We start from the raw sequence: 114,017 nt of genomic DNA on the forward strand, positions 1-114,017 counted from the left end.
GCAGCGTGTGCCACGTCGGAGCCACTGCGCAGAGCAATGCGATGCCAGAGGTGGCTGCGACCGACCAACGCATCAGTCTGGTGCGCCCGACCACCTCGGACGCCGGACCGGCGATCAGCAGAGCGATGCCGAGTCCGAGCGTGGCCAGCGACACGGTGAAGGCGCTCTGGCTGGGGGAGACATGGAACGCGTCGACGAGCTCGGGGAGCAGTGGCTGGGTGCTGTAGAGCAGTGCGAACGTCGCCAGGCCCGCCGCGAAGAGAGCGACGGACAGCCGGCGGTAGCCGGCGTCACCCGGTCGATAGCCGGGCTGGACGGCGACGGAGGTGTGCATGCCTTCGACCGTGCCACGGGATTTGCGATACGTAAAATGTCGATCTCAGCAGTAATCGATACGATTCCAGTATGAATGTCGAGGATCTGCGCTGGTTCGCGGTACTTGCGGAGACCGAGCACCTGACCGAGGCGGCGGCACAGCTGGGGACCAGTCAGCCGAATCTGTCCCGGTCGCTGCGCCGGGTCGAGAGCGCGTTCGGCGTCCAGCTCTTCGAGCGTGAGCACCGAGGCGTCCGGCTGAATCCGTACGGACGGGTCGTCCTGGAGGCAGCCCGAGCCGGTACGGCGGCAGTCGACTCGGCCCGGCAGCGCATCGACGCGCTGCTCGACCCTGAGTCGGGGACGGTCCGGCTCGGGTTCCTGCATTCGGTCGCCACCAGCCTCGTACCGGACCTGCTGAGGGCGTTCCGTGAGGTGGCGCCGAGCGTTCGGTTCGCGCTACGGCAGGAGCCGGCCCACGACATCGTCCAGGACCTGGAGAGCGGTGAGGCCGAGATCGGCATCATCGCGCCGCGACCGGATCCGGAAGTGTTCGGCTGGCATCTGCTCGAACAGCAGCGGCTGTGCCTGCACGTCCCGCCTGGACATCCGCTGGCCGCACGGCGCCGGGTGGAGCTGGCGGCGGCTGCTGACGAGCCGTTCGTCGGGCTGCGGCCTGGGTTCGGCTTCCGGCGGATCAGTGAAGAGCTGTGCCGTGCGGCCGGCTTCACTCCGCGGCTGGCCTTCGAGGCGACCGACCTCGCCACCATCGACAGCCTGGTCGGTGCCGGCCTGGGCGTGGCGGTGCTGCCCTCCGGTGCGGTCCGCGGGAACGAGAGCGGGGCGGTGTCGATACCGCTCGCCGGGGTCCAGGCCCGCCGCGAGATCGGCATGGCCTGGCGGCTGCGGGCGCAGCTGACCCCGGCCGCCGAGCGGTTCCGAACGTTCGTCCGCTCCCAGCCGGTCAGATCGACGTGAGGTCGGGGCTGCTGATCCCCGCCTACTGCGCGGTCCCAGCAGGCCCGACCTAGTGACTTTCGTAGCGTTGATCCAATTTTCCCGGTGTCGACTTGCAGAGACAGGGCTTTCCACCGCACAGTTTCCTCCGTGAGGAAGCGTCTCAGTTCGATTCGGCCGAGCCGGCGTCTGCTGTTCACAGCGGGCACGGCCGCTGCTGCGTCGACGGTTGCGTCGGCCGCAACGGCGTCGGCGGCCTCGAAGGGCGAGCTGACCTCGACCGGCGCCTACGGGTCGGGTGTGCTCGGTGCCTGGGAGCGTCAGGCCCGGGCGATCTCGAGCGACGCGCAGATCCGCGAGACGCGGGAGACCGACGGCGTCTTCATGTTCGGCGACAGCATCGGCGTCCAGGACGGCCCGTCGCTGGCCCGGCTGCTGTCCGCGCACGGCATCACCATGGCCGTGCACAACTGGGCCGGCCGACCGGTCACCCCGGCCGTCGACGCGCTGGACACCTGGGCCCAGGACCACGGCCTGCCGCACCGGATCCTGATGTCGGTCGGATCCAACGACATCTTCACCCCGCCGGCGGTGGCCGCTCAGGTCGAGCGGACGATGCAGATCGTCGGCGACGAGCGCACGGTCTTCTGGGTGAACATCCAGGCGGCCCGGACCGGGCACGGCCCCGCCGTCCAGGTCTCCGACCAGCGCAACAGCGCCTGGATCAACCTGCAGCTGGCCGACGCGCAGCGCCGGCACGACAACCTCCGCGTCGTGCAGTGGGCCGAGCACCTGGCCGCCAAGCCGAACCGCCTGTCCAAGTACCTGCGCGACGGCCTGCACCCGTCGATCCCGCTCGGGCAGAACGCCCGCAACGCCCTCATCGTCCAGGCCCTCAAGTCGGGCTGACCCGGCTGACCCGGCTGGGCTGGCTGACCCGGCTGGGCTACGGCTGCGGTTCCAGCTGGCTTCCGGCTTGGCGACGTGCGGGTGGTTGCCCGCACGTCGCCGTACCGCATTCTCTAGAAGCCCGCGGTGATGCGGGTGAACTCCCAGTCGGGTTGCGCGATGCCGGAGCAGTTGGACACCACTCCGCCGCCGGCACAGCCGCGGTCCCGGTTCACCGACCAGAACGCCAGCCGCCCCAGCCCGTTGGACTTGGCCCAGTTGGTGATGTTCTGCCAGGTGGCCGTCGTGGTCATCTCCTGCTGGTCCGACAGACCGTTCATGCCCGAGATGCCCTGGTGGGCGTAGGCCTGCGCGGTCGTCCAGCCGAAGGTCGCCTTCAGCTTGTTGTTCAGGCCGACGGACGCGTTGATCGTGTCCTGCTGGATGTTCGAGCTGCCGAAGTCGAACGGCATCAGCGTGTAGATGTCGATGTTCGCGCCGAGTGCCGCGGACCGCTCGATCAGCCGGTTGCCCCAGTAGTTCGGGCCGGTGGTCGACGTACCGAAGGTGAGGATCGTCTGGATCCCCGGGTTGTTCTGCTTGACGATCTTGAGGGCGTTGAGGATGCGGTCCTGGACCAGCTCGTTCTCGAACTCGTCGCTGTTCTCGATGTCGACGTCGATCGCCTTCAGGTTGTACGCGTTGATCACCTGCTGGTACGCCCCGGCCAGTGCCTCCGGCGTGCTGCAGTTCGGGCCGAGCTTGTTACCGCTCCAGCCACCGATCGACGGCACGATGTCGCCGCCGGCCGCGCGGATCTGTGCGATCGCGTTGGCGTCCGCACTGCCCTGCAGCGGCCTGCTGCCGTCCCAGGCCGGGTTGCAGCCGCCGGACGACAGGATGAACGCCATGGTGAACCACTTGATGCCAGTCGCGTTCATGACGGTCGCCGGGTTCGGCGGGTCACCCCAGCCCATGTAGAGGTACGGCGCTGCCCGCCGGGTGCTGGGCTCACCGCCACCGGTGGTGGTCTTCACGGAGATGGTGCTGCTCTTCGGACCCTCGCCAGCGCTGTTGGACGCACTCACCTGGTAGCTGTACGTCGTGTTGGCGGCAAGACCGGAGTCCGTGTACGACGTACCAGTCGGGGAGCCGACCTTCGTGCCGTTGCGGTACACGCTGTAGCTCGTTGCACCGCTCGGAGCGGACCAGGTGAGGCTCACCGACGATGAGGTCGCCGTACCGGAGAGACCTGTCGGTGCGCCGGGTGCGGTGCCACCACCGCCACCTGTGCAGGAGCCGCCGTTCAGTCGGCAAGCGGCGAGACCGGGGAAGTTGCCCGGGCTGCCGTTGAAGCCGAAGGTGACGGTGGCGCCGGGTGCGAGCGGTCCGGCCCAGCTCGGCGGGGTGAACGTGTGGGTCTGGCCGCTGCTGCTCCTGGTCGCGTCCCACGAACTGCTGATGGTGTAGCCGGACGGGAAGTCGAGTGCGACCGACCACGTGCTCAGTGAACTCGTGGTGCCGTTGGTGACGGTCACCTTGCCCTCGAAGCCGCTGCCCCAGTCGGACACCTTGGTGAACGCTGCGGTGACGGAGGCCGCGTTCGCGGCCGGCGCTGTGAGGAGAGCTAGGACTACTGCGGTGATGGCGGCTAATGCCACCGTGATGCGTTTCATGATTCTCCGATCAGTGGGCGGTACGTGATCAGACCTGGCCCCAGAGTGCGGGGACGTTCGGTGGCTCCCAGCCGGTCAGGGAGGTGTGACCCTGGATGCACTTGTAGGTGAGGCCGTTGTAGCTCACCAGCGCACCGGCCGCGTACGCCGTGTTGGGCGCCCACGGGGTGGCCGTAGGAGGCGTCGGCGTCGGGGTGGGAGTCGGGGTGGGCGTGGGTGTTGGGGTCGGGGTAGGCGTAGGAGTGGGGCTCGGAGTCGGACTCGGCCCGCTGCAACCCGGTGTGTCGGCGTTGACCGCGTTGACCACGTGGTTGAAGAGGGTGACGCTCGGATCCAGTGCCTCGAGGGAGTACATCATCGCGCCGGCCAGACCGTTGCAGTGCTGGTAGTCAGCCTTGGCCTTGATCGACTGGGCGTTGTCGCCGGTCCAGAACGTCCCGTTGCGGTAGAACCACGTTGCCTTCGTGGTGTCGTCGAAGTACGTCGCCGACGGGTCGTCGACGAAGCCGACGAGCTCCTTGTAGAAGGAGACGCCTGGCACGTTGCCACTCATCGCATGACCGTCAGCAGGTCCGGTGGCCGGCTGGTACTTGCCGTTGGCGGTGCTCGGAACGCCCTTCCAACCCCTGTAGTAGAAGGGATATCCAATGGTCAGCTTGTTCGCCGGGAAACCGCCGGGGATGCCGTACGCCGGGTCACCGGTGGTCCACGCCTTGATGGCTCCGTCGACCGAGTACTTGGCCGAGCCGGGCGGGATCGGCGTACTCGGGTCGTCCGGGGCCTGGTAGAGCGGGTCCTGGAAGTTCGTCGGCCCGGTGGCGTCCCAGCCGCCGTGCATGTCGTACGTCATCACGTTGTTGTAGTCGAGGTACTGACCGATCTTGTCGGTCTCGATGGTGGCGATCTTGTCCTGCCCGGCCGGAGTCGCCGCGGTCAGGTAGTAGCGATTGCCGGTCTGGTTGCCGTAGGCATTGAGCTGGGCGCGGAACTCGGCCAGCAGCAGGGTGAAGTTCTGCTTGTCGGCCGGGCTCCAGTGGTTGCCGACATGCCCGTTCGGCGAACCCGGGTACTCCCAGTCGAGGTCGATACCGTCGAAGATCCCGGCCGCCGTACCAGGGCCGCCGAAGCCGTCGATCACGGGCAGGTCGCCCTTGAGGAACATGTTGACGCAGGAACTGACGAACGTCTTGCGCTTCGCGTCGGTGGAGGCGGCGTCGGAGAAGTACTTCGAGTAGGTCCAGCCGCCGATCGAGATCAGGATCTGGAGGTTCGGGTACTGCGCCTTGAGCTTCTTCAACTGGTTGAAGTTGCCCTGGATCGGCTGGTTCCAGACATCACCAACCCCGTCGACGCTGATGTCCGCGCCGTACGACTTGCCGTAGTCGGCGAACGCGTCACCGGCGCCGTCACCGGCGTTCGGGTTGTTCTCGTCCTGCGAGGCGGCCTTGTTCGCCATGAAGCAGGTGTGGTCGGTCGGGTGGATGTTGGCGAACGCGTAGTTGAGGAAGTCCAGCTTGCCGGCCGCGCCGGTGGTGATCAGGTTCTTCGGGTAGAACGCGTTGGCGTAGATGCCCCACTGGGTGAAGTACGCCGTCTTCACACCACCGCTGACGGCGGCTTGGGCTTGTGGTGACTCGGCCGTCGCTGCCGACACGCCGGCGGCGGTGAGCAGGGCGGTGGTGGCGACGGCCGCCGTGGCGGCGAGCATGCGCAATCGACTCATGGGCGGTCCTCCGGAGCTGGGACGGAAGCGGTCCGGTGAAATTTAGTTAAAGACGCTTCGAAAGGAACCGTAACCGTTCCCGGCGAGTTGGTCGCCGCCTCACGATGGCGGATTCCCGCTGCTGACGGAAACCCGACAACGCCTTTGTCCACAGGGATTCCAGTGCCTCGTCCATCGGTGGTCCGATGACGGCATCTTCTAGGCATGGACACTTCATTCCCTGCTGACGACATTTCGGTGCTCATGGCAACAACCGACGAGGTTCTGCTCGACGACCTGCTCCGGCTGGCGGCGGCCGCCTCGGTGACGCCCCTGGTCGAACACGACCTGCTCGGCCTCCGCCGCAGCTGGCATGCCGGGTCGCTGGTCGTGGTCGGCCAGGATCTCGCCGAGCCGCTCGCCCGCACCCAACCGGTACGACGCTCGGGCGTCGTCGTGGCCAGTCTCGCGGACGGCGACGACTTGTATCGCTGTGCCTTCGACATCGGTGCGGAGTCGGTCTTCCGGTTACCTACGGACGAATCCGCGTTGGGTGACAAGCTGGCCGACGCCTTGGACGGCGGGGTGAGGACGGCCCAGACGCTCGCCGTCGTCGGCGGCTGCGGGGGAGCGGGTGCTACCACCCTCGCGTCGGCGGTCGCGGTGTTCGGGAATCGGCGCGGCCTCCGGACGATGCTGATCGACGGCGACCCACTCGGCGGCGGGATCGAGCTCGCGCTGGGGATCGAACACGATGTCGGCGATCGCTGGCCGAAGCTGCTCAACGCCTCCGGTCGGGTGAGCGCCGCGGCGCTGCGCTCCGCCCTGCCGTCGGTTGACGGCCTGGCGGTGCTGTCGTGGGATCAGTCCGACGTGACCGTCCTGCCGCCGGAGACGATGAGTTCGGTGCTGGGTGCGGCGCAACGCAGTAGCGATCTGGTCGTGGTCGATCTGCCGCGTCGTGCGGATCCGGCCGTCGAGGAAGGGTTCGTCCGCGCCGGCCTGACGCTGCTCGTCGTACCATGCGACGTCAGATCCGTCGCCGCCGCCAAACGACTGGTCGGCCCGCTGCGTGAGGTCGCGGGCGACCTCCGCCTGGTGGCACGCGAGCCCCGAGCGAGCGCTCTGTCCGCCTCCGACGTCGCCAACCACCTCTCATTGCCCTTAGCAACAAAGATCGGTCACGAGCGAGACCTCCCAGCCGCAATGGACCAGGGCCGCTTCGACCCCCGTCCGCGCGGCCCTCTGGCCCGAGCCGCCTCCGACCTCCTGTCCCTCCTGAACCTCCCCACCCCGGCTGCCGCATGACCCGCCCTGTTTCGATCACCCACGCGCCCCGATCGGTCGCGGCATGAACGTCACCGCTGCGCTCATCGACCGCGTCCGCGGCACCCTGGCCGTCACCGGCGCCGAACCAACCCCCGCCCGAGTAGCAGCCGCCTTGCGCGCCGACGGCAGCGTCTACGGCGACTCCATCGTGCTAGCCGTCGTCGCAGCCCTCCGCCGCGAGGCCTTGGGCGCAGGACCCCTCGACACGCTGCTCTCCGAGCCAGGCATCACCGACATCCTGGTGAACGGCCCCGACGAGGTCTACATCGACCGCGGCTCCGGCCTCGAACGGGTACTGACCCGCACCGGCGACGAGCCAGCCATCCGCCGTCTGGCCACCCGCCTCGCCGCAGCCGCCGGCCGCCGACTCGACGACGCAACGCCGTACGTCGACGTACGCCTCTCCGACGGCACCCGCTTCCACGCCGTCCTCTCACCCATCGCCGCACCCGGCACCTGTCTGTCCTTACGAGTCCCCTCCCGCAAGGTCTTCACCCTCGACGACCTGGTCGCCGCCGGCGCCCTACCCCCAGCAGGTACGACGGTCCTGCGCGATCTACTCGATGCGCGACTCGCGTTCCTGATCAGCGGCGGAACCGGAACCGGGAAGACCACCTTGCTCAATTCACTGCTGTCGCTGATGGATCCATCCGAGCGACTCGTCTTGGTCGAGGACGCCAGCGAACTGCGCCCCGATCATCCCCACGTCGTCCGCCTCGAGGCGCGACCACCGAACGTTGAGGGCAGCGGCGAGATCAGCCTGCGCGACCTGGTCCGCCAAGCCCTGCGAATGCGCCCCGACCGCCTGGTCGTCGGTGAGGTTCGCGGCCCTGAAGTAGTCGACCTGCTCAGCGCCCTCAACACCGGCCACGAAGGCGGCTGCGGCACCCTCCACGCAAACTCAGCAGCCGACGTACCAGCCCGCCTGGAAGCTCTTGGCGCCCTGGCCGGCCTCTCCCGAGACGCCATCCACAGCCAGATCGCCTCGGCTCTCCACGCCGTCATCCACCTGACCCGCACCCCCAACGGCACCCGCCGAATCGCCGAAATCCAAACCTTCGACCGCCTACCCACCGGCCAGACAATCACCCGCCCAGCCGTCCAATTCCACCCCAACGGCACCATCACCCTCCTCCCCCCATCCCAAGCCTTCACCAACCCCCAAGCAGCCGCCGCATGAACTACGGCCCCTTCTCACCCTGGCCATCTCCCTCCCCACAGCCCACCGCTTCACCAACCTCCCGGTTGGTTCGTCACAACCGCCGCCTTCGAACCCTTGCCCTCGCACTGATCTCCTCGCGCCCCGCAGCCCAGCGATGCGCAAGACAATCGGTGGTCGTTGCATGAGCTACGCCTTCATCTCTTGCCTGCTGGTGCTTGTCACCGTGCTTCTGACCCTGCCCGCCCGAGGCCGCGGTCTTCACCGCCTCGCCTCACGACCTCCCTCTCGCCCGCGCCTACCTCATCGCCTACTACTCGTCCCACTCACCGTTCTCATCGCCCTGGTGCTCGGGCTGCAGTTCTTGGTCTCCGCCTTCGCCTGCGCCGTTGTCCTCTCCCTGGTATTAGTCCAGCGAGCCCAACACCGCCGACGCACAGCCGCCGCAACCCGCCGCGCCCAGATCATCGAGGCCCTAGACGTCCTCGCCGCCGACCTGACAGCCGGCCGCCCACCCGTCGACGCCCTGGAAGGTGCCGCAGCCAGCTGCCCCGACTTCCAAGTCGCCTACGCCGCCGCAAAACTCGGCGGTGACGTCCCCGGCGCTCTCGAGATAGCCGCAGAATCTCCCGGCGCAGGCGGCCTCCGCGCCCTATCAGCAGCCTGGCGCGTAGCCGAGGAATCCGGAGCCGCGTTCGCCGCCCTCACCGAACGCCTCGCAGAGTCACTCCGCGCCGACGAAGCCATCCACCGCCAGACCGCAGCCAGCCTCGCCGGCGCACACTCGACCGCCCGCATCCTCGCGTTGCTGCCGGTCTTCGGCATCGCCCTCGGCTACTCACTAGGCGCCAAACCGTTGACCTTCCTCACCGCAACTCCAATCGGCTGGCTCTGCCTAGCCGCCGGCCTAGCCCTCACCACGCTCGGCCTCCACTGGACCACCCGACTAGCGGAGGCCCACCCATGACCGCCGCGTTGGCCGCGTTCGCTGCAGCCATCACGTCGTACCTCGTCATACCCGCCCACCCAGATCTCCGTCGCCTATCACCCCAGCCGCGCCGTACACGTGCCCGCCCGCCACGCCTGCACCGATTGGCGGCCGGGTCAGCCGCAGCCGGCCTGCTGCTGGCCTTCGGTCTCCCGTGGGGCGTCCCGCTCGCCGGGGCTGCTCTCTACGCGGTCCCCAAGGCATTAGCCCGCCTAGAACCAGCCGCCGCCAAACAACGCGCGGCCCGCATCGCCCGCGACCTCCCCGTGGCGGTCGATCTGCTCGCCGCCTGCCTCCGCGCCGGACGCCCACCACAACAAGCCCTCGCCACAGTCGCCACAGCCATCCGCGGCCCACTCGCCGAACTGTTCACCGAGGTCGCGCACCACCTCGCGCTGGGAACAGATCCCATGGACGCCTGGTCGCGCCTGCGTTCCGAGCCAGCCTGTGCCCCCTTCGCCAGAGCCATCGACCGCTCGCTCCGCTCAGGCGCACCGCTCTCGAAGACCCTCGAACACCTGGCCGACGACACCCGCCAAGCCCACCACCACGCCGCCGACCAACAGGCGCGCGCAATCGAGTCCCGTACGGCCCTGCCGCTAGGCCTCTGCTTCCTGCCCGCCTTCGTTCTCCTGTCCATCGTCCCCACCATCGCCGACGCCCTGATTCCCTACCTGTCTCGCTAAAAGAGCTATAGGCAACTAAATCTCATGCATCGCGGAGAAGTTGTCCCCAGGTTCGAAACTCCTTCAAAAAAAGGGCGTCGACGACGGCACCTTGTCAGTGAGTGGTCCGGACGAGCCGGACCGCAGATCGGGAGGTATCAGATGTCCAAGGCGCTGGTGGCGGTCCGTCACCGTCTTCGCAACCGTTCCGAGCGCGGAGCCGCCACCGCGGAGTACGCGGTGAGTGTCGTCGCGGTCTGCGGCCTCGGCGGCATCCTCGTCGCCCTGCTGAAGTCCGACGCAATGGTGAACGCACTCAAAGCACTCATCAACTACGCCCTCCAGCTCGCCGGCGTAGAGGGCGTCCAGCTCTAACCACCAGGGTCGGTCGCGGGAGCCCCTCACCCGCGACCGACCCACCCACCCGCAGGAGCCCCAATGCCACCCACAGCAATCCACCGCACCCACGTCAGCAACCAACACACCACCGCAAGCAGTCAACGTGGTGCTGCGTGCAGCCGAAGCGCCACCGCGAGAGGCCGCTGTGGCCGCATGAATGCTCAGCGCGGTGCGGTTACCGCCGAGGTGGCCATCGCCCTCCCAGTCCTGCTCACCCTGCTCTTCCTGGGCATCTGGCTGATCGGCGTCGTCACAGCCAACATCCGCTGCATCGACGCCGCCCGCGACGTAGCCCGCGCAGTAGCTCGCGGCGAATCCCCCGAAACAGCGCAAGAAATAGGCCGCCGCACAGCTCCCGCCGGCGCCACCGTCACCATCAGCCGCACCGACTCCGACATCCACGTGACAGTCACTGCCAGTCCCCACCGCAACGCGCCCCTCCTGGAGGCCCTCCCAGCCACCCCGATCACCGCTGAAGCCACCGTCCAATCCGAACCGACCACCGAGGAGACAACGCCATGAGCCACCCACCGTCCCGACGACCGCGAACCGACCGCGGCAGCGGCACCCTCCTGACCCTCTTCATGGGCCTACTCCTCGCAACCGCCGTGGCCATGGCAACCCTCTGGTCAGCCATCTCCATAGCCCGCCACAAACTCGCAGCCGCCGCCGACCTGACAGCCCTGAGCGCCGCGCAAGCCCTCGCATCCGGCACCCCAGATCCCTGCAACACAGCCCACCGCATAGCCGCCACCCACAACGTCGACCTGGCCGACTGCCAACTCGCGCCCGACTCCGTATCCATCCGGGTCACCACCCAGCTGGAGCTGGCCGCGATCGCCCACCCAACCCTGTCCGCCTCCGCCCGCGCAGGCCCTATCTAGTCGCCGCGGGAAGCAGGTGGTTCTGATGCGGTCGCGATCTGGTCGCAATCTGGTAGAGATGCCGCGTTGATCTGGACGAGGCGCGGGAGCGGACTCCATGATCTGGAACCGAAGACCTGCCCATCCTCCCGGACGCACTTCCCCGGCGCCCGGACGGTCACCCCGGAGGCCCGTTTGCCCGACCGCATCCGGCTGTTGCTGGTCGACGACCAGATCCTCAGTCGAGGCGTCCTCAGAAGCGGTCTGGAACGCGAACGCGACCTGGAGATCGTTGCCGAACTCAACCGTTCGGACGATGTCGTGGCCGCCGCCAAACGTCTCCGTGCGAACGTCGCCCTGCTCGACGCCGCCGGACCGGGGAACGACAGCATCAAGGTCACCACCAGGCTGCGGACCTCGATCCCGGAGTGCCGCGTCGTCATGCTCACGACGTACGGGCGCCCGATCCACCTCCGCCGCGGTATCGAGGCCGGCGCCAAAGGGTTCGCCCTGAAAGGCAGCCCCGCTCCGCAGCTGGCCGACGCCGTACGACGGGTGCACCTCGGCCTCCGCGTGGTCGACGCCAACCTGGCCGCGGACAACCTCAAGTACTCCGAGACGCCCCTCAACGACGACGAGACCGACACCCTGCGCGCCGCCCGCGACGGCGGCTCGATCGCCCTGATGGCGCGCAAGCTCGACGTCTCCGAACGCGTCATCCGCACCCGCCTCTGGTCCGCCATCGGCAAAACCGGCGCCCGCACCCGCTCCGACGCCATCCAAATAGCCGAACACAACGGCTGGCTCCTCGACTAACCTCCCGCCGCCCGAGCATGCAGGCACCTCTGGCCGAGCAGGGCAGCCCTTGGCGGTGCATGCAGGCCCCTCGACGGCCGGCGTCACCTCAGGGGAGGTACGTCGGTCTCACGCAAGGAGCGGAGGTGTTGCCTGATCCGCTCGGCACCCCGATGCGCTGGTCCGGATGTGCGTCCCATTGCCGGAGCAGCGCGATCAGTTGAGCGCCACGGCCTGGCCGCCAGAGGTCGGGTACCTCGCCAAGGACTTCGAGGACGCGCTGGGCGGAGGCGTACGGGATGTGAGTCTTGTCCATCTGGTCGATCGCCCACCAGATGTGGTGCCAGTAGCCGCGCCATGGAAGTTGCTCGAACGGGTCGTCCACGATGACTGTCGGATGTCCGAGTTCGGCAAGCACTGCGTCGAGCATCTGCCCGGCCTCGGTTGCCTGGCGGCGGGTCAGCCCGGCCAGTTCGCGCAGCAGCGGTGAGTCGTAGCCGGCCGCCAGCCAGTGGGCCGCGAGCATCGGTAGCTCCGCGTCTGGCACGACCTGACCGTGGCTGGCCTGCTCAGGGATGATGTCGAAGGCGGTCACGGGGGAGTTGGTCCAGGAGCCAGCGGGGGCCGGCGGGGGTGGCGCCTAGGGGTTCTATGCGTTGGCGTAGGCCTCGGTCGGCGGTGACGACGGTGATGGTCGGGTTGTCGTCGCGGGCGGCTGTTTCGGCGGTGACCGCGGTGATGGTGTCGTCGCCGGAGCCGTCGGCGAGGACTACGCGGAGGGTGCCTACGTCTGGGGCGTCGGGGTCGGAGACCGCTGCGCGTGCGGCGCCTTCGAGGATGACGACCACGTCCGTCGTCTCCTGCAAGCGTTCCTGAAGCGATGCCAGCTTCAGCAGCAACTTCCGCGCGGCGCCGGCCCGGTCACGCCACCACCCGTCCGGCCGCGACCCAACCACGTTCGCAGCATCCACCACAATCACCTGCGCACGCCCGCTCGTCATACCCCCAGTCTGCCCCGCACCCCGTACCCCGCGCCTCGCACCCGGCGCCTCGCACCCGGCGCCCAACAGCCGGCACCGGCACCTGGCACGCGCACCCGGCGTCCAGCAGTCGGCACCGGCACCCGGCGCCCAGCAGCCGGCATCCGCACCCGGCACCCCGCGCCTCGCACCCGACCCCCCGCACCCGGCGTCGAGCAGTCGGCACCCCGCGCCCGGCGTCGAGCAGTCGGCACGCGCGCCCGGCGCCCAGCAGCCGGCATCCGCACCCGGCACCCCGCAGCCGGCACCTGGCGGCAACAGCCCAACGCCGCGTCGAAGGTTAGGCGCAGAGGGAGATGATGCGGCCGTTGTGGGCTATCAGGTAGTGGGGGCCGGGGGTGGCGGGTAGGGCTTCGTGTTCGGAGCGGATGGGGCGGCGGGTGCCGTCGGGGGAGATGAGGACGGTGTTGGGGGCGTCCAGGGCGATGAACTCGTCGCCGGTGCGCAGGAGGATGGGAGCGGTGTAGGAGGCGGAGATGGCGGTGCGGCCGGCGGAGAGGGCTTCCAGGACGGCTCGGGGGAGTTCGTCGGGGCCTTCGGCTGCGGCGTCGACGGCGATCCAGGTGGTGGGGGTGCCGGGTGGGGTGATCGAGGTCGGGTTGTGCCAGTCGCTGCCGCCGATCGGCGTCGTTCCACTCATCCCCCAGGCCTGCCACCACGCGATGGGTCCGCCCCAGGTGTGGTCCAGCCAACTCGAGTGCCAGACCTCAGCGAGTGGTGGGTGCTGAGGCAGCGGTTGACGCCACGAGCAGTCGCCGCCGAGTGGGTGGTTGATCGACAGCAGTCCGCCGCGGTTGGCGACCTCCGAGACCCACGTGGCGGCCGGGCGGCGGAAGTCGATCACTCCGATGTCGCCGAAGGCGTTCGCGTGCCCGGACTCGGTCGTCACCTCTTGGCCGGGGATCAGCCCGATGCCGAACTGCTTGCTGAGCCCAGGCAGTTCGAGGTGATGAGCAACCGTGTTGTGGTCGGTGACCGCCAGCACGTCCAGCCCGGCCGCGACACCGAGTGCCGCGAGGTTGGCGATCGGCGTGGACCCGTCGGAGTGCAGCGAATGCGCATGGAAGTCACCAGCCACCCACTTCAACCCAGGAGCCGCGGGCAGCGTACGACGCGGAGGACGAGGCGGTACGGCGATAGCAGCCGTGGCGTCGACGTACTCCGCCAGACCGGGCACAACCCCCACCGGACCAGTCACTGCCTCGACGATGAGCTCAGCGCCCTCGACGGGCAACCGGTGCAGCCCGATGACGACCGACCAGGTGCCCGGCTCAAGATCACCGGCCAGGTACCCGGGTGTCGCCGCAGTCGGAGTGATCGCGAACGTACGGCGCGCGCCGCCGGACCACCCGCGCCACCCTGCCGCCCCCTCGCAGCCGATGTCGATCACGACACCCTCGACTGACGGAACGGTCAGTGTGACGAGCAGTCCCGGGCAGTCGGCCGGGATGTCGACCGGCAGCGAGTGCCAGACCGACTCGGCCCGGTCGTCGAGCGTCCACCGACGGCGGTACGACGTAACGGCCATCAGCCGACCGTGGCCGGTTGACGGGCGAGGAGGTCGCCGGACTCCTTGTCGTACAAGAGAACCCGCGACGCCGGTGCCGTGAGCACGACCGGAGCACCAGGCGCCGGCTCGTCCTCCTCTGGCACGGTCACGCCGATCAGCGTTCCATCACAGTCCACACTGACCAGGGACTGCGTCCCGAGGTTCTCCGCCACCACAACCTGGCCGCGAAGGGACGGCCCGGTGACGTCGCCGGTAGCGAGCGTCAGGTACTCGGGTCGTATGCCGACGGTGACCTCGGCGCCGCTGGGCACCGAGAAGGTGGTCGCAGGCAACGATCCGCCCGCCACCGAGATCATGCCGATGGCACCGGAGTCCTGCCCCGAACCGTTCGGGTTGGAGACAGTGCCGGTGAGGAGGTTCATCGGGGTGGAACCGATGAAGTTGGCGACGAAGGTGTTGGCAGGCCGTGCGAAGACCTCGCGAGGGCTGCCGAGTTGGCGCAGCTTGCCGGCCTCCATCACCGCGATCCGGTCCGCCAGGGCGAGTGCCTCGGCCTGGTCGTGGGTGACGAAGACCGTGGTGATACCGAGGTCGCGCTGCAGCTTCTTGAGGAACGTCCGCGCCTCCAGACGCAACCGCGCATCCAGGTTGGAGAGCGGCTCGTCGAGCAGCAACACCTTGCCCTCGGACGCGATCGCACGGGCGAGTGCGACCCGCTGCTGCTGTCCACCGGACAGTTGGCCGGGCTTGCGCTCCAGCAGTCCCTGCAGCGACAGTTCGGCAGCGGTCCGCTCCGCTGTCGCCGTACGGGTGGCCATGGCGACCCGTCGTACCTTCAAGGGGTAGGTGATGTTCTCGGACACGTTCATATGCGGGAACAGGGCGTAGTCCTGGAAGACCATCGCCACGCCGCGCTTGCCCGGCTCGGTGCGGGTCACGTCCGCGGCGTCGATCCGGACGGTTCCCTCGGTCGCCTGTTCCAGGCCCGCGATCGTCCGCAGCAGGGTGGTCTTGCCGCATCCGGACGGACCGAGCAGCGCGAAGAACTCACCGTCCTCCACGTGCAGATCCAGACCGTCGACGGCGCGGACGCCGTTCGGGTAGACGGTCGCGAGGCCTTCGATGTCGATGCCGGCCATCAGCTCTTGATCCCTCCATGGAAGCGGAACCCGTACCGCGAGTTCACCAGCAGGTACAACACGACGACCGGGATCGAGAACAGCAGCGAGAACACCGGCAGCACCTGCAGGTTCACGCTGCCACCCTCGTCGGTGAGGGTCTGCATCAGCACCGCACCGGGCTGCAGCTCGATCGACCGGATGAGCAGGAAGGGCACCAGGAAGTTGCCCCAGGAGTTGACGAACGCCCAGACCATGATGGTGGCCAGTCCGGGCCGTGCCACCGGCAGTACGACGTCGCGCAGGATCTGACCGGTGGACGCGCCGAAGACGCGGGCCGACTCCTCGTACGACTTCGGCACCGCGTCGACGAAGTCCTTCAGGATGAAGATTGCCGCCGGCAACAGCCCGCCGGTCATCACCAGCGCGACCCCGAACCGCGAGTCGATCAGGCCGAGCTGGAACATCATCACGAAGATCGGCACCATCGCCGCGGTCCCGGTGACGACCGATGACAGCAGCAGCAGTCCGTACAGCAACGCGTCCCGGCCGGGGAGCCGCACCCGCGACAACGCGTAGCTGGCCAGCGCGGCGAACGCCGTCACAGCCACTGCGGTCGTCACGCAGATCACGAGCGAGTTCACCATCGAGTGCAGCGCGTACGGGTGCTCGAGCGTCTTGCGGACGTTGTCCAGCGTCCAGTCCGGCCACTGCAGACCGAGACCGGGGGTGGCGTCGAACGGGGCCGACGCGAGCCACAGCATGGGTACGGCGAAGAACAGCGTGATCGCGCAGATCAGGACGTAGAAGCCGATCCGCCGTACGACGAAGGCCGGCGTCATGGGGCCTCCCGGCCTGGACTGAGGAGCGGAGGGAGCCCGGTCATGGGGCCTCCCGGCCTGGACTGAGGAGCGCAGGGAGCGAAGCGACTGGAGTGACGAGGGAAGGCCGGGAGCAACAGCCCCATGACCCGCCGCGCCGGAGGCGTGGCATCCAACACAGCGACTGGAGCGACGAGGGAAGGCCGGGAGTCAAAGCCCCATGACCCCGCCGGCGCCGAAGGCCCGGCCGAAGGCACAGTCCTCACGAGCGCCTCCTCAACAGGCGGAGGTAGATCAGCGAGACCAGCAGGTTCGCGATCAGGAGCAGGAAGGAGATGGCCGACGAGTAGCCGAGCTCACCGCCCTGCAGCGCCACGTTGTAGATGTAGACCGGCACCGTCTCGGACTCGTGGTTCGGACCGCCCTTGGTGAGCAGGAACGGCGAGAAGTCGTTCGCCGTCCACAGCGAGATCAGCAAGGTGTTGGTGAGCACGTGCCCGCGGATGTGCGGGAACACCACGTCCCGCAACGTCTGCCACCCCGACGCCCCGACCATCCGGGCCGACTCCAGTTGCGACGGCGGGACCGCCTGCAGTGCGGAGGAGTAGAGCATCATCGAGAACGCCGTACCGCGCCAGGTGTTGAAGATCACCAGGCAGGCCATCGGGTAGTCGATCAGCCAGGCCGTGCCGCCCGTACCGAGGATGCCGTTGAGGGTGCCGCCGTCGCGGTCGAAGAAGGCGACCCACAGGTACGCGACCACCGTCGAGGGCAGGATCCAGGCCAGCAACACGAACGCCTCGACGGTCCGGCGTACGGCGGGACGCGTACGGCGCATCACCCAGGCCAGGGTGAAGCCGAGGATGTTCTGGCCGATGATCGCGGAGCCGAGGACGAACAGCATCGTCAGCCACAGGGCGTTGTGGAACAGCGCGTCGTTCAGCGCCTTGGTGTAGTTGGCCAGGCCGACGATCGACGGCGACACCGCCTCGACTCCGGTGAGCCGGTAGTTGGTGACGCCGATGTAGATCGTCCAGAGCGCCGGGAAGACCAGGAACGCGCCGATCAGCAGCATGGCCGGCGCGACGAAGCCGAGGGCCCGGCTGACGCCGAGTCCTGCGACGTCGAGCGCCGGACTACGGCTCCCGCCCGGCCCAGAGGGCCCGCCCGGCCCAGGGGTCTGGGCCGGCGCGGGTGGGGACACGGTCGTCATCAGTTGCCGGCGACCTTGTCCTTGCTGCCGGCCGCCGCCTCGACGGCCTTCTGGTAGGCCATCGCGGCGGCATCGGTGGTCTTGCCGCTGACCACGTCCGCGGTCGCCTGCTGCAGTGCGGCCGAGATCTTCGGGTACTCCGCCAGGCCCGGCCGGTATTGAGTGATCGGCAGAACCTTGGTGGCGACGAAGTTCAGCATCGGGTCACTGGCCAGCACCTCGTCGTTGACGTCGGTGCGCTGGGTGATCTTGGCCGCGCCGTCCAGGGACGCCTTCACCATCTCGGCGGAGTTCATGAACTGCATCAGCTCCCACGCCTGCTGCGGAAACTTCGTGTTCGGGTTGATCACGGTCGCACCGCCGCCGGACATCGAGACGAAGTCCTGGCCGTTGACCCCGCCGCCCGGCCTGGCGGCCGGGATCAGCGCGTAGCCGACGGCGGTGTCGCGGTCGGCCATCTTGGCAACGCCCTCCTTCGGCTCGACGACGCTGCGCCAGAAGTAGTCGCCCTCGAGCAGGATGCCGATCTTGTTCGCGGCGAACTGGGCGAACGACTTGTCCCGGCCCTTCGCCTCGCGCTGCAGCACCGGGTCACCGAGACCGGTCGTGTAGATCTGGTGGTAGAAGTCGAGCACCTGGCGCAGCTTCGGGGTGTCGCCCAGCCACTTGCCGTCGGGGTAGACGGTCGTGCCGGTGCCCACCAGGAGCGGCAGCACGCCCTGCATCGTGGTCGCCTCGCCCATCGCCGTACCGGCGTTGATCTGGATCGGGGTGACGCCGGGCAGCTTCTTCAGCGCCTGGCCGGCGGAGATGATCTCGTCCCACGACTTCGGCTGCCAGTCGGCCGGCAGCCCGGCCTGCTGGAACAGCTTCTTGTTGAAGTAGAGCACCCGGCCGTCGGTGCCACCCGGTACGCCGTACCGCTTGCCCTCGAAGCTGCCGAGTTGCTGCACCGACTCCGGGATCTGCTTCCAGCCGTCCCAGTCGTCCACCTTGGCCGCGTCGCCGACGGTGTCGGTGAGCGGCTTGATGTAGCCGGCCTGAGCGAACTCGCCGACCCAGATGCCGTCGATGTTGAACACGTCGGGGCCGGACTTGTTCGACAGGTCCAGTGACAGCTTCTGCTTGAAGACCTCGTCGTCGGAGCCGTCGCCCTGGAACTTGACCGTGACGTCGACGCCCTTGCCCTTCTGCTCCGCGACGAACTTCGGGATCAGCACGTCCTGCGTGAACGTCGCGCCGGCGCTGTTCTTGCCGCCTTTGATCGAGTTCGAGCCGATCGTCAGCTCGACCTTCTTGGCGTCGGCGTTACGGTTCGCGTCCTGGTCGCCGCTGCCGGCGTCGGACGAGCCGAGGCAGCCGGTGAGCAGCGCGAGGGACGCGGCGCCGATGGCGGCAGTGGTGTACAGCCTCAGTGATCGCATCAGGGGTCTCCTTGCGAGGTTCGGTGCAGCGAGTGCCGGTCAAAGATTGGCACTCCTTGGCGAGTATGTGAAGACTTTTACCCAACCCCCGAGAAAACGTTGTCAACCACCACCCGGATGCCGTCGGCAACCGCATCGTGGCTACCGGCAACGGCGTACGGCGTGGGCGGCCGGAAAACCCCGGTACGACGGGATTCCCGGACCGGTGGGTCGGGTACTGCGGGTGATGGGGCGGGTGTGATCAGTTATCGGTGATCCGGGGACGGCGTCAAATCGGGATCAGGCGGGACGCATTGCGAGCGGATTAAAGTGTGCTCAAGGTTCTGTGGCAACCCGTATCGGACTAGATACAGAACGTGACAGCAGGCTGTAACGTCCATGCCGATCGGTTCAGTGGATCGGAGGTGAAAGACATGCTGTTGCACGGACTGGCTTGCCTTCTCGACGACCTGCTCTGGCACTGCCACCATCACTGCTGGTGGTGACGAGCCCGGCCGACTGGTGACGGCCGGGGACGAGACGGGCGGACGGTGACAGCGACGCGAGGCTCCCGCTGACGCGCAAGCAGCGGGGATCCGGAGGTCGAAGCCCGAGCACCGGTTCCGAACCGAAGCGGATCACCAGGAACACAACTGAAGGAGTGTCGATCACGAAGGAGTGAGAAACAGCCGGCCCCGACGATGTCGGGGCCGGCTGTCCTCTGTGTGGCTGAGGATCCTCCTAGTAGCTCAGCGCTGAGCCAGCTGCATCATCTGCTTCGGCAGCACCGACATCTGAGCCGGGATCTCCGCCTTCGGGCGAACCAGCTCGAGCAGACTGGATGCGGCGTTCGCGATCGGCAGTGGCAGGGCCAGGCCCAGGGAAGCCAGTAGCGCGTTCACGAGTGCCAGCACCGCACCCAGGATGTCCAGACCCGGCAGCGGCAGTGCGCTCCAGCCCTGGACCGGTGTGCCGGCCGCGGACATGCTGCCGGTCGGCTGTGCCTGCTTGGCCTTCCCCTTGCCCAGCAGGGACGTCAGGGCGAGACCGCTGGCGTCGTTCACGAACGTGCCCGCGCTCTCGTCGTAGCTCCACTTCTGCCCGTCGCCGGTCCGGCAGGGCAGCACCAGCAACGGCGCGTTGGCCGGAACCTTGGCCAGGTCGGCACCGCTGTCCAGGCAGGCGCCGGTCTGGGCAAGGGCGCCACCGACGCTCTTGCTCATCGCCACCTGCAGCTGGCCGGACTCGGTGTAGATCCACTCCTGGGTCTTGCCCTCCTTGCCCGGCGCGCAGGCCATCATGACCGCCATCGGGACCTTGGCGGCCGCGACGAAGGTGAGGCAGTACCGCGTGTCGGAGCGGGTGGCGATCTGCTTCGCCACGCCGACCTCGACGCCCGGAGGTGCCGACCGCGCCGGTTCCAGGTTCGCAGCCTGCGCCGGGACGGCGGTGGCCAGAGCGACGCTGACGGCCAGAACCGTCACGCCGGTACGGCTCAACAACTTACGGATGATCAAGACAACCTCCAGAGGTCGTGCCATCTCGCGGCGTCAGGTCGTCGGGACCCCGATCGCGTGAGCCGGATCCGGCCCGGGAACCGCGAGGACACCCCTTGCGCGAAGGGTGAGCTGCGGGTCGGTCCCCCGTGAGGAGGCGGTGTGGCCCGGACGGCCGATAGTGACTCAACGCGACGTTGACGCCACAACCAGTAAGGCACAGGAGGCTGGCGCGTGGTTATGGCCAGACGGCGGAACTTGATGCCAATGGCAACTAACTGCCAGCGCAAAGTCGTTGCGCAGGGCATCGAAATCACGCTGCAGGATCGTCGTGCCGTCGCCGAGCGGAGGCTGTGGTGCGATCGAGATGTTACGGCAATCTGTGGATACGCGGGACCATCCGTGCGCTAGTTGATGCCCTGGGCAACAGAGTGTTCAGTGGGGCTGTTTGGTGTCGGTGGGGTCGGCGGCGGGGTGCCGTTCGAGCGCCGGGCGGTCGTCCGCGGGCAGCTCCTCGGTGTCGGCGGCCTTGCTATCGGCGGCCTTCGTGTCGACTTCACTCTCGGTAGCCGGCGTGGTGTCGGTCGTCGCAGCCTGTGCGCGCAGTTCGCGCATCTCCTTGCGCCGCCGGTAGCCGCGGCCGAGGCCTTTCTTCGTCAGCCAGAGTCCGAACATCAGTGCGGCTCCGGCCAGTGCGCCGAGGATGAACACGGTCGGCACCGACACACCGAAGTCGACGCCGAAGACCTCCATCGTGGTGGATGCGGACGACGACACCGAGACTCCCAGGCCGAACAGGACGGCGAGGACGATCAGGACGATTCCGAGGACGGCCATGGCGAGCTGCCTCTCCGCCAGCCGAGGGCTGGCTGTTCAGGCCTCACTGCTGAGTAGTGCGGTGAGCAGCGCGACCGCGCCGCCCTTGTCGAGTGGGTTGTTCTGGTTCCCACACTTCGGCGACTGTACGCAGGACGGGCATCCATCCATGCACTCACAGTGTGCAATCGCCTCACGTGTCGCGGTCAACCACTCGCGCGCCGCGGCGTAGCCGTGTTCCGCGAAACCGGCCCCGCCCGGGTGGCCGTCGTACACGAAGACCGTCAGGCAGCCGGTGTCGGCGTGCCGGGCGGTGGAGACGCCGCCGATGTCCCACCGGTCGCAGGTGGCGAACAGCGGCAGCAGGCCGATCGACGCATGCTCGGCCGCGTGCGCGGCACCTGGTACGTCGGACAGCCCGAGCGCGGCCACGGCGGTGTCGGGCATGGTCCACCAGACCGCCTTGGTCCGCAGGGTCCGCTCGGGCAGGTCGAGCGGCTGCTCATCCAGTACGTCGCCGGTCGCGATCAGCTTGCGCTGGAACGAGATCACCTGGCTCGTCACCTGGACCCAGCCGCGGGACAACTCCGACGTACCCCAGGAGCAGGTCTCCTCGGTTGCCAGGATGCTGATCTCGGTCACGTCCCGGGCGAAGGTGGTGTAGTCGGGAGCGGCCGGCTCCACGACTGCGGCGTACTCCTCGAGGTCGAGGGTCTTGACCAGGTAGGACTCGCCGGCGTGCACGTAGACGGCACCCTCGTGGACCGAGGAGTGTGCCGAGCCGCCATCGACTGTGCCGAGCAGCCGGCCGGTCTGGTCCTCCACGATCTGCACTGTTTTGCCACCGGCCGAGCGGATGTCGATGGCGTCCACAGCGCGCTCCCGCCGCGTCCAGAACCAGCCGTGCGGCCTTTCCCGCAGCAGGCCCTGCCGCACGAGCTGCGCGATGACGGTCGGCGTCGTACTGCCGAAGATCTCGTAGTCCGCAGCAGTCAGTGGGAGCTCCTGAGCCGCGGCGCAGAGCTGAGGGCCCAGGACGTACGGGTTCTCCGGGTTGAACACGGTCGCCTCGACGGGACGTCCGAAGATCGCAGCCGGGTGGCGGACCAGGTAGGTGTCCAGCGGGTCGTCGCGTGCGACCAGCAAGGCCAGTGCGTCCCCGCCGGCGCGGCCGGCGCGCCCGGCCTGCTGCCACAGTGACGCGCGAGTGCCCGGCCAGCCAGACAGCAGTACGGCGTCCAGGCCGGCAATGTCGATGCCGAGCTCCAGTGCGTTCGTCGCGGCGACTCCGGTCAGCTCACCGCTCTGCAACATGCCCTCGAGCCGCCGGCGCTCCTCCGGCAGATAGCCCGCCCGGTACGCCGACACCTGGTCGGTCAACCCAGGGTCCACCTCAGCGAGGTTCTCCCGGGCCGTCATGGCGACTGTCTCGGCTCCACGCCTCGACCGGACGAACGCCACCGTCCTGACCCCGGCCACCACCAAGTCGGTCAGCAGGTCGGCCACCTCGGCTGGGGCAGAGCGTCGTACCGGAGCTCCGTTCTCACCGCGTAGTGACGTCATCGGCGGCTCCCACAGGCCGAACGAGATGCCGCCACGCGGTGAGCCGTCGTCGATCACCTCCACCATCGGCAGGCCCGTCAGCCGTTCACCCGACACGGCCGGCTCGGCCACGGTCGCGGATGCGCAGATGAAGATCGGATGGGCGCCGTACTGCGCACAGACCCGACGCAGCCGCCGCAGTACGCCGGCCACGTGGGCTCCGAACACGCCGCGATAGTGGTGACACTCGTCGACCACGACGTACTGCAGGCAGCCCAGGAAGCGCGCCCAGCGTTGGTGGTTCGGCAGGACAGAGCGGTGCAGCATGTCCGGGTTGCTGAGCACGTACGTCGCGTGGTCGCGAGCCCAGTCGCGTTCGGTCCGTTCCGAGTCGCCGTCCAGCGTCGTCGCTCGCAGACCTGGCACCGTGTACGACGAGACGGCCCGGAGCTGGTCGTGCGCCAGGGCCTTCGTGGGGGACAAGTACAGAACAGATGCGGTCCGGCGATGAGGTGAGGCGGCCTGCGCGATGCTCAGCGTGGCGAAGGCGGGCAGCAGGTAGCCGAGCGACTTGCCCGAGGCCGTCCCGGTCGCGACCACCACATGCTTCCCGGCGTACGCCGCCTCCGCCGTGGCGACCTGGTGAGTCCACGGCGCGGTGATACCGGCGTCCGCGAGCTGACCGAGCACTTCGGCCGGCGCCCAGCGCGGCCAGGCACAGGTCTGCCCGGCCCGGGCCGGCACGGACTCGACATGGGTGAGCCGGTCGTCACGACCCACGGCAAGGCGCTTCAGCACGGCCGCCGCCTCACCACCTGCACGCATGACACTGAGCCTAGTGCCGGTCTCGGACAGTGCCCGAATTCGTGCACGCGGCAACCGCAGGTGCGGATGCACCCGGCTTTTTCGGGGCGGAGATCGACTTCGGTGTAACGAGATGAAAGAGTTTTCGGCAACGGCCCTACTCACGGTCCGTACATGGTTGAATGCAGCAGTTCACGGGATCGGAGGCCGAAGTGGATCTGTCGCTCAACGCGCGCGCCGAGGGCGGGCGTACCGTCATCGAGGTGGCGGGGGAGATCGACGTCTACACCGCACCGAAGCTCCGCGAGAAGATCGCCGCGCTCGTCGACGAAGGTGTCCATCACCTGGTGATCGACCTGGAACGCGTGGAGTTCCTGGACTCCACCGGTCTCGGCGTTCTCGTCGGCGGACTGAAACGGGTGCGCACCCACGACGGATCACTGTCCCTGGTCTGTACCCAGGAACGGCTGCTGAAGATCTTCCGGATCACCGGTCTGACCAAGGTCTTCGACATCCATCCGGATGTCGCGTCGGCGATCTGAAGCAAGCGAAAAGGTATCCCCGGTACTACGAAGAGTGAGGCTGGTGCCTGAATCTCTGGGTATGGCGTAGACCACCCTGTCGTCAGGTCTGGTCGGATACCCGTTAGAGTGACCCACCGCGCCACACATGGGCGCTGTGTCGTATTTCCCCAACCCTTCGGTTGCGGCAGACGGGGGCCGTCAAGTCCCTGAGGGGTTGCCTACAAGGAGGACGGATGTCCGCGCTGCTCGCACAAGCGGTGGATCTTTCGTCGAGCAACACCACCGTGGTTGTCGTCGTCGGAGTGATCGCGATCCTCGCGATCGCCATTGCGATGGTCTTCCGCGGCCAGGTGCTTGCCGCGAACGATGGTACCGAGAACATGAAGACGATCGCTTCGGCGGTGCAGGAAGGCGCTTCGGCCTATCTGAACCGGCAGTTCCGGACGCTGTCGATCTTCGCCGTGGTCGCATTCCTGTTGCTGTTCCTGCTGCCGGTGCACAGTGACGGCGGCAACGAGACCACGCTGAAGATCTTCCGATCGGTCTTCTTCCTGGTCGGTGCGGGCTTCTCCGCCCTGATCGGCTACATGGGAATGTGGCTCGCGACGCGCGCCAACGTGCGGGTCGCCGCGGCCGCACGGGACGAGGGCCGTGACCCGGCCATGCGGGTCGCGTTCCGCACCGGTGGCACCGTCGGTATGGCGACCGTGGGTCTCGGCCTGCTCGGCGCCTCGGTCGTCGTCCTGCTGTTCAAGGGTGACGCCCCGACCGTGCTCGAGGGCTTCGGTTTCGGTGCCGCCCTGCTCGCCATGTTCATGCGTGTCGGCGGCGGTATCTTCACCAAGGCCGCCGATGTCGGCGCCGACCTGGTCGGCAAGGTCGAGCAGAACATCCCCGAGGACGACCCGCGCAACGCCGCCACCATCGCCGACAACGTCGGCGACAACGTGGGTGACTGCGCCGGTATGGCGGCCGACCTGTTCGAGTCGTACGCCGTGATGCTGGTGGCATCGCTGATCCTGGGCAAGGCCGCCTTCGGCGAGCAGGGCCTGATCTTCCCGCTGATCGTGCCGGCCATCGGTGCCATCACCGCGGTCATCGGCGTCTTCCTGACCCGCCCGCGGACCGGCGAGAACGGGCTGCGCACGATCAACCGGGCGTTCTACATCTCCGCCGTGATCTCCGCGATCCTGTGCACGGTGGCCGCGTTCGTCTACCTGCCGGGCAACTTCAGGGACCTGACCGGCGCCACCGAGGCGATCGCCGCCCACGACGGCGACCCGCGACTGATCGCCACCGTGTCGGTGATCATCGGCATCGTGCTGGCCGCGGTCATCCTGGCCCTGACCGGTTACTACACCGGCACCGAGGACAAGCCGGTCCAGGACGTCGGCAAGACCTCGCTGACCGGTGCCGCGACCGTCATCCTGTCCGGTATCGCGGTTGGCTTCGAGTCCGCCGTCTACACCGCGCTGGTGATCGCCGCCGCCGTGTACGGCGCCTTCCTGGTCGGCGGCTCCGGCGTCGTCGCACTGTTCGCGATCGCGCTGGCCGGTTGTGGTCTGCTGACCACCGTCGGTGTCATCGTCGCGATGGACACCTTCGGCCCGGTCTCCGACAACGCGCAGGGCATCGCCGAGATGTCCGGTGACGTGGACGGCGAGGCGGCCCAGATCCTGACCGAGCTGGACGCCGTCGGCAACACCACCAAGGCGATCACCAAGGGCATCGCGATCGCGACCGCCGTGCTGGCCGCGACCGCGCTGTTCGGTTCCTACACCGACTCGATCTACGCGGTGCTGGACGAGGCGGGTGACCGGGCGTTCAACGCGGACGCGCTGGTCTTCGACCCGTCCACCCTGGTCGGCCTGATCATCGGTGCCGCGGTGGTGTTCATGTTCTCCGGCCTGGCCATCAACGCCGTCGGCCGCGCCGCCGGCGCGGTGGTCTACGAGGTACGTCGCCAGTTCCGCGACATCCCCGGGATCATGGAGGGCACCGGCAAGCCGGAGTACGGCAAGGTCGTGGACATCTGCACCCGCGACTCGCTGCGTGAGCTGGCCACCCCAGGTCTGCTCGCGCTGACCGCGCCGATCGCCGTCGGCTTCGGTCTCGGCGCCTCGGCGCTGGCCGGCTACCTGGCCGGTGCGATCGCGTCCGGCACGCTGATGGCGGTCTTCCTGGCCAACTCCGGTGGTGCCTGGGACAACGCCAAGAAGCTGGTCGAGGACGGTAACCACGGCGGAAAGGGTTCGCCCGCGCACGAGGCCACCGTCATCGGTGACACCGTCGGCGACCCGTTCAAGGACACCGCCGGTCCGGCCATCAACCCGCTGATCAAGGTGATGAACCTGGTCTCGGTGCTGATCGCCCCGGCCGTCGTCGGGATGTCGGCGATCGGCGAGGACACCAACACCCCGCTGCGGATCGGTATCGCCCTCGCGGCGGTCGTGATCCTGGCCGCGGCCGTGATCATCTCGAAGCGCCGGGAGTCGGTCATCTCCGACACTCCGGCTGAGGTGAACGCCGCCGCCTGATCCAGGCAAGCAGCAGAAACGGCCCGCCGGTCAACCGGCGGGCCGTTTCGCATGCCCGGATACTTCTCTAGTGTCGTCGGTACGACGAATGACGGCAGCTGACGTCTGAGCGCGGGGAGGTAAGGATGCCTCGACGGCCTGACAATGTGTCGGCTCCTCCCCGGCGGGTGGCGATGGCCCGTTGGTCGGCGTTCGTGCTTCTGGTCGTGGCGGGAGTGCTGGGTGCGGCCCAGCCGGCGAACGCGACGCCGAAGCAACAAGACGTCACCTACCTCAACGCTGCCCACCAGATCAATCTGACGATCATCCAGGCCGCCCAGGCCGCCAAAACCCAGGGCCGGAGCTCGTGTGTACGGCAGGTCGGCGCCCTGATGGAACGTGACCATCGCCGGCTGGCCGCGCAGGAGCTCGAGGCCGCTGGTCAGCTCGGCGTCGGGCTGGTCGCCATACCGTCGCTGGCCCAGCGTCAGAAGCTCGACGCCGTCGCGGCCAAGGCCGGGACCTCCGGGTACGACGCCGCCTGGCTGGCGTTGCAGCAGCAGGAGCACCAGCAGCTCCTCGCGCTGATCGGAACCGAGTTGGCGAAAGGCACCGAGCCGACCGTCAAGTCAGTGGCCAAGGGCGCCCAGCCTGTGGTCCAGATGCATCTGCGCATGGTGACCGGTGGCTGTCACGCCGGAAACGGCTCCATCACAGTGCCCACTGGCGACGGTGGCCAGGTCGCCGACGCCGAGCGGATCCGGTCGCGGACAGCGTTGGTGCTGCTCGGCCTCGGAGTGCTTCTCCTCGCCGGCAAGGCAATCGGAATGCGGCGACGCCTCCTCGGCCTTGCCGCGGTGGGAACAGGGCTCGTGATGGTGTTCGGAGGCCCGGCGGGTGATGCCGGTCAGGTACCGAAGGCCGGCCAGTCAGCTGAGGAACGGGAAGCCGCCATTCCGCCGGCCCGGCTGGCGCTGCCCGGCTTCGTGGATGCACCGGTGACGCCGGTCGCGGCCGGCATCACCGGCCAGATGCAGGTGCCGAAGTCGCCGGCCGACGTGGGCTGGTGGGCGGCGGGTGCGGCGCCCGGCTCGGCCGGTGGCACCGTGCTGCTCGTCGGCCACGTGGACTCCGCCCGCCACGGGCGCGGGGTGTTCGCCGCGCTGTCGCAAGTGCCGGTCGGCGCCAAGGTCGCGGTGACAGCCGGGGACGGCGGCGTGCACTGGTACAAAATCGTGGCTCGCCGGACCTACCGGCAGGAAGACCTGCCCGCCGACCTGTTCCGCGGTGCTGCGAAGCCCCGGTTGGCGCTGGTCACCTGCATCGGCTCCTACAACCACTCAGCGCGCCGCTACACGCATAATCTGGTCCTCTACGGCGTCCCGGCGGCTCGCAGCTGATTCGCCGGGGGCTATTTTCGCGTTAAACCACGAATTCGGTGGTGACTTCCAGCTTCAAGCGTTTGTACGGCGGTATTCCGAAGTACCGGGGGTTGTCGACTTTCGGCTGATGCGGACTCCTGCCCGGATAGGGGATCGTCGGGGTCGTGGTCAGGGCTTTAACCGATGGCACTGCGATCGGCCCGGGCGGCAGAATCAACCCACGGGTGGACACACCGGATCCGCCCCGGGTCCGATGCTCTGGACCGGTCAGCCCTCGATACTGAATGCGACACAGCCCGCCCACGACCAATGGCGCGCCACCGAACGAGGAGTACGGCGATGATCGAGGCACAAGGCCTCACCAAGCGATACGGCGCAACCGTTGCCGTTGACAACCTGTCTTTCGAGGTGAAACCCGGCAAGGTGACCGGCTTCCTCGGCCCGAACGGGGCCGGCAAGTCCACCACCATGCGGATGATCCTGGGTCTGGACACTCCGACCTCCGGCGACGTCCGGATCGACGGTCAGCACTACCGCGACCTGCGGCAGCCGCTGACCAAGATCGGTGCGCTGCTGGACGCCAAGTGGGTGCACCCGAACCGCTCCGCGCGGTCCCACCTGGCCTGGATGGCCGCGTCCAACAAGCTGCCGAAGTCGAGTGTCGACAAGGCGCTCGAGATGGTCGGCCTGACCTCGGTCGCGAACAAGCGGGCCGGTGCCTACTCGCTGGGTATGTCGCAGCGGCTCGGTATCGCCGGCGCGCTGCTCGGCGACCCGGAGATCCTGCTCTTCGACGAGCCGGTCAACGGCCTCGACCCGGAGGGCATCGTCTGGATCCGGACGTTCATGCACCGGCTGGCCGGCGAGGGCCGGACCGTGCTGGTCTCCAGCCACCTGCTGTCCGAGATGGCGCTGACCGCCGAGGAACTGATCGTCATCGGCCGCGGCCGGCTGATCGCGCAGAGTTCCACCACGGAGTTCGTCGACCGCGCCAGCGGCACCACGGTCAAGGTGCGGACCCCGCAGCTGGACCAGCTGGCCGGCGTCCTGAACCAGCAGCAGCTGGTCACCCGGATCGAAGAGATCGAGAACGAGGGCAAGGTCCTGTTCGTCGAGGGCGACCTGACCACCGACCAGGTCGGTGAGGCGGCCGCCGCGCACGGCATCGTGCTGCACGAGCTGTCGCTGCAGCGCGGTTCGCTGGAGCAGGCGTTCATGCAGATGACCGGCGACTCGGTCCAGTACCACGCACACGACGAGCTCGCCCACGTCGGCGACGTGAACCTGGCGCCGCCGACCGGCGTCGAGGTGGTCTCGGGTCCGAAGGAGGACAACTGACATGTCGCTGATCCAAGTCGAGCGGATCAAGCTCTTCTCCACCCGGTCGCCGTGGTGGTGCATGATCATCGCGGCCGTGCTGTCCATCGGTCTGGCCGCGCTCGCGACCGGTTTCGCCACCGGTCCGCAGGAGGCCGAGGTGACGCCCGCGATGACGCAGTTCGGCGTCGGCCTCGGGCAGATGGTCATCATGGTGATGGCCGCCCTGGCGGTCACCACCGAGTACCGGTTCGGCACCATCCGGACCAGCTTCCAGGCGGTCCCGCAGCGGGCGGCGCTGCTGCTCAACAAGACGATCGTGGTCGCCACGCTCGCGGCCGTCGTCGGCCTGGCCGCCTCGTGGGGTTCGTGGGCGATCGGCAACCTGCTCGCCCCGAGCGCGGACATGGCGATCAACACCTCCGCCGAGTGGCGGCTGATGTTCGGTCAGGCGTTCGTCTACGCGCTCTCCGCGATCTTCGCGATCGCGATCGGCATCCTGATCCGGCAGAGCGCCGGTGCGATCGCGATCCTGATCCTCTGGCCGCTGCTGGTGGAGAGCCTGCTGCCGCTGATCCCGAAGATCGGCGACGACCTGCAGAAGTGGACGCCGTTCACCAACGCGAACCAGTTCCTCAACGGTGAGCAGGACATGGGTCTGGCCGGTGCGGACGCGGCGGGAGCCTCCACCGCGCTGTCGCCGTGGTGGGCGCTGGTCTACTTCGCCGCCTGGGCTATCGGCCTGCTGATCATTGCCCTGGTGACCGCAAGCAAGCGCGACGCCTGAGAGACGACCCCGGCCGAGGTTGAGGGGCCCTGGCCGGGGACGCGAGGCCCGGCCGGGCTGAGGGGTCCTGGCCGCTACGGCCCGTGGAACATCCGGGAGACCGGGTGTACCACGGGCCGTTACCCGTTCCAGGCCCGGCTGCGGCTGGTCGTCGTACCCACGGCTCGCTGTTCCGGAACTGGTGGGTGGGGCTGGCGGGTTGGGTGGGAAAGCGTTTAGCCTGCCGCGCATGACCGACTGGGCGCGGGTGCGCGCCGACGGCTACGCCGTCCCGACCGATCGTCCGCTCACCGATCTCGTCGCCGAATTGTCCGGCCTGCTGCGCGCACCGGATCCGGTGGCGCGTGACACCCACGCGTACGCCGTACTCGCGAGCTGGATCGGCCGTGGTGTCCTGTCCGCCGACCAGCTCCGCGAGCTCGGCGACGAGATGGTCACCCGGTTCGCCGACCCGGAGATCCAGGCCCGTACGTTCGCGCCGCTGATCCTCAACGCGATCGTCTCGGCCGGCGTTTTCGAGCCGAGCTGGGTGCCGCCGTTCGAGCGCTGGTACGTCGCCGAGGAGGACCTGCGCGGGCACGACGCCAAACTCGGCTGGCTGCACGCGGTCGCCCACGGCGCCGACCTGCTCGGCACCCTCGGCCTGCATTCCGCGGTCGAGCCGGTACAGATGCTCCGCCTCGGCGTCGGCCGCCTGCTGACGCCGACGCAGTACGTCCTGCGCGACATGGAGGACGACCGCCTCGGCTACGCCCTGGCCGTCACCCTGACCCGCGCCGACCTCGCCGAGACCGACGCCGTCGACTGGCTCGACCCCGTCCTCCGCGCGCTGGCGAACCCACCCGCCGAAGGCATCACCCCCGAGGTCACGAACACCATCCGCACCCTGCGGGCCCTCTACCTCCTCGTCGACCACGGCACCCGGCTGCCCGGTGCCAACCTGCCGACCCGGATCCCGCATCAGGATCAGGTGAAGGCGAAGATCACCGAGGTCGTCCGCATCGTCACGCCGCACTACCTCTGAGGGCTCGCCATTTGGTGAGGCTAACCTTGGCCCCATGAGCCGCCGAGATGGTTGCCCTGGTCATGGATCCAGGACAACCGACGATCGTCGGCCGGCGCATCCGACTTTCGGCTGGGGTTTCCCTGAACTGTCCCCGAGGGACGATGTGCCGCGGTCCAGGGCACGGTACAGGTGGGTTCCGGTGGAAGCCGAACCTTTGTCGTGGGATCGTCTGGGTGGCAATGCCGTGGCCCCCTCCCATGGTGGTGCCAACGCCACTACCGCAGTAGTGCCAACACCATCGGACCTGGTCCCTGGCGACGTTAGTTTTTTGCTGACGAAAGCCGTCGGGGGCAGCAGTTTCAGAGAGGGCGCGTGGAAGTCATGGTTGCGACATACCTGAAGAAATGGGTCGGCAGCCGGATCTTGAACAGGACCACCCGCAAGGGTGGTCTTGACCTGTCGAAGATGCGGATCGTCCCACGTCAGGTCTCGATGCCGCTCCGCCGCGAGGGCGTGAACCCGGTCCCGGAACTCGGGCAGGTGCGCGAGGCCGAGCCGGTGCACAAACTGGCTCATCTGTTCGGGCTGAACGTGTGGGTGGTGAGCGGGCACGCGGAGGCGAAGGCCGTGCTCGCCGACACGGCGAACTTCAGCAACGACATCCGGCCGCTGGTCGGCTCGGACCCGAAGAAGCCGTCGGAGGGAATCGGCGGCCTGGGGTTCACCGATCCGCCGGACCACACCCGGCTGCGCAAGCTGCTGACGCCGGAGTTCACCAAGCGCCGGCTGGCCCGGCTGGAGCCGATGATCGAGAAGATCGTCAACGACCAGCTGGACCTGATGGAGACCAAGGGGCCGGTCGTCGACATCGTCTCGGACTTCGCCTTCAACGTTCCGTTCCTGCTGATCGCCGACCTGCTCGGCGTCGAGGAGTCCGACCGCGACCGGTTCCGGGCGCTCGGACCGGCCCGGTTCGACCTGTCCGGCGGCGGGATCGGGGTGTTCGGGTCGGCGAGCGAGTCGCGCGACTTCCTGTTCGAGATCGTCCGCAAGCAGCGCACGCAGCCCGGGGACGGGCTGATCGGGTCGATCATCCGTGAGCAGGGTGACGACATCGACGACATCGAGCTGGGCGGGCTGGCCGACGGGGTGTTCCTCGGCGGCTACGAGACGTCGGCGAGCATGCTCGCGCTCGGCACGCTGGTGCTGCTGCGCGACCCGGAGAACTTCGAGCGGATCCGGAACGAGCCGGGTGCGGTCGACACGATCGTCGAGGAGTTGCTGCGGTATCTGACCGTCGTACAGGTCGCGTTCCCGCGGTTCGCGCGGCACGACCTGGAGCTGTTCGGCCAGCAGGTGAAGAAGGGTGACCTGGTCGCGGTGTCGCTGTCCGGGGCCGATCGGGACAAGCAGGTGTTCGGCCTCGACGCCGAGGACTTCTACCCGCAGCGCGCGCCCGCCGCTCACCTCGCCTTCGGCCACGGCATGCACCGCTGCGTCGGCGCCGAACTCGCCCGGATGGAGCTCCGCGCGGCGTTCACCGCCCTCGCACACCGCTTCCCGGACCTCGCGCTGGCAGTCCCGGAGGAGCAGCTCCGCTTCCGCGACTTCTCCATCGTGTACGGCGTCGAAACCCTCCCCGTCCAACTCCACGCCACCGCCGCCACCCAAGCCGCCGGCTGAGACGCTGTCGCCGTCCGGCCAAGGGACACCGCTCCGCGGCGGCTGTCCCTTTGGCCGCCTCCGGCGGCATGCGCGAACCGCCGTCCCGGGCCGGCGCACTACGCGAGTTGACGCTGAGGTCCGGGGGATCGGCTAGGCGGCGGTGCGGTAGACGGCGCAGCCTCGGGTGGTCAGGGCGTGGACCCATTCGGGGACGACGGGGAGGTCGAGCCAGCGGAGGTCGAGCTTCTCCAGGGCAGGGAAGGCGTTCTGGGGTAGGTCGGGGAGGCGGGTGAGGCGGTTGGCTCGCAGGTCCAGGTGTCGCAGGAGTGGGAGGCGGCTCAGCTGGACCGGGAACTCGGTGAGGGCGTTGGCTCGCAGGCTGAGCACGCGGAGTTCGGTGAGCTGGTCGAACGTCGCGGGCAGCCGCTCGATCGCGTTGCGGTCGAGGTGAAGCTCCCGCAGCGCGCGCAGGTCGCCGTACGCGTCGGGGAGCTCGGTGAGGCGGTTGCCATAGAGGCGGAGCTCGATGAGTTGAGTGAGCCGGCCGAGCGAGGCGGGCACTGACGCCAGGCCGTTGTCTGTGGCGCCGAGATACCTGAGTTCGTGCAGCTCGCCGAGTGCCTCAGGCAGGTCGGTGATGTCGAGGTCGCTCACGTAGAGGAACTCGAGCCGCTCCAGCCGACCCAGCGAATCGGGGAGGCTCTTCAGCGGCTGATGACTGAGATCAAGAATCCGCAGTCCGGTGAAGTCTCCTAGCCACTCCGGGAGCGTGGTGAGCGCGTTGTCATGCAGGTAGAGCTCCCGGAGGCTGGTGTGCTCACGGAGCGCAGGATCCACCCGGCTGAGCCCGGTCCCGCCGAGGTTCACGGTGCGCGCCAACATCCGACGCATCTTAGAGCTTCGTCCGCTGGGGCTGATCGCGTCGTTCGGCCGAGCGCGTGGTGGGTGCAGCAGCCGACGAGGGCGCGACGCAGGAGCGACCATGGCGGCGGTGTCGTGTTCGGGCCCCGAACGTAGCGACTCAGGTCGGGCGACGAACTCGGACTGCGCTCGTCACCGCTGAGGTGTGGATAACCCCGCTGCCCGGGCCGCCGCTCAGGTAATCTGGCGACATGACTGCTCAGCCGATGCAGGGCTCTCCGGATGATCCGGGTGAGATCCTTCGCCTGCTGCCGGCGAAGTGGCATGAGCAGTTCCTGGGTGAGTACCACGGCGCCCTCGATGCGGCCCACGAGGTCTGGCGCTTCCAGCAACTGCGTGACGTCCTGCAGCTCTGGCGGCTGCGTGCAGTCGCGTACTCCGATCCGGGCTACGAGGACGCACTCCAGGCCACCCGCGACGGGCGGGCTGAAGACTTCGTGCCGGCCGAGCAAGTGATCCCGGGCTGGTCAGACAGGGAATGAGCTACCGCGTGGAGTTTCACGCGTCCGCACTGGCTCAGCTGCACGGTCTGCCTTCATCGGCGTTCGACGCCTTGGTTGAGCGTGTCGGCAAGCTGGTCGGCGCTCCGTGGGACAGCCAGACTCTCGATCGGGACGAGCCGGCCTTCCGCCAATGCATCTTCGGTGGCGTCGGTCTGCTGTCGTTCCATGTCGACGACGGTCGCGAGCTGATCAGAATCTTCGATGTCACCTGGGTCGGTTGACCTTCGGCTTCAAGGTGTTTCGGGAACCAGTCGGATGGGGGCTGGTTCGGTCGTAGCCAGGGTGAAGATCGGCGACGGGCCGGCGGAGGCACTCCACGCGCTTGGCTACGAGGGCTACTTGCTTGGGTACTTCGCCGTTGGTGGAGGGGGCTGGTGTACTCCGCTGACCACGGCTGCTCGACGAATCATGGTCGGGCGACACCGCGTGCTTTCAGTCGAAGCGGGCGATAGCAGCGCGTCCGGCGGCGGTAGCCGCGACTGCGGGCGACAGCACGGGTCGCGAGCGGCAGCTCGCAACCGCGGGCGGTAGCTCGCAGGTCGAGATCGGGTGGGTGGGAGCGGTGGCGAGCACGTGACGGAGGAGCGGGCGTAGCTCCGCGTGGGGAAAATTCGTGCTTTCTGCGTATGAAGTGTGGCACTAGGTGGTCGGTGGCGGGTTCGGGTCGTGACAGAAGTGGGGGTGGGTGGTCACAATGGGCGGTCCGGCCCGAAGTGCGGGTGAGGATCAGGGAAGGCCGCCGGCGGGTTATGGGAAGTGGCGAGATGGCGACGGGTGACGCGCTGACCGTCCGGATCGCCACCGCGATGACATCGGCCCAGTCGGGTGGGCATGCGACCGCGGCGGCGGAGATCGAGGCGATCAGGGCGGAGCTCGGTGGGGTGCCGAGTTATCAGCTGGCCGCGGCCGAGTACGTCCGTGGTGTCACGGCTCACCACGCGAGCGACGCGGACGAAGCCCTGAAGGCTGTGGATGCGTGTGTGGCCGTCGCGAAGGCGATCGACGAGCCGGGCTGGGAAGCGAACGCGTTGCCGATCCGGATCATCAACCTGGCCCGCAGCGGCCGCGGCGGGGACACAGTGAAGGATCTCGTCACCGCCGAGCACGCGCTGAGCCGGACCAAGGACGCCGGGCTGACCGCCTGGGCGCACACCGGGCTCGGTTACGCGTACGACGTCCTACGCCTTTACGAACTGTGCATTCCGCATTACGAGCGCGCCACTCAATTGGAAGACGATGTCTTCGAGTTGGCTGAGTCAGAAGCGATCGACCGACTGAATCTGGCCGAGACGTATCTGCGCTGGGCGCACGAACTCGAGCGGCTGGGCGATCCGTCGTACCAGCAGGAGATTCAGGAGCGGCTCGCGTCGGCGGCGTACTGGGCGCGTGAGGCGGAGCGGGTGGTCGTCGACGACGAGAGCCAGGAGTTCTGGCGGTTGAGTGCTCGGTTGTGGGTCGCTGCCGCGGCAACGACCGATGATCCGGAGTCGGCGGTGGCCGAGCTGACCGAGTGCCGGGACGAGATCTCCAAGCTGGGTGAGACCGAGCGACTCGCGATCGCAGGCTCCTACCTGGCCAGGGCTCTGCAGGCCAAGGGCAAGTCCGACGAGGCCAAGGCAGCGGCCGATCGGGCCGCGGATGACCTGATTCCGTTGGCGGATCCGGCGACGCGCGTGCTGGTGCTGCAGACCCGGTCGGAGATCGCCGCGGCCGATGGTGGGCCGGGAGCCCTTGCAGGGTTGGAGTATGCGCGTTCGGTGGCGCGCGGCTGGTGGAAGGAGCGGCAGCGGGCGCTGAACGCCGTACGGCATGCGCTTGCCACGCACGACCTCTCAGCCCGGCACGATGCCGAGTGGCATGCGGCGCGGCAGGATCCGCTGACCGGGATCGGCAACCGGCGGGCGCTGGACGAGCGGCTGACCGCGGCCCGCGACTCCGCCCGGGCGGTGACGGTGCTCGTCATCGATGTAGACGATCTGAAGGTGGTGAACGACACCTATGGGCACGCCTGCGGGGACGAATTGCTGCAGGTTGTGGCAAATCTCCTGGTAGAACAGGCGCGATCGACCGATGCCGTGATTCGATCGGGTGGCGACGAGTTCATCGTGGTGCTCGACCAGCCGGACGCGAAGGGTGGTGCGCAACTGGCGTTGCGGATCCGGACCGCGGTCGCGGCCATCGCGGCGGCGACAGCCAAGCCGTGGCTCGGGCGGCTCGGACTGAGCATCGGGTACGCAGCAACAGCCGAAGGTGTCGAAGTGGACCAGCTGATCGCCACGGCGGACCGTCGCTTGTACGACGACAAGCGCCGCAGGCGGTGAGGCGACAGGGGGTTGTGAGGTGCGCGACACGTCGGGGGTGACCGCGCGGATCGCGGCGGCGATGACGCGGGCCCAGTCGGGCAATCCGGCCGAGGCCGCGATCGAGCTCAACCGGTTGCTGACCGAGCTCGGCGCCGAGGCGAGTCCCGAGCGTGCCGCCGCGGAGTACGTGCGCGCCGTCGCGGCCCACCACGCCACCGACGCGGTCGAGGCGCTGGACGCGGTCGACGCCTGTATTCGGGTCGCCCGCGCGATCGACGAGCCGGGCTGGGAGGCGAACGCGATCGCGATCCGGATCGTCACCCTGATCCGCACCGGCGAGGGCGGTGACTCGGTCGCCGACCTGGTGGCCGCGGAGAACGCGCTGTCCCGCACCCGCGATCTCGGCCTGGCCGGCTGGGCGCACACCGGCCTCGGGTACGCCTACGACCTGCTCAGGCTGTACGAGCTCTGCATCCCGCACTTCGAGCTCGCGGCCGAGGGTGATCACGACCCGCTCGGGCTGCCCGAGGCGCCGGCGATCAACCGGCTCAACCTGGCCGAGTCGAACCTGCGCTGGGCCCACGAACTCGAGCGCCTTGGCGATACGTCGTACGACGGGGAGATCCGCGAGCGCCGGCGGGATGCACACCGGTGGGCGGGCGAGGCGATCCAGGTGATCGTCCGCGATGACCTGCTCGGGTACTGGCCGATCGCCGGGCGGATGTGGCTGGCGGCCAGTAACGACGAGAGCGAGGCCGCCGAGGCCGTGGTGATCCTCAAGGACTGCAGGGATCAGCTGGCCAAGCTGGGCGACCTGGAGCTGGCCGCGATCGCGGGCGCCTATCTGGCCAAGGCGCACGCCGTTCTGGGCCGGCTCGAGGACGCCACAGAGGCCGCACACCGGGCTGGGAGCGACCTACCGCCGACATCCGATCCGCCGGTCGAGGCGCTGGTCCGCCACACGGCTGTGCAGATCGTGGCGGAGTCAGGAGACGCTGGAGCGGTCACTGGGCTGCAGTACGCGCGTGCGATCACCAGAGGCTGGTGGGCCGAGCGGCTCCGCGGCCTGTACGCCGTACGCAGCGCACTGGCCAATCACGAGCTCTCGATCAGGCACGACGCGGAGTGGCGGGCTGCCCGCGAGGACCCGCTCACGGGCGTTGGCAACCGTCGGGCGCTGGACGAGCGGATGTCCGTCGCGCACGACGCGAGCCGGTCGGTGGCGGTGATCGCTATCGACGTGGACAACCTCAAGGTGATCAACGACAGTTACGGGCATGCCTGCGGTGACGAGGTACTGCGACGGGTCGGGCATCTGTTGACCGAGCAGTGCCGGGCCGAGGACGTGGTGGCGCGAGCCGGTGGTGACGAGTTCGTCGTCGTACTGGACAAGCCGGACGAGCGTGGTGCGCGTGAGCTGGTGGAGCGGATCAAGCTGGCGGCGGACCGGGTCGCCGCCAGGGCGGACGAGCCGTGGTTCGCGATGCTGAGGCTCAGCATCGGGCAGGCCAGCAGCACCGACGGTACGGCGGTCAGCGAGCTGCTGGCCGAGGCAGACCGGCAGATGTACGCCGACAAACGCCGCCGCCGGACCTAGGTCGTCAAACACGACCTAGTAGTTCAGGAATCCCTCGACAACAAGGCGTCTGACCTGGGGGAGGTAGTCCCGCAGTACGTCCTCCAGCGGGCGGTCGAGGAGATCTGCCAGCGCGGCAAGGATTTGCCCGACGCTCAGGTCCCCGTCACACGCACCGACGAAGCCTGCCAGCACAGTGTCCGCCTGCTCGGCCCGCCGCATCCCGCGCTGCCGCCGCAACACGATCGAGGCCGGGTCCTCCGCGCCAGGCTGCCCACTGGTCTCCTGGATCACGTCATCCGCCACTACCAGGTTCAGCCCGGTCAGGTCGTCCGGCAGCCCCTCCAACCGCTCGAACCGTTGCAGTACATGCGGACCGATCGGACGCTCGATCTCATACGGCCACCCCTCGGCCTCGAGCGTCCCTTCCACGTTGTGCAAGGTGATCCAGCCCATGCCGATCGCCTCGACACCTTGCTCGTCCAGCCAGCGCAGCCAAGCGTCGTACCGGGCCGTGTACTCCGAGGACCCGTGCAGACCGGCGTCTCGCAGCCACAGCTCGACGTACTCGGATGGGTCGAGTTGCTCGCGCTGCACGGCCCACGCCGACCGGTCGCCCGTCCACCCGGCGATCCGGTCACGCCAGTCCTCGCCACGGACGCACGTCCAGTTCGCCAGCAGCTGACACCAGCCACCCTCGGTCAAGTGGTACGGCGCCTGTCGCACCAACTGCTCGACCACGGAGTCACCGGCGAACCCGGTCTCGCGGTACGTCAGCCGCCCGTCGCCCGGAGAGATCACGTACGGCGGATTGCTCACGATCAGGTCGAACCGCTCGTCACGCACCGGCTCGAACAGACTCCCGGAGCGGACGTCGAGGTCGACCCGGTTCAGCGCTGCCGTCCACCGGGCCAACTGGAGAGCCCGCGGATTCACATCGGTGCCGACGATCTGGTTGACCCGGTCGGCCAGATGCAGCGACTGGATCCCGCAGCCGGTGCCGATGTCGAGGGCACGCTCGGCCTTGATCGGCACCGTCAGGTGGATGAGGCTCAGGCTGGCCGGCGCGATCCCCAGCACATAGTCGGACCGCATCGGCTCGCGCCGCCCGTCCAGACCTGGGGTGAGGTCCGCGACCACCCACCACTCCCGGCCGTCCTCGGCGTACGGCCGGATGTCGAGCACCGCCCGCGCCTCGCTGTCGTGGACGACTATGATGCCCAGCGCAACCAAGTCGACGCCAGGAAAAGCCTGTAAAACAAGGGATTCCGGTACGGCGCGTTGCAGCAGGAACAACCGGATCATCGTGTCGAGCGCATCACCGGAGCCGGTACGCCGGCCCGCAAGAGTCGTCTCGTTGCGGGCCAGCGCACCATTGGCCTGGGCGCCCAGCCGGTCGGCCACCCCTTCGACCGTGTACCCGGCTGCTGTGAACGCCTGCCGCAGCGCATCCACGTCGGTCCCCGTCAGCTCACTCATGGAGCCATTATGGGTTGCAGCTCACCTTCGCCTCCGCCCAGTCCGCGTGATCGCTGGTGATGCCGTCGCCGCCGTCGGTGACCTGCAGCGTCAGCGTCTGGCCACCGCTCACATCCACCGAGACGTCAGCCGTCGGTGAGGTCCCGGTGAGCAGGTCCGACGTGTACTTGGCGACCCCGTCGACCAGGACCTTGAAGCTGACCTTGCCGCGGTCCTCCATCTCGTCGTCCACACCGACCTTCGCGGTGAAGGTGTTGCAGTTCCCGCCGAGCCGGACGCTGATCGCCGACGGTGCGTGCGTGCCGATGCCCTTCGCGTACTGCACACCGGCGAGGGTGATCGGACCGCCGTCGGCGGCGCCGTCCTCGCCGTTGCTGCGATCCCGTTCGACCGGACCCCAGCCGTTGGTCGAGTCGATGAACTCCAGATCGCTCACCCACCTCTCGCCGGTAGGTGCCGGTGGCAACGGCTTGTCGGCGATGGTGGCGGCGAAGAAGCCGAGTCCGCCGCCGGGCAGCTTGATCGCCTTGACCGTCTTCCCGGGATCCAGTGGTACGGCGGTGTAGAAGACCCGGTAGTCGGTCGTGGTGTTGCTCAAGCCGGCTTGCGTGTAGCGGCCCTTCACCGACACCGCCAGCTTCGCGCCGCCGGTGGTCGGGTCCTGACAACACCAGTTCGGCAACTGGAACGTCCCTTGGGACTCGGTGCCGTCGGTGTAGATGATCGTCACCGCTCCGCGCGCGTTCAGGCTGGCGCCCGCACCCAGCAGCGCTAGGTGCGAACCGGTGCCCGAGACCAGGATCGGCGCCGGCTGGTTCTTCACCAGGTTGGGCGTTCCCGGTGCGCCGGAGGGCCAGGTGAACTGCGCGTCCTGCACAGTCACCGTCGCGCCGGGCGTGTAGCCGGCCGCCGCGAGAGCCTCACCGTTGAAGCTGTTCCCCGACCCGTCGAAGTTGCCCTGGGCATAGGTCGACGCGTCGCTCACACCGACCACGTTGGCCGCCTGGGACAACGAGGCGTACGGCAACTGTGCCGTGGCCGACGCGCTGTTGGCGTAGCTCTTGCCATCGGCAACATAACTGGCCTTCAGCTCCAGAGTGAACGAAGCCGGCTTCACGTCTGCACTCGGAGTGACCTGCAGCTTCGTGGTCACGGTCTCTCCGGGGCGGACGGTCGGAAAGGTGTTCTGCCCGGTGACGGTCCAGCCGGTCGGTGCCTGCACGTCGAGGCGCACGTTGCGCATCGTCGCCTTGCTGCCGTTGTCGAAGGTGGCGGTCACCTCGGTGGCCTGGCCGGGAGCGTTCCACAGCGACGGCGTGGTGAGCTGCGGGGTGCCGAAGGTGTTCGCCACGTCGGGTCCGCCGACCGAGGAGGTGCCAACGAGCTGGACGACAGCAGAGCGTGCGGTGGAGATCGCTGCCGTCTTCACCCGGACGACCCCGTTCTCGTACTCCCAGCCACTCAGCTTGCGGCCGTCCACGGTGACCTCGCGCGGTGCGGTGCCGGTGTGGACGATGAGCTCGTACGGGCGAGACGCCGGCTTTCCGGTGTAGGTGCCGACGCTGGCGCCGATCTTCACGGTCACGTCACCACGGCCCTGCGTCGGTGCGTCCACGGCGAACACCTGGGTGGCCGACTTCGGCGAGCGGGTGACCCGGTCGTCCTCGTACAGGCTGAACGACGACTTGCCCTGCGGGTAGATGTCGACCGTGATCGGGTCGCCGAAGCCCTGCTCGGCCGCGGTGTTGATTCCCGCCTTCCACATCGGTACGACGGCGCCGGCCTTCACGAACAGCGGGAGCGTGTCGAGCGGAGCGTGGTAGCCGTTCACCGTGGTCGGGCCCTGGTACACGCGGCCGGTCCAGTAGTCGACCCAGTTGCCCTTGGGCAGGTAGATACCGCCCTTCACCTCGTCGGCACCCCACATCGGTGCGACCAGGAACTCCTTGCCGGCCAGGAACTCGTACTTCGTGGTGTCGTCCCAGGTCTTCGGGTCGTTCGGGTACTCCAGGACCAGCGACCGGTTCAGCGGTGCACCGGTCCGGTGCGCCTCGGCGGCGTACGAGTAGAAGTACGGCAGCAGGCGCTCACGCAGCTTGAGGTACTTGCGGTTGATCGAGGTGTACGGGTCGCCGTACGCCCACGGCTGCTTGTACGCCGGGGTGGCCCAGCCGGACATCGTCATGAAGGCCGGGTTGAAGACCTTCCACTGCATGTCCCGGACGTACGACGTGGCCGAGCCGCCGAAGATGCCGTCGACGTCGCCGGCGCTGTAGGCGATACCGGAGTTGCCGGACCCGGTGATGGCCGGGATCTGCCACTTGATCGCGTCCAGCGAGCCGCTGTGGTCGCCGGTCCACTGCACCGCACACCGCTGCGCACCGGCCCAGCCCTCGACCATCCAGGCGAAGCCGCGGGCGTTGCTGTACTGCTCTATACCGTCGTGCGCGGTGTCGCAGGCGCTGAGAGCGTGCCGGTAGCCCGGTCCGACCCAGGCGACGTCCAGCTTGCGTATCCGGACCCCTGCCTCGCCGACCTCGGCCGGCTGCCGGTCCAGCGAGGACTGCGTCCACAGACCCATCTGGATGTTGCGCTGCCGGAGCTCGTCACCGGTCTGCTTGAGCGGCGGGATCTCCCGCTTGCCCCACCAGGTGCCCTCGACCTGCTCGAAGTCGGTGTTGTCGGAGTAGCCGCAGCCGTAGTCGTCGTTGACCAGCATCCAGCCGCCGGGCATGTCCTCGTCCTTGAACCGCTGCGCGACCTTCACCGCGTCGAGCGTGGTCACCTTGTCCGCGTGGACCTTCCAGTCGTTGCTGGAGTCCGGGTCCTTCGCGTAGTGACCGCGGTTGTAGCAGTCGGAGTCGCCGTACTCGAGTCCGTAGATCGGTGGCATGAACGGACGGCCGCTGAGCTCGGTGTAGCGGTCCAGCGCGGTCTTGAGGTCGCCGACGAAGTAGTACGCGTCGAACCGCTTCTCGTCGTGCTTGGTGACGACGGGGTCGGTGAAGCTGTAGCTCCCCGGGCTGAACGTGTTCCGCAGTACGCCGTACCCCGCGGTGCTCATGTAGTAGGGAGAGGCGTTCGGGTTGCCGCCGTCCTCCCAGTTGAAGTCGCGGGTGATCCTGATGGTCTGGTCGCGGTGCGAGAACCGGCCGTTCTGCATCCCGCCGCCGAAGAACTGCTCACTCGGGCCACGACCCAGCGACTGGGTGGTGGAGGTGTCGTTCCACGACAGCGGTGTGCTCTCTGCCCACACGAGCTGACCGCTGCTTCGATAGACGCTGAACCTCAGCGGCTGCTTCTGTGCTCGCACCTCGATCTTGCCGGTCGTGAGCGAGTAGTAGCTGCCGCGATCCCGCCACGATGTCTTCGGAGTGCCGTAGTCGGTCTTGGTGACGATCGTCGACGCCGGCTCGTTCGGATCGGCCGGCGGCGTACTGGCCGGGTCGGTGAAGTTCCCGTCCGGCGCCAGCCAGAGCCGGAACACGTCGTCCTTCAGGAAGGCGACGCGCACCTTCGCGGGACCGGCGCTGAGGGTGTACGTCGCCTTGTCGGCGGAGAACCCGGTGACGTCACCCAGCGTGGTGTCGGCGCTGGGTTGGGCCTGCGCCTGAGCGCCCACAGCCACCAGGGCACCTGCTATCAAGGCAAGGGCCGTTACTGAACGTTTCATGCGGACAAAGATGCTCACGAGTGCCTCACTTCACGCATCTATGAACAAGATGCGGTCATTGAAGCGCACGCCGGGCGGCTTGTCATCAGGTTGGCCGTCATGAAGTTGAGACGCGGCCGCCATCACGGGGAGAAGCCGGGCCGTGACGATGATTCGCATGGCGAACAGTGGAACCTTCAGCCGGCGCCGGCTGCTGACCGGCGGCCTCACCCTGGGCGTCGCGCTGACCACCCCGGCCCTCGCCCAGGCCGTCCCCGTCGACCCCGACCGCTACCGCGTGCGGGACGACCCCGACTTCCACCCGGTGACCTTCCGGCTGCCGGCCCCGACCGGGCGGAAGGCGCTCGGGACGACCGCACTGCACCTGATCGACCAGTCCCGTCCGGACCCGACCATGCCGAGTGGCCGGCGCGAGCTGATGATCAGCCTCTGGTACCCCGGCTCGATGATGGGCGACGCCCCGCTCGCGAAGTACATGCCGCAACGGACCGCGGTCGAGGTCGACGAGGCCTGGACCGGGGAGTACGGGCTGGCGCTGCCGACCGGCTCGTTCGACTTCGCCAACACCGAGACGCACTCCCGGGTCGACGCGCCGATGCAGCCGATCCCGCACCCCGTCGTACTGTTCTCTCCCGGCTATCAGTACAGCCGGTTTGTGAACACCGCCCAGGTCGAGGACCTGGCCAGTCGCGGGTACGTCGTCGTCACCATGGACCACACCCACGAGACACCGACCGAGTTCCCGGGCGGGCGGTTCCTGCCCGGCGTACCGGCCGATCAGCTGCTCGATCCGGTGTTCACCCGCCAGGCCGTCGAGACCCGGACGGCCGACGCCCGGTTCGTGCTGGATCAGCTCGAGGGGATCGCCGCCGGCGAGAACCCGGACCTGGACGGCAAGGAGTTGCCACCCGGCCTCGCCGCCGGCCTCGACCTGCAGAAGGTCGGCATGTTCGGCTTCTCGCTCGGCGGCTACGCGACCGCGAACACGCTGCTCGAGGACAAGCGGTTCGCCGCCGGTGTCGACCTGGACGGCACGCTCCAGGACGACCCGGCGAAGGGCCCGCTCGGGGAGGTCGCCCGGAAGGGACTCGACCAGCCGTTCCTGCTGTTCGGCTCGGACGCCAGCCAGCGGACCGACGCGGGGAAGGAGTACTACGACAAGTCGTGGGCCGAGTTCTGGGACGCGCAGCGCGGCTGGAAGCTGAACCTCGGGCTGGCCGGTGCCAAGCAGAAGGCGTTCACCGACTACCAGTTCGTCTTCGACCAGTTGTTCCGCGAGATCTACGGCCAGGACGAGATCATCACCTCGGTGATGACAGCGCTGGTCGGCTCGGTCGACCCGGCCCGTAGCGTGCTCGCCCAGCGCAGGTACCTGAGCGCCTTTTTCGACCAGACACTGCGCCGCCGGCCCGAGCTGCTGCTCCGCGCTGAGTCGCCGAAATTCCCGGAGGTGCAGTTCGCCCGCTGATCCCGGCTTGTGATGCTTGCCACCCCTGTCGGTCGGCGGACGGCGTACCCTCGGGGTCGAGAGGGCGGGATGGGGACGGGGTTCCGGCGCGCTCGGTGGCCACGGCGCGACGCGCGGTGCACAGGGTTGTCGGACACTTTCTGAAACCCTGTGAGGTGTGATCGCGGCGGGAACGGTTACCGTGCGTTGAGAAATGCGTTGCCGTCGGCCGTACCCTGTCCTCGGACGGGGTCGGTCTGTGCTCGGGGGAACAGACGTCCGATCACGGGCGTTGTCGGCAGGACGATGAGAGTGCTAGGGCAAGGAGCGCAGTGGCAGGGGCATCAGGGACGAAGACAGCAACAGCGGCTGCACGCCGTCTGGTGATCGTCGAGTCGCCGAAGAAGGCGCGGATGATCGCCGGTTTCCTGGGGTCCGGGTACGTGGTGGAGTCCAGCTTCGGCCACATCCGGGACCTGCCGAAGGGTGCGGACGAGATCCCGGCGAAGTACAAGGGACTCCCATGGGCCCGGCTCGGCGTCAACATCGAGGACCACTTCGACCCCCTGTACGTCGTCCCGGCCGACAAGAAGGCCCAGATCCGCAAGCTGAAAGAGCTGCTCAAGTCCGCCGACGAGCTCTACCTGGCCACCGATGAGGACCGCGAGGGCGAGGCGATCGCCTGGCACCTGCTGGACGAGCTGAAGCCGAAGATCCCGGTCAAGCGGATGGTCTTCCACGAGATCACCCCGAAGGCCATCCAGGACGCGGTCGGCAGCGCGCGGGACATCAACGACGCGCTGGTCGACGCCCAGGAGGCCCGGCGGATCCTGGACCGGCTGTACGGCTACGAGGTCTCGCCGGTGCTGTGGAAGAAGGTCATGCCGAAGCTGTCGGCGGGCCGGGTTCAGTCGGTCGCGATCCGGATGGTGGTCGACCGGGAGCGCGAGCGGATCGCCTTCCGCAGTGCGTCGTACTGGGATCTGGACGCCACCCTCGACGCCGGTGAGGGCCGGTCGCCCCGGCAGTTCCCCTCCCGGCTTGTCTCGGTGGACAGCCGGCGGGTCGCCCAGGGCCGCGACTTCAGCTCCGTCGGTGAGCTCAAGGGCCAGAACACGGTCCACCTGAACGAGGAGACCGCGACCGCGCTGGCCGCCGCGCTGCGCGACTCGCAGTTCACCGTCCGGTCGATCGAGTCCAAGCCGTACACCCGCAAGCCGTACGCGCCGTTCCGGACCACCACGCTGCAGCAGGAGGCCGGCCGCAAGCTCGGCATGTCCGCCTCGCAGACGATGCAGATCGCCCAGCGACTGTACGAGAACGGCAACATCACCTATATGCGTACGGACAGCGTGACGCTGTCCGACACCGCGATCACCGCGGCCCGGGCCCAGGTCCGGGAGCTGTACGGCGCGTCGTACCTGCCGGACAAGCCGCGGGTCTACACCTCCAAGGTGAAGAACGCGCAGGAGGCGCACGAGGCAATCCGGCCGGCCGGCGAGGTCTTCCAGACCCCGGCGCAGACCGGGCTGAGCGGTGCCGAGTACCGGCTCTACGAGCTGATCTGGATGCGGACCATCGCGTCCCAGATGAAGGACGCCGAGGGTCGCAGCGTCTCGATCAAGATCGACGCCAAGGCTTCCACCGGGGAGAACTGCGAGTTCACCTCGTCCGGCCGGGTGATCACCTTCCACGGCTTCCTCAAGGCGTACGTCGAGGGCGCGGACGACCCGTCCGCCGGCACCGACGACCAGGAGACCCGGCTGCCCGACGTGGCCGAGGGCGACGTCCTGCCCGCGGTCGAGGTGCTGGCCTCCGGACACGAGACGAAGCCGCCGGCCCGCTACACCGAGGCGACGCTGATCCGCGAGCTGGAAGAGCGTGAGATCGGCCGCCCGTCGACGTACGCCTCCATCATCGGGACGATCCAGGCCCGCGGGTACGTCTACAAGAAGGGCACCGCGCTGGTGCCGGCCTGGCTGGCGTTCGCCGTGGTCCGCCTGCTGGAGGAGCACTTCACCCGGCTGGTCGACTACGCGTTCACCGCGACGATGGAGGACGTGCTCGACGAGGTCGCCGCCGGTGACCTGCAGCGCGAGGGCGTCCTGTCCCGGTTCTACTTCGGTGACGACGACCTCGAGGGCCTGCACTCGATGGTGAACGACCTCGGCGACATCGACGCCCGGGAGATGTCCACCTTCCCGGTCGGCGGTGACGACACCGGCATCGTGGTCCGGGTCGGCCGCTACGGGCCGTACGTCGAGGACAAGGACGAGCGGCGCTCGAACGTGCCGGAGGACCTGCCGCCGGACGAGCTGACGGTCGAGAAGGCCCAGGAGCTGCTCAGCCAGCCGTCGGGTGTCGAGCACGAGCTCGGTACGGCGCCCGACACCGGGCACAAGGTGGTCGCGAAGGCCGGGCGCTTCGGTCCGTACGTGACCGAGGTGCTGCCCGAGGACGCGCCGAAGAGCGCCAAGCCGCGGACCGGATCGCTGCTCAAGTCGATGACACTGGACAGTGTCAGCCTCGAGGACGCGATGAAGCTGCTGTCGCTGCCGCGGGTGGTCGGCAAGGACCCGGAGAGCGGTGACGAGATCACCGCGCAGAACGGGCGCTACGGGCCGTACCTGAAGAAGGGGTCGGACTCGCGGTCGCTGTCGTCCGAGGAGCAGATGTTCGACATCACCCTCGAGGACGCGCTGAAGATCTACGCCGAGCCGAAGCAGCGCGGCCGGCGGGCCGCGGCACCGCCGCTGAAGGAGCTGGGCGAGGACCCGGAGTCCGGCAAGCCGGTGGTGGTGAAGGAGGGCCGCTTCGGCCCGTACGTCACCGACGGGGAGACGAACGCGACCCTGCGCAAGGACGACTCGGTCGAGACCATCTCGCTGCTGCGGGCGGCCGAGCTGCTGGCGGACAAGCGGGCCCGCGGGCCGGTGAAGAAGACCGCCAAGAAGTCCGCCACGAAGAAGACCGCGGCCAAGAAGACGGCGGCCAAGAAGACCACCACGAAGAAGGCAGCCGCCAAGAAGACCACGGCGGCGAAGAAGGCAGCGGCGAAGAAGTCCTGAGGAGGCGCGCGTGACGAGTGCGGTCGAGGTCACCGCGCAGCGGCTAAGGGATCGGGGCGAGAGGGTCACGCCGGCCCGTCTCGCCGTGGTCGAGGTGCTCGCGGGCACCGAGGAGCACCTGAGCGCCGAGCAGATCGGCGAGCGGGCCGAGCAGTTGCGTCCCGGGATCCACCGCGCCACCGTCTACCGGGCCCTGGACGCGCTCGGTGAGTTCGGCCTGGTCACCCACGTCCACCTCGGCCGGGCCGGGACGACGTACCACCTGGCCGGTGATCTCGCCCCTCGCCACCTGCACCTGCGCTGCTCCGAGTGCGGGACTGTGTACGACGCCCCGGGTGACATCCTCGAGACCGCGAGGAAGAAGGTCCAGCGCGAGCTCGGCTTCCAGCTCGCCCCGGAACAAGTCGCCCTGATCGGCGTATGCAAGGAGTGCCAGAGCTGACCGTACTGATGCCACGCCTCCGGCGCGGCGGGTCATGGGGCTTTGACTCCCGGCCTTCCCTCGTCACTCCAGTCGCTTCGCTCCCTCCGCTCCTCAGTCCAGGCCGGGAGGCCCCATGACCTGAATCGATCACCCTCCTGTCCATATCTGTTGATCGGTGTGGATTCGTGAACGGGTTGGGCTTAGGCTCGATCCCTGTGACCCATGACCACAGCTACGTCGAGGACTTTGCTCCCGGCGCCAACGTGCTTCCCCCGCGTGCCTGGCTGGACGACGACTCGGCCAAGCTCCCGCTGACCGGCGACTGGAACTTCCGGCTCTCCGCGAGTGTGGCCGACGCCCCCGACGACCTGAAGGACCCGGACACCTCCGGGTGGGACACCATCGCGGTCCCGGGTCACTGGCAGCTCAGTGGGTACGGAGCTCCGGCGTACACGAACGTCGTCTACCCGTTCCCGCTCGAGCCGCCGTTCGTGCCGACCGACAACCCGACCGGTGACTACGTCCGGACCGTGACGATCCCGGCGGACTGGGCCGGCGCCCGGGTGGTGCTGCGGTTCGAGGGGGTCGACTCCCGGTTCGCGGTGCACGTGAACGGCGAGCTGGTCGGCTGGTCGTCCGGCTCCCGGCTGCCGTCCGAGTTCGACCTCACCGACTTGGTTGCCCCTGGCAAGGAGGCCCGGATCGCGGTCCGGGTGCACCAGTGGTCGGCCGGCAGCTACGTCGAGGACCAGGACATGTGGTGGCTGTCCGGGATCTTCCGCGAGGTCAACCTGCTGGCGCTCAAGCCGTCCGCCCCGACGGACGTTTTCGTGCACGCGTCGTACGCCGACGGCACCGGCACGCTGTCGGTGGACTCGGACGTCGCGGGCACGGTCGTCGTACCGGAGCTGGGCCTGGAGTTCGCCACCGGTGACGAGGTCACCGCGGCCGTCGAGCCATGGTCGGCCGAGAGCCCGCGCCTGTACGACGGTGTGGTCCGGACCGAGGGTGGTGACGTCCGGCTGCGGATCGGCTTCCGCACGGTCGCGATCGCCGACGGCGTGCTCACCGTGAACGGGAACCGGGTGCTGTTCAACGGGGTCAACCGGCACGAGTTCCACCCCGACCGCGGTCGCGCGCTGACCGAGCAGGACATGCTGGACGACGTACTGCTGATGAAGCAGGCCGGGATCAACGCGGTCCGCACCAGCCACTACCCGCCGCACCCGCACTTCCTGTCGCTGTGCGACGAGTACGGCCTGTACGTGATCGACGAGTGTGACCTGGAGACGCACGGGTTCGGGTACGAGCCCGAGCCGCCGAAGCTGCCGAACCCGGTGATGGACCCGCGGTTCCGCGACGACCTGGTCGAGCGGATCCGCCGGACCGTCCACCGGGACAAGAACCACCCCTCGATCATCATCTGGTCGCTCGGCAACGAGTGCGGGATGGGCGAGAACCTGAAGGCGATGTACGACCTGGCCAAGGAGATCGACCCGTCCCGGCCGGTGCACTACGAGCGCGACACCGAGGCCGAGTTCGTCGACATCTACTCGCGGATGTACACCGATCCGGCCGGCTGCGCGGAGATCGGCGCGGACCCGGAGCTGTACCGGAACCTGCCGTTCATCCTGTGCGAGTACGGCCACGCGATGGGCAACGGGCCGGGCGGCCTGCTCGACTACCGCGAGGTGTTCGACAAGTACCCGCGCTGCCAGGGCGGTTTCATCTGGGAGTGGATCGACCACGGCCTCCGCACCACCATCGACGGCCGCGAGGTCTACGCGTACGGCGGTGACTTCGGTGAGACGATCCACGACGGCAACTTCGTCTGCGACGGACTGCTGTTCCCGGATCGGACGCCGTCACCGGGCATGCTCGAGTACATCAAGGTGATCGAGCCGCTGCGGATCGTTGCTGATGGCAATGGTGGGGTGTCGATCACCAACCGGTACGAGGTGCTGGACACGAGCCACCTGAGCTTCACGTACGCCGTCGAGGTCGAAGGTGTGCGGGTTGGCGGTGGAGAGCTGTCGGTGCCGGTGATCGGGCCGGGCGAGACGGTCACGGTGGAGCTGCCGGCTGCCGATGCTTCTCAGCCCGAGACTTGGGTGACGGTTGCGGCGGCGCTCACGTCGGCGACGTCGTGGGCCGAGGCGGGGCACCGCATTGCCTGGGGACAGGTCCGGCTGGATGAGCTGGCTAGCCAGCCAGCTCCTCCAGCCGGGGTGGGTGCAGGAGCGCCGGCTGACGGTGTTGCCGGTGTGGACGGCATCACGGTGGCGGGTGTGAAGAACGCCAAGCTGGATGTCTGGCGGGCGCCGATCGACAACGACGCCAACCCCGGGGTGGCGGACGCTTGGCGTGAGGAGGGTCTGCACCGCGTGCAGCACCGGATCGTCTCGCAGGGCGAGCGCGACGGCGCCTGGGAGGTCGTCACGCGTACGGCGCCTCCGCAGCTCCAGTGGGGCCTGGTCAGCACCTGGCGCTGGACCGCTGTTGACGGCGGGGTCGTCCTGGACCTGAGCGTCGTACCGGATGGGCTCTTCCCCGAGGTGCTCCCACGGCTCGGCATCACCTTCGAACTGCCGAAGTTGGAGCAGGTGGAGTGGTTCGGCACCGGTCCGAACGAGGCGTACGTCGACACGCGTGAGGCTGCGGCGGTCGGCAAGTACTCGGCCACGGTCGCCGAGCTGCAGACGCCGTACGTCCGCCCGCAGGAGAACGGTCACCGCATCGACACCCGCTGGGCCGCTCTCACCACCTCCACCGGCACGCTCCGGGTGGAAGCCGTCGGCACCCTCTTCGGCCTCACGGTCCGCGACTGGACCACCCACGACCTGGAGACCGCCAGCCACACCGCCGACCTCACCCCGGGCGACACCACCTACGTCACCCTCGACATCGCCCAAACCGGCGTAGGCACAGCAGCCTGCGGCCCGAAACTCCCAGACCGCGACAAACTGAAAACCGCCCCCGCGACCCTGTCAGTCAGCTTCACCACGGCCTGACGTACAGCTTCATCACACCGCCTTGCCCATTCACTTTGATGGGCAAGGCGGTGCTGTTCTACTCGGCGCCAGGCGCGGCCGTGGCGAGGCCTGCGTCAGCAGCCGCAGCCAGCAGGCGCTTGTCGTAGGTCACCAGTGCGGTGAGCGGCAGGCCTTCCAGTACCAGGGTCTGAGCGCTCGCCAGATGGATGGCGTCGAGGGTCCGGAGCATCGGGTCCTGGTACGCCGCGGCCGTCGCGAGAACTGTGTCGTCCATCGGCACGCGGTTGAGTTTGGCGAGCACTGTCGGCACGGCGACCAGCCGGCCGGGGTCGGTTCGCCGCAAAGCGCGGGGAACCTCGGTGAGGACCAGCGCCGAGGCGACGAGGGTCTTGTCCTGCTCGGCCGTGAGCCACTCGTGGAGTGCCTGACTCTCCTTCTCGCGCCGGATCAGCTTCACGATCGCGGCTGAGTCCAGATAGATCACAGGCGTTCCTCGCGGAGGTCCGAGATGATCTCGGTGGAGTCGATCGACAGGTCCGGGTCACCCGGCGGGAGCGCCGGTGGCGCCGGATCGCTGGCGGGGATCAGCCGACCACGACGGACGAGATCGCTGAGGCCACGGGTGGTGTCGTCGATCGGGATCAGCAGAGCCGCCGGCCGCCCGCTGACGGTGATCTCGAGGGACTCACCGCCGGCCACACGCGCCAGCACTGCGCTGGTGTGCTGATTGAGCTCACGCACTGGGATGCTGTCCATGACACCAGTGTAGAACGCGATGTTCTACACCACCAGCGGATCAGATCGCGATGGCCGGCCGGGGGGATACTCGGTCGGCTGGGGGGTGGTAGGTCTGCCAGGCGGTGGTGAGGCGGGTTACTGCCTCGGTGAGCTCGTCTGGGTGGGCGCGGAAGTGGAGGCGGACGTAGGGGTCGCTGTTGCCGGTTACGTCGAGGCCTGAGCCGGGGAGGATGGCCAGGCCGTGGCGGAGGGCGGTTTGGGCGAAAGAGTTGCCGTCGCCGTGTGGCAGCCGGACCCAGAGGCACTGCCCGCCGCTGATCTGTGGCACGTCCCAGGTCGGCAGGTGCCGGGTGAGCAACGTGCGCAGGTGGTCGTGGCGGTCCTGGAGCTCGGTGGCCAGGTCCAGGTCGTCCAACTCGGCCACCAGATGGGCTGCGGCGAGCTGGGCGGGGACGTTGCCGCCGAGGTCGTGGACGGCACGGAGGCGGGCCAGGCGGTTGACGAGTGGGGCGGCTGCGCGGATCCAGCCGATCCGCAGGCCACCCCAGACGCTCTTGCTCAGCGACCCGATCGAGATCACCGCATCGCTGTAGGCCGCCATCGGCAGGGGCCGCGTCGTACCGGGGAAGCCCAGATCCGCAGGCACCTCGTCCTCGATCAGCGGTACGTCGGCCGCCGCCGCAGCCCGGGCCAGCCGCTGCCGCACCAGCGACGACAGCACCGCCCCGGTCGGGTTCTGGTACGTCGGGATCACGTAAGCGAGCCCTGGACGCCGTTCACGCACCGCCGCCTCGAAGCCCTCCAGACCGATCGGCAGACCACGCAGTACGGCGGCCTCCTCGCGGAACGCCTCCAACGCACCCGGATAGGTCGGTGCCTCGACCAGGACCTGGTCCCCGGGTGAGAGCAGCGCATGCGCCAGCAGCGACAGGGCTTGCTGGCCGCCGTTCGTCACCAGGATCTGGTCCGGCGTGGTCAGCACGCCGTGGTCGGCGTACCGGGTGGCAATGGCCTGCCGCAGCGTCGGGTGACCGTACGGGTAGTACCCGATGTCGCCGCGGATCTCCTGCAGCGACGGCAGGATCCGCGCATACGCCTCCGCGAGTTGCGGCGGCGGATCGCCCGGAGCCGCACAGATCGCCAGCAGTACGTCGTCGTCCCGCGACTCCAGCGAGTCCAGGAAGATCGGGTCGACCGGTGCGTCCTCCACGATCCCCGACGACGAGGCACCGGCCACACGCGTCCCACTGCCCTGGCGGCGGGTGATCCGGCCTTCAGACCGCAACAGCTCGTAGGCGGCGACCACAGTCGTCCGGCCGACCGCGAGAGCAGCCGCCAGCACCCGGTCCGGTGGCAGCAGCGCGCCCGGTGGCAGTTCACCGTCGTCGATCAGCCGGCGCATCCGGGCTGCGAGCAGCACGTACAGCGGGCCGCGGCCGGATGACCAGCGGCCCAGACGGTCGCTCAACTCGATTGGTCTCATTCGCGAACCAATTGTGCCGGATTGGCTCTGGGGTGACCAGACCCAGGCTCGGACGATGGCGGTATGGCCACCTTTCCTCGCAACGACATCGTGTCCCTGACCGAAGTGCAGCCCACCCACGACCTGGGCGAGAGCTACGGACCGGACCTGCGGCTGGCGGACCTGCTGACCCCGGAGCTGGCCGACCTCGAACTCGGCTACGGCACCGCGTACGGCGATCTGCAGCTGCGGACCGCGATCGCCGACCGCCACGGCGTACGGCCCGACCAGGTCGTCATCACCGTGGGCGGGATGCACGCGATCTTCCTGCTCGCCTATCTGGTCGCGGACCGCGGCGGCCAGGTCGTCACGACCGCACCGCTGTTCCCGCTGGCCCGCAACTGCTACGAGTCCGTGGGCGCCGACGTCCGGGTGATCCCGCTGACCTTCGACGACGGCTACCAGCTCAGCGCCGACGACGTCCGCGCGTACCTCACCCCTGACACCAAGCTCGTCAGCCTCGCGACACCGCAGAACCCTTCCGGTGTCGCGGTCAAACAGTCTGTGCTGCAAGAGATCGCCGCCTCCATGGCCGAGAGCTGCCCGGACGCGTACCTGATGGTCGACGAGACCTACCGGACCGCGGCGTACGGCGACGATCCGATCGCGGAGACCGCCGTACCCCTAGGACCCAAGGTGGTGTCGGTCGCCTCGCTGTCGAAGTGCCATGGCGCCGCCGGACTGCGGATCGGTTGGCTCATCAGCACCGACGCCGAGCTCGTCGACCGGGTGGTGACCGCCAAGTTCAACACGGTCGTCTCCGCCGCGCCGCTGACCGAGGCGCTGGCCGTCCAGGTCTTCGAACGGGAGGACGAGATCCTCGGTTTACGGCGCCACTGGCTGGCCGACTCTTTGGCCGCGACCGAGGAGTGGGTACGGGCGAACGACGAGCTGGTCGAGTGGATCCGGCCCGACGCCGGCGCGCTGTGTTGTGTCCGACTCAAGCCGGAGGTCTCGGTCGAGCGGTTCCGCCGGGCGGCCGCGGAGCTGAGCGTCCGGGTGGCCGACGGCGACTGGTTCGGTGACGAGCCGCGGGTCTTCCGGCTCGGGTTCGGGTTCCCGCCGCCGGTCGAGCTGAAGGCCGCCCTGGACGCCCTGGCGGCGGCACTGCGTCAGGCTGTCCACGCTGCCGACTAGTCTTTGGGTGTGCCGGAGGTTTATGACCCGTTGACTGATCCTGCACCGGCGCATGACGTGCGCGCGGTGTTGCGGATCCGGGCGTTCCGGCGGCTCTGGATCGCGTTCGGGCTGTCCAGCCTGGGCGACTGGATCGGCCTGCTGGCACTGACCGCGATGGCGAAGTCCTTCGCCGGGGACGACTACCAGGCGGCGAACTTCGCCATCGGCGGTGTGCTGTTCCTCCGGGTGCTGCCCGCGCTGGTGATGGGCCCCGTGGCCGGCTGGGTCGCGGACCGGCTGGACCGGCGCTGGACGATGATCATCGGCGACCTGATCCGGGCCGCGTTCTTCGTCACCATCCCGATCGTCGGGACGCTGACCTGGCTGCTGGTCGCGACCGTGCTGATCGAGATCGTCAGCCTGGTCTGGGGCCCGGCCAAGGACGCCAGCGTGCCGAACCTGGTGCCCCGGCACCGGCTCGAGGCGGCCAACCAGATCAGCCTGATCACCACCTACGGCACGGCCCTGCCGGCCGCCGTCATCTTCACCGCGATCACCCTGATCACCCGCGGGCTCGGCGAGCTCTCGATCGACCTGGCCGTCTACGTCAACGCCGCCACCTTCGTCGTGTCCGCGCTGGCGATCGTGTCGGTGGCCGAGATCGGCCGGGCCGTGCACGAGCACGAGCAGCATCCGACGCTCTGGCGGACGATGGTCGAGGGCTGGTCCTACGTCACCGGTACGCCGGTCGTCCGCGGTCTCGTGGTCGGGATCTCCGGAGCCTTCGCGGCCGGCGCGGTCGTGATCGGCCTCGGCCGCACGTACGTCGAGGACCTGGGAGCAGGCGATCCCGGCTACGGCGTGCTGTTCGGTGCCGTCTTCGGCGGTCTCGCCCTCGGCATGGGATTCGCGCCGCGGCTGTTCTCCGGGCTGTCCCGGCGGCGGTTGTTCGCGGCCGGCCTGGTCGGTTCCGGGATCTGCCTGGCCGGGTTGGCGCTGATCCAGCAGATCGAGATCGCCACCATGATCGCGATCCTGCTCGGCTTCTGCGCCGGCGCCTCCTGGGTCTCCGGCTACACCCTGCTCGGGCTCGAGGTTCCGGACGCGGTGCGCGGGCGGACCTTCGCCTTCGTCCAGTCCGCCGTACGGACCGTGCTCGCCGTCACGCTCGCGATCGCGCCCTTCGCCGCCGGTGCGTTCGGACGGAACACGTGGACCATCGGCGGCCGGTCGGTCACCTACAACGGCGCCTCGATGACCATGTTGATCGCCGCCGTCCTGGCCGGCGTGATCGGTCTGATCGCCTGGCGGCAGATGGACGACCGGCCGGGTGTCCCGTTCTGGCGTGACCTGCGGCGGAGCTTCGGCAAGACTCCCGGTGTGTACCCGACCACAGGCCTGTTCATCGCGATGGAAGGCGGCGAGGGTGCCGGGAAGTCGACCCAGTCCGCCTTGCTGGTCGAGTGGTTGAAGGAGCAGGGACAGCAGGTTCTGCTCACCCGCGAGCCGGGTGCGACCGATCTCGGCAAGACGCTGCGGCAGATCGTCCTCGACCCGGCGACCGGTGACATCTCGCACCGCGCCGAGGCGCTGCTGTACGCGGCCGACAAGGCCGAGCACGTGGACTCGGTGATCAAGCCCGCGCTCAAGGCCGGCGCGGTCGTCATCACCGACCGGTACGTCGACTCCGCGCTGGCCTACCAGGGATCCGGGCGGGACCTGGACCTCTCCGACGTGGAACGCGTCAACCGCTGGGCCACCGAAGATCTCCGGCCGAACCTGACCATCCTGCTCGACCTGCCGCCGAAGAGCGGGCTCGACCGGTTCACCGAGCGGGACCGGATCGAGGCCCAGTCGCACGACTTCCACGTCCGGGTCCGGACCGCGTTCCTCGAGCTCGCCGCCGCCGAACCGCAGCACTACCTGGTCGTCGACGCCACCCAGGACCGCGACGTCATCGCCACCCAGATCCGCGCCCGACTCCAGCCAATGCTCCCGAAGGTGGACCTATGAAGGTTTGGGACGACCTGGTCGGGCAGGAGCCGGCGGTCGCCGTACTCACGAAGGCTGTGGCCGGTGCGGAAGCCGGGATGCGGGGTGAGTCCGGTGCCGCGGTGGCCGGGATGACGCATGCCTGGCTGATCACCGGGCCGCCCGGGTCGGGGCGGTCGAACGCGGGCCGTGCGTTCGCGGCCGCCCTGCAGTGCAAGAACAACCAGGGCTGCGGTGAGTGCAACGAGTGCCGTACGGCGCTCAGCGGTGCGCACCCGGATGTGTCGCTGATCCGCACCGAACTGCTGTCGATCCGGGTCAGTGAGATCCGCGAACTGGTCCGCCGAGCGGCGATGAGCCCGACCCAGGGACGCTGGCAGGTGATGGTCGTCGAGGACGCGGACCGGCTGACCGAGCAGGCCGCCGACGCGTTGCTGAAGAGCATCGAGGAGCCCGCGCCACGGACGGTCTGGGTGCTCTGCGCGCCGACCGTCGAGGACGTCGTACCGACGATCCGGTCGCGCTGCCGGCTGCTGGTGCTGCGCACGCCGCCGGTCGAAGCGGTGGCGGACATGCTGACCGGCAAGCTGGGCGTGGATCCGGAGCTGGCCGGGTTCGCGGCCCGGGCGGCCCAGGGCCACATCGGCCGGGCCCGGGCGCTGGCGCGGGACGAGGAGGTGCGGGACCGCCGGACCAAGGTGCTCGAGGTCCCGTTCGCGCTCCGTGATCTCGGTGCTTGTCTGAAAGCCGCACAGCAACTGGTCGAAGCGGCCAAGGTCGAGGCCAAGGCCAGCGCCGAGAAGGTCGACGAGAAGGAACGCGCCGCACTCGAGCAGGCACTCGGTGTCGGCACCAAGGGCGCCAAGCCGCGCGAAGCGAACGCGGCGCTGAAGGAACTCGAGGATCAGCAGAAGACCCGGGCGAAGCGTTGGGAACGCGATGTGCTCGACCGGTCACTGGTTGACCTGATGGCGTTGTACCGCGACATCCTGATGATCCAGACCCGCGCCGGTGCCGAGTTGATCAACGCCGAGCTCCGCTCGAACATCGAGCAATTGGCGGGCCGAACCACGCCTGAGCAGACGATTCGAAGGATCGACGCGATCGCTGCCTGCCGAGAGGCGATCGAGACCAACGTCGCACCGTTGCTGGCCCTGGAAGCGATGACGATCGGGCTGTTCGAGGGATAGTCACCAGCTGAGACTCGCGTCCGGTTAGCGGGCAGCGCTGTAACACCGAGACCGGCGGGTCCGATGTCTGGGTGTCCGGGCAGAACGCTCGGTCGTACATGCCCGAACGGAACTGAATGACGCAACCGCCCCCGATCCAGCCTGCCCGGCCTTCTTTGCCGCCGGCCGAGTCCTGGCTCGCGGGCGTTCCGACACCCGCGCAGCAGCGCCAGGACCGCTACGCCGTGGCCGCGTTCGTGACGAGCCTGCCCGGGTTGGTGCCGGTTGCCGTGGTGCTGGCCGGGATCGCGCTGCGCCGGATCAAACGGACCGGAAGCCGCGGCAAGCGGCTGGCGTACGGCGCTCTGGCGATCAGCCTGTGCTGGACGATCGCGATCGGTGTCGCGGTCGCCCTCGGCCTGTACGGCGAACGCCGGGCCGGAATCGGCCGTACGGTTGCGATCTCGGAGGTCGCCGTACAGCAGTGTTTCGACGCCGATCTGGAGGCGGAGACGCTGCGGGTGGTGCGGATCGCCGACTGTGCGGCCGGGCACACCGGCGAGGCGTACGCGAAGGTCCGGGCCAACCTGGCCGGGTTGTCGGCCGAGGACAAGGGGACGGTCGCCACGCAGCAGTGCGCGGCCGCGTTCGGCACCTTCGTCGGCAAGCCGTACGAGCAGTCGGAGCTGGACATGTACTACGTCGTCCTGGAGGATCGTGCTGTTGCTGACGGCAACGTCCTGTGCCTGGTCGGAATGCCGGGGACCCGCCTGACGGGTACCATGCGCGGGTCGCAGCGGTAGCGCCTTGCGGGGGAAGCACTGGGGGAGAACGTGAGTCAACCACCGTACGGACCGGAGCCGGAACGGCCCCAGGACGTGCCCAGGTCGTTCCCGACCTACGGCCGTTCTGATCGGCCGCAGGACCAGCCGCCTGGGGGGCAGGCGCCGTACGGTCAGCAGCCGGGGCAGCCGTCGCACGGTCAGGCGGGGCAGCCGTACGGGCAGTCGGGGCCGTCGTCATACGGGGAGCAGCCGGGGTCGCCTGGGCCGACGCAGTGGGCGGCGCCGGGGCAACCTCAGCAGCCGCAGCCTGTTGGGCAGTCGCCGTACGGGCAGCCGTCGCCGTACGGGCAACAGGCGCCGTACGGGCAGGCTCCGTATGGACAGCCGGCGGGTCAGCCGTACGGCGCCGGGTACGGCCAGCCGCAGTATCCGGGGACGTGGCCGCAGCCGTACGGCTACGGGTATCCGGGTGGCGGTGGCGGTGGCAACAACGGGCTGGCGATCGCCTCGCTGGCGACCGGGATCGGCGGTTTCTGCGTCCCTTTCGCCTCGCCGGTGGCGCTGGGCCTCGGCATCGCCTCGCTGGTGCAGATCAAGAAGCGCCAGGACAACGGCAAGGGCATGGCGATCGCCGGCGTGGTGCTCGGCGGCCTGGGCACCATCGGCTGGCTGCTCTACCTCGTGCTGATCGTCGTGCTCGGCGTGACCAGCGACGACGACTACTACGGCGCGCCCGAGCCCTCGTCGTCGTACTCGACGTCGACCACGTACATCGACGACCTCGCCGTGGGTGAGTGCTTCGACGACAGCGACGAGGAGGACGAGGTCGTCCGCCGCCCCTGCGCCCAGCCCCACGACGGCGAGATCATCGCCGGTGTCACGCTCCCGGACGGCCCGTACCCGGGCGACAAGGAGGTCGACAAGGCCGGCGAGGCGGTCTGCGCCACCGAGTTCGGCGAGTACGTCGGCTCGACGGTGAAGGACACCGAGCTCGAGTGGGACTACTGGACCCCTACCAAGCAACTCTGGAACGACAACGACCGGTTGGTCGTGTGCGCTGCGTACGGCCCCGACTGGGACTCATTAACCGGCAGCGTAAAAGGCACCCGGCGGTAGGAGTGCTGGGCTGAATCCTTAGCTGGTGCAAGTACGCTGGCCGCGTGGGCATGGTGATGGCGGTGTCGTTCGAGCGGTACGGGCGGCTCTACTACCTGGACCCCGGCCCGCATCGTCCGCGCGTCGGGGACAAAGTGCTGGTTCCGACCGATGACGGTCCGGAGGTGGCGGAGTGCGTCTGGGCGCCGCAGTACGTCACGGAGGAGATCGGCGGGCTGCCGCTGTGTGAGGGTGTCGCCACGGCCGCGGACCTGGACCGGGACGAGCAGAACCGGCAGCGGCGGGCTGACGCGCGGGTGATCGCGAAGCGGCTGATCCGGCAGCACGGGTTGCCGATGAAGGTGGTCGGGATCGACTTCGTCGACCGCCGGGCGGACGTGGACCAGCTGGTCATCGTGTACTTCTCCGCGCCGCACCGGGTCGACTTCCGCGAGCTGGTGCGCGACCTGGCTCGCGGGCTGCGCGCCCGGATCGAGCTGCGCCAGGTCGGTGCCCGCGACGAGGCCCGGCTGCAGGGCGGGATCGGGCCGTGTGGACGGGATCTGTGCTGTGCCACCTTCCTGAAGGACTTCGAGCCGGTCAGTGTGCGGATGGCCAAGGACCAGGATCTGCCGCTCAACCCGCTGAAGATCTCTGGGGCGTGCGGCCGGCTGATGTGCTGCCTGAAGTACGAGCACCCGCTCTACCAGGAGTTCAACGCGAAGGCGCCGGCGACCGGGACCCAGGTGGAGACCCCCGCGGGTGATGGAGTGGTGGTCGGACACAACGTGCCGAGCGACACCGTGGTGGTGCGGTTGGCGGCGTCGGGCCGGCGCTGTGCGTGCAGTCGTGCGGACGTCTGCTCGCCGCGCCAGCAGTACGAGGCCTCCAGTACGACGACCCCGGACGCACCGCCGATCGAGCCGCCGATGGACGTCGTACCGGCGGAGTCACTGGAGACAGCGACACCGGAGGCAGCGTCACCGGAGGCAGCGTCACCGGAGAAGGAGTCGCCGGAGGAGCGTCGCCGGCGGAAACCACGGCGGCGCCGGCGCTTGCACCACGACGACGAGGGAGACACCCCGCAGTGAGTTACCGCAGGACAACCGCGCTCCCCACTCCGCAACACAAGAGCCCCCTCGCGAAGCGAGGGGTTGCTCTGTTTGCGCTCCTGGCGGTGCTGGCGAGCGGATGTGGCGTGGCGAGCCGGGCCCAGGACTCGGGCGACGGCACGACCGGCGGGTCGACCGGCGGCAACCCGACCAAGGGACCGGCGGGCCCGGTCCCGGCCGGGCTGGAGAAGTTCTACGAGCAGCAGCCGGACTGGGAGCGCTGCGGCTCCAACCAGCAGTGCGCGACCATCACCGTGCCGCTGGACTACTCGAAGCCGACCGGCCAGACGATCGAGCTGCGGGCGCGCAAGGTGCTTGCCCGGGACCGGACCGGCAAGATCGGCACGCTGTTCATCAACCCGGGTGGGCCGGGCGCCTCGGGGGAGGAGTACGCCGCGTCGGCCGGGTTCGCGCTCGGTGCGCAGTTGCTGCGGAAGTTCGACGTGATCGGCTGGGATCCGCGCGGGGTGGCGCGGTCCACGCCGGTGCGCTGCCTGGACACGGCGCAGATGGACAAGTTCATCGCGGCCGACGGCAGCCCGGACAACGAGGCCGAGATCACCGAGCTGAACGACGAGGCGAAGATCCTCGCGAACGGGTGCCAGCAGCGCTCCGGTGAGTTGCTGCCGCATGTGTCGACCAAGGACGCGGCCCGCGATATCGACGTACTGCGGGGAATCGTCGGCGACTCGGAGTTGTACTACCTGGGCATGTCGTACGGCACCTACCTCGGCGCGACGTACGCCGAGCTGTTCCCCAAGAACGTCGGCCGGCTGGTGCTGGACGGCGCGGTGGATCCGTCGAACACGTCGAAGCAGGACCACATGGCCCAGGCGAAGGGCTTCGACACCGCGCTGGACGCGTTCGCGGAGGACTGTGCGCAGCGGTCGTGCCGGCTCGGCAGCACCAAGCAAGAGGTGCTCGCCAAGGTCGACAAGCTGATCAACGACAGCGACGCGACTCCGCTGCCGGGTGACGGGAAACGCCAGGTCACCCAGGCCCTGGTGGTGCTCGGGATCATCTTCCCGCTGTACGTGAAGGACTTCTGGCCGCGGCTCGAGGACGCGGTGCTGGACGGGCTGGCCGGCAACGGCGCCCGGCTGCTGGCGCTCGCCGACCAGTACACCAACCGCGAGCCGAGCGGCTACGCCAGCAACAACAACGAGGCGATCTACGCGGTGAACTGCCTGGATCGCCCGGACCTCACCTCGATCGCGCAGGCGAAGTCGGAGGAGGCGGAGTACAAGGCGGCGTCACCGCGGTTCGGGCAGTTCCTGCTCTGGGGATCGCTGGCCTGCGCGAACTGGCCGGTGAAGCCCCAGGACAAGCCGCACCCGATCAAGGCGGCCGGGGCGAAGCCGATCGTGGTCGTCGGCACCACGCGCGACCCGGCGACGCCGTACGAAGGGGCCGTCGGCCTGGCGGGCCAGCTGGAAAGCGGTGTCCTGGTCACCCGGGACGGCGACGGCCACACCGGCTACAAGGCCGGCAACGCCTGTGTCGACAACGTCGTGGAGAGCTACCTGCTGCAGGGCACCGCCCCGACCGCCGACATCAAGTGCTGACGGCGGGTCAGCCCGGGCGAGTGTCGTTGGGCGCCGTCGGCAGCTGAAGCGTCTTGGTCGCCTGCTCGAGGACGGCGCGCAGCGCGGCTTCGTCCTTCGGGCGGCCGCCGACGGTGATCTCGACGGCAGAGTTCTTGCCGCCGTCGGTGGAGATCCAGCGGGACAGGCCCATCCGCGGCCCGCGGGTCTGGTCGACGTACGTGTAGACCAGGGTGCCGTTGTCGCGGCTGAGCACCTTCAGGTCCCGCTCGTCGATGCTGCGGGCGCGGCTCTCCACCTGCTCGGCGGGGGACCGCGAGCTGCCCCGGGTGTCGAACCGGATCTGCCAGACCCCGGTCGAGTCCACGAACCGCGGCCGGGTGCCTTCCTGGGTGCTCTTCCAGCCGGTCGGGACCTCGGCGGACACCGGATCACTCGAGGTGCCGAAGGTCTGCAGCGTGTACTGCAGCGAGCCTGCCTGCAGGCAGTCGGTGCACGCCGGTGTGCTGGGTGTGGACTGGTTGTTCACGATCCCGGCGGGGGTGTCGTTCCCGATCAGATCCCCGTTGATCGCCAGCACGGTGCCGAACACAGCTACGCCGACGGTCATTCCCGCCAGCGTCATCAGCAGCGCCTGGTGCCTGGGCGTGAGCATCCCGACCTCGCTTCCCATCTCTCCCGCCTGATTATCGACCACGAAGGGGGCGACCTCACAATTCCCGCGTACGCTGGCACGTCGTGGATCCCGCTTTCGACCAGGCACTGCAGCGGTACGACGCCGGTACGGCGGAACGCGCCGATCTCAAGCTGCTCACCAAGCACCTGCTGAAGCTCCTGGTCGCGAAGGCCCCCGGCCACGCGGTCGAGGTCCGGGTCCCGCCGTACGGCGCGGTGCAGTGCATCGAGGGACCCCGGCACACCCGCGGTACCCCGGGAGCCGTGGTCGAACTCCCGCCGGAGCTGTGGATCGACCTGGCCCTCGGCCGCACCACCTGGCCGGACGCCCGCGCCAGCGGCAAACTCCGTGCCAGCGGTGAACGCACCGACCTGAGCGAACTCCTGCCGCTCGCCTGACAGCAGCACCGGACCGGGGAAGATCGACGCCGTGGGCAACCAATAGGTCCGGGAGGAAGTAAAAGGGTTCCTTCCGGGGCGACTGCGCATGTCACTATGTGCCGGTGGCATCACGTGTCCGCGAACGCCTTTCCCGGCTGCGCGTCGATCTGACTCCCTGGCGCGGTTCCCGCGACTTCCGCATCCTGGTGATCTCGGGCTCGGTCTTCTATCTCGGCGGCATGGTCGGGTACGTCGCCCTGCCGTATCAGCTGTACCAATTGACGCATTCGAACTTCGCCGTCGGCGCGATGGGCTTGGTGACGATCGCGCCACTGGTCGTGTTCGGCCTGTACGGCGGAGCGCTCGCGGACCACGTCGACCGGCGGAAGATGCTGATCGGCACCGGTATCGCCCAGGCCGTCATTTGTGCCCTGCTGCTCGCCAATACCCTGCTCACCAATCCGCAGGTCTGGCTCATCTATCTCTGCGGTGGTCTCAACGCGATCGCCTCCTCGCTGCAACGCCCGAGCCGGGACGCACTCTTCCCGCGGGTGGTGAAACACGAGGAGATGCCCGCGGCGGTCACACTGAACGCGCTGACCCTCCAGGTCGGCCAACTCGCCGGCCCCGCGCTCGGCGGCGTCCTGGTCGCGACGGCCGGTGTCGCCTGGGCGTTCTCGGTCGAGCTCGCCGGCCTCGTCGTCGCGACCCTGCTGTTCCTGCGGCTGCGTCCGTACAAGACGAGCGAGCACAGTACGCCGCCCAGCCTCCGTGCGATCGGGGCAGGGATCACCTACGCCTTCCGCCGCCGGGATCTGCTCGGTACGTACGCCGTCGACATGGTCGGGATGTTCCTGGCGATGCCGATCGTGCTGTTCCCGGCCTTCGCGACCGAGGTGCTGAAGGAGCCGACATTGCTCGGTCTCCTCTACAGCGCGGAGGCGATCGGCGCGATGGTCGCGACGCTGACCAGCGGCTGGGCCCGCCGGGTGCATCACCACGGCCGGGCCGTCGTGCTGGCGACGATCACCTGGGGAGCATCGGTCGGCATCGCCGGGCTGGCGCCGAACATCTGGTTCGCGATCGCGTTCTTCGCCGTCGCCGGCGGCGCGGACATGATCTCCGGGTTGTTCCGCGCGGTGATCTGGAACCAGACGATCCCCGACGAGATGCGCGGTCGGCTGGCCGGGATCGAGATGCTGTCGTACTCACTCGGCCCGCTCGGCGGTCAGTCCCGCTCGGGTCTGGTCGCCGACCTGACCAGCGTCCGTACGTCGATCGTCAGCGGTGGCGTGCTCTGCGTCGCCGGAGTGGTCGCGACCGCCGTCTGGTTGCGGGACTTCTGGGGGTACGACGCCCGCACCGACGAACATGCGGTCAGGGAACGGGAGTTGCGCGCGGCCAGTTAGAGTCGACTCACCATGCGTATCCGTCCTGTAGTCCTGGTTGTCGCACTGCTCGCCGTGGCGGGCTGCGGGGGTCCTGGCAACGAGACCGCACCGAACGTGCCGCCGCTCGTGTCGGTGAGCACGACGCCCACCGAGACGCCGTCGGAGACCCCGTCACCCAGCACTCCGCCGACGGCGAAGGTCGCGGAGACCCTGTGCGTGCGGATGGACCAGCCGCTCGTGCAGTCGACGCTCGGGGTGCCCGTGGTGACGCTCCAGACGAAGGCGGCGCCGGCCGAGTTCGGTCTGCCGACGTACGACGTGTGTCAGTTCGGACTGAGCACCAGCCCGAACGGTCCGGTGCTGCGGGTCGGAGTTTCGGTGCTTCCGGCAACAAAGGCGACGCTGGCGGGTGCGCAGAAGGCCTATGCGGCGACGAAGGGTGAGCCGGCTAAGCCCGCGGTCGTGGGCGAGGGCGGCTTCGGGACCAGCACCTTCGTGGTGTTCCTGCTGGACGGCCGGCTCTACAAGGTCAGTGGTCCGCCGGCCACGCTGGCGAAGTACGTCGTGCTCGGGCAGGAGGTCGTCCGGCAGGCGCCCGGGCTGCCCGAGCCGCAGCCGCTGATCGCCCGGCCGGACTGCGAACGTGGGTCCTCGGCGGCGGAGAAGGTGCTGGGTGCGCCGGCGATGGTCCGCCGCGACGGCCAGACCGCGCTGGGTGACCTGGTCTGCGGCTGGGTCAACCCCACCAGCGTGCTCTCGACGTCGGTACGGCGTACGCCGAACGCGGAGGCGTTGATGCAGCCGATCCGCAAGGCCCCGACGTCACAGTCGATCCCGCTCGGCGACGAGGCCTACGTGGACACGGTCACCGGCCGCACCACGATCCGGGTCGGCGCCGACAAACTCGTCGACCTGGTCCCGCTCCCGGCCCGCGCGATCGACCCGGACACAATGACCGCCTTCGCGCTGGCGATGTCACCGCTCTACACACGCTAGGTGCGACCTCGTCGCAGGTTGCGGCGCCCGTGGTGCTGGGGATGCCCCCTCGTCCTACCGCGCCCTAGGAAGTCTCGAGCGGACTGAGGTAGCCGACCAGGGCTCGGTTGAGCTCGGTGATCCAGCGTTCGCGGTCGGAGGGTGGGGCGGTGACGATCGTGCCGAGGAGGGCGGCGAAGATCTGGGTGGCGACGGCTGCGGCGGTGTCGCGTTGCTCGGCGGGCAGGCCGGGGACGCGGGCCGCGATGATCTCCGCGACGCGACCGGTGACGGCCTGCTGGAGTGCTCGGGTGGGTGCGGTCAGGCGGTCGGGGAGGTCGCCGCTGCTGAACAGCGCCTTGAAGCCGGGGTTGGCGAGGTTGACCTCGACCATCGGGCGGATCATCCGGTCGACCATCTCCGGCAGCGGCAGTTCCACCATGCTCAGGTCGAACGCCTTCTCGTGGGCGGCCTTCAGCTCGGCCCGGTAGCGCTCGGCCAGCGCCTCGGCGAGCGCCTCTTTGTTGGCGAAGAACTGGTACAGCGTGCCGGGTGAGACGCCGGCCTGTTTGGCGATCGCGTTGGTGGTCGCTTTCGCGTACCCGGCCTCGGCGAACACCACCGCGGCCGCGTCGGTCAGCTGCTCCATCCGCCGCTGCCCACGCGCCTGCCGCCGCGGTTCCTCGGGCATGCCGCACCCTTTCGTTGACAAACACGAGCAAATGCTCGTATTTTTCCGTATGCGAGCAACTGCTCGTGTTTCGTCATCCTACCGCCGCCGGCTCCGGAGGTCTGTCCGTGCCCGACCGTCTCACCACGACTCGTCCGCGACTCAGACCGTCCGCCGCGCCCCGTCCGCCGGTGCTCGATCGGCTCGGCCGGCTTCTGGTTCGGCGCCGTCGGCTCATCGCCGTTCTCGCGATCGTGCTCACCGCGCTGCTGCTCGCCGTGGCCGCCGGCGCGCTGAACGCGTTGTCGCTCTCCCGGATCGCGGATCCGGCCTCGGAGTCGGACCGCGCCCGGCGGATCCTCGCGAGTCAGTTCGAGACCGGCCCACCGAACCTCGCGTTCCTGGTCACCGCTGACAACGGCACCGTCGACGACCCCGCCGTCCGCGCGGCGGGCCTCGAACTCACCGCGGAGATCGCCGACGGCGCCGGCGTCGCCGAAGCGGCGTCGTACTGGTCGCGCGGGGACAGTCCAGCCCTGCGCAGCAAGGACTCGCGTCAAGCGCTCGTGCTCGTTCGGGTGCCCGGAGATGTCAACGAGGCCCGTGCTCGCGTCGGCGAGCTGGCGAAGGAGTTCGCCGGGCAACGTGATGGCCTGACCGTGCAGTCCGGCGGCCAGGACGAGGTGTTCCGGGAGATCGGCGCGCAGGCCCGTGAAGACTTCCTGCGGGCGGAACTGATCGTTCTGCCGATGGTCCTGATGCTGTTGATCCTGATCTATCGCAAGGTCGCGTTGGCCCTGGTGACGTTGGGAGTCGGCGTCTTCGCGGTCGCCGGGGCGCTCGCCGGGCTGAGGGCGATCGCCGCGTTCACCGAGGTCTCCACCTTTGCCGCGAACCTTGCCCTCGTCATGGGTCTTGCCCTCGGCGTCGACTACTGCCTGTTCGTGATCGCGCGGTTCCGCGAGGAGTTGGCCGGAGGCGCGGACGTGGCCGACGCTGTGGTCGGGGCTGTTCGCACGGCCGGCCGGACGGTCTTCTTCAGTGGTCTGACCGTCGCCATGTCGTTGCTCGCTCTGCTCCTGTTCCCGTTGTCCTTTCTGCGCTCGTTCGGGTACGCCGGTGTCCTCGTCGTCGCCGCGGCCCTCGTCGGTGCGCTCGTGATCCTCCCCGCCGTACTCGCCCTCCTCGGTCGTCGCGCGGCCGGAACTGTTGCCCAACGGACCGAGGGGCGATGGTTTCGTCTTGCCCAGCAGGTGATGCGGCGTCCAGCGCTCAGCGGTGGCGCCATGCTGGCGGTGATCTTGCTGCTCTCGGCACCGGCTCTCGGGCTCCGTCTCGGGCTGCCCGACGCGCGGATCCTGCCGGCCGACGCGAGCAGCCGGATCATGGCCGACCAGGTCCGGGCCAACTTCGGGCAGGAGGAGTCCGATGCGTTGTACGTCGTGATGCCGACGACACCTGAGGTCACCGCGCTTCCGCCGTACGCCGAGACGCTGTCGAGGCTGGACGGTGTCGCACAGGTGGACACGTACACGCGGAACGGCGGCTCCTACCTGACGGTCACGCCGACCCAGGCTGCGCTCGAAGGTGACATCGCCGGATGGGTCGAGCGGGTGCGAGCGGTCGAGTCGCCGTACGACGCGGTCATCGGCGGGACTCCGGCCGAGATGGTGGACTGGCGGTCGGCGTTGACCGAGCGGATCCCGTTGGTACTGGGGCTGATCCTGCTCCTGAGCTTCGGGGTGCTCTATCTCGCGACGGGCAGTGTGCTGCTGCCGTTGAAGGCGACCGTGCTGAACTTGCTCAGTCTGGCCGTGATGTTCGGCGTGATGGTGTGGGTGTTCCAGCGCGGGAACCTGTCCGGGCCGCTCGGGTTCACCGCCACCGGGGTGCTGGAGGCGAGTATGCCGACGCTGATGTTCTGCATCGTCTACGGGCTGTCGATGGACTACGAGGTGTTCATCGTGTCGCGGATCCGGGAGGAGTACCTGCGGACCGGCGACACGGTCTCGGCGGTGGCGACCGGGTTGCAGCAGTCGGCTCCGTTGGTGACGACTGCGGCCGCCGTACTGGCGTTGTCGTTCGCGGTCTATGCGACCGGTGGAGTCGTCTATCTGAAGATGATCGGGATCGGTATGGCGGTGGCGGTGCTCGTGGATGCGACCGCGATCAGGGGCGTGCTGCTGCCCGCGTTCATGAAACTCGCCGGTCGGGCGAACTGGTGGGATCCGGTCACATCACTTCGGCGATCGTGGCTATTGCTTCGGTGAGTTCGGTGGGGGTGCGGGCGGCGTACCCGAGGACGAGGCCTGGGGCGTGCGGGAGTTGGCAGTGCCAGGAGAGTGGGTGGGTCTTCACGCCTTTCAGCAACGCGGCCGCGGCCAGGTCGACGTCGTTGACCGGTGCGTCGAAGGTGATGGTGAGGTGAAGGCCGGCCGCGGCGCCGTGAACTGTTGCTGAGGGCAAGTAGTTGGTGACGGCGCGGACCATGGCGTCGCGGCGGGTGCGGTGCCGGCGGCGGAGGAAGCGGAGTTGGCGTTCGAGCTCGCCGGACTCCATCAGGTGCGCCAGGGTGAGCTGTGGGAGCGCCGCGTTGCCGAGATCGGCCAGGCGCTTCATCCCGATCAGGTCGTGCTTGTACGCCGGCGGCGGCAACATCCACCCGATCCGCAGCGACGGTGCGAGCAGCTTCGACACGCTGCCCGCGTAGATGACCTGGTCGGTCAGCATCGCCCGCAGCGCGGGAACCGGCGGCCGGTCGTACCGGTGCTCCGCGTCGTAATCGTCCTCCATGATCAGCCCGCCCTCGGCAGCCCACTGGATCAACTCCCGCCGCCGCTCCCCGTCCAGTACGACGCCAGTCGGGAAATGGTGTGCCGGAGTCACCATCACCACCCGGGCACCGGATTCGCGGAGGAGGTCGACCCGGAGACCGCCGTCGTCGACCGGGATCGGGGGTGTGTCGAGACCCCAGTTCTGCAGGTGCTGGCGGGATCCGAGCGAGCCGGGATCCTCGACGGCCATCTCGGTGATACCGCGGGACTTGAGGACCTGGGCGACGAGGCCGATCGCCTGGGAGACCCCGGCGACGATGATGAGGTCGTCGGGATGGGCGGTGACGCCGCGGTTGCGGGCCAGCCAGTTGGCGACCGCGCGACGTAAGGCCGGCGTACCGGACGGGTCGCCGTACCCGAACTCCGCCGACTCGAGATCGTTCAGGACGGCTCGCTCGGCCCGGAGCCAGGCCGTCCGCGGGAAGGCGGCGAGATCCGGCACGCCGGGTGTCAGATCGATCCGAGCCGGCGCCGCCCGCAACGTGTCGAAGACGTCGAGACCGGGCTGGGGCGCGACTGCCGAGGTCTTCGCCGTGGATGCCGAGTGATCAGGTGTGGCGCCGATCGGGACGGCGACGACGACTGTGCCGGCGCGACCTTGGCCGGCTACGTGGCCGTCTTCGGTGAGGCGCTGGTAGGCCTCGGTGACGACGCCGCGGGAGATCTGCAGCTCGGCCGCGAGGACGCGGGTGGCAGGCAGCCGGCTGCCGATCGGGAGCCGGCCGTCCGAGATCGCGGCCCGGAGCCGCTCGGTCAGCCAGTCCGACAACCCACCCGCCGGTGCCTCCGCCGGATCCAGCTGCAGGAAGTCGGCTCCCGCTTTGGACCGGCCAATTTCGCCCTGATTGGACCTGTTCACTAGTCCATAGTGGCGGCAGCGTGGAGATATGGGAACTGACTACGTGCACGGTTACACCCCCGCCGAGACCCGTCGGCTGACCGACCAGGCGCAGACGCTCGCCGACCTGCTGCACGCCGGGACCAGCTACCCGGCCGGGAGCCGCGTACTCGAAGCGGGCTGCGGCGTCGGCGCGCAGACCGTCCAGCTGGTGACCCGCAGCCCCGGCATCGACCTCGTCTCGGTCGACATCTCCGAGGAATCACTCGCCCAGGCCAAGGCCCGGGTCGCGGCGATCGGTGCGGAGGTCGACTGGCATCACGGTGACCTGTTCGACCTGCCCTTCTCCGACGCATCCTTCGACCACGTCTTCCTCTGCTTCGTCCTCGAGCACCTGCCGAACCCGCACGAGGCATTGCTCCGGCTGCGTGGGCTCCTCAAACCCGGCGGCACGATCACCGTCATCGAAGGCGATCACGAGTCGGCCTTCTTCCACCCTCGGAGCACGGCGGCGCAAGCCGTCATCGACTGCCTCGTCGACCTCCAGGCCGCATCGGGCGGCGATGCCCTGATCGGCCGACGGCTACAGCCGCTGCTCAAAGACGCCGGGTACGACGACGTGCGGGCCTGGCCGTGCACCGTCTACGCCGACGAGACGCTGCCGCACCTGGTCGACGGGTTCACCCGGAAGACCTTCATCGCGATGGTCGAGTCGGTCCGGGAGCGGGCCATCGCCGCCGGGATGCGAACGCCGGCCCAATGGGCGCAGGGCATCCGCGACCTGGAGAAGGCCGCGGAACCCGGCGGCACCTTCCACTACACCTTCTTCAAATCGGTAGGCCTCAGATGATCACTCTTTTGATCCTGGCCGGACTCATCGGCTGGGTACTCGAACGCAACCACCGCAAGCAGATCTGGCCGTCCACACCGGGTATCGCGCGCAACGCCGTACCCGATCGGGATCTGGAGCGGGTGGTCGCCGACGTGCGTGCACGCGACCAGTTCATGAACTCCTGGTAAACAGGGGGTATGGCGGCGACCGAGCAGGTGGAGATCGAGACCAAATACGACGTGGACGAGCGGGTCAGCGTGCCCGCGTTGCATGGACTTCCCGGCGTCGTACGGGTTTCCCGGCCGGTCACGTTGGAGCTGGAAGCGGTGTACTACGACACCGACACGCTGGGCCTTGCGGCCAACCAGGTGACCCTGCGCCGGCGGTCCGGTGGTGAGGACGACGGCTGGCACGTGAAGTTCCCGAAGTCCTCGGGTGAGCGGCTGGAGGTCCATCACCCACTCGGCCGCTCGTTCCGCAAGGTGCCGATCGCGGTGGTGCGGACGGTGCGGGTCCATGCCCGCGACAACGAGCTCGTCCCGGTCGTGACGCTGAGCACCAAGCGCGTCGTCCGGCGGCTGTTCGACGAGAGCGGGAATGTCCTCGCCGAGCTCGCCGACGACCGTGTCACCGCGACCGTCGCACCCGAGCTCGACGGAGCCGAGCCCGAGACCTGGCGCGAGTGGGAGTTCGAGCTCGTCAGCGGTGACGAGGAGCTGCTCGCAGCCGCCGGCGCGTTGCTGGGGTCCGCGGGCGCGACACCTGCGGTGGGGCCGAGCAAGCTGGCCCGGGCCCTCGGCGACCGGGTGCCGGCGCGTGCCGAGTGGGAGCTGCCCGACAAGCCCCGGACCTCGGACCTGTTCCGGGCGTACGCCAGTGCCCAGGTGCAGGCGATCCGCGACCGGGATCCGGAGGTACGGCGTGACGTCCCGGACTCGATCCACAAGTTCCGGGTGGCGACGCGCCGGCTGCGGTCGGCGCTGGCGACGTACCGGCCGGTGCTGGACCGCGAGGCGGGCGACCAGATCCGGACCGAGCTGAAGTGGCTGGCCGGTGAGCTCGGCGTCGCGCGGGATGCCGAGGTCCAGCGTGAACACTTCGCCGCCGAGGTCGCGGAGCAGCCGGTCGAGCTGGTGATGGGCCGGGTCGCGGGCCGGATCGACGACCACCTGCGAGGTGTGTACAAGGAGGGCCGGGCGGGTGCGCTGGCCGCGTTGGAGAGCGAACGCTACTTCCGGCTGCTGGACACGCTCGACGAGCTGATCGCGCAGCCGCCGCTGGCCGGCCACGATCGCAAGGCGGCCAAGCAGATCCACAAGCTCCTCGACCACGACTGGAAGCGGATGCGGAAGGCGGTCCGCCGCTCCGAGGTCGCCGAGACCACCGGGGAGCAGGACCACGAACTCCACGAGGTCCGCAAGGCCGCCAAGCGACTCCGGTACGCCGCGGAGTCCGCCGTACCGGCCCTCGGCGACGACGCCGCCGACCTCGCCGCCCGCGCCGAAGAAGTCCAGGAAGTCCTCGGCGCCCACCAGGACTCCGTCGTCTCCCGGGACCTCCTCCGCCAGTTGGCCGTCCAGGTCCACCTCGACGGCGGCAACGCCTTCACCTTCGGCCGCCTCCACGCCGCCGAAGAACAACGAGGCACAGACTCCCGAGACGCCTTCTACGAACTCTGGCCCAAGCTCAAACTCGCCTGAAGAACTCATACCCACGCGACGCTCCGCGCGGCTCCTTCGTCGCCGTGCTACGCGCCGCTCCCACCCACCCCACGGCGCGCTCATCGCGCTTCACTCACGCGCTACCGCGCGGATCGACCACCCCGTGGACGCGCCCGCGCGCATTCGCCGAGCGGACCCAGGCACCAGAGCAGGCGAGCAAGGCGTCAACCAGACCGTCGGAACCCTCGGCGGTCTGGAGCACCATCGGCGCAGCTCCGTGTTCGTGCATGAAGTACGTATTAGCTCGAATCGTGCGGTCAGACACGTGCCAGCCGGTCGCCCTGCACACCCAATCAAAATCCTCTTTCTTCTTTTGTTTTTCGTGTGTTCGTTGCTGTGCTCTGAACGTGGAAGACGGACCCGGGCGGGAGGGTGCCGGGTCCGTCTTCAGGGGCGGGGGTGGGGCTGCCAGGCAGGTTCGCGTGGAAATCAGCAGGGCCTGCCTGACAGGTCTCTAGTGCTGCACCGCCTTCTCGGCGCCGGCACCGGTGAGGGAGCGGACCTCCATCTCGGCGAACTTGTCCACGTTGGTCTGCTCCTTGCTGGTGACCGTGCCGAGCCAGCCGAGCGCGAACGCCAGCGGGATCGAGACGATGCCCGGGTTGTCCAGCGGGAACCAGTGGAAGTCGATCCCGGTGTCGGTGATCATCGACAGGCTCGCGCCGGTCTTGGCGTCCACCTTGCCGGAGACGACCGGGCTGAACGCGATCAGGATGATCGCCGAGCCCAGACCGCCGTAGATGCTCCACAGCGCGCCGCGGGTGTTGAACCGCCGCCAGAACAGCGAGTACAGGATGGTCGGCAGGTTCGCGCTGGCCGCGACCGCGAACGCCAGGGCCACCAGGAACGCGATGTTCTGCCCGTTGGCGAAGATGCCGCCGATGATCGCGACCGCACCGATCACCAGCGCGGTGATCCGGGCGACCCGGACCTCGCCGTCGGCGTTGACCTGGCCCTTCTTGATCACCTGGCCGTAGACGTCGTGCGCGAACGACGTACTCGCGGTGATGGTCAGGCCGGCCACCACGGCCAGGATGGTGGCGAAGGCGACCGCGGAGATGACGCCCAGCAGGAGCTCGCCGCCGAGTTCGAAGGCCAGCAGCGGTGCCGCCGAGTTCGCCTTACCGGGAGCGGCCCTGATCGCGTCCGGTCCGACGAGGGCGGCGGCGCCGTACCCGAGGACCAGGGTGAACAGGTAGAAGATGCCGATGATCCAGATCGCCCAGCTGACGCTGCGGCGGGCTTCCTTGGAGTTCGGCACCGTGTAGAAGCGCATCAGGACGTGCGGCAGGCCCGCCGTACCGAGCACGAGGGCCAGCGCCAGCGAGATGAAGTCCAGCTTGCTGATGCCGGTCGCGCCGTACTGCAGACCCGGGTTGAGCAGCTTCTCGCCGGCCGCCGGGCTGTTGTCGACAGCGGCGCCGAGCAGACCGGACAGGTTGAAGGCGTACTTCGCCAGCACCCACAGCGTCATGATGCCGGCACCCACCACCAGCAGGACGGCCTTGATGATCTGCACCCAGGTGGTGCCCTTCATCCCGCCGACCAGCACGTAGGTGATCATGATCAGGCCGACCACCGCGATCACCAGGCTCTGCCCGGCCCGGCCGTCGATGCCCAGCAGCAGTGCGACCAGACCCCCGGCGCCGGCCATCTGCGCCAGCAGGTAGAAGAAGCAGACGCCGAGGGTCGAGATCGCGGCCGCCATCCGGACCGGCCGCTGCTTGAGCCGGAACGACAGTACGTCGGCCATCGTGAAGCGGCCGGTGTTCCGGAGCAGCTCGGCGACCAGCAGCAGGGCCACCAGCCATGCCACCAGGAAGCCGATCGAGTAGAGGAAGCCGTCGTACCCGTTCAGGGCGATCGCACCCGCGATCCCCAGGAAGGATGCGGCGGACAGGTAGTCACCGGCGATCGCGATACCGTTCTGCGGCCCGGTGAAGGACCGGCCGCCGGCGTAGAAGTCGGCCGCGGTCCGGTTGTTCCGGGACGCCTTGATCACGATCGCCAGCGTCGCGATCACGAACAGCGCGAAGATCGCGATGTTGACGGTCGGGTTGCCGATGTCGGTTGCCAGCGGCAACAACAGGGGGGCGCTCACTGGTCAACTCCCTCGATCTGGTGGCGAAGCCGCTCGGCATCGGGGTCGACCCGCTTGTCGGCCCAGCGGACGTAGATCATCGTGATGGCGAAGGTCGAGACGAACTGGCCGAGCCCGAACAGCAGCGCGACGTTGATGTTGCCGGCGACCTTCGTCGACATGAAGCCGGGCGCGTAGGCGGCGAGCAGGACGTAGAGGAAGTACCAGACCAGGAACAGCCCGGTCATCGGGAACACGAAGCGCCGGAACCGGCGACGCAACTCGGAGAAGTCCGGGGACACCTGGACGTCTCGGTACGTCGACACTTCCGGATCGCCCGCGGATCGCGTTGTGTCGCTCATTCGCGGGACCTCCAGACGGATCAGGCCGGGCGGAGACCGGCAGGGGTTGCTGGTCCGTACTGTGGTCCGGCTCACGCTGCACAAACAGCATCCACACGCACCGAGCGCTCAGCGGACCACACCAGTCGACCGGTGGATCACTCGGCTGCGACGAGCGGTCGAATCCTCACGACGAGCGGTACGGCGACTGCGGTAACCCTCTGTCGACGTCCACGGCCTCGGGGGTGTGGAGGCGGACCATGCTGCGGGCGGTGCCGGCCGGGATCTTGTCGGGGGTCAGCTTGGACACCACGATCACGGTGATGAAGGCGAGTGGCATCGTCCACGCGGCCGGCTGACCGACGAGTGCTTGCGGCCAACCGCTCTCCGGGCCGCCGATCACGTTGCTCAGCGCCGCCGCACTCGCCGCGACCCCGCCGACGACGAGCCCGGCAGCGGCGCCGGTCGTGGACATCCGCCGCCACCAGATCCCCAGCACCAGCAGGGGACAGAAGGTCGACGCGGCCACGGCGAACGCGAGCCCGACCGTGTCCGCGAGACTCAGCGACCCAGTCAGCAGGAACGCGAGGTACGGCACGCACATCGACAGCAGCGCCGCGATCCGGAAGCTGTTCACCGCGACATAGTCACCACCGGTCCACCGGTGCAACCTGCTCCGCAACAGGTCCTGGTCGATCACTCCCGCGATCGCGACGGTCAACCCCGACGACGTCGACAGGAATGCTGCGAACGCACCCGCAGCGACCAGTGCACCGAGCAGATCCCCTGCTGTACCAGGGAAAATCCGCCCCGGCAGCTCCAGTACGACGGTATCCGCGCCACTCCCGACCAGGTCCGCGGCGAACGTCCTTCCGAGAATGGCGTACATCGGCGGGAACAGATAAAACGTCCCCAGCAACGCCAGTACGACGACCGTCGTACGACGGGCCGCCCGGCCGTCCGGGTTCGTGTAGAAGCGGACGAGCACGTGCGGCAGCCCCATCGTTCCGAAACAAAGGGCCAAGAGCAACGAATAGGTCGCGTACAGCGGATGGTCGCGCCCGTCCGCGGTGGACAGCGGCTCGGCCCAGGCCGCCCCGGCGCCCTGCAGCGACTCGAGTACGCCGACCGGATGCTCGGCGGACCGCCAGGCGATCAGGATGACGAAGACCGGCAGGGCCAGGGCAGTGAGCTTCAGCCAGTACTGGAAGGCCTGGACGAAGGTGATCGAGCGCATGCCGCCGGCCGCGACGTTGATCACCACGATCACCGCAACGACGGCAGCGCCGACATTGGGTGGTGCGCCGGTGACCGTTTGCACGGTGAGGCCCGCGCCGTGGAGCTGGGGCAGCAGGTAGAGCGTGCCGATGCCGACCACCAGCCCGGCGCAGATCCGTCGTACGACGGCCGACTCGAAGCGGGTCTCGGCGAAGTCGGGCAACGTGTACGCACCCGATCGGCGCAGCGGTGCGGCGACGAGCACGAGCAGCATCAGGTAGCCGACCGTGTACCCGACGGAGAACCAGAGCATGTCGGCGCCGTTCACCAGCACCAGCCCGGCAACCCCGAGGAACGATGCCGCCGACAAGTATTCGCCGCTGATCGCGGACGCGTTCCAGCGCGGCGTGACCACCCGGCTGGCGACGTAGAAGTCGCTGGTGGTGCGGGAGATCCGCAGCCCGAACAGGCCGATCCCGATCGTCGCGACGATCACCAGCCCGATCCCGATCAGACTCGTTGCCGGTGACATTTAGTGCCGCCCGGTGGGGATGGTTTGGCGCTTGCGGCGCCCAGGCACGCACCTCGCGGCACTTGAGGGGCATCCACGATGAAACACCGCATCGAGGACGCCCCTCAAGCGCCCCGATGCACGCACCTGAACACCGCAATCACTCAAACCCTCCCCACCGGCCGGCACTACTGTTGCCGCCCCACGAACTCGGTGAACTCGGCCTCGATCCGTTCGGCGTTGCGGACGTAGAGGCGGGCGGCGACGTACACGACCGGGTAGACCACGATGCCGAGGATCACCCAGGGCAGCGGCAGGCCGAAGACATCGAACGTGCGGGTGGCCGGGACGAGTGCGAACAGCAGCGGGATACCGCCCAGGATGACGGCGGCACCGCCGATGACGGCGAGGGCGAGACGGAGCTGGGACTGGATCAGCGAATGCATGTAGACCTCGCCCAGCCTGGTCTGCTCGTCGATCTCGCGGGTCCCGGTCGGGATGATCGGGCGGCGGGCCGCGCTGGTTCGCGGGCTGGTCACCCGCACGCGTCGAGGTACGCGGGTCTCCTCGGGGCCCTCCGGCGTACTCATCTCATCCGCGCAGTGACGTCGACCGGACCAGGAGGTCGCGGAGCTCACGGGTGTGGCGACGGCTGACCGGCAGCCAGTCGCCGCCGACGCGGACCGCACACCGGCCGCCGTCGACGCGCATCTCGTCCACGTGCGCGAGGGCGACCAACGTACTGCGGTGGATCCGGGTGAACCCGGCGTCGCCCCAGCGTTCCTCCAACGTGCTGAGCGGGATGCGGACCAGGTGCGAGTTCTGCCCGGTGTGCAGGCGGGCGTAGTCGCCCTGCGCCTCGACATAACGCACTGTCGAGCGTTGGACGAACCGGGTGACGCCGGCCAGCTCGACCGGGATCACCTCGTCGTCGGTCTCGTCGGGCGACTGCAGCGCGGCCGGCGCGCCCGCGGTCACCACCCGGCGGACCGCCTCGGACAGCCGGTCGGCCCGGACCGGCTTCATCACGTAGTCGATGGCTTCGAGGTCGAACGCATCCACCGCGTGTTCGTCGTACGCGGTGACGAAGACGATCTGCGGGCGCGGCTGGCGGAACTTGGACAGCACCCGGGCCAGGTCGATCCCGTCCAGGCCGGGCATCTTGATGTCGCAGAACACCACGTCCAGGTCGGCGGCCTGCAGGATCTTCAGCGCGTCCGGACCGTTCGAGGCCGTCCTGATCTCCCCGATCCGGTCGTCCTGTGACAGCAGGTACACGAGCTCGGCCAGGGCAGGCTCCTCGTCGTCCGCGACCAGCGCGCGCAGGGGAGTGTCGGCCATGGCCACACACTAATGCCAAGGAATCGGGCAGCCGAGATCGAGAACGGCAAATGGAGTTACTGTCGTCCGGGGGGATCGATGAGCTGAGGTGGCCAGGATGGCTGAGCCGAACGGGCTTTCGATGCCACTGGGGCGGACGGACCTGTCCGTCTCCCGGCTCGGCATCGGGGCGATGGTCTGGGGTGACATGTCGGCCGCACCGCGGTGGAATCCCGCGCGGAACGTCTACGGCCCGACGAGCACTGCCGAGGAGCAGCGAGCGGCGCTGGAGGTGAGCCTGGCGGCCGGTGTGAACCTCATCGACACCGCGGCGATGTACGGCAAGGGTGCGTCCGAGCGCAGGGTCGGTGAGCTGACGGCGGGCCGGGACGTCGTGGTGGCGACCAAGTTCCCGTTCGGCTTCTTCTCCCGGACAAGCAGTCTGCCCGCCACGCTGGACAACAGCCTCGCCCGGCTACGGCGTACGACGATCGACCTGTATCAGGTTCACTACCCGTTCCGGTGGATGTCGATCCCCACGCTGATGGACCTGATGGCAGACGCCGTCGAGGCGGGGAAGATCAGGGCGGTGGGCGTGAGCAACTACAACGCCGAACAGATGCGCGCCGCCCACGCCGCGCTGGCCCGGAGAGGCCGGGTGCTCGCCTCCAATCAGGTCCAGTACTTGCTGCTCCACCGCGGCCCGGAGACCGACGGCGTCATCGATGCCTGCCGGGAGCTGGGGGTGACCCTCATCGCCTACATGCCGCTGGCCTCGGGAGCGCTCACCGGCAAGTACTCGGCCGACAGCCAACCGGCCGGATGGCGGCGCCGCAGCAGCTCCTTCCGCAACGAGAACCTGGCGAACCTGGTCGGCCTGCTGGGCGAGATCGGTGGCCGCCACGACCGGAGCCCCAGTCAGGTGGCCTTGCGGTGGTTGATCCAGCAGGACGGGGTGCTGCCCATCCCTGGCGCCAAGAACCCGGCCCAGGCGGCGCAGAACGCCGGAGCGCTCACCTTCACGCTGGACGAAGCGGAAGTCGAGGCGCTCAGCCGGGCCAGCGGGTGAAGGTGCCGCCGGGCACGCTTCCACGCTGGTTCAGGACAGCAGGTGCGGAGCGTGGTCGGGCTGGTGCTCCCAGCGGACGCGGCTCGCGCCGAAGCCCGCAGCGTGGACGCCTTCGTGGCCGAGCGGGCGCCGACAGTAGTAGTGCGGCGAGTAGAGGTCTCGGCAGGAGTCCTGGTACGTCGTGTAGGCGAACTCGAGGTCGAGTCGGTTGTCACTGCTCATGAAAGGTCGCTCTCGTCACGGATTGCCTTCCCAGCAGTATGACCAGCGAGTTGTTACCGGCACGTTTCGCCGCGGTCACGACTCTGCGCCCGCGGACGGCGACGGGAGCCGGGCCGTGACCCCGCCCCCGTCGGCCTGCCGGTTACTTGATCAATCCGTGCGGGTTGAGCACGTACTTGCGCGCCGCGCCCTGGTCGAACTGGCTGTACCCCTGCGGTGCCTCGTCCAGTGGAATGACCGTGGCGTTCACGTTCTTCGCGATCTGCGTCCGGTCGTGCAGGATCGCCTGCATCAACTGGCGGTTGTACTTCATCACCGGGCACTGCCCGGTCATGAACGACAGCGACTTGGCCCAGCCGAGTCCCAGCCGGATCGACAGCGAGCCGGTCTTCGCGGCCTCGTCGGTCGCACCGGGATCGCCGGTGACGTAGAGGCCGGGGATACCGACCGCGCCGCCGGCGCGGGTGACGTCCATGACCGTGTTCAGCACGGTCGCGGGACGCTCGGTCCGGGCGTCGGTGCCATGGCCGTGTGCCTCGAACCCGACCGCGTCGATCGCGCTGTCGACCTCCGGCACCCCGAGGATCCGCTCGATCTGGTCCTTCGGATCACCCTCGGAGACATCGATCGTCTCGCAGCCGAAACTGCGGGCCTGCTCCAGCCGTTCCTTCTGCAGGTCGGCGACGATCACCACTGCCGCGCCGAGTAGGAAGGCCGACGTGGCCGCGGCCAGGCCGACCGGCCCGGCGCCCGCGATGTAGACGGTCGAACCGGTCCCGACGCCGGCCGTGACGGCACCGTGGTACCCGGTCGGGAAGATGTCCGACAGCATCGCCAGGTCGCGGATCTTCTCCAGCGCCTGGTCCTTGTCGGGGAACTTCAGCAGGTTCCAGTCGGCGTACGGCACCAGCGCGTACTCCGCCTGGCCGCCGACCCAGCCGCCCATGTCGACATACCCGTACGCCGACCCCGGCCGGTCCGGGTTCACGTTCAGGCAGACGCCGGTCTTGCCCTCCTTGCAGTTGATACACCGCCCGCAGGCGATGTTGAACGGGACCGACACCAGGTCCCCGACCTTGATGAACTCGACGTCGGGGCCGACCTCCGCCACCTCACCGGTGATCTCGTGGCCGAGCGCGAGCCCGGACGGTGCCGTCGTCCGGCCGCGGACCATGTGCTGGTCGCTGCCACAGATGTTGCTGGCCACCACCTTGAGGATCGCGCCGTGCGGAATCTGCCGGCCCACGTTCGCGGGGTTGACCCCTGGACCGTCCTTGAGCTCCAGACTCGGGTAGTCGATCGTCTCGACCGCCACGTCGCCTGGACCCTTGTAGATCACTGCCCTGTTACCTGGCACGAGCAAGCGCTCCTCTCCAGGAGGCTCCACCGCAGAACGCCATGGAGCCGTGCGAAACCGCTTCGCGGGCTGCGATCGCCCCTGAGAAGGCGATCCAGTCGTCGCCTGCCCCGCCCAGGTGAATCCCGTACCAACAGCGATGCTCCCGCGGAGGTGCAAGGCCAACGCCATCAGGGGATTGCTTTCGACGCTAGTCCGCCCCACTACCACCGTCAACGCGAGACGGCGTGCACTCCTGAGGAGTATTTGGGCACGCGGAAAGTCACCTTCGTGCCCGCGTCGACGGCGGTCTCCACGACCAGGCCGTACGCGTCGCCGTACACCTGCCGGAGCCGGGCGTCCACGTTGCCGAGGCCGACCGAGTCGCTGCCCGACTCACCGGACAGCGCGGCCCGGATCACCTCGGGGTCGCTGCCGGCGCCGTCGTCCTCCACGCTGATCTCGGCCTCGTTGATCCGGTCCTGGGCCCGGATGGTGATTCGGCCGACCCCGGTGGTGCCTTCCAGTCCGTGCCGTACGGCGTTCTCCACCAGCGGCTGTACGACGAGGAACGGGATGACCACCGGCAGTACCTCGGGGGCGATCAGCAGCGACACCTTCAACCGGTCCCCGAACCGGGCCTGCTCCAGCACCAGGTACCGCTCGACGTTGCGCAGTTCGTCGGCCAGCGTGGTGAACTCGCCACCACGGCGGAGCGCATAGCGGGAGAAGTCGGCGAACTCCAGCAGCAGCTCACGCGCCCGCTCGGGGTCGGTCCGCACGAACGACGCGATCGCGGCCAGCGCGTTGTAGATGAAGTGCGGGCTGATCTGCGCCCGCAGCGCCCGCAGCTCGGCCTCCATCGCCCGGGTGCGCTCCCGGTTGAGCTCCGCCAGTTCCACCTGGCCCGACACCCAACGGGCGACCTCCTCGGTCGCTCTGACCAGTGCGGCGGACGACTTGATGCTGTAGGCGAGCAGTACGGCGACCACCCGCTCCTCGGTCACGATCGGGGCGACGACCGCCGTACGGATCGGACACTGCGGATCGCCACAGGCCACGTCGTGGGCTCCCAGCACCGCCGTACGCCCGGTGCGGAGAGTGGGAGCGGCGAGAGCCTTCGCGTCGCCCCGGTGGTTGCTCTCGTAGGGTCCGCCGACCCCGTCCCAGGCCAGTACGCCGGACGAGTCGCAGATGGCGATGGCCGCCGTACCAAGGAGGTCCCTGAGGTGGCGGCTGGCTTTGCCGGCCGCGGCGGGGGTCAGGCCCTCGCGCAGGTGCGGAGTGGCCAGCGAGGCGGTATGCAGAGTCGCGTACGTCGCCTTGTCAGCCAGAGTCCCGAAATGCTTCCGCCGTCGTGCGAACACGTGTCGACGGTAACCGGTCAGCCCTCCGCGCGTGGCCTGAACGCCTCCAACGCCTCTGTGTCGGAGTAGTTGGAGAGGAGGTACTCGGCCACCCAGGCCTCCCGACCGGGGTACGACGACTCCGCGACGATCCGCTCGGCGGCCTTCGTACTGTCCAGGGCCGACCGCCGGAGCTGGACCCCGTCTGGCGTGACCAGAGCCCAGCTCGGGCCAGGAGCGCCGTACGGCATCCCGACGCTGCCCGCGTTGACCACCAACCGTCGATCGACCTGCCGCGCGAACGGCATGTGCGTGTGCCCGCAGACAACCGTGCGGACCTCGTCCGGCAGCGTGCTGAACACCTGAGCCCACCGTGAGATCGGACTGTCCACCAAGACCATCTCTTCGTCATCCCGCGGCGTCGCGTGGCAGTACAACGCATCGCCGATGGTCACAGTGGTGGGCAACGAAGCCAGCAACTCGACCTGATCCGCTCGCAACTCCCGCGCCGCCCACGGACTCACCGCATCGGGCGGCTCCTGGTCGAACTCCCCCCGAGCCATCTCCACCAGCTCCCGATCCGCGTTCCCCCGAACCCACACCACCCGCTCCCCGAGCGAGCTCAACCGATCCAGCGTCTCCACCGGCAACGGCCCACTGGCGATATCCCCCGCCAACACCACCCTGTCGGCCGACTGGACGTCGCCCTCCGCCAACACCACCTCCAGCGCAGGCAAGACCCCATGAACATCCGCCAGCACAGCAACCGTCGCCATGCCGCCAGTCTGCTCCAAAACCTCCAACCCAGCCGACCTGTCTGCTACCGGCAGATCAGGTGCCGATCTCCGTCGCCTTGTCGACGGCGATCGGGGTCGCGAGTTCACAGTCGGGCGTGGCGAGGTTACAGCGGATGATCGCGCGCTCGACCCCGGTTTCCTCGCCCTGGCCCTTGCCGACGGCGACGATCAGGACGTGCTGGTCGTCCTCGGCAACGATCTGGTGGAAGCAGCCGTTCCACTCGCGGATCAGCTTGCCGGTCCGGCTGTCCACGGCGGCCTGGACTCCGTTGCAGTAGCCGTCGCCGTACGCCGGTCCGCCGACCGCGGTCAGCGTGTCCGGAGCGAAGCCGGTCAGCATGTAGTCACAGCCTCGGGAGAACTGCTTGCCGGTGTCGACCTCGACCACCGAGGAGCAACTGCCGCGGTCGTTGATCAGGCTCACCGACGCAGCGACGCGGCCGTCGGCCGAGACGGCTGACGGCGAGGACACGGTGTTGACGAGGGTGCCTTTCGACGCGCCGGGCACCCAGCTGTACAGCTTCCACGCGCCGGTGTCGTCGTTGTCCGCGCGGTAGTAGACCTTGCCGTCGACGTAGGCGAGCACTCGGAGATTCCAGGCGTCCGGCAGCTTCAGCGACTGCACCGAGCCGCCCTCGCCGACCGTCTCGGCGTACAGGATGCCGCCCTTCTCCTCCGCACCGAGCGAGCTGATCCGGCCGGCCGCGTACGCCGCCGCCGACTGATCGCGGGTCGTCACCAGCGACGACACGTCGGGTGTTCGCCGGACCTCCGAGTTGTGGATCTTCAGCAGTTCGGTGCCCGAGTCGCCCTTCGTGACGACAGCCAACACCCCGGTGTCCAGCCGGCCGATCGCGATGACACCGCCGGTGCCGGGGATCTTGATCGCGTCGCCGGATCCGCCGCGGACCTCGCGCCCGAACAGGTACGGGATCGCGGGTTCACGGCCCTTGCTGAGCTTGTGGATGTCCACCGTGACCTTGGCCGGGCCGGTGGACGTCGGTGGGGCACTGGTCGGCTTCGCGGTCGGGGTCGGCTTGACGGGCGTCGGTGTCTTCGACGGTGTCGGCGACGGTTTGGGGGTGGGCGAGGGGGAGCCGGTCAAGGGGGCGGCGTCGGCGGTGGCGTTCTGGGGGCCTTGCCGGTAGGCGAAGGCGGCGCCGATGGCTACTGCGGCTACTGCTACTGATGCGACCAGGATGACCAGGCGCCTGTTGTTGTTCCGCATCAGCGGACTCCTAACTCACGATCCGAGCAGCAGGGGCTCGGGGGACAAAGGCGTGGCCAGTTCGCACTGGCCGGTGCTGACCGTGCAGCGCACCACGGCCGAGCGGGACTGAGGCTCTTGGCGGTCGGGCCACAGCAGCAGGAGGTGGTCGTCGTCCTCGGCGACCGCGCCGCGTAAGGACTTCGCGGTCCACTCGCGGAGCAGCTTGCCGGTCTTGGTGTCGAGGGCCGCCGTCCGCGGTTCGCCGTACGGCTCCCCGCCGTTGGGTGCCGGACCGGCGCTCCTCGCACTGCGGAAGTACACGAACCGGTCGATCACCGCGATCACCCGCAGGTCGTAGGCCTTAGGACGGGCCAGTACGGCGGTAGGCCGCGTGCCGGGCTCCTGGAAGTACACCTTGCCGCCGGCCTCGCCCAGGGAGTACCGCCCGCCGGACGCGTAGGCGGCGTACTTGCCGTCGGCACTCGTCGCGAGGGAGTCGACGCCCTTGAACCGGTCGACCACTTTGCCGGTGTAGTCCTGGATCACCAGCGAGCTGCTGGTTGCACTAGCGACCTGCACAGTCAGTGTGGTGTCCCAGAGATGTGCAGCGGCCTCGATCGCCACAGTGCCGGGCACCTTGACCGGAGTGCCGACTCCACCGAGCACTGTGCGCCCGCGGACGTAAGCGACCGCAACCGCGGCCACCACCGCCGCCAACGGCCGTTTTCTGGTCGTCACCCGTGCCTCGTCCATCCCCGTTGAGACGCTCCGAAGACCCGGTTTGTTCGCTCCGAAACGCCGTACTGTTCGCTCCGGCGAACGAGTCGCAGGACGCATCGAGCATAATTGCGCCATGGACCAGCCAGAGCGGATCGGCCGGTACGCCCTGGTCCGCCGGGTCGGTGCCGGGGGTTTCGCGACCGTGTGGCTGGCCCGGGACGAGCAACTGGACGCCGAGGTCGCGGTCAAGATCCTGTCCGACAACTGGATCGAGGACGACGACGTCCGGCGCCGGTTCCTGGCCGAAGGACGGTTCCTCCGCAAGGTCGACTCGCTGTACGTCGTGGGGGTCCACGACATCGGGGAGACCGAGGACGGACGCCCGTACATGGTCCTCACCTATGCCGACGGCGGCACGCTGGCGGAGCGGATCAAGGCCGGTCCGCTGGAGCTCGGCGACGCGGTCCGCATCATCACCGAGGTCGGCAAGGGCCTCAAGCACCTGCACGCGCGTGGCGTCCTGCACCGGGACGTGAAGCCGGCCAACGTGCTCTTCCGGTCCGAGCCGCCGGGCGACCGCGCGATGCTGTCCGACCTGGGGCTTGGCAAGTCCTTGGCCGAGGTCTCGAGGATCACGATGCCCGGCGGCACCCCGTCGTACGTCGCGCCGGAGCAGGTCAGGGGTGAACGCCTGGACCACCGGGCAGACCTGTACTCGCTCGGAGCGGTCGCGTACGCCGCTTTCACCGGACAGGCACCGCACGGCGTGGCCAGCCTCGGTGCGGTGATGCAGATCGACTCACCGCCGCCGTCCATGACGACTCTCCGCGCGGACGTCCCGGACGCGATCGACGTCGTCGTACGACGCGCACTCGAGCCGGACCGGGACAAGCGGTGGCCGGACCTGGACAGCTTCCTCAACGCGCTGCGAGAGGCCCACGCGACCGGCAAGATCCCGCCTGGTCTGGTGCCCGCCGAAGAAATGCCTACCCCCACCGCACCGACAGGCCGCGTAGACCAGGCCACAGCCCTTGCCAGCGACAACCAGTTGACCGTCGCCACACCCCCGCGGCGGCGTGGGCGCTCCCGCGTGATCGCCGCGCTCGCCGCCGTCCTACTCGCTGCCGGCGGCGGCTACGGCGGCTACCAGTTCGTGCTCACCCGACCGGTGAAGGTGGAGTACGAGCAGCTGTCCGTCGAGGTGCCACGGGACTGGTCACAGAAGGCCGAACGGACTGAAGGGCCGGCGCTGCTGGTCAGCACCAACACAGCGGATTGGGGCAAGTCCACGGACGTCGATGGCGTGTACATGGGCCTCGTGAGTGGAACCACCTTGCCGACCACCACCACGCCGCCGCCCGGCTGTGACACGGTCCAAGGCGAGCCGCAGGAAGTTGATGGTCGGAAGGCGATCCTGTTCCGTTACCCCTGCCCGCGAGGGCACTTCGTTTTCGAGCGGTTCATCCAGTACCCCGATGGCAAGCTGCTGCAGGTTCAGGTGCGTGATGACAACGCCCGCCACCGGCAGGACGTGCTGGACTCGGCGTCTTACGTCCCCTCAGGCGGCTAAGGCACAAGCGACGTCAGGGATGAGATGGATGCTTTGTGCATCCGGGGGATGACGTTGAGGGTGTTGGGGTCTGAGCCGTAGAGGTGTGAGGCGGACTCGTAGACCAGGTACGCGGTGCCGTTGTACTCCGTGATGCCCTCGGTCATGCTCGGGGCGCGGAAGCAGCTCAGCGCGGCCGCGTCCAGGTCCTTCTGGCCGCGTTTGACCACGTAGATGTTGCTGCGGTTGGTACGCCCGTACGACGTGCTGTAGATGAAGTGGTTGGCGGTCACCGTCAGACCCTGCGTCTTGGTCGGCACCTCCCACGCACCGGCGACAGTGGTCAGTGTCCCGTCGGCGGCGATCTTGTACTCGTACATGATTCCGCGACCCGTCTCATTGAACGAGCCGGAGAACAACGAGTCGCCATAGCTGCCGATGAACGACGACGCGGCCACGTCGCGCGCAGTCCCGACCTGCGTGAGGTACGGCGTACCAGCGGCTTTCATCGCATCCCGCAACGCGGTCAGGCTGTACTTGCGAATGCTGCTGCCCTGACCGGACACGAATGCCCAGCCTTTGCTCACGGTGATGCCGCCGACATGGGACTCGGCGATAGCGACCACACCGACGGTCGAGCCGGTGGACGGGTCGATGCCGTAGATCTGTGAGTCGGCGCCGGTGCGGTAGGACGCGACCAGCAGCAGGTTCTTGCCGGAGCCGTCCCAGTTGTACCAAGTGCCGGCACCCTGCGGGGTGTGGGTGCTCAGGTTGGGGATGCTCGCGCTGTTGCTGAAGCGGGCGTCGTACTTGTAGGAGGCGGACGGTCCGTCGTAGAAGGTCGAGCCGCCGCTGGTGGCGGTGTCACAGCTGATCGCGGCACTGGCCGGCAGTGCTGTGGTGAGGCCGGCGGTGAGCGCGGTGGCGGTCGTGATGAGGGCGGTGAAAATGGCGAGTGGGCGTCTGGCCATGATGAGGATCCTCTGAGGTTGGGCGGAAACCTACGAGAACTCCAGAGTAGATCGTCAATGAGTAACGCGCGAGGGCGAACTGGGCGTCGGCTCCGCGAACGGACGCCGTACGGTAGGCGCATGACCGATCTGTCCGCGGCGATCGACCGCGTTCTGCCCAGCGTCCGTGCCGACCTCGAGGACCTCATCCGGATCCCTTCGGTCAGCTACGAACCGGCCCGTGCGGCCGACGTCCAGCGCTCCGCCGAGGCGACCGCGGCGCTGTTCGAGGCCGAGGGATTCACGGTGAAGATCGTCCGGGCCGGCGACGGTGCGCCGGCAGTGATCGCGAAGAAGGCCGCACCGCCCGGGCAGCCGACGGTGCTGCTGTACGCCCACCACGACGTCCAGCCGACCGGTCCGGTCGAGCAGTGGACGTCGGACCCGTTCGAGCCGACCGAGCGCGGCGACCGGTTGTACGGCCGGGGCGCGGCCGACGACAAGGCCGGGATCGCCGCCCACCTGGCCGCCGTACGGGCCTTCGGCAACGATCTGCCGGTGGGTGTGACGGTGTTCGTCGAGGGTGAGGAGGAGATCGGTTCGCCGACCCTGCTGCAACTCCTGGACGAGTACTCCGACGAGCTGGCCGCCGACGCGATCGTGATCGCGGACTCCGGCAACTGGGACATCGGCCAGCCGGCGCTGACGGTGTCGCTGCGCGGTCTGGTCGAGGCGTACGTCGAGGTGCGCACGCTCGACCACGCGGTCCACTCCGGTCTGTTCGGCGGCCCGGTCCCGGACGCGCTGACCGCGTTGTGCCGGCTGCTCGCCACCCTGCACGACGACAAGGGTGACGTCGCCGTGGACGGCCTGCACGCTTCCCGGGCGGCGGACGTGGAGTATCCGGAAGACCGGCTGCGCGCAGAGTCGAGTGTGCTGGACTCGGTCCGGTTGACCGGCTCGGGTTCGCTCGTCGACCGTCTGTGGACTCGCCCGTCGATCGCCGTACTGGGCATCGACGCACCGTCGGTGGCGGAGGCCAGCAACACGCTGGTGCCGGTCGCGCGGGCCAAGGTGAGCCTGCGGGTCGCGCCCGGCGATGATGCGATCAAGGCCAGCGTGGCGCTGCGCGATCACCTGGAGCAGAACGCTCCCTGGGGTGCGCAGGTGACCGTGACCGAGGGCCAGACCGGTCAGCCGTGCAGCGTGAACGCGCGCGGCGCCGGATACGAAGCGGCCCGGTCGGCCTTCCAGGCCGCATGGGGTGTCGCGCCGATCGACATGGGAATGGGCGGTTCGATCCCGTTCATCGCGGAGTTCCAGCAGACCTTCCCGCAAGCCTCGATCCTGGTCACCGGGGTGGAGGATCCGGACACCCGCGCCCACGGGATCGACGAGGGTCTGCACCTGGCCGAGTTCACCAAGGTCTGCCTCGCCGAGGCTCTCCTGCTCCAGAACCTGGCCAAGGACTCTTGACCGGGCTTTCCGGCGACCCAGTGTTTGGCATAGGTTTCGGCGAGTGAAGATCGCAGTCGTACGGGAGACCAGACCGGCCGAGCGCCGGGTCGCGCTGGTGCCGGAACAAGTCGCGAAACTCATCGAGCTCGGCTACGAGGTGGCGGTCGAGCCGGCCGCCGGCGAGCGGGCGCTGTATTCCGACGATCAGTACCGCGACGCCGGGGCCGAGGTCGCCTGGGGTGCGGACCACGCGGCCACGATCGTGGCGTCGGTGCAGCCCTTGGAACGCGAGCGTCTGCAACGGCTGCACGCCGGTACGGCGCTGATGTCGTTCCTGCCGACGAATCCGCCGGATGTGGTCCGGTCCGCTACCCGGGCCAAGCTGACCCTGTTCGCGATGGAGCTGATCCCGCGGATCTCCCGGGCCCAGTCGATGGACGCGCTGTCCTCGCAGGCTCTGGTCGCCGGGTACCGCGCGGCGATCGTCGCGGCCGAACGGCTGCCGCGGTTCTTCCCGCTGAACATGACCGCGGCCGGTACGGTCCCGCCGGCCCAGGTCCTCGTCCTCGGCGCCGGAGTCGCCGGACTGCAGGCGATCGCTACCTGCAAGCGCCTCGGCGCCGTGGTCAAGGCGTACGACGTCCGCACCGCCGCCGCCGAGGAGATCGCGTCGATGGGCGCCGTACCGATCGAACTGGAACTCGGCACCCTCGACGGGCCTGGCGGGTACGCCCGCGAGATGACGCCGGAACGGGCCCAGTTGCAGCGTGAACTGCTCACCCCGTACGTCGCCGCCGCGGACGCCCTGATCACGACAGCCGCCGTACCCGGCCGAACCGCGCCGATGCTGGTGTCGCGGTCGATGGTCGAGCAGATGAAACCCGGCTCGGTCGTCGTCGACCTGGCCTCCGAGCAGGGCGGCAACGTCGAGGGCTCGGTCGCCGGGACCGAGCTGACCATCGGCGACGCCCTGGTCTGGGGCGGTGCGAACGTACCGAGCCAGATGGCGGGACCGGCCAGTCGGCTCTACGGTCAGAACATCACCAACCTGATCCGGTTGATGACCCGCAACGCGGCGTTCGATCCTGACTTCGACGACGAGATCGTCCGTGGCTGCTGCGTCACCCACGACGGCAGCGTGCTGCACGAGCCCACCCGCGAGCTCCTGGAAGGCATGGCATGACCGAGTCCATCGCGTTGCTGACGATCTTCGTGCTGGCCGCGTTCGTCGGCGTCGAGGTGATCAGCAAGGTCTCCTCGACCCTGCACACTCCGCTGATGTCCGGGGCGAACGCGATCCACGGCGTCATCCTGGTGGGCGCCATCATCGTCACCGGTCAGGCGGAGTCCGCGATCGTGGTGGTCGTCGGGCTGCTGGCCGTCGTCCTGGCGACCGTGAACATGGTCGGCGGGTTCGTGGTCACCGACCGGATGCTGGAGATGTTCAAAGGCCCGGGGGCACGCAAGAAGGAGCTGCAGAAGTGATCCCCACCTGGGCCCAGATCGGGTATCTGGTCGCCGCGGTCTGTTTCATCGTCGCGCTGAAGGCGCTGTCCTCGCCGCGGTCCGCCCGGGCCGGTAACGCGCTCGGCGCGGCCGGCGCGGTGCTCGCGGTGATCATCACCTTCATCGCCTACAAGCCCGACCACCTGGTGCCGATCCTGATCGCACTGGCCGTCGGCACCGTCGGCGGTGTGGTCGGGTCGCGCCGGGTGCAGATGACCCACATGCCGCAGCTCGTTGCCCTGTTCAACGGTGTCGGCGGTGGCGCGGCCGCCCTGGTCGCGCTGATGGAGCTCGGCGAGGTGCACGAGGGTCAGACCGTCGCCGCGATCGCGACCGCGTTCACCGTCCTGGTCGGCGCGATCAGCTTCTCCGGCTCGATCGTGACGTTCGCCAAGCTGCAGGAGCTGATGACGACCCGGCCGGTGACCTTCCCCGGTCTGCCGGTCCTCTTCATTGCCTCGGTCATCGGCGGTATCGCCCTGGCCGGCTGGCTGGTCTCCGACCCGCGCGTGTGGGTCGGCGTACTGCTCTGCCTGGTCGGTCTCGCGGTCGGCGTGATGCTGGTGCTGCCGGTGGGCGGCGCCGACGTACCGATCGTGATCTCGCTGCTGAACGCGTTCACCGGTCTGACCGTCGCGGCCGGTGGTTACGTGCTCGGCAACACGCTGCTGCTGGTGGCCGGCACGCTGGTCGGCGCGGCCGGTACGTTGCTGACCAAGCTGATGGCCGACGCGATGGGCCGCTCGGTCTTCAACATCCTCTTCGGCGCGGTCCGGGGCGGTTCGACCCTGGGCGGCGGTACGGCGTCCGAGCGGCCGGTCATCTCCGGTGGCGCGGAGGACGTGGCCATCCTGCTCGGGTACGCGAACAAGGTCATCATCGTGCCCGGGTACGGCCTCGCGGTCGCCCAGGCGCAGCACACCCTGCGGGACCTGGTCGAGGAGCTGCAGGGCCGGGGTGTGAAGGTCGACTACGCGATCCACCCGGTCGCCGGCCGGATGCCGGGCCACATGAACGTGCTGCTGGCCGAGGCCCAGGTCCCGTACGAGCAGCTGCGTGAGATGGACGACATCAACGGCGACTTCAAGTCCACCGATGTCGTGCTCGTGGTCGGCGCCAACGACGTGGTGAACCCGGCCGCCCGCAACACGCCGAGCGCCCCGATCTACGGGATGCCGATCCTGAACGCCGACGAGGCGCAGCGGGTCATCTTCCTCAAACGTTCGATGCGCCCCGGTTTCGCCGGTATCGAGAACGAACTCCTCTACGACCCGCGAACCACCCTGCTGTTCGGCGACGCAAGGGACTCCCTGACCAAACTCCTCGCCGCCCTCAAGACGGTCTGACCACTGATTACGATGTCAATGGCGCGGGTGTCATTGCTAAAGGGCGCGAACTAAAGCACGCCCAGCACCCGTTGGCAAGCGATTGGCACCATCCTGCCGGTACGACGGCCCAGCGGTACAGACCGGATGTGGTCGCCGGAACCCCTGCCGGGGCAGGCGTTCCGGCCCCGGGCGACGTACCGGAGAATTCCCCGGATTTCCGTCGCCAGGGAATTTTGGATCAGACCCAGCCGCGTTTGGCGGCGGCCACACCCAATTCGAATCGGCTGGCCGCGTCGAGGCGCTCGGAAAGATTTGCGGTAATTCGGCGGGCGGTGCGCAGGGAAATACCGAGTAAACGGGCGACCTGTTCGTCTTTCGCGCCGCCGGCGAGCAAACGTAATACCTCGGCCTCGTGCGGGGTGAGCGGGGTGTTCTCGTCCCGGTCCTCGGGGGCGAACATCTCGGTGGCGCGGGACCAGTAGGCGTCGAACAGGGCCAGGGCGACCGAGACGACGGCCGGGGTGCGGTGGATCACCGCGCCGGCGGTCGGGTTCTCCGGGTCCATCGGCATGATGGCGATCTCCTGGTCGAAGATCAGCAGCCGCATCGGCAGGGTCGGGGTGGCGCGCACCTCGCCGCCGAGCCGGTGCATCGTCGCCGCGTACTCCACTGCCTGCTTCGACGAGGTCATGCTCTGCAGGTAGACGGTCCGCATCTTCAGGCCGCGTTCCAGCAAAGTGAAGTCCGGTGACCGGTCCACTTGGTGGATCGTGTCGTCGATGTGGGCCGGCACCAGGCCCCAGAACGTCTCCCGGGCCTTCAGCGCGAGCTCCTCGATCCGGCGTGACGCGTTCGCCCGGCCCTTGAGCAACTCCACGTCACCACTGCTACGTGCGGTGAGGAGTTCGTTGTACTGCTCGGCGACCACCTCGGCGGAGGCCTCGGCCTCCTTGAGCTCGCCGAGCATCTTGTTCAGCTCGGTCCGGCGCCGCTCGGCCAGGCCGGTCAGTCCCACCCGCGGGTGGACCGCGTGCTCCGACTCCGGGTTGGTCCAGGTGGGGACCAGCAGTTCGAGCCTCCGGAGCCGGTTCAGCACCTCGTGGACTTCGGGGACCGAACGATTTAGTAGCGCGGCAATCTGCTCCGGCGTACTGTCTGGGTGGCTGAGCAGGGCGTGATAGACCGCAAAGGTGGCTTCGTCCACCCCCAGCGGCTCGAGCACGATCCCTCTCCTCCAGAAACTTGTCGGAACCGACCATATACAGAGTGCGTCGACAATGAGCACTCAATTGGTGGTTTCGGATTATTTCTGAAAGGACTACCGGTGATCAAGAAGTTGCTGACCGTGGTCGGCGTTGCCCTACTTCTCGTCCTGGCTGCCCCGACGACGGCGTCCGCCGGTGGCAGCGACCACCCCTGCGTGGCCTGCTGGTAGTCCACCGGGATCGGTGGTGGCGGGAGGGCCGGTCCGCGTCCCGTAGACTGCTGCCGTGGCTCGTGGCGATGGTCGGCTCACCCATGATCTTGACCCGCAGGATCTCGGACCGCAGGACGCTTGTGGCGTCTTCGGGGTCTGGGCACCGGGGGAAGAGGTCGCCAAACTCACCTATTTCGGGCTCTACGCTCTGCAGCACCGCGGGCAGGAGTCGGCTGGCATCGCGGTCAGCAACGGCAGCCAGATCCTCGTCTACAAGGACATGGGGCTGGTCAGCCAGGCGTTCGACGAGGCGACCCTGGCGTCGCTGCGCGGACATATCGCGATCGGGCACTGCCGCTACTCGACCACCGGGTCGAGTGTGTGGGCCAACGCGCAGCCGACCTTCCGGTCCACCGCGACCGGGTCGATCGCGCTCGGTCACAACGGCAACCTGACCAACACCGGCGAACTGGCCGCCAGCCTGAACGGCGGCGGCGACCTCGATCTCGGGCTGGACGTCGAGGTCGAGCACGCGAAGGCGAACGCCAAGCACAGCGCCTCCTCCGACACCGACATCCTCACCTCGATGCTGGCCGGCTACCCGGACCTCACCATCGAGGAAGCAGCGGCGAAGATCCTGCCGAAGGTCAAGGGCGCCTACAGCCTGATCTTCATGGACGAGAACACCCTGTACGCCGCCCGCGACCCGCAGGGCATCCGCCCGCTGGTGCTGGGCCGGCTCGAGCGTGGCTGGGTGGTCGCCAGCGAGACCGCCGCGCTCGACATCGTCGGCGCCTCGTTCATCCGGGAGATCGAGCCCGGCGAGATCGTCGCGATCGACGCCGAGGGGCTGCGCTCGACCCGGTTCGCCGAGGCGGACCCGAAGGGCTGCCTGTTCGAGTTCGTCTACCTGGCCCGCCCGGACACCCAGATCTCCGGCCAGCGGATCCATTCCACCCGGGTGGAGATCGGCCGCCGGCTGGCCCGCGAGCACCCGGCCGAGGCCGACCTTGTCATCGCCACCCCGGAGTCCGGCGTACCGGGCGCGATCGGGTACGCCGAGGAGTCCGGCATCCCGTACGGATCGGGCCTGGTCAAGAACGCGTACGTCGGCCGGACCTTCATCCAGCCCAGCCAGACCATCCGCCAGCTCGGGATCCGGCTCAAGCTGAACCCGCTGCGCGAGGTGATCGAGGGCAAGCGGCTGGTGGTGGTCGACGACACGATCGTCCGCGGTAACACCCAGCGCGCGGTGATCCGGATGCTTCGCGAGGCCGGCGCGAAGGAGATCCACGTCCGGATCACGGCGCCGCCGGTGAAGTGGCCGTGCTTCTACGGCATCGACTTCGCCAGTCGCGCGGAGCTGATCGCGAACGGCCTGAACACCGAGGAGATCTGCCGCTCGCTCGGCGCCGACTCGCTCGGCTACATCAGCCTGGACGCCCTGGTCGAGTCCACCACGGTGCCGAAGGAGCGACTCTGCCGTGCGTGCTTCGACGGGGTCTACCCGGTCGCGCTGCCGGATCCGGAGCAGCTCGGCAAGCACCTGCTGGAGCTGCCGGTGGCCACCGATGTCGACGGCCTGGCGACGGTCTCCGGCGGTGCCGGCGCGGCCGACGCCCTGAGCCGTCCGTAGTCATTCGATCTGACCGGCGGACGCCGTACCGAGGAGAAGAACGTGAGTGAAGGGGCGAGCTACGCCGCCGCCGGAGTCGACATCGAGGCCGGTGACCGGGCCGTCGAGCTGATGAAGGAGTGGGTGGCGAAGGCGACCCGCCCCGAGGTGGTCGGCGGCCTCGGCGGGTTCGCCGGGCTGTTCGACGCGACCGCGCTGACGTCGTACCGGCGGCCGCTGCTGGCGACCTCGACCGACGGCATCGGCACCAAGGTCGCGATCGCGCAGAAGCTCGGCAAGCACGACACGATCGGGTTCGACCTGGTCGGGATGGTCGTCGACGACCTGGTCGTGTGCGGTGCCGAACCGCTGTTCATGACCGACTACATCTGCACCGGCAAGGTGGTCCCGGAGACGATCGCGCAGATCGTGAAGGGGATCGCCGAGGCTTGCGTGGAGGCCGGTACGGCGCTCGTCGGCGGCGAGACCGCCGAGCACCCGGGCCTGCTGGAGCCGGACGAGTACGACGTGGCCGGTGCGTCGACCGGTGTGGTCGAGGCTGACGAGGTGCTCGGCGCGGAGCGGGTGCGCGCGGGCGACGTGGTCGTGGCGATGGGCTCGTCGGGCCTGCACTCGAACGGGTACTCACTGGTCCGTCACGTGTTCTTCGACCGGGCGAAGTGGTCCCTGGACCGCGAGGTGCCGGAGCTGGGCGCCACCCTCGGCGAGGTGCTGCTGACGCCGACCCGGGTGTACGCCAAGCACTGCCTGGAGCTGATCCAGGAGCTGAACGGCGAGTTCGAGGGTGACGCGAAGCCGCTGCACGCGATGTCGCACATCACCGGCGGTGGGTTCGCGGCCAACCTGGCCCGCGTCATCCCCGCCGAGCTGTCGGTCCGGATCGACCGCTCCACCTGGACGCCGGCGCCGATCTTCGGCCTGGTCGGGCTGCTCGGCGACGTCGCGCTCCCCGAGCTGGAGAAGACGCTGAACATGGGCGCCGGCATGGTCGCCGTACTGGATCCGTCGGCGGCCGACGCGGCCGTCGCGGCGCTGGCCGCGCGGGACATCCCGGCCTGGATCTGCGGTGAGGTCAGCCAGACTGCCGGCGGCACCGTCACCCTCGAGGGCACGTACGCCAAGTAGGCCGCCGCGGGTCACTGCCAGCCGCACCGGCCGGGCGTTTACCGGCATCGCTGATCAGTGCCAGTAGGTCCCCAGCGGCCCGCCTGCTGGTTGAGGGCAGGCGGAACCGCCACGGCTACTGCTGGTGTGGTGGAGCTCGTCGGCGCGCGACTACTGCTCAGTCACCCGTGAGGGGACTGAGCAGGTCAGTCGAGCTGTTGCTTACCGACGGGGGTGGTAGTCGTCGGCGTCGTAGTCGTCGCCGTCGTTCTCGCCGTTCGCAGAACGGTCGCCACCTTGGTCACCGGACAGCTCGCGCTTGAGCTGATCCAAGTCGGTGTCCCAGGTGCGGTACTTCAGGTCGCGAGCGACCTTCGTCTGCTTGGCCTTTGCACGGCCGCGCCCCATAGCGTCGACCCCCTCGCACAAGTCAACCGGGTACGCAGCGTGGCGCCCACGGATCAGTCGTCAGTAATCGTGTTTCTAGGATACCCGGAGCGCGGGATCGACACACGCACCGGCCCCCTGGCTGGACCCCGAGAGGTCCGATCACACCGCTGGTGGGGCGGGTCCGGTCCCCTCAAACCGGCCCGCCCCACCGCGTCGGACCCCCGTTACTTGACCTCGCGACGTGAGCTTGCCCACAGTCCGACGATGGTCGGCACCACGATCCAGACCCCGATCGCGGTGAGCGTCTCGGGCAGCATCCCGTGCAGGTCACGCTCCGCGATCCGGCCGAAGGCGCCGAACACGTCCAGCCAGTTCGCGTTGTCCTTGAACAGCGCCGGGCCGGCCAGCGACCACGCGGTCGGGGCGATGAAGTACACCAGGATCGCGACCGCGGTCTGGGCGATCACCGCACCGAAGGCGGCACCCATCACCACGTTGAGCGCGACGGTCAGGTAGGCCCCGGCCAACTGCCCGCCCACGTCGGCGTATGACGTCGTGTGGTCGGTGACCGCACCGGCGAGGGCAGTTCCGGCGAACGCGAGGACGACGACCGCTGACATCGCCACGACGCTCAGCACGATCGCGGAGACGAACTTGGCCAGCTGGACCCGGACCCGGCGCGGCGACAGCGTGAACGTGGTCAGCGCGGTCCGCTGGGTCCACTCGCTCGTCATCGCCATCACGCCGATCACCGGCAGCAGAAGCATGACGCTGGTCGAGGCGGCACCGAGGAAGCCGTCGAAACCGGCCGGCCCCTGCGGCAGGTGGGTGAGCTGCCAGCCGATCGCGATCGCCGCGAGCAGCAGGATCGCCGCGAGCAGGACCCGGCCGCTCCGGGTGTTCACGGACTTGCGGAGTTCGAGAGTGACGAGCTTGAGGAAGGACTGGCCGCGTGCGGGCGGCAGTGCGGACGCTACCTCGGCCCGGTGCTTGGCCGGGGCCGACGGTGCGATGTCGGTAACGGTGGTCATAGTGATGAGCTCCAGAAGGTAGGTTTGATCAGGCGGCTTCGGCGACCGGGGTGGTGAGCTGGAAGAACAGCTCCTCCAGGCCGGCGCCGTCGCTCTGGCGGAGTTCGAGCAGGATCTGGTCGGCGGCCGCGGCAGCCCGGCCGACCTGCTCGGCGGTGGCGTCGACGCGGAGCGCGCCGTCCTGCAGCGGCTCGGGCCGCAGGCCGGCGGCGGTCAGCGCCTGGTTCAGGCCGATCGGGTCGAGACCGCGGACGAGCGTGCCGCTCCCGGCCAGCAACTCCTCCAGGGAGCCGTTGGCAACGATCCGGCCGCCGCCGATGACGACCAGCCGGTCCACCGTCGCCTGTACCTCACCCAGCAGGTGGCTGGACAGGATCACGGTGCCGCCGCGCGAGGCGAAGTCCTGCAGCAGGCCGCGCATCCACCGGATGCCCTCGGGGTCCATGCCGTTGGCCGGCTCGTCCAGGATCAGTACGGCGGGATCGCCCAGCAGCGCGCTGGCGATACCGAGCCGCTGGCGCATCCCCAGCGAGTACTGCCCGACCCGGCGCTTGGCCGCGTGGCTCAGGCCGACGGCCTCGAGCATCTCCTCGACCCGGCTCTTGGGGACGCCGAGCAGGCTCGCGTTGAGCAGCAGCGTCTCCCGTCCGGTCCGGCCCGGGTGCTGGGCCGCGGCGTCGAGCATGACCCCGACCACCCGGCCCGGATTCGGCAGGTCGACGTACCGCTTGCCGGTGATGGTGGCGTTGCCCGACGTCGGCGGGGTGAGCCCGGTGAGCATCCGCAGCGTGGTGGACTTACCGGCCCCGTTCGGGCCGAGGAAGCCGGTGATGCTGCCCGGCTGGACGGTGAAGGAGACATCGTGGACAGCCGTGGTGCTGCCGTACCGCTTGGTCAGGTTCTCGACGATGATCATGACATCGAGTCAACCGTTCGGGACCCTTCTCCCACATCGGACGAGCGGCTGCGATCACCCCCTACGAAAGTCGTCGGGGACGACCCCTGAACCCACCCGAACGGGTGACGAGAACACCGGGGCCGCGCAACTACGCTGACAGAATGCGACGGTTGCGCCGGTGGTACGCCTGGTGGGTCAGGCATGCCGCGCGCCTGCGCGACGTCCTGTACGTCGGCTTCAGCTTGCTCACCATCGTCGCCCAGGCCGCCTCCGGCGGCGGGGGCTGGGGGATCAAGGACTGGTACGTCCTGGGCGCGGGCGCGGTGGCGTCGGTCGCGCTCTTCTGGCGCCGGCGCTTCCCGGCGACCGTCACCGCGATCACCATCGCCGCGATGCTCACGGCCGGCGTCTTCGTCCCGATGGGCCTCGCCCTGCTGACGCTGGCGATCCGCCGCCGCGACCTGGTCCTGCACATCCTCGGCGTCTGCGCGTACGTCGCCTACGTCCTCAACTCCTGGTACGGCGACGGTGACTTCTGGGTCTCCGTCTTCACCGCACCGTTCCTGATCGGGACGTGGATCGCGGTCGGTGCGTACATCGGTGCCCGCCGGGACCTGATGGTCTCGCTCCGGGACCGCGCCGAGCGGGCCGAGGCCGAGCGCGAGTTGCGCGGCGAGCAGGCCCGGCTGGGTGAGCGGGCCAGGATCGCCCAGGAGATGCACGACGTACTCGCGCACAAGGTGTCGCTGATCGCCCTGCATGCGGGCGGGCTGGAGGTGAACCCGGCGGTCGGCCCGGAGAAGGTGGAGGGCTCGGCCCGGCTGATCCGCGAGACCGCGCGACAGGCGATGGAGGACCTGCGTGAGGTTCTCGGCGTACTGCGTTCCGACGTGAGCGTCGACGGGGCCGACCTGGCGCCGGTGCCGCGAGCGGCGGACCTCGAACGGCTGGTGGAGGATTCCCGGGACGCCGGGGTGAGTGTGACGGGCGAGTTCGCGCTGCCGGACGACGTACCGGTGTCTGTCGGGCGCACTGTCTATCGCGTGGTGCAGGAGTCGCTGACCAACGTGCACAAGCACGCCCGGGGAGCCTCGACCGACGTGGTTGTCCACGGAGCCAGGGGAGTTGGCGTGACGGTCAGGGTGACGAACGTGCGGCCGGTTGCTGCTGGTTCACTGCTCCCAGGCTCCGGTGCGGGCCTGGTCGGACTGCGCGAGCGGGTCGAGCTGGCGGGTGGCAGGCTGACGACCGGCCCGACGACAGAAGGCGGCTGGCGGGTCGAGGCCTGGCTGCCCTGGTCGGACGGCCGCGAGGGCGCCGAAGCGGCTTTGACTGTGGACGAAGGGGAACGATGACGCGGCTGCTGATCGTGGACGACGAGGCGCTGGTCCGGGCCGGGCTGAAGATGATCCTGGAGTCGGACGACGACCTCGAGGTGGTCGCCGAGGCCGACGACGGCGCCGACGCCGCGGCGATGGTGGTGAAGCACCGGCCGGACGTCGTCCTGATGGACATCCGGATGCCGCGGCTGGACGGGCTGGCGGCGACCCGTGAGGTGCAGGCGCTGCCGGATCCGCCCAAGGTCGTCGTACTGACGACGTTCGACCTGGACGACTATGTCTTCCGGGCGCTGCAGGCCGGAGCGAGTGGGTTCCTGTTGAAGGACACGCCGCCGCGGGAGTTGGTGCAGGCCGTCAAGGTGGTCGCGGCCGGGGACGCGATGTTGTCGCCGGCGGTGACCCGGCGGCTGATCGGGCACTTCGCCGCGGACTCGCGCTCGGACCGGCAGCGGCAGGCGCGGGAGCGGATCACTGCGCTCACCGATCGGGAGCGCGAGGTGCTGGCCGCGGTCGGCCGCGGCCTGTCGAACGCCGACATCGGCAAGACGCTGTTCATGAGCGAGGCGACAGTGAAGGCGCACGTCTCACGGGTGCTGGTGAAACTGGACGCCACCAACCGGGTCCAGGTCGCGATCCTGGCGCACGACGCCGGGCTGCTGGACGGGGAGAGATAGGAAACCGGTCGGGACCGTCGGAGGGGTGGGGGGACGACGGCCCGCGACCGGTTTCAGGTCAGCGATCCCAGGGGGAGAGGATGCTGACAGTTGGACTCAGGCGCGGCCGAAGGCCACGCTCTTGGTCCAGATCTTTGCCTTACGCACCGGAACGCCCGGCTTCGAGGAGTGCCACAGCATGTTGCTGCCGGCGTAGATGCCGACGTGGTACACGCCGCCGCCACCGCTCTTGAAGAAGACGAGGTCACCCGGCTTCGCGGCCGCGCGGCTGATGTGCTTGGTCGCGCTGTACTGCGCGCGCGACGTACGGGGCAGCTTCTTGCCGGCCTTCTTGTACACGTAGCCGGTGTAGCCCGAGCAGTCGAAGCCACGCGGGGTCGTGCCGCCGTAGCGGTACGGGGTGCCCTTCAGCTTCGCCGCCTCGCGCAGCACCTTGGCGCGGAACGTCGTGGTACCGCTGGACTTGCCGTAGGGACCGTAGAGCAGTCCGCGCTTGGCGGTCCAGGTCAGCCGGCTCCAGGTCGCCCGGGTCGTCGTGCCGGTGACCTTGAGACCCCAGGATGCCTGGTACTTCTTCAGGACCCGGATGGTGCTGGCACCGTAGTAGCCGTCGGGGCCGAGGTGCAGGGCCCTCTGCACGTACTTGACGGTCGGGCCCTTGTCGCGGAACCGGAGCAGCGGCCGACTCGGGATGCTCCAGTACCCACGCGGGGTGGCGGTGGCAGTGGCGGAGGTGGAGGCCGCCGAAGCGGTGGCCGGAGGGGCGGCGAGCGTGATAGCGGCTCCACCGCCGACCGTGAGGCCCACCGTGAGGACGGCAGCTGCGGCCCGAGGGGTTGCGGGCTTGGTGGGCTTGCGGTGCTTCGCGACAGTCCGGCCGGTGGGCCGGGTACTGATGTCGCTGGTCTGGCTGACGGCGCGCGAAAGCGACGTCCGTCGGGCAGTGACGGGCATGGTTGGTCTCCCGACGCCTACGGAGTTAGCTGTCGGGTTCGGGCTGGGATTCATAGCCCGGTCCGCTCCCGCGGACTTCACCCCAGGGTTCCGACCACTCACGGTCGAGACCCAACCTCCTGGGTCCCCCACCCCTGCCTTGGTTTTCGAGGGGAGCACGGGTGCCTGGCAGGGCTCGGCGTTGACACCTGTGCGGTTCGTCGTATTTACCGAACCGCCGACGACTGTATAACAGAACGATCACGACGCAAACCCTTGGATCCACAGGGAGGCTCCGATAAGGCCCTCAAGGGCTCTCTGACGGATCAGGGACCAGTGGTGAACATCAGGTGTCCTGAGCGCATCTGAGCGGGGCTCAGAGGGCAAATCCGCAGCTCGATGTGACCCCGGTCACATTCGATGATTGCTGTCTGCGACAACGGGCACAGTGCGTGCTCAGGGCACCCTCAGTTCCTTGCGAATTCAGCTATTTCCCGAGGAGCTCGAGGAACCGGTCCAGGCCGACGTTCCCGCCTGACAGTACGACTCCGACGCGCTCCGGCAGCGGCTGGATCCGCCCGGCCAGCAACGCCGCCAGCGCGCTGGCGCCACTCGGCTCGAGGACGATCTTCAGTCGCTCGAACGCGAACGCCATCGCGGCCACGATCTCGTCGTCCGCGACCAGCTCGAAGCTGTCCACCAGTCGCCGGTTCACCGCGAAGGTCAGCTCGCCCGGCGTCGAGATCGCCTGCCCGTCGGCGATCGTCCGCGGTACGTCGATCTCCACCCGCTCACCCGCCGCCAGCGACCGGGCATGGTCGTCGCCCGCTGCCGGCTCGACCCCGATCATCCGGATCCCCGGCGCCAGCGCGGTCGCCGCCGTCGCGCAGCCGGCCATCAACCCGCCACCCCCGACCGGGACGAGCAGCGCGTCCAGCGGTCCGGTCTCCTCGATCAGCTCCAGCGCGACCGTCCCCTGCCCGGCCATCACGTCGTAGTGGTCGTACGGCGGAATGAGGGTGAGTCCACGCTCGGACGCCAGCTCCTTGGCCAGCCCGGCCCGGTCCTGGGCATAACGGTCGTATGTCACGACTTCAGCGCCGTACCCACGAGTGGCGGCGAGCTTCGTCGGCGGTGCGTCCTCCGGCATCAGGATGACCGCCTTCGTCCCGGCGATCCGTGCCGCGAGCGCGACGGCCTGCGCGTGATTCCCCGATGAGTACGCCGCAACGCCGTACCGGAGCTGCTCGGGGGACAGCCGGCTGACCGCGTTGTACGCGCCGCGGAACTTGAACGCGCCGATCCGCTGCAGGTTCTCCGCCTTGAGGAACACGTGCGCCCCGACCCGCTCGTCCAGGGTCCGCGAGGTCAGGACCGGCGTACGGTGGGCGACCCCGGCGATCCGGTCGGCGGCGGACCGGACGTCTGTGAGACTCAGCTCAGGCATGCGGCCGACGCTATCTGCTCAGGTGCGATGTCAAGATGGCGGCATCGGCTCCGTACTGATCGCGAGAGGCTCCCGGCCGGGGAGCCGCGGGTGAAGGAGACACCGTGAAGTACCTAGTGGTTCTGAGCATCAACCCCGACGTGCTCGACGCGCTGACCGAGGACGAGCAGCAGGCGATCGGCGCCGGTCACCAGAAGTTCCTGGCGACCACGAAGGAGTCGGGGGAGTTCCACAGCACCGTCGCGCTGGCCGAGCCGGCCAAGTCCACGGTGGTCAAGGTCCGCAACGGCGTACCGGCGGTGACGGACGGGCCGTTCGTGGAGTCGAAGGAGTTCCTCGGCGGCTACTACCTGATCGACGTGGCGTCGGCGGAGCGGGCGCAGGAGCTGGCCGCGATGATTCCGGACGCGGCCATCGAGGGCCTCGGCGTCGAGATCCGTCCGGTGGTGTTCGAAGACGGTCTGTGAGTTCAGGGGGTCTCGCCGGCTGCGGCGAGACCCCTTGTTCTCTTGGGCTTTCAGTCCGTCTGGTCGTCGACGTTCGCGTCGGCGGCGTTCTTCTTGATCGACTCGATCCCGTTCAGCGCGCCGGCTTTGGTCCCGTAGCTCTCGCTGCTGGTCGCGATCACCTCGCCGTTGCCGGCCTTCAAGCGGAACCGGAACTCGCCCGACTTGTCCTTGTACAGCTCGAACTTCCCCGCCATCGCCATACCTCCAGCTGGATTGTCATCACTCCGTTTCGGAGCGTAACCGGATCAGCCCGCCGGGACCTCGCGCACCACGCCGGGCGGGCCGGACCAGCCCGGCCACGGACCGGGCGCCTCGCCGTCGGCGTCGGAGCGTTCCTCTTCCACTGTCTTGTACGGCTTCAGGCCGCGCGCCTGGTAGTTCACCAGCGCGGCCGGCCCGTCGAGGGTGTTCGTGTTCACCCAGACCCGGGTGATCGGGTCGACGCCGTCGTGGCGCTCGTCCAGGGTCCACGCGTTGCGTAGGCCGACCGTGAGCAGGTGCCCGCCGATGCCGCGGCCGATGAAGCCCTTGAGCAGGCCGAAGTTCTCGATCTCGACCTCACTGCCGACGCCGCGCAGGGCGACGTACCCAGCCGGAACACCGCCGACCCACGGCACGTACGTCTCGAACCCGGGCCGGCTCAGCCAGTCGACCCACTGGTCCCAGTTCCACCCGAGCTTGCCGATCCAGTGCCAGTGACCGCCGACCGCGGTGTAGAGGTAGCGGGCGAACTCCGGTGAGACCTCCTCGACCCGTCTGATCTCCACCGGCTGCTCCCGGGCCGGCAGGATCTCGTCGGGGCTGTGCTGCTCGAGGTAGGTCAGGACGCTGAGTGCCAAGCTATCTCTCCTCTTCGAGTACGCCGCGGATGCCGGCGACCACCAGGTCGACGCCCAATGAGTAGTAGCGGTCTGTGGACGTCGGGCAGACCAGTGTGTCCGCGGCAGCCGTGACCAGCGGGTACTTCCGCGGCGACAGGGCAGCCAGGGACGCGCGCTTCCTGCGCAGTGAATCCTCGCGCGCGATCGGGTCGCTCACCTCCCGGGCGATCGGGTCGTTGGTGACCAGGGTGATCAGCGAGCAGATCGACTGCCGTCCGACCTCGGCCGCGTCGTCGACCGAGAACCCACCCTGGGTGAGCAGCTCCATCGTCCGCTCGGCCATCGCCAGGCCCGGCTCGGCCACCAGGATCCGGCTCAACGTGAGATCCGCCAGCCGCGGATGTCCCCGGAGCGCGGTCACGAACGCCGTCAGCACCTTGTCCAGCTGGCGATCCCACGGCTCGTCGGTCGGCTCCGGCAGTACGACGTCGGCGAGCAGCCGGTCGCCGAGAGCGGCGAGCAGGTCGTCCTTGTCCTTGAAGTGCCGGTACAGGGCCATCGGCGTGACCTCGTGCTGACCGGCCAGCCGGCGGAGTGTGACGGCGGCCGGTCCCTCGTCGTCCGCGATCGCGAGCGCGCTGTCCACGACCTTGTCCGGGTCCAGCCTGCGGGCGGGTTCTTTGCTGATCACGTTGACAAGTTTACACCGTAGACCTAGCGTGTACTGCGTACGCATACAGCGTATACATACAGCGTAGACTCTCTTCGTAGTGAGGTAGGCATGCGACGTAGTCCCTGGGCCACCCTGGCGGTGCTGGCTCTAGCGCAGTTCATCGTGGTGCTCGACGTGACGATCGTGAACGTCGCGCTGCCGCACATCCAGGCGGACCTGAACTTCTCCGCCGATTCCCTGCAGTGGGTGATCAACGCCTACACGCTGCTCTTCGGCGGGTTCCTGCTCCTCGGCGGCCGGATGGCCGACCTGCTCGGGCCGCGCCGGGTGTTCGTGGCCGAGCTGCTCCTCTTCGGCGTCACGTCGCTGGTGGCGGGATTGTCGAACTCACCCGAGTTCCTCATCGCTGCGCGCGCCGTACAGGGCCTTGGTGGGGCGCTGCTCTCGCCGGCGGCTCTGGCGATTCTCACCATGACGTTCGCGCATGGGCGGGAGCGCAACATCGCCATGGGTGTCTGGGGTGGTCTTGCGGGTCTCGGCGGCACGCTCGGTGTGGTGGCGGGCGGCGTACTGGTCGATTCACTCAGCTGGCAGTGGATCTTCTTCGTCAACGTGCCGATCGTGATCGCTCTGGTCGCGGTGATCCCCGTGTTCGTTCGCGACGTACGGCACGCGTCTGGTCGTCGTACGTTCGACACTCTGGGCGCTGTTCTGGGTACGGCAGGGCTGATGGCAATCGTGTACGGCGTGGTGCGGTCGGAGCCCTCCGGGTGGGGTTCGTTCGAGGTATCCGGCGTACTCACGGCCGGAGTGGTGTTGCTGGTCGGGTTCGTCGTGGTGGAGCGACGGTCTGCTGCGCCTCTGGTGCCGCTGCGGCTGTTCCGGTCGCGGGCGCTGAGTGTGTCGGGTGGAGCGCTTGCGTTGAACGGTGCTGCGTTCCTGTCCATGTTCTTCCTGACCGCTATCTACTTGCAGCAGGTGCGTGGGGATAGTGCGCTCGAGGCGGGCGTGCACTTCCTGCCCATGGGTGGTGCGGCGATCGTGGGTGCGGCGTTGGCGTCGCAGCTCGTGCAGCGCGTTGGCACTCGGACTGTGCAGCTCGCGGGTGCTGTGTTGAGTGTGATCGGCCTACTGCTTCTCTCGCAGGCTGACGCGACCGGCAGCTATGTGTCTGAGTTGCTGCCTGGGTTGATCGTGTTCGGCTTCGGAATCCTCGGTGTCGGCGTACCTGGTCAGATCACTGCCGTCTCCGAGGTCCGGCCGCAGGAGGCCGGTGCTGCGTCCGGTGTGGTCAACGCGATGTACCAGGTGGGTGGTGCACTCGGTCTGGCGATCGTCACCACGCTCTCCATCACTCACACAACGCATGAGCTGGCTCGTGGCGCCACGCAGCAGCACGCGCTGGAGTCGGGCTTCGAACGCGGCCTCCTCGTCGCATCCCTGTTCGCCGTGGCCAACGTCCTTCTCACTCTGGCCTCACCCCAGCTCCAGCCCACCTCCTCGCAGCTCACCGAGGCCGCTGCCGCGGCGTAGGTTTCTCCGTGTGCACGAAGAGGAGATCCTGACTGGTGGAAACGTGGCAGCGCAGGTCGTGCGGATCGGATCGACCGTCCGAAAACCTGCGCTGCCACAGACCCCTGGTGTCGAGGCTGTGCTCAAACACCTTGCAGACAAGGGTTTCAAGGGTGCTCCGTCGACGATGGGCATCGACTCCCAGCATCGGCACGTTGTCGAGTACATCCCGGGTGCCCTGGCCGACACCCTTCCGCTGATGACCTTGGACGAGCTACAGCGCCTCGGCCTGCTGATCCGCGAACTTCACGATGCGATGGAGGACTTCGATCCACCGGCCGACGCTCTCTGGGATGTGGCCGTCCCCGATCCGTCCGGCGGTTCGCTGATCTGCCACAACGACCTGGCGCCCTGGAACCTCGTCCGTGACGGCGACCGGTGGGTCTTCATCGACTGGGACAACGCCGGCCCTTCCTCCCGCCTCTGGGACCTCGCTTACGCCGCCCACGGCTTCGTCCAATTCACTGCCGACGGCGATCCCTCGGTAGACGCCGTGAGGTTGCGTGCCCTGGTCGACGGATACGGCCTCTCGGCGGACGATCGCCGTACCCTCCCCGCGCAGATAGCCGCCCACACCCGAGGCATGTACGACCTCCTGGTCCGGGGCCACCAAACCGGCCGGCAACCCTGGTCCCGCCTGTACGCCGAAGGCCACGCCGACCACTGGGGTCCAACCGCCGACTACCTGGCCCAACACCACGACATCTGGGTCACCGCGTTGCGTTGACATAACGGCGTTCTCTGAATAACGTCGTTATATGAAGGCACGTCTGACCCGGGCGGAGAGCAAGGCTCGGACGCGTGTCGAGCTGGTCGACGCGGCCCGGCGGGTGTTCCTCGAGCGTGGCTATCACGCGGCCTCGGTCGCCGACGTCGCCGCGGAGGCCGGCTTCTCCACGGGGGCGGTCTACTCGGCGTTTCGAGGCAAGGCCGACCTCTTCCTCGCCGTACTCGACGCACACCTGGCCGAGCGGATCCGCCGGATGGAGGCCGTGGCTGCCGCCGCGACGACCGCGGCCGAGCAGGCCGAGCAACTCGCCCGGCAGTTCGCGACGGTCAGTGCCAACGACCGCGGCTGGTCGCCGCTGGTCATCGAGTTCTGGGCGCATGCAGCCCGCGACCCGGAGCTCCGTCAACAGTTCGCCGAGCGCCACGATTCGCTGAAGCAGGCCATCGCCCGGATGCTCGACGAGATGCTCGCGCGCACCGGGGAGCGTCTGGTGCTGGGCACCGACGAGGTCGCCATGGCCGCCGCCGCGCTCGCCAACGGCTTGACGCTCGAGCGTCTCGCGCATCCCGACGGGGGGCCCGACGAGCGCTTCGCCGAGCTGGCCGCATTCATCATGAAGGGTCTGTCCCGATGAGCACCCTGAGGCAGTTGGCCGACGTGGCCGTCGCCATTCCCCGCTCCCGCAAGCTCCTCAGCCACGACGGCTGGAGCCGGGAGCAGCTACAGGAGCACCAGCGCGCCCGGCTGGCCGAGCTCATCCGTCATGCGAAGGCGCACTCGCCGTTCTACAGCAAGCTGTACGCCGACCTCGACGACGACATCTCGTTGGACCAGTTGCCGGTCATCGACAAGGCAACGCTGATGGATCACTTCGATGACCTCGTCACCGACCAGCGCCTGCGACTGGCCGACCTCGAGACCCACCTGGCCGGACTCACCACAGACGCCTTGTATCTCGGGACTTACCGGGTCGTCGCGACCGCCGGCAGCACCGGCCGCCGGGGCGTCTTCGTCGCCGATCGCGATGAGTGGCGTACGTTCCTCGCCGGGCTGCTCCGCGTCAACGAGTACCTGGGGTTGCGCCCGCACCTCCCGCGAAGGCGCGTGGCCACGGTCGCCGCGGCGAGCTCGGTGCACGTGACGTACCGCATGTCGCGCAGTCTCGACTTCGGTGCGCACCGCGTTCTCCGACTCGACGCGACAGCGCCGATCGACGTTCTGGTGCAGCGACTCAACGCATTCCGGCCTGAGTTCCTCTACAGCTATCCGTCCGTGCTCGGGTCGCTGGCGACGGAACGTGCCGCCGGTCGCCTGAGGATCGATCCGACGACGATCGTCTCCTCGGGTGAGACGCACACGGAGGAGACGGTCCGTGCGGTCCACGCCGTGTGGGACGTGCCGTGGTACCAGATCTACGGCACCACGGAGGTGCCGATGCTCGGTGCGCACTGCTCCGAGCACACGGGCGTGCACCTGTTCGAGGACCTGGCCATCGTTGAGGTTGTCGACGGCAACAACCGCCCGGTGCCGGCCGGACAACGCGGCCAGCGACTGCTCGTCACCAACCTCGTCAATCGGACCCAGCCGCTGATCCGGTACGTCGTCACCGACCTCGCGACCGCGGCGGCGCAGCCCTGCCCCTGTGGGCGGCCGTTCGCCGTGCTGAGTGCGCTCGACGGGCGCAGCGATGATGTTCTCCACCTCCCGACCGCCGGCGGTGGCGATGTCGCCGTTCACCCGCTCGCGCTGCGCAGCGCGATGGCCACGGTCGCCGACCTGGCGCAGTACCGGATCCTCCACGAGCGGACCAGGCTGACCGTCTCGGCGACGCTGCGCGCGGACGCCGCGCCCGAGCTCGCCGTCGCGGACATCACCGACCGGCTCCGTGCGAAGCTCGACGGGCTCGGCGTCGAAGGCATCCAGCTCGATGTCCGGTTGGTACCGCGCATCGAGGACGGTCGCGACGCCGCCGGCAAGTTCCGCATCATCGAGTCGAGGCCGTAATGGACAGCACCCGTGATGCGGGCCTGCCGCGGCGGATGGTCCGGCAGGTGGCGGCAACCCGCGCGGGAGCCTGGGTCTGTGCACGATTGCTGCATCGCATCGACCATGTCGTGTTCCGCGCCAGTGGCGGTCGGACGACGTTCTCAGCCATCGCCTCCGGGTTCCCGGTGGTGATGCTGACGACTACCGGAGCGCGGACCGGCCGGCCACGCACCATGCCGGTGCTCGCCCTCCCCGACGGTGAGCGGATGGTCGTGATCGCCTCCAACTTCGGTCAGCGGCACAACCCGGCCTGGTACTACAACTTGCGTGCGTACGGACATGCCGACGTACGAATCGGCAGCCGGAGCGTCGCGATGACGGCACGCGAGTTGGCGGGTGCCGAACGGGAGCGCTACTTCCAGTACGGCATCGACGTCAATCCGGGCTGGGCGCACTACCGCAGCCGCGCGTCCCATCGCGTCATCCCGGTGATCATGCTCGAGCCCGTCAGTGGCGAGGAGGACGAAGCAAAGTGACGACGACATGGCAACTAGCTACCGACGGTCCTGCTGCCTACGAACGGAATCTGGTCCCGAAGTTCTTCGCACCCTGCGCGGAACTGCTGCTCGACCTGGCTGAGGTGGTCGGCGGCGAACGATTCCTCGACGTCGGCTGTGGGACGGGAATCGTCGCTCGCAAGGCCGCCGGAAGAGGTGCCAAGGCAGCCGGTGTCGAGCCCAACGAGGGCATGCTCGCGGTCGCGCGGCAGGCGGCCCCGGAGATCGCGTGGCACGCCGCCTGGGCAGATGCGCTGCCGCGACCGGACTCGTCGTACGGCGTTGTCTGTTGCCAACAGGCGTTGCAGTTCGTCCCCGACAGGCCGGCCGCGCTGCTGGAGATGTACCGCGTCCTCGTTCCGGGCGGGCGGGTAGCTCTGGCCGTGTGGCGGCGCCCGGAGCAGAACCCGGCCTTCCTGTCGTTGATCGACTCGCTCGAGCGGGTGGCCGGTGCCGAGGCCGCCGGCATCATGCGCCGGCCGTTCAGCGGGCCAGGTGCCGAGGACCTCCGAGCACTGATGGCCGGCGCGGGGTTCGAGGACGTCTCCCTCCGGATCGGCATCATCGCGGTGCGGTTCGCATCGACTTTCGAGTTCCTGCGCGCACAGGTCGAGAGCTCACCGTTGGCTGGACCGATCGGTGCCTTGGACCGCGATCGCACTGACGCGCTGATCCGGGAGGTCGACACCGCGCTTGAGTCCTATGTGGACGATGACGGTGTGGTCTACCCGCTGCAGACCTGGCTGGTGACGGCGCGAAAGCCGATCTGACACTCGCCACCTCCACTCGACTGGGCGATGGCTTGTTTATCCCCCACGTGGCTTTCGGGGAGAAGGGAGGGCGTTCCCGGATCTGTCATCGCCCTGAGTCCGCGAGGCTTGCTCTGGATGAGGTTCTGACAGGGAGGCTGGGGATGAAGCGAGTGCTACAGGTGCTGGTGGCTGCGACGACTGTGTCGGCGGTGATCGCGGCGCCGGCCGCTGCTGCTGCCGGACCGGATCGCTCCGGCCTGCAGAGAGAACTGGACAACGTCGTGTCCGCGAGTGCGGTGGGTGCGCTCGCGGAGGTGCGTGACGGGCATCGCGTGTGGCGCGGCACCAGTGGAGTCGCCGAGGTCGGTACCACGCGAGACGTCCCGGTCAACGGGCGGTTCCGGGCCGGCAGTATCACGAAGACGTTCGTCGCGACCGTCGTACTGCAACTCGTCGACGAAGGCGAACTGCGGCTGGATGACACGGTGGAGAAGTGGTTGCCCGGAGTGGTTCCGAACGGTGACCACATCACCGTGCGCCATCTGCTCAACCACACCAGCGGCCTGTACGACTTCAAGGACACCTTGACCCCGCCGGAGATCCTGGCCAGCCGCTGGCGAACCTGGACCGCGACCGAGATGATCCAACGCGCGCTGGCCGAACCGCCGACGGTCGAACCGCCGGGTCGGTTCTTCGACTACTCGAACACCAACTACACCCTCCTCGGTCAGATCATCGAGGCGGCAACAGGTGAGTCGTACGGCGACGAGATCGAGCGCCGGCTGATCAAACCGCTGCGATTGAAGGGCACCGAGCTGCCAGGGACTTCGCCCAGGATCCGCGGTCCGCACCCGCACGGCTACGTGCCGACCGACGATGGCCTGCTCGACTTCACCGAGATGAACCCGTCGATCTTCGGCGCCGGCGGCGAGCTGATCTCCACCACCGCGGACCTCAACCGCTTCTTCGCCGCTCTGCTCGGTGGCGACCTCCTGCCGGCCCATCTCCTCGACGAGATGAAGAAGCCGGCCGTCGAGGGTCGTGCGTACGGACTCGGCCTGGCCTGGCGAGACACCCCCTGCGGGATCACCGTCTACGGCAATGACGGCGATTCGCTCACCTACCAGACCTGGTCCTTCTCCAGCCCAGCCGGCGACCACCAGGTCACCGTTGCCCTGACCCCCAACTTCACCGGCGACGCCGACGACGTCATCGATGCCTTCTTGAACAGGGCCATCTGTGGCTCGCCTCGTCCCGCCTGAACTGACCTCAGTCGATTGCCTGAGGCAAACATCTCAGTGCTGGATCAGACCGCCGACCGGGACGGGAGGGACGTGGCCGGTAGGGGGAGTCGTCCGAGCCAGCGCGAGACCGATGTCGACCAGCGATGACCGGCGCAACTGTGCGACCGGCCGAGGGAATCAGCCTCGAATCCACCCCCAGCAGACGCTCAACCACCGCGTCGCACCCAGTCTCCTCAGCAACCTCCCGAATCACCGCGTCAAACGGATCCTCCTCGTGCTCAACCCGCCCACCCGGAAAAGTCCAAGTACTCTCGCCCTTCGCCGACACATGACGCGCAACCAGCACCCGCCCATCCTCAACACACACCGCGTACGCCGCCAACCGAAAACTCATCCCCGCACCCTAATAGCCCCCGGCCTCACAACAAGCATTTGATTGTGGCCGGGGAAAGCGTTTCTGCTCGGTATTACTTGGCGAGTCCTCTGGGCAGCGTATGGGCTGGTGGAAAGCGAAGTGGAGGTGTAAAACTCGAAGCAACGACTGAGCCTCATTGTCGGCTCTGCGACTGTATGCACGACCTGGCACCCCACACGCGCCGGCCGCCGTTGATCGCGGGTCCGGCAGGTCGGGGGTAGGCAGGGGGACCGAGATGTCCGATGATCCTAAGGTCCGTGCGGAGTTACGGGCGCAAATCGAAACTCGGCGGGCGGGTATCGCTGCATTTCTGCACGAAGTCCGGCCTCGCCGCAATCGACTCACCAATATCAGCATCGTCAGCAGCGCGTTGGCGGCCGTTTTCGTGGCAGGTCCAGCCTTGGCCGGCCAGCCATTCACCGACAGCGTCAAGCGCGAACTTTCCCTGGCCAGCGGCGCGGATGTCTGGAGGCCGCTCTGTCTGGCCGCGTTGATCGTCTCGTTGGTGTCGGTCATTTCCAGCAACCTGAGCAAGTCCCAGGACCTGGCAGCCCGCGTCACCGCCGCGGAGGTCTGCAGCACAGAACTCGAAGGTGTGCTGACCTCGCTCCAGTTCGGACGCCTCTCAGTGAAGGACGCCGTCGAGCAATACCACCACTCCGTCAGCAAGATCCCGTTCGTCGAGGAGCTGCCCGACACGTCACGTGCGCTCGGAGAGACCTGGCGCCGACGTCCCAGCTAGGCCCATTCTTCAGAAGCCGTCGATCCTTGGTCGCAGGGCCGAGGGGGTTCACCTTGCGCTCTCCCACAGGACGACTCGGTTTCCTACTGGGTCGGCGAATCGCGAGTGGCGGGGCATGTTCTCACCATCCGTCGGCGGGAAATGCTCCGTCGCACCTGCGGCGAGCGCGCGCTGATGGGCGTCCTCGAGTCCGACGACACCGAGCCCGAACGCGGCCCTGTGTCCGTACTGGGGCTCATCCGTCGACCGCACCCTGATATTGAGGAAGCTGATGGCGTCACCCTCGCCAAGAACCACCTGCCGACTTCCACTTCCCCAGTCCTCCAACTGAACGCCGAGCAGCTCACCCCAGAAGGCGCACGCGACCTCCAGCGCGGCATCAGAGTCGACTCCGATGTTCACCGCGGCCAGCCCGAAATCAACAGCCGATTTCATCTGCGTCGGACTCCCTTCCAAGTCCCGTGCCACCTGATTCAGCAACGCCTCAACTCGCCCAGTCCGTTCACGCAGCACAGACCGCTGCCGCGCAAGAACAGCCCAAGCCTCGGACGTGTCCCCGTCGAGCATCCTGCCGATGTCCTCCGTCGACAACTCCGCCTCCCGCAGCAGCCGGATCCGCCGTGCGGTGTCGACCTGCACGGAGCTGTAGCGCCTGTAGCCCGTCTGCGAGTCAACCGTGGCCGGCCGCAACAAACCGATGTCGTCGTAATGACGAAGCGTCGGAATCGACAACCCCGTCAACATCGAAAAGGTCCCTATCGTCACCAGTCCGTCCGCCACGAAAACATCATCAAGTCTCACCCAACCCGAGAGTCAAGCCACTCCGCGCCGAAGGCGGTCCACCAGTGGTCACCAGTTCGGCTCCACACCCGCGCCCACCACACCGCCCGCAGCACGCCAACCAACACCCACCCACCACCGGCCACCAGCAACCCGCGAGCCCAAGCCAGCCACCCGCAACGACAAACACAAGCCCACAACAGAGGGCAGCACACCACCCCGCCACCCACCCGCGCCAGAGGCAGCAACGAACACGAGCCCACCCCGCGGTTGTCATGGATGGCGGGTGTTGCTGGACCTGTCGCTGGACTTAGGCGGGAGATGATGAGCGGATGGACCTCATCGACATGAGTGAGCGCGAGTACTGGGCATTCGTGGCCAAGCGTCCCGGGATGTTCATTGGTCGAAGCAACCTCAGTGGTCTGGAGGCGTTCTTAGAGGGGTATGACCAGCATTCCATGCGCCATGGCGGTCCAGGCCTGAGTGGCTGGCTGGAATCGCTGGTGGCCAGACGAGGCCGCGACTGTAATCACGGATGGAGTGGTCAGGTCCGCCACGTCGCACTCCCCGATGGGTGGGAGCACTGGGAGCTGTCCGCAGATCAGGAGGAGCATGTCATCAAGGTGCTCTTCGAACTACTGGACGAGTTCCTCGCAGAACGTGAGGCGAAGGCTGCCGACATGTGATCGCATAGCAGTTACACGCAGCGCGATGACCGTCCGCTCCGCGGATGCTCGGGTTGCTGGACCATCAGACAGACGACCTGACACGAAACTGCGGGTCAGAAGGTGGTCAGGCGCGGTCTCGAACCGCCGTCTGTCGCTGGGTCCGCTCAACGTCTCCTGCGGGCGGCCGGCGGTCGGTCCTCGCCGCACTCGTCGTATGGCACTGGTTCATGAGTGTGAGCCCTAGAGGTCATATGCCTCTAT

Annotated in this window: 107 protein-coding genes and 1 riboswitch (2 of these 108 only partly in view); of the genes, 59 read left to right on the forward strand and 48 right to left on the reverse strand. The window is 68.5% G+C overall.

Annotated elements, in window-relative coordinates; translation table 11 throughout:
- A protein-coding gene (locus ACGFIF_RS33350; protein WP_393160065.1) for an MFS transporter crosses the window boundary here: on the reverse strand, positions 1-334 show its start. 890 nt of this gene lie to the left of the window's left edge; 334 of the gene's 1,224 nt are visible here — the first part of the coding sequence; the start codon lies at positions 332-334; its stop codon lies off the left edge, out of view.
- Positions 335-405: 71 nt separating this feature from the next.
- On the opposite strand from ACGFIF_RS33350, the gene ACGFIF_RS33355 reads away from it, so the two are divergent.
- Both ACGFIF_RS33355 and ACGFIF_RS33360 read left to right on the forward strand, forming a co-directional pair.
- Positions 406-1,293, forward strand: coding sequence for a LysR family transcriptional regulator (locus ACGFIF_RS33355; protein ID WP_393160066.1), 888 nt, complete (start codon positions 406-408; stop codon positions 1,291-1,293).
- 129 nt (positions 1,294-1,422) lie between these two features.
- Entirely contained in the window at positions 1,423-2,181 is a 759-nt protein-coding gene (locus ACGFIF_RS33360) for a hypothetical protein (RefSeq protein WP_393160067.1), read from the forward strand.
- Positions 2,182-2,294: 113 nt separating this feature from the next.
- On the opposite strand, the gene ACGFIF_RS33365 is transcribed toward ACGFIF_RS33360, so the two are convergent.
- Positions 2,295-3,836, reverse strand: a complete 1,542-nt coding sequence (locus tag ACGFIF_RS33365; protein WP_393160068.1) for a cellulose binding domain-containing protein — start codon at positions 3,834-3,836, stop codon at positions 2,295-2,297.
- Between the two features lie 28 nt (positions 3,837-3,864).
- Positions 3,865-5,559, reverse strand: a complete 1,695-nt coding sequence (locus ACGFIF_RS33370; protein ID WP_393160069.1) for a glycosyl hydrolase family 18 protein — start codon at positions 5,557-5,559, stop codon at positions 3,865-3,867.
- A 204-nt stretch (positions 5,560-5,763) separates the two neighbouring features.
- On the opposite strand from ACGFIF_RS33370, the gene ssd reads away from it, so the two are divergent.
- From ssd to ACGFIF_RS33410, 8 genes are all read left to right on the forward strand, one after another.
- Entirely contained in the window at positions 5,764-6,846 is a 1,083-nt protein-coding gene (gene ssd, locus ACGFIF_RS33375) for a septum site-determining protein Ssd (RefSeq protein ID WP_393160070.1), read from the forward strand.
- Positions 6,847-6,889: 43 nt separating this feature from the next.
- Positions 6,890-8,047: a TadA family conjugal transfer-associated ATPase gene (locus ACGFIF_RS33380; RefSeq protein WP_393160071.1), complete on the forward strand. Its 1,158-nt coding sequence runs from the start codon at positions 6,890-6,892 to the stop codon at positions 8,045-8,047.
- 325 nt (positions 8,048-8,372) lie between these two features.
- Positions 8,373-8,993 (forward strand): type II secretion system F family protein, encoded by a 621-nt coding sequence (locus tag ACGFIF_RS33385; RefSeq protein ID WP_393160072.1) that lies wholly within the window; start codon positions 8,373-8,375, stop codon positions 8,991-8,993.
- Positions 8,990-9,700: a type II secretion system F family protein gene (locus ACGFIF_RS33390; RefSeq protein WP_393160073.1), complete on the forward strand. Its 711-nt coding sequence runs from the start codon at positions 8,990-8,992 to the stop codon at positions 9,698-9,700. The genes ACGFIF_RS33385 and ACGFIF_RS33390 overlap by 4 nt, the downstream gene beginning before the upstream one ends.
- A 141-nt stretch (positions 9,701-9,841) precedes the next feature.
- Positions 9,842-10,054, forward strand: a complete 213-nt coding sequence (locus ACGFIF_RS33395) for a DUF4244 domain-containing protein (RefSeq protein ID WP_132214487.1) — start codon at positions 9,842-9,844, stop codon at positions 10,052-10,054.
- Between the two features lie 177 nt (positions 10,055-10,231).
- Positions 10,232-10,600 carry a TadE family type IV pilus minor pilin gene (locus ACGFIF_RS33400; protein WP_393160074.1) on the forward strand — a complete coding sequence of 123 codons (369 nt, stop codon included), beginning with the start codon at positions 10,232-10,234 and terminating at the stop codon, positions 10,598-10,600.
- Complete coding sequence (locus tag ACGFIF_RS33405) at positions 10,597-10,962, forward strand: Rv3654c family TadE-like protein (protein WP_393160075.1); 366 nt, start codon at positions 10,597-10,599, stop codon at positions 10,960-10,962. Before ACGFIF_RS33400 ends, ACGFIF_RS33405 begins: the two co-directional genes overlap by 4 nt.
- 174 nt (positions 10,963-11,136) lie before the next feature.
- Positions 11,137-11,757 carry a response regulator gene (locus tag ACGFIF_RS33410; protein WP_393160076.1) on the forward strand — a complete coding sequence of 207 codons (621 nt, stop codon included), beginning with the start codon at positions 11,137-11,139 and terminating at the stop codon, positions 11,755-11,757.
- Between the two features lie 88 nt (positions 11,758-11,845).
- Here the strand turns inward: ACGFIF_RS33410 and ACGFIF_RS33415 are convergent, their stop codons facing one another.
- The 10 genes from ACGFIF_RS33415 to ACGFIF_RS33460 form a co-directional block, all read right to left on the reverse strand.
- Positions 11,846-12,331, reverse strand: coding sequence for a hypothetical protein (locus tag ACGFIF_RS33415; protein WP_393160077.1), 486 nt, complete (start codon positions 12,329-12,331; stop codon positions 11,846-11,848).
- Positions 12,306-12,737, reverse strand: coding sequence for a hypothetical protein (locus ACGFIF_RS33420; protein WP_393160078.1), 432 nt, complete (start codon positions 12,735-12,737; stop codon positions 12,306-12,308). The genes ACGFIF_RS33415 and ACGFIF_RS33420 overlap by 26 nt, the downstream gene beginning before the upstream one ends.
- A 319-nt stretch (positions 12,738-13,056) precedes the next feature.
- Positions 13,057-14,304: a CehA/McbA family metallohydrolase gene (locus tag ACGFIF_RS33425; RefSeq protein ID WP_393160079.1), complete on the reverse strand. Its 1,248-nt coding sequence runs from the start codon at positions 14,302-14,304 to the stop codon at positions 13,057-13,059.
- Positions 14,304-15,425: an ABC transporter ATP-binding protein gene (locus ACGFIF_RS33430; protein ID WP_393160080.1), complete on the reverse strand. Its 1,122-nt coding sequence runs from the start codon at positions 15,423-15,425 to the stop codon at positions 14,304-14,306. Before ACGFIF_RS33430 ends, ACGFIF_RS33425 begins: the two co-directional genes overlap by 1 nt.
- A complete protein-coding gene (locus ACGFIF_RS33435; RefSeq protein ID WP_393160081.1) occupies positions 15,425-16,246 on the reverse strand; it encodes a carbohydrate ABC transporter permease in 822 nt (273 codons plus the stop codon). Before ACGFIF_RS33435 ends, ACGFIF_RS33430 begins: the two co-directional genes overlap by 1 nt.
- 241 nt (positions 16,247-16,487) lie before the next feature.
- Positions 16,488-17,438: a carbohydrate ABC transporter permease gene (locus ACGFIF_RS33440; RefSeq protein WP_393160082.1), complete on the reverse strand. Its 951-nt coding sequence runs from the start codon at positions 17,436-17,438 to the stop codon at positions 16,488-16,490.
- A complete protein-coding gene (locus ACGFIF_RS33445) occupies positions 17,438-18,862 on the reverse strand; it encodes an extracellular solute-binding protein (protein WP_393160083.1) in 1,425 nt (474 codons plus the stop codon). The genes ACGFIF_RS33440 and ACGFIF_RS33445 overlap by 1 nt, the downstream gene beginning before the upstream one ends.
- Before the next feature lie 728 nt (positions 18,863-19,590).
- Positions 19,591-20,358, reverse strand: a complete 768-nt coding sequence (locus tag ACGFIF_RS33450; protein ID WP_393160084.1) for a hypothetical protein — start codon at positions 20,356-20,358, stop codon at positions 19,591-19,593.
- 414 nt (positions 20,359-20,772) lie between these two features.
- Entirely contained in the window at positions 20,773-21,174 is a 402-nt protein-coding gene (locus ACGFIF_RS33455) for a hypothetical protein (protein WP_393160085.1), read from the reverse strand.
- Between the two features lie 36 nt (positions 21,175-21,210).
- Positions 21,211-23,520 carry a DEAD/DEAH box helicase gene (locus ACGFIF_RS33460; RefSeq protein WP_393160086.1) on the reverse strand — a complete coding sequence of 770 codons (2,310 nt, stop codon included), beginning with the start codon at positions 23,518-23,520 and terminating at the stop codon, positions 21,211-21,213.
- 191 nt (positions 23,521-23,711) lie between these two features.
- On the opposite strand from ACGFIF_RS33460, the gene ACGFIF_RS33465 reads away from it, so the two are divergent.
- From ACGFIF_RS33465 to ACGFIF_RS33495, 7 genes are all read left to right on the forward strand, one after another.
- Entirely contained in the window at positions 23,712-24,041 is a 330-nt protein-coding gene (locus ACGFIF_RS33465) for an STAS domain-containing protein (protein WP_132214599.1), read from the forward strand.
- 215 nt (positions 24,042-24,256) lie between these two features.
- A complete protein-coding gene (locus ACGFIF_RS33470; protein ID WP_393160087.1) occupies positions 24,257-26,560 on the forward strand; it encodes a sodium-translocating pyrophosphatase in 2,304 nt (767 codons plus the stop codon).
- A 125-nt stretch (positions 26,561-26,685) separates the two neighbouring features.
- On the forward strand, positions 26,686-27,939 hold the full coding sequence (locus ACGFIF_RS33475) for a DUF4142 domain-containing protein (protein WP_393160088.1): 1,254 nt from the start codon (positions 26,686-26,688) through the stop codon (positions 27,937-27,939).
- Positions 27,940-28,260: 321 nt separating this feature from the next.
- Positions 28,261-29,259 carry an ABC transporter ATP-binding protein gene (locus tag ACGFIF_RS33480; protein WP_393160089.1) on the forward strand — a complete coding sequence of 333 codons (999 nt, stop codon included), beginning with the start codon at positions 28,261-28,263 and terminating at the stop codon, positions 29,257-29,259.
- Position 29,260: 1 nt separating this feature from the next.
- Complete coding sequence (locus tag ACGFIF_RS33485) at positions 29,261-30,025, forward strand: hypothetical protein (protein WP_393160090.1); 765 nt, start codon at positions 29,261-29,263, stop codon at positions 30,023-30,025.
- A gap of 229 nt (positions 30,026-30,254) precedes the next feature.
- A complete protein-coding gene (locus ACGFIF_RS33490; RefSeq protein ID WP_393160091.1) occupies positions 30,255-31,049 on the forward strand; it encodes a DUF2785 domain-containing protein in 795 nt (264 codons plus the stop codon).
- Positions 31,050-31,412: 363 nt separating this feature from the next.
- On the forward strand, positions 31,413-32,714 hold the full coding sequence (locus ACGFIF_RS33495) for a cytochrome P450 (protein ID WP_393160228.1): 1,302 nt from the start codon (positions 31,413-31,415) through the stop codon (positions 32,712-32,714).
- Between the two features lie 132 nt (positions 32,715-32,846).
- On the opposite strand, the gene ACGFIF_RS33500 is transcribed toward ACGFIF_RS33495, so the two are convergent.
- On the reverse strand, positions 32,847-33,578 hold the full coding sequence (locus ACGFIF_RS33500; protein WP_393160092.1) for a leucine-rich repeat domain-containing protein: 732 nt from the start codon (positions 33,576-33,578) through the stop codon (positions 32,847-32,849).
- A gap of 230 nt (positions 33,579-33,808) precedes the next feature.
- Here ACGFIF_RS33500 and ACGFIF_RS33505 point away from each other — a divergent pair, with 230 nt between their 5' ends.
- The 4 genes from ACGFIF_RS33505 to ACGFIF_RS33520 all read left to right on the forward strand — a co-directional run bounded on the left by ACGFIF_RS33505 (position 33,809) and on the right by ACGFIF_RS33520 (position 38,020).
- Positions 33,809-34,099, forward strand: a complete 291-nt coding sequence (locus ACGFIF_RS33505) for a DUF6247 family protein (protein ID WP_393160093.1) — start codon at positions 33,809-33,811, stop codon at positions 34,097-34,099.
- Between the two features lie 8 nt (positions 34,100-34,107).
- Positions 34,108-34,341 (forward strand): hypothetical protein, encoded by a 234-nt coding sequence (locus ACGFIF_RS33510; RefSeq protein WP_393160094.1) that lies wholly within the window; start codon positions 34,108-34,110, stop codon positions 34,339-34,341.
- 543 nt (positions 34,342-34,884) lie between these two features.
- A complete protein-coding gene (locus tag ACGFIF_RS33515) occupies positions 34,885-36,441 on the forward strand; it encodes a diguanylate cyclase domain-containing protein (RefSeq protein WP_393160095.1) in 1,557 nt (518 codons plus the stop codon).
- A gap of 19 nt (positions 36,442-36,460) precedes the next feature.
- The gene (locus ACGFIF_RS33520) at positions 36,461-38,020 is read left to right on the forward strand and encodes a diguanylate cyclase (RefSeq protein ID WP_393160096.1); all 1,560 of its coding nucleotides are present in this window, start codon (positions 36,461-36,463) and stop codon (positions 38,018-38,020) included.
- Positions 38,021-38,035: 15 nt separating this feature from the next.
- Here ACGFIF_RS33520 and ACGFIF_RS33525 read toward each other — a convergent pair whose 3' ends face one another.
- Genes ACGFIF_RS33525 through ACGFIF_RS33535 form a run of 3 tightly spaced genes read right to left on the reverse strand, consistent with a single transcriptional unit; the run spans position 38,036 to position 43,310 of the window.
- A complete protein-coding gene (locus ACGFIF_RS33525) occupies positions 38,036-39,478 on the reverse strand; it encodes a methyltransferase (RefSeq protein WP_393160097.1) in 1,443 nt (480 codons plus the stop codon).
- A 7-nt stretch (positions 39,479-39,485) separates the two neighbouring features.
- Entirely contained in the window at positions 39,486-43,151 is a 3,666-nt protein-coding gene (locus ACGFIF_RS33530; RefSeq protein ID WP_393160098.1) for an NPCBM/NEW2 domain-containing protein, read from the reverse strand.
- Positions 43,152-43,181: 30 nt separating this feature from the next.
- Positions 43,182-43,310: a hypothetical protein gene (locus tag ACGFIF_RS33535; RefSeq protein ID WP_393160099.1), complete on the reverse strand. Its 129-nt coding sequence runs from the start codon at positions 43,308-43,310 to the stop codon at positions 43,182-43,184.
- Between ACGFIF_RS33535 and ACGFIF_RS33540 the strand changes: the two genes are divergently transcribed.
- The 4 genes from ACGFIF_RS33540 to ACGFIF_RS33555 all read left to right on the forward strand — a co-directional run bounded on the left by ACGFIF_RS33540 (position 43,309) and on the right by ACGFIF_RS33555 (position 51,101).
- Positions 43,309-44,619 carry an alpha/beta hydrolase family protein gene (locus ACGFIF_RS33540; protein WP_393160100.1) on the forward strand — a complete coding sequence of 437 codons (1,311 nt, stop codon included), beginning with the start codon at positions 43,309-43,311 and terminating at the stop codon, positions 44,617-44,619. The genes ACGFIF_RS33535 and ACGFIF_RS33540 overlap by 2 nt on opposite strands.
- Positions 44,620-44,930: 311 nt before the next feature.
- Positions 44,931-47,666 (forward strand): type I DNA topoisomerase, encoded by a 2,736-nt coding sequence (gene topA / locus ACGFIF_RS33545; protein WP_393160101.1) that lies wholly within the window; start codon positions 44,931-44,933, stop codon positions 47,664-47,666.
- 10 nt (positions 47,667-47,676) lie between these two features.
- Positions 47,677-48,108: a Fur family transcriptional regulator gene (locus tag ACGFIF_RS33550; protein WP_393160102.1), complete on the forward strand. Its 432-nt coding sequence runs from the start codon at positions 47,677-47,679 to the stop codon at positions 48,106-48,108.
- A gap of 197 nt (positions 48,109-48,305) precedes the next feature.
- Positions 48,306-51,101 carry a glycoside hydrolase family 2 TIM barrel-domain containing protein gene (locus tag ACGFIF_RS33555; protein WP_393160103.1) on the forward strand — a complete coding sequence of 932 codons (2,796 nt, stop codon included), beginning with the start codon at positions 48,306-48,308 and terminating at the stop codon, positions 51,099-51,101.
- 58 nt (positions 51,102-51,159) lie between these two features.
- Here ACGFIF_RS33555 and ACGFIF_RS33560 read toward each other — a convergent pair whose 3' ends face one another.
- Genes ACGFIF_RS33560 through ACGFIF_RS33570 form a run of 3 tightly spaced genes read right to left on the reverse strand, consistent with a single transcriptional unit; the run spans position 51,160 to position 53,304 of the window.
- Positions 51,160-51,567: a type II toxin-antitoxin system VapC family toxin gene (locus ACGFIF_RS33560; RefSeq protein ID WP_393160104.1), complete on the reverse strand. Its 408-nt coding sequence runs from the start codon at positions 51,565-51,567 to the stop codon at positions 51,160-51,162.
- Positions 51,564-51,839, reverse strand: coding sequence for a type II toxin-antitoxin system Phd/YefM family antitoxin (locus tag ACGFIF_RS33565; RefSeq protein ID WP_393160105.1), 276 nt, complete (start codon positions 51,837-51,839; stop codon positions 51,564-51,566). The genes ACGFIF_RS33560 and ACGFIF_RS33565 overlap by 4 nt, the downstream gene beginning before the upstream one ends.
- A gap of 40 nt (positions 51,840-51,879) precedes the next feature.
- Entirely contained in the window at positions 51,880-53,304 is a 1,425-nt protein-coding gene (locus ACGFIF_RS33570) for a PLP-dependent aminotransferase family protein (protein WP_393160106.1), read from the reverse strand.
- Positions 53,305-53,367: 63 nt separating this feature from the next.
- On the opposite strand from ACGFIF_RS33570, the gene ACGFIF_RS33575 reads away from it, so the two are divergent.
- The 7 genes from ACGFIF_RS33575 (at position 53,368) to ACGFIF_RS33605 (ending at position 62,180) form a co-directional block, all read left to right on the forward strand.
- Entirely contained in the window at positions 53,368-54,480 is a 1,113-nt protein-coding gene (locus ACGFIF_RS33575) for a pyridoxal phosphate-dependent aminotransferase (protein WP_393160107.1), read from the forward strand.
- Positions 54,481-54,489: 9 nt separating this feature from the next.
- Complete coding sequence (gene tmk / locus ACGFIF_RS33580; protein ID WP_393160108.1) at positions 54,490-56,475, forward strand: dTMP kinase; 1,986 nt, start codon at positions 54,490-54,492, stop codon at positions 56,473-56,475.
- Positions 56,472-57,644: a DNA polymerase III subunit delta' gene (locus ACGFIF_RS33585; protein WP_393160109.1), complete on the forward strand. Its 1,173-nt coding sequence runs from the start codon at positions 56,472-56,474 to the stop codon at positions 57,642-57,644. Before tmk ends, ACGFIF_RS33585 begins: the two co-directional genes overlap by 4 nt.
- 116 nt (positions 57,645-57,760) lie before the next feature.
- Complete coding sequence (locus ACGFIF_RS33590) at positions 57,761-58,426, forward strand: DUF4190 domain-containing protein (RefSeq protein ID WP_393160110.1); 666 nt, start codon at positions 57,761-57,763, stop codon at positions 58,424-58,426.
- 30 nt (positions 58,427-58,456) lie between these two features.
- Entirely contained in the window at positions 58,457-59,524 is a 1,068-nt protein-coding gene (locus ACGFIF_RS33595) for a DUF4190 domain-containing protein (protein ID WP_393160111.1), read from the forward strand.
- A 50-nt stretch (positions 59,525-59,574) separates the two neighbouring features.
- Positions 59,575-60,594, forward strand: coding sequence for a stage 0 sporulation family protein (locus tag ACGFIF_RS33600; protein WP_393160229.1), 1,020 nt, complete (start codon positions 59,575-59,577; stop codon positions 60,592-60,594).
- Positions 60,595-60,701: 107 nt separating this feature from the next.
- A complete protein-coding gene (locus ACGFIF_RS33605; protein WP_393160112.1) occupies positions 60,702-62,180 on the forward strand; it encodes an alpha/beta hydrolase in 1,479 nt (492 codons plus the stop codon).
- 7 nt (positions 62,181-62,187) lie between these two features.
- Here ACGFIF_RS33605 and ACGFIF_RS33610 read toward each other — a convergent pair whose 3' ends face one another.
- Positions 62,188-62,814 (reverse strand): hypothetical protein, encoded by a 627-nt coding sequence (locus tag ACGFIF_RS33610; protein WP_393160113.1) that lies wholly within the window; start codon positions 62,812-62,814, stop codon positions 62,188-62,190.
- Positions 62,815-62,897: 83 nt separating this feature from the next.
- Here ACGFIF_RS33610 and ACGFIF_RS33615 point away from each other — a divergent pair, with 83 nt between their 5' ends.
- From ACGFIF_RS33615 to ACGFIF_RS33625, 3 genes are all read left to right on the forward strand, one after another.
- Complete coding sequence (locus tag ACGFIF_RS33615) at positions 62,898-63,233, forward strand: sterol carrier family protein (protein WP_393160114.1); 336 nt, start codon at positions 62,898-62,900, stop codon at positions 63,231-63,233.
- 104 nt (positions 63,234-63,337) lie between these two features.
- Positions 63,338-64,624 carry an MFS transporter gene (locus ACGFIF_RS33620; RefSeq protein ID WP_393160115.1) on the forward strand — a complete coding sequence of 429 codons (1,287 nt, stop codon included), beginning with the start codon at positions 63,338-63,340 and terminating at the stop codon, positions 64,622-64,624.
- A 12-nt stretch (positions 64,625-64,636) separates the two neighbouring features.
- On the forward strand, positions 64,637-65,602 hold the full coding sequence (locus ACGFIF_RS33625; RefSeq protein ID WP_393160116.1) for a hypothetical protein: 966 nt from the start codon (positions 64,637-64,639) through the stop codon (positions 65,600-65,602).
- 64 nt (positions 65,603-65,666) lie between these two features.
- On the opposite strand, the gene ACGFIF_RS33630 is transcribed toward ACGFIF_RS33625, so the two are convergent.
- Positions 65,667-66,272 carry a TetR/AcrR family transcriptional regulator gene (locus tag ACGFIF_RS33630; RefSeq protein ID WP_393160117.1) on the reverse strand — a complete coding sequence of 202 codons (606 nt, stop codon included), beginning with the start codon at positions 66,270-66,272 and terminating at the stop codon, positions 65,667-65,669.
- Positions 66,273-66,379: 107 nt separating this feature from the next.
- Between ACGFIF_RS33630 and ACGFIF_RS33635 the strand changes: the two genes are divergently transcribed.
- Positions 66,380-68,521, forward strand: coding sequence for an MMPL family transporter (locus ACGFIF_RS33635; protein WP_393160118.1), 2,142 nt, complete (start codon positions 66,380-66,382; stop codon positions 68,519-68,521).
- On the opposite strand, the gene ACGFIF_RS33640 is transcribed toward ACGFIF_RS33635, so the two are convergent.
- Positions 68,484-69,944, reverse strand: coding sequence for a PLP-dependent aminotransferase family protein (locus ACGFIF_RS33640; protein WP_393160119.1), 1,461 nt, complete (start codon positions 69,942-69,944; stop codon positions 68,484-68,486). The genes ACGFIF_RS33635 and ACGFIF_RS33640 overlap by 38 nt on opposite strands.
- A gap of 28 nt (positions 69,945-69,972) precedes the next feature.
- Between ACGFIF_RS33640 and ACGFIF_RS33645 the strand changes: the two genes are divergently transcribed.
- From ACGFIF_RS33645 to ACGFIF_RS33655, 3 genes are read left to right on the forward strand one after another with little or no spacing between them, the layout of a single operon-like run.
- Positions 69,973-70,773, forward strand: coding sequence for a methyltransferase domain-containing protein (locus tag ACGFIF_RS33645; protein WP_393160120.1), 801 nt, complete (start codon positions 69,973-69,975; stop codon positions 70,771-70,773).
- Complete coding sequence (locus ACGFIF_RS33650) at positions 70,770-70,943, forward strand: hypothetical protein (protein WP_393160121.1); 174 nt, start codon at positions 70,770-70,772, stop codon at positions 70,941-70,943. The genes ACGFIF_RS33645 and ACGFIF_RS33650 overlap by 4 nt, the downstream gene beginning before the upstream one ends.
- Before the next feature lie 9 nt (positions 70,944-70,952).
- Positions 70,953-72,455, forward strand: a complete 1,503-nt coding sequence (locus tag ACGFIF_RS33655) for a CHAD domain-containing protein (RefSeq protein WP_393160122.1) — start codon at positions 70,953-70,955, stop codon at positions 72,453-72,455.
- Positions 72,456-72,549: 94 nt separating this feature from the next.
- On the opposite strand, the gene ACGFIF_RS33660 is transcribed toward ACGFIF_RS33655, so the two are convergent.
- The 6 genes from ACGFIF_RS33660 to ACGFIF_RS33685 all read right to left on the reverse strand — a co-directional run bounded on the left by ACGFIF_RS33660 (position 72,550) and on the right by ACGFIF_RS33685 (position 77,967).
- A complete protein-coding gene (locus tag ACGFIF_RS33660; protein WP_393160123.1) occupies positions 72,550-72,681 on the reverse strand; it encodes a hypothetical protein in 132 nt (43 codons plus the stop codon).
- 249 nt (positions 72,682-72,930) lie between these two features.
- Entirely contained in the window at positions 72,931-74,577 is a 1,647-nt protein-coding gene (locus ACGFIF_RS33665) for a cation acetate symporter (protein ID WP_393160124.1), read from the reverse strand.
- On the reverse strand, positions 74,574-74,918 hold the full coding sequence (locus ACGFIF_RS33670) for a DUF485 domain-containing protein (RefSeq protein ID WP_393160125.1): 345 nt from the start codon (positions 74,916-74,918) through the stop codon (positions 74,574-74,576). The genes ACGFIF_RS33665 and ACGFIF_RS33670 overlap by 4 nt, the downstream gene beginning before the upstream one ends.
- Before the next feature lie 166 nt (positions 74,919-75,084).
- Complete coding sequence (locus tag ACGFIF_RS33675; protein WP_393160126.1) at positions 75,085-76,647, reverse strand: cation acetate symporter; 1,563 nt, start codon at positions 76,645-76,647, stop codon at positions 75,085-75,087.
- Positions 76,648-76,814: 167 nt separating this feature from the next.
- Positions 76,815-77,216 (reverse strand): hypothetical protein, encoded by a 402-nt coding sequence (locus ACGFIF_RS33680; RefSeq protein ID WP_393160127.1) that lies wholly within the window; start codon positions 77,214-77,216, stop codon positions 76,815-76,817.
- A gap of 1 nt (position 77,217) precedes the next feature.
- Positions 77,218-77,967, reverse strand: coding sequence for a LytR/AlgR family response regulator transcription factor (locus tag ACGFIF_RS33685; RefSeq protein ID WP_393160128.1), 750 nt, complete (start codon positions 77,965-77,967; stop codon positions 77,218-77,220).
- 97 nt (positions 77,968-78,064) lie between these two features.
- Between ACGFIF_RS33685 and ACGFIF_RS33690 the strand changes: the two genes are divergently transcribed.
- A complete protein-coding gene (locus ACGFIF_RS33690; protein WP_393160129.1) occupies positions 78,065-79,015 on the forward strand; it encodes an aldo/keto reductase in 951 nt (316 codons plus the stop codon).
- Positions 79,016-79,045: 30 nt separating this feature from the next.
- On the opposite strand, the gene ACGFIF_RS33695 is transcribed toward ACGFIF_RS33690, so the two are convergent.
- From ACGFIF_RS33695 to ACGFIF_RS33720, 6 genes are all read right to left on the reverse strand, one after another.
- Complete coding sequence (locus ACGFIF_RS33695; protein ID WP_393160130.1) at positions 79,046-79,237, reverse strand: hypothetical protein; 192 nt, start codon at positions 79,235-79,237, stop codon at positions 79,046-79,048.
- Between the two features lie 142 nt (positions 79,238-79,379).
- Positions 79,380-80,594: a formaldehyde dehydrogenase, glutathione-independent gene (gene fdhA / locus ACGFIF_RS33700; RefSeq protein WP_393160131.1), complete on the reverse strand. Its 1,215-nt coding sequence runs from the start codon at positions 80,592-80,594 to the stop codon at positions 79,380-79,382.
- 212 nt (positions 80,595-80,806) lie between these two features.
- Entirely contained in the window at positions 80,807-81,940 is a 1,134-nt protein-coding gene (locus tag ACGFIF_RS33705) for a histidine kinase (RefSeq protein ID WP_393160132.1), read from the reverse strand.
- A 17-nt stretch (positions 81,941-81,957) separates the two neighbouring features.
- On the reverse strand, positions 81,958-82,695 hold the full coding sequence (locus tag ACGFIF_RS33710) for a metallophosphoesterase family protein (RefSeq protein WP_393160133.1): 738 nt from the start codon (positions 82,693-82,695) through the stop codon (positions 81,958-81,960).
- Positions 82,696-82,750: 55 nt separating this feature from the next.
- A complete protein-coding gene (locus ACGFIF_RS33715) occupies positions 82,751-83,944 on the reverse strand; it encodes a hypothetical protein (RefSeq protein WP_393160134.1) in 1,194 nt (397 codons plus the stop codon).
- 15 nt (positions 83,945-83,959) lie between these two features.
- A complete protein-coding gene (locus ACGFIF_RS33720; protein WP_393160135.1) occupies positions 83,960-84,664 on the reverse strand; it encodes a hypothetical protein in 705 nt (234 codons plus the stop codon).
- Positions 84,665-84,779: 115 nt separating this feature from the next.
- On the opposite strand from ACGFIF_RS33720, the gene ACGFIF_RS33725 reads away from it, so the two are divergent.
- Entirely contained in the window at positions 84,780-86,216 is a 1,437-nt protein-coding gene (locus ACGFIF_RS33725) for a serine/threonine-protein kinase (RefSeq protein WP_393160136.1), read from the forward strand.
- Here ACGFIF_RS33725 and ACGFIF_RS33730 read toward each other — a convergent pair.
- The gene (locus ACGFIF_RS33730; RefSeq protein ID WP_393160137.1) at positions 86,213-87,166 is read right to left on the reverse strand and encodes a hypothetical protein; all 954 of its coding nucleotides are present in this window, start codon (positions 87,164-87,166) and stop codon (positions 86,213-86,215) included. The genes ACGFIF_RS33725 and ACGFIF_RS33730 overlap by 4 nt on opposite strands.
- Before the next feature lie 120 nt (positions 87,167-87,286).
- Between ACGFIF_RS33730 and ACGFIF_RS33735 the strand changes: the two genes are divergently transcribed.
- The 4 genes from ACGFIF_RS33735 to ACGFIF_RS33750 are packed head-to-tail and all read left to right on the forward strand — an operon-like array spanning position 87,287 to position 91,455.
- The gene (locus tag ACGFIF_RS33735) at positions 87,287-88,621 is read left to right on the forward strand and encodes a dipeptidase (RefSeq protein ID WP_393160138.1); all 1,335 of its coding nucleotides are present in this window, start codon (positions 87,287-87,289) and stop codon (positions 88,619-88,621) included.
- Between the two features lie 43 nt (positions 88,622-88,664).
- Positions 88,665-89,786: an NAD(P) transhydrogenase subunit alpha gene (locus tag ACGFIF_RS33740; RefSeq protein WP_393160139.1), complete on the forward strand. Its 1,122-nt coding sequence runs from the start codon at positions 88,665-88,667 to the stop codon at positions 89,784-89,786.
- Positions 89,783-90,088: an NAD(P) transhydrogenase subunit alpha gene (locus tag ACGFIF_RS33745; protein WP_393160140.1), complete on the forward strand. Its 306-nt coding sequence runs from the start codon at positions 89,783-89,785 to the stop codon at positions 90,086-90,088. The genes ACGFIF_RS33740 and ACGFIF_RS33745 overlap by 4 nt, the downstream gene beginning before the upstream one ends.
- Positions 90,085-91,455: an NAD(P)(+) transhydrogenase (Re/Si-specific) subunit beta gene (locus ACGFIF_RS33750; protein ID WP_393160141.1), complete on the forward strand. Its 1,371-nt coding sequence runs from the start codon at positions 90,085-90,087 to the stop codon at positions 91,453-91,455. Before ACGFIF_RS33745 ends, ACGFIF_RS33750 begins: the two co-directional genes overlap by 4 nt.
- 220 nt (positions 91,456-91,675) lie before the next feature.
- On the opposite strand, the gene ACGFIF_RS33755 is transcribed toward ACGFIF_RS33750, so the two are convergent.
- Positions 91,676-92,659 (reverse strand): helix-turn-helix domain-containing protein, encoded by a 984-nt coding sequence (locus ACGFIF_RS33755; protein ID WP_393160142.1) that lies wholly within the window; start codon positions 92,657-92,659, stop codon positions 91,676-91,678.
- Between the two features lie 268 nt (positions 92,660-92,927).
- On the opposite strand from ACGFIF_RS33755, the gene purF reads away from it, so the two are divergent.
- Entirely contained in the window at positions 92,928-94,490 is a 1,563-nt protein-coding gene (gene purF / locus ACGFIF_RS33760; RefSeq protein WP_393160143.1) for an amidophosphoribosyltransferase, read from the forward strand.
- A 42-nt stretch (positions 94,491-94,532) separates the two neighbouring features.
- Complete coding sequence (purM, locus tag ACGFIF_RS33765; protein ID WP_393160144.1) at positions 94,533-95,615, forward strand: phosphoribosylformylglycinamidine cyclo-ligase; 1,083 nt, start codon at positions 94,533-94,535, stop codon at positions 95,613-95,615.
- 201 nt (positions 95,616-95,816) lie between these two features.
- Here purM and ACGFIF_RS33770 read toward each other — a convergent pair whose 3' ends face one another.
- The 3 genes from ACGFIF_RS33770 to ACGFIF_RS33780 all read right to left on the reverse strand — a co-directional run bounded on the left by ACGFIF_RS33770 (position 95,817) and on the right by ACGFIF_RS33780 (position 97,931).
- Positions 95,817-96,002, reverse strand: a complete 186-nt coding sequence (locus ACGFIF_RS33770) for a DUF3073 domain-containing protein (RefSeq protein ID WP_137252242.1) — start codon at positions 96,000-96,002, stop codon at positions 95,817-95,819.
- Between the two features lie 206 nt (positions 96,003-96,208).
- The gene (locus ACGFIF_RS33775) at positions 96,209-97,015 is read right to left on the reverse strand and encodes an ABC transporter permease (protein ID WP_393160145.1); all 807 of its coding nucleotides are present in this window, start codon (positions 97,013-97,015) and stop codon (positions 96,209-96,211) included.
- 28 nt (positions 97,016-97,043) lie between these two features.
- Positions 97,044-97,931 carry an ABC transporter ATP-binding protein gene (locus ACGFIF_RS33780; RefSeq protein WP_393160146.1) on the reverse strand — a complete coding sequence of 296 codons (888 nt, stop codon included), beginning with the start codon at positions 97,929-97,931 and terminating at the stop codon, positions 97,044-97,046.
- Between the two features lie 143 nt (positions 97,932-98,074).
- On the opposite strand from ACGFIF_RS33780, the gene ACGFIF_RS33785 reads away from it, so the two are divergent.
- Positions 98,075-99,268, forward strand: coding sequence for a sensor histidine kinase (locus tag ACGFIF_RS33785; RefSeq protein ID WP_393160147.1), 1,194 nt, complete (start codon positions 98,075-98,077; stop codon positions 99,266-99,268).
- Positions 99,265-99,927 (forward strand): response regulator, encoded by a 663-nt coding sequence (locus tag ACGFIF_RS33790; protein WP_393160148.1) that lies wholly within the window; start codon positions 99,265-99,267, stop codon positions 99,925-99,927. The genes ACGFIF_RS33785 and ACGFIF_RS33790 overlap by 4 nt, the downstream gene beginning before the upstream one ends.
- A 96-nt stretch (positions 99,928-100,023) precedes the next feature.
- On the opposite strand, the gene ACGFIF_RS33795 is transcribed toward ACGFIF_RS33790, so the two are convergent.
- Entirely contained in the window at positions 100,024-100,881 is an 858-nt protein-coding gene (locus ACGFIF_RS33795; protein WP_393160149.1) for a C40 family peptidase, read from the reverse strand.
- Between the two features lie 2 nt (positions 100,882-100,883).
- A riboswitch (cyclic di-AMP (ydaO/yuaA leader) is annotated at positions 100,884-101,072 on the reverse strand.
- Positions 101,073-101,347: 275 nt separating this feature from the next.
- Positions 101,348-102,307, reverse strand: a complete 960-nt coding sequence (locus ACGFIF_RS33800; RefSeq protein WP_393160150.1) for a threo-3-hydroxy-L-aspartate ammonia-lyase — start codon at positions 102,305-102,307, stop codon at positions 101,348-101,350.
- Between the two features lie 104 nt (positions 102,308-102,411).
- Here ACGFIF_RS33800 and ACGFIF_RS33805 point away from each other — a divergent pair, with 104 nt between their 5' ends.
- Positions 102,412-102,774, forward strand: a complete 363-nt coding sequence (locus ACGFIF_RS33805; RefSeq protein ID WP_393160151.1) for a YciI family protein — start codon at positions 102,412-102,414, stop codon at positions 102,772-102,774.
- A 50-nt stretch (positions 102,775-102,824) separates the two neighbouring features.
- Here the strand turns inward: ACGFIF_RS33805 and ACGFIF_RS33810 are convergent, their stop codons facing one another.
- From ACGFIF_RS33810 to ACGFIF_RS33820, 3 genes are read right to left on the reverse strand one after another with little or no spacing between them, the layout of a single operon-like run.
- Positions 102,825-103,010 (reverse strand): YegP family protein, encoded by a 186-nt coding sequence (locus ACGFIF_RS33810; RefSeq protein WP_393160152.1) that lies wholly within the window; start codon positions 103,008-103,010, stop codon positions 102,825-102,827.
- A 51-nt stretch (positions 103,011-103,061) separates the two neighbouring features.
- Positions 103,062-103,655 (reverse strand): GNAT family N-acetyltransferase, encoded by a 594-nt coding sequence (locus ACGFIF_RS33815; protein WP_393160153.1) that lies wholly within the window; start codon positions 103,653-103,655, stop codon positions 103,062-103,064.
- A gap of 1 nt (position 103,656) precedes the next feature.
- Positions 103,657-104,328 (reverse strand): TetR/AcrR family transcriptional regulator, encoded by a 672-nt coding sequence (locus ACGFIF_RS33820; RefSeq protein ID WP_393160154.1) that lies wholly within the window; start codon positions 104,326-104,328, stop codon positions 103,657-103,659.
- 90 nt (positions 104,329-104,418) lie between these two features.
- Between ACGFIF_RS33820 and ACGFIF_RS33825 the strand changes: the two genes are divergently transcribed.
- The 7 genes from ACGFIF_RS33825 (at position 104,419) to ACGFIF_RS33855 (ending at position 111,169) form a co-directional block, all read left to right on the forward strand.
- A complete protein-coding gene (locus tag ACGFIF_RS33825; protein ID WP_393160155.1) occupies positions 104,419-105,843 on the forward strand; it encodes an MFS transporter in 1,425 nt (474 codons plus the stop codon).
- Positions 105,844-105,853: 10 nt separating this feature from the next.
- Positions 105,854-106,609, forward strand: coding sequence for a phosphotransferase enzyme family protein (locus ACGFIF_RS33830; RefSeq protein WP_393160156.1), 756 nt, complete (start codon positions 105,854-105,856; stop codon positions 106,607-106,609).
- A gap of 31 nt (positions 106,610-106,640) precedes the next feature.
- Entirely contained in the window at positions 106,641-107,246 is a 606-nt protein-coding gene (locus ACGFIF_RS33835; protein WP_393160157.1) for a TetR/AcrR family transcriptional regulator, read from the forward strand.
- Positions 107,243-108,616: a phenylacetate--CoA ligase family protein gene (locus ACGFIF_RS33840; RefSeq protein ID WP_393160158.1), complete on the forward strand. Its 1,374-nt coding sequence runs from the start codon at positions 107,243-107,245 to the stop codon at positions 108,614-108,616. The genes ACGFIF_RS33835 and ACGFIF_RS33840 overlap by 4 nt, the downstream gene beginning before the upstream one ends.
- Positions 108,616-109,134: a nitroreductase family deazaflavin-dependent oxidoreductase gene (locus ACGFIF_RS33845; RefSeq protein WP_393160159.1), complete on the forward strand. Its 519-nt coding sequence runs from the start codon at positions 108,616-108,618 to the stop codon at positions 109,132-109,134. The genes ACGFIF_RS33840 and ACGFIF_RS33845 overlap by 1 nt, the downstream gene beginning before the upstream one ends.
- Entirely contained in the window at positions 109,131-109,925 is a 795-nt protein-coding gene (locus ACGFIF_RS33850) for a class I SAM-dependent methyltransferase (protein WP_393160160.1), read from the forward strand. The genes ACGFIF_RS33845 and ACGFIF_RS33850 overlap by 4 nt, the downstream gene beginning before the upstream one ends.
- Before the next feature lie 143 nt (positions 109,926-110,068).
- Positions 110,069-111,169 (forward strand): serine hydrolase domain-containing protein, encoded by a 1,101-nt coding sequence (locus tag ACGFIF_RS33855; protein ID WP_393160161.1) that lies wholly within the window; start codon positions 110,069-110,071, stop codon positions 111,167-111,169.
- 7 nt (positions 111,170-111,176) lie between these two features.
- Here the strand turns inward: ACGFIF_RS33855 and ACGFIF_RS33860 are convergent, their stop codons facing one another.
- Positions 111,177-111,545 carry an NUDIX hydrolase gene (locus ACGFIF_RS33860; protein WP_393160162.1) on the reverse strand — a complete coding sequence of 123 codons (369 nt, stop codon included), beginning with the start codon at positions 111,543-111,545 and terminating at the stop codon, positions 111,177-111,179.
- Between the two features lie 256 nt (positions 111,546-111,801).
- Here ACGFIF_RS33860 and ACGFIF_RS33865 point away from each other — a divergent pair, with 256 nt between their 5' ends.
- Entirely contained in the window at positions 111,802-112,308 is a 507-nt protein-coding gene (locus ACGFIF_RS33865) for a hypothetical protein (RefSeq protein WP_393160163.1), read from the forward strand.
- Between the two features lie 48 nt (positions 112,309-112,356).
- Here ACGFIF_RS33865 and ACGFIF_RS33870 read toward each other — a convergent pair whose 3' ends face one another.
- On the reverse strand, positions 112,357-113,109 hold the full coding sequence (locus tag ACGFIF_RS33870) for a MerR family transcriptional regulator (protein ID WP_393160164.1): 753 nt from the start codon (positions 113,107-113,109) through the stop codon (positions 112,357-112,359).
- Positions 113,110-113,420: 311 nt separating this feature from the next.
- Between ACGFIF_RS33870 and ACGFIF_RS33875 the strand changes: the two genes are divergently transcribed.
- Entirely contained in the window at positions 113,421-113,774 is a 354-nt protein-coding gene (locus ACGFIF_RS33875; protein ID WP_393160165.1) for a hypothetical protein, read from the forward strand.
- Positions 113,775-113,996: 222 nt separating this feature from the next.
- On the opposite strand, the gene ACGFIF_RS33880 is transcribed toward ACGFIF_RS33875, so the two are convergent.
- On the reverse strand, positions 113,997-114,017 hold the 3' end of the coding sequence (locus ACGFIF_RS33880) for a hypothetical protein (RefSeq protein WP_393160166.1). 201 nt of this gene lie beyond the right edge of the window; only the last 21 of its 222 coding nucleotides appear in the window; the start codon falls outside the window, past its right edge — the gene reads right to left on this strand; it ends in the stop codon at positions 113,997-113,999.

This window comes from Kribbella sp. NPDC049174, from assembly GCF_043197365.1.
GTDB lineage: Bacteria > Actinomycetota > Actinomycetes > Propionibacteriales > Kribbellaceae > Kribbella.

Excerpts from the sequence above, each read along its gene's own strand:
- ACGFIF_RS33355 (WP_393160066.1), top strand. The coding sequence starts at position 406 with ATGAATGTCGAGGATCTGCGCTGGTTCGCGGTACTTGCGGAGACCGAG.
- ACGFIF_RS33365 (WP_393160068.1), bottom strand. The coding sequence starts at position 3,836 with ATGAAACGCATCACGGTGGCATTAGCCGCCATCACCGCAGTAGTCCTA.
- ACGFIF_RS33370 (WP_393160069.1), bottom strand. The coding sequence starts at position 5,559 with ATGAGTCGATTGCGCATGCTCGCCGCCACGGCGGCCGTCGCCACCACC.
- ssd (WP_393160070.1), top strand. The coding sequence starts at position 5,764 with ATGGACACTTCATTCCCTGCTGACGACATTTCGGTGCTCATGGCAACA.
- ACGFIF_RS33380 (WP_393160071.1), top strand. The coding sequence starts at position 6,890 with ATGAACGTCACCGCTGCGCTCATCGACCGCGTCCGCGGCACCCTGGCC.
- ACGFIF_RS33390 (WP_393160073.1), top strand. The coding sequence starts at position 8,990 with ATGACCGCCGCGTTGGCCGCGTTCGCTGCAGCCATCACGTCGTACCTC.
- ACGFIF_RS33395 (WP_132214487.1), top strand. The coding sequence starts at position 9,842 with ATGTCCAAGGCGCTGGTGGCGGTCCGTCACCGTCTTCGCAACCGTTCC.
- ACGFIF_RS33400 (WP_393160074.1), top strand. The coding sequence starts at position 10,232 with ATGAATGCTCAGCGCGGTGCGGTTACCGCCGAGGTGGCCATCGCCCTC.
- ACGFIF_RS33405 (WP_393160075.1), top strand. The coding sequence starts at position 10,597 with ATGAGCCACCCACCGTCCCGACGACCGCGAACCGACCGCGGCAGCGGC.
- ACGFIF_RS33420 (WP_393160078.1), bottom strand. The coding sequence starts at position 12,737 with ATGACGAGCGGGCGTGCGCAGGTGATTGTGGTGGATGCTGCGAACGTG.
- ACGFIF_RS33425 (WP_393160079.1), bottom strand. The coding sequence starts at position 14,304 with ATGGCCGTTACGTCGTACCGCCGTCGGTGGACGCTCGACGACCGGGCC.
- ACGFIF_RS33430 (WP_393160080.1), bottom strand. The coding sequence starts at position 15,425 with ATGGCCGGCATCGACATCGAAGGCCTCGCGACCGTCTACCCGAACGGC.
- ACGFIF_RS33435 (WP_393160081.1), bottom strand. The coding sequence starts at position 16,246 with ATGACGCCGGCCTTCGTCGTACGGCGGATCGGCTTCTACGTCCTGATC.
- ACGFIF_RS33440 (WP_393160082.1), bottom strand. The coding sequence starts at position 17,438 with ATGACGACCGTGTCCCCACCCGCGCCGGCCCAGACCCCTGGGCCGGGC.
- ACGFIF_RS33445 (WP_393160083.1), bottom strand. The coding sequence starts at position 18,862 with ATGCGATCACTGAGGCTGTACACCACTGCCGCCATCGGCGCCGCGTCC.
- ACGFIF_RS33455 (WP_393160085.1), bottom strand. The coding sequence starts at position 21,174 with ATGGCCGTCCTCGGAATCGTCCTGATCGTCCTCGCCGTCCTGTTCGGC.
- ACGFIF_RS33460 (WP_393160086.1), bottom strand. The coding sequence starts at position 23,520 with ATGCGTGCAGGTGGTGAGGCGGCGGCCGTGCTGAAGCGCCTTGCCGTG.
- ACGFIF_RS33470 (WP_393160087.1), top strand. The coding sequence starts at position 24,257 with ATGTCCGCGCTGCTCGCACAAGCGGTGGATCTTTCGTCGAGCAACACC.
- ACGFIF_RS33475 (WP_393160088.1), top strand. The coding sequence starts at position 26,686 with ATGCCTCGACGGCCTGACAATGTGTCGGCTCCTCCCCGGCGGGTGGCG.
- ACGFIF_RS33480 (WP_393160089.1), top strand. The coding sequence starts at position 28,261 with ATGATCGAGGCACAAGGCCTCACCAAGCGATACGGCGCAACCGTTGCC.
- ACGFIF_RS33485 (WP_393160090.1), top strand. The coding sequence starts at position 29,261 with ATGTCGCTGATCCAAGTCGAGCGGATCAAGCTCTTCTCCACCCGGTCG.
- ACGFIF_RS33490 (WP_393160091.1), top strand. The coding sequence starts at position 30,255 with ATGACCGACTGGGCGCGGGTGCGCGCCGACGGCTACGCCGTCCCGACC.
- ACGFIF_RS33495 (WP_393160228.1), top strand. The coding sequence starts at position 31,413 with ATGGTTGCGACATACCTGAAGAAATGGGTCGGCAGCCGGATCTTGAAC.
- ACGFIF_RS33500 (WP_393160092.1), bottom strand. The coding sequence starts at position 33,578 with ATGTTGGCGCGCACCGTGAACCTCGGCGGGACCGGGCTCAGCCGGGTG.
- ACGFIF_RS33505 (WP_393160093.1), top strand. The coding sequence starts at position 33,809 with ATGACTGCTCAGCCGATGCAGGGCTCTCCGGATGATCCGGGTGAGATC.
- ACGFIF_RS33515 (WP_393160095.1), top strand. The coding sequence starts at position 34,885 with ATGGCGACGGGTGACGCGCTGACCGTCCGGATCGCCACCGCGATGACA.
- ACGFIF_RS33525 (WP_393160097.1), bottom strand. The coding sequence starts at position 39,478 with ATGAGTGAGCTGACGGGGACCGACGTGGATGCGCTGCGGCAGGCGTTC.
- ACGFIF_RS33530 (WP_393160098.1), bottom strand. The coding sequence starts at position 43,151 with ATGAAACGTTCAGTAACGGCCCTTGCCTTGATAGCAGGTGCCCTGGTG.
- ACGFIF_RS33540 (WP_393160100.1), top strand. The coding sequence starts at position 43,309 with ATGGCGAACAGTGGAACCTTCAGCCGGCGCCGGCTGCTGACCGGCGGC.
- ACGFIF_RS33535 (WP_393160099.1), bottom strand. The coding sequence starts at position 43,310 with ATGCGAATCATCGTCACGGCCCGGCTTCTCCCCGTGATGGCGGCCGCG.
- ACGFIF_RS33565 (WP_393160105.1), bottom strand. The coding sequence starts at position 51,839 with ATGGACAGCATCCCAGTGCGTGAGCTCAATCAGCACACCAGCGCAGTG.
- ACGFIF_RS33570 (WP_393160106.1), bottom strand. The coding sequence starts at position 53,304 with ATGAGACCAATCGAGTTGAGCGACCGTCTGGGCCGCTGGTCATCCGGC.
- ACGFIF_RS33575 (WP_393160107.1), top strand. The coding sequence starts at position 53,368 with ATGGCCACCTTTCCTCGCAACGACATCGTGTCCCTGACCGAAGTGCAG.
- ACGFIF_RS33585 (WP_393160109.1), top strand. The coding sequence starts at position 56,472 with ATGAAGGTTTGGGACGACCTGGTCGGGCAGGAGCCGGCGGTCGCCGTA.
- ACGFIF_RS33590 (WP_393160110.1), top strand. The coding sequence starts at position 57,761 with ATGACGCAACCGCCCCCGATCCAGCCTGCCCGGCCTTCTTTGCCGCCG.
- ACGFIF_RS33600 (WP_393160229.1), top strand. The coding sequence starts at position 59,575 with ATGGTGATGGCGGTGTCGTTCGAGCGGTACGGGCGGCTCTACTACCTG.
- ACGFIF_RS33610 (WP_393160113.1), bottom strand. The coding sequence starts at position 62,814 with ATGCTCACGCCCAGGCACCAGGCGCTGCTGATGACGCTGGCGGGAATG.
- ACGFIF_RS33625 (WP_393160116.1), top strand. The coding sequence starts at position 64,637 with ATGCGTATCCGTCCTGTAGTCCTGGTTGTCGCACTGCTCGCCGTGGCG.
- ACGFIF_RS33630 (WP_393160117.1), bottom strand. The coding sequence starts at position 66,272 with ATGCCCGAGGAACCGCGGCGGCAGGCGCGTGGGCAGCGGCGGATGGAG.
- ACGFIF_RS33645 (WP_393160120.1), top strand. The coding sequence starts at position 69,973 with ATGGGAACTGACTACGTGCACGGTTACACCCCCGCCGAGACCCGTCGG.
- ACGFIF_RS33650 (WP_393160121.1), top strand. The coding sequence starts at position 70,770 with ATGATCACTCTTTTGATCCTGGCCGGACTCATCGGCTGGGTACTCGAA.
- ACGFIF_RS33655 (WP_393160122.1), top strand. The coding sequence starts at position 70,953 with ATGGCGGCGACCGAGCAGGTGGAGATCGAGACCAAATACGACGTGGAC.
- ACGFIF_RS33660 (WP_393160123.1), bottom strand. The coding sequence starts at position 72,681 with ATGGTGCTCCAGACCGCCGAGGGTTCCGACGGTCTGGTTGACGCCTTG.
- ACGFIF_RS33670 (WP_393160125.1), bottom strand. The coding sequence starts at position 74,918 with ATGAGCGACACAACGCGATCCGCGGGCGATCCGGAAGTGTCGACGTAC.
- ACGFIF_RS33675 (WP_393160126.1), bottom strand. The coding sequence starts at position 76,647 with ATGTCACCGGCAACGAGTCTGATCGGGATCGGGCTGGTGATCGTCGCG.
- ACGFIF_RS33680 (WP_393160127.1), bottom strand. The coding sequence starts at position 77,216 with ATGAGTACGCCGGAGGGCCCCGAGGAGACCCGCGTACCTCGACGCGTG.
- ACGFIF_RS33685 (WP_393160128.1), bottom strand. The coding sequence starts at position 77,967 with ATGGCCGACACTCCCCTGCGCGCGCTGGTCGCGGACGACGAGGAGCCT.
- ACGFIF_RS33690 (WP_393160129.1), top strand. The coding sequence starts at position 78,065 with ATGGCTGAGCCGAACGGGCTTTCGATGCCACTGGGGCGGACGGACCTG.
- ACGFIF_RS33695 (WP_393160130.1), bottom strand. The coding sequence starts at position 79,237 with ATGAGCAGTGACAACCGACTCGACCTCGAGTTCGCCTACACGACGTAC.
- ACGFIF_RS33710 (WP_393160133.1), bottom strand. The coding sequence starts at position 82,695 with ATGGCGACGGTTGCTGTGCTGGCGGATGTTCATGGGGTCTTGCCTGCG.
- ACGFIF_RS33715 (WP_393160134.1), bottom strand. The coding sequence starts at position 83,944 with ATGCGGAACAACAACAGGCGCCTGGTCATCCTGGTCGCATCAGTAGCA.
- ACGFIF_RS33725 (WP_393160136.1), top strand. The coding sequence starts at position 84,780 with ATGGACCAGCCAGAGCGGATCGGCCGGTACGCCCTGGTCCGCCGGGTC.
- ACGFIF_RS33730 (WP_393160137.1), bottom strand. The coding sequence starts at position 87,166 with ATGGCCAGACGCCCACTCGCCATTTTCACCGCCCTCATCACGACCGCC.
- ACGFIF_RS33735 (WP_393160138.1), top strand. The coding sequence starts at position 87,287 with ATGACCGATCTGTCCGCGGCGATCGACCGCGTTCTGCCCAGCGTCCGT.
- ACGFIF_RS33745 (WP_393160140.1), top strand. The coding sequence starts at position 89,783 with ATGACCGAGTCCATCGCGTTGCTGACGATCTTCGTGCTGGCCGCGTTC.
- ACGFIF_RS33770 (WP_137252242.1), bottom strand. The coding sequence starts at position 96,002 with ATGGGGCGCGGCCGTGCAAAGGCCAAGCAGACGAAGGTCGCTCGCGAC.
- ACGFIF_RS33775 (WP_393160145.1), bottom strand. The coding sequence starts at position 97,015 with ATGACCACCGTTACCGACATCGCACCGTCGGCCCCGGCCAAGCACCGG.
- ACGFIF_RS33780 (WP_393160146.1), bottom strand. The coding sequence starts at position 97,931 with ATGATCATCGTCGAGAACCTGACCAAGCGGTACGGCAGCACCACGGCT.
- ACGFIF_RS33785 (WP_393160147.1), top strand. The coding sequence starts at position 98,075 with ATGCGACGGTTGCGCCGGTGGTACGCCTGGTGGGTCAGGCATGCCGCG.
- ACGFIF_RS33790 (WP_393160148.1), top strand. The coding sequence starts at position 99,265 with ATGACGCGGCTGCTGATCGTGGACGACGAGGCGCTGGTCCGGGCCGGG.
- ACGFIF_RS33795 (WP_393160149.1), bottom strand. The coding sequence starts at position 100,881 with ATGCCCGTCACTGCCCGACGGACGTCGCTTTCGCGCGCCGTCAGCCAG.
- ACGFIF_RS33800 (WP_393160150.1), bottom strand. The coding sequence starts at position 102,307 with ATGCCTGAGCTGAGTCTCACAGACGTCCGGTCCGCCGCCGACCGGATC.
- ACGFIF_RS33810 (WP_393160152.1), bottom strand. The coding sequence starts at position 103,010 with ATGGCGGGGAAGTTCGAGCTGTACAAGGACAAGTCGGGCGAGTTCCGG.
- ACGFIF_RS33825 (WP_393160155.1), top strand. The coding sequence starts at position 104,419 with ATGCGACGTAGTCCCTGGGCCACCCTGGCGGTGCTGGCTCTAGCGCAG.
- ACGFIF_RS33835 (WP_393160157.1), top strand. The coding sequence starts at position 106,641 with ATGAAGGCACGTCTGACCCGGGCGGAGAGCAAGGCTCGGACGCGTGTC.
- ACGFIF_RS33840 (WP_393160158.1), top strand. The coding sequence starts at position 107,243 with ATGAGCACCCTGAGGCAGTTGGCCGACGTGGCCGTCGCCATTCCCCGC.
- ACGFIF_RS33845 (WP_393160159.1), top strand. The coding sequence starts at position 108,616 with ATGGACAGCACCCGTGATGCGGGCCTGCCGCGGCGGATGGTCCGGCAG.
- ACGFIF_RS33855 (WP_393160161.1), top strand. The coding sequence starts at position 110,069 with ATGAAGCGAGTGCTACAGGTGCTGGTGGCTGCGACGACTGTGTCGGCG.
- ACGFIF_RS33860 (WP_393160162.1), bottom strand. The coding sequence starts at position 111,545 with ATGAGTTTTCGGTTGGCGGCGTACGCGGTGTGTGTTGAGGATGGGCGG.
- ACGFIF_RS33865 (WP_393160163.1), top strand. The coding sequence starts at position 111,802 with ATGTCCGATGATCCTAAGGTCCGTGCGGAGTTACGGGCGCAAATCGAA.
- ACGFIF_RS33875 (WP_393160165.1), top strand. The coding sequence starts at position 113,421 with ATGGACCTCATCGACATGAGTGAGCGCGAGTACTGGGCATTCGTGGCC.